Below are 115343 nucleotides of genomic sequence, written 5' to 3'. Positions count from 1 at the left end.
GCCGATTTCAAAGGAATTTCATTATCCACGTCACTATTAGAGCATGTGCAAGTCGTTTTTGATGAAAACGGAAACAGCTATGCCTATTTAAGCTAAAATAGCAAGAATATCCAAAACTGTCTCATCAACAGTTTTCTCATCAACACTAACTATGTGTTGCGCTTGATTGTAATAATAGCTTCTTTCAAAAAGATGCATCGCAATAAACTCCTTCATCTCCTCTTCATTTTTATTGGCGATAAGGGGTCTTTTGCTTTTATTGGCGACCAATCTATTAAATAAGGTCTCAATAGAAGCTTTTAGATAAACAGATAGTACATTCTTACCATGTAACAATTCGTGGTTATTAGCATAGCAAGGAGCACCTCCGCCAAGACCAATAATGACATCTCCGGGAGCATTTAACAAGTCGACAAAAGCGGCATGCTCCATCTTCCTAAATTTAATTTCTCCGTGCTGTTCAAAAATAGCATTTATAGACAAACCCGCTTTTTCTTCAATATATTCATCCAAATCGACAAACGGTACCCTAATGATTTTTGATAGTGTTTTAGCAATAGTAGACTTCCCGCACCCCATATAACCTAATAATATAATTTTTCTCATAGAATAAAACCTTATAAACTAAGGCGTTAAGATTTATTGTTAAAAAAAGACAAATTTAAAGCAAAATTCTTTGGAAAACATCAAATAAAGTCCTTATATTTGCACCCGCATTCAAGCAAAGAAATTATGACTCGATAGCTCAGTTGGTAGAGCACATCACTTTTAATGATGGGGTCCTGGGTTCGAGCCCCAGTCGGGTCACAAATAGTGATCAACACATAATTTACTTGAATGCATTGACTCGATAGCTCAGTTGGTAGAGCACATCACTTTTAATGATGGGGTCCTGGGTTCGAGCCCCAGTCGGGTCACTAAAAGGTCGAGTAATTTATTACTTGACCTTTTTTATTTTCAGGCCACGTGGAGAAACGGTAGACTTGCCAGCTTGAGGGGCTGGTGCTCGCAAGGGCGTGTGGGTTCAAATCCCACCGTGGTCACTTTCAATCCCTATTTTAGGGACTTAGCAAAGGTTTTAGTCAACATTTAGTCAACCAAGTTGAAAAATGCAAGATTAAAACCTTTTTTTATTACATCCATTTTAGAGTATAAATCACCTTCTCCCCACATACTCTTCACCACAGGCTTTAGCTATTTTCTTCTTTCACAAAACCACATATAACTCCCGATTCACATCAAGATTAATACATTTACTTTTAAAAGTAACTAAAATCTTAGGTATCATGAAAAAAGAAATAATACAAATCGAGAACATCAGTGCAGAAGAGTTTAAGGATGAAATAATAAAAGGAGTACTTCTAGCTCTAAAAGATCTAATCCTTCCTTTTACAGATCCCGACGAAGAAAAATTACTGACAAGACATGAAACCGCAAAAATTCTATCTGTTTCACTCGTTACTCTATACGATTGGGATAAAAAAAATATCCTTCAATCTTATCGAATAGGTAATTTAGTTCGCTACAAAAAGACTGATATATATAAAGCGTTAATAAAACGGAAATTTTAATTAAGCTCACTACGATAGACTTTCGTTCAAGTTAATGAGACGAGATGTTAAATATACTATTTACTTCTCGTTTTATAAGAATTTGAACCGCCTCTCTAATGGGGCAGCTTGAAAAGAATAGCACGGTTTAAGATTACCTAAGATTTTGTTACTACATCTTTTTACATAAAAATACATCTTTTCACATTTGATCTAGTTCAGTTCTGCACATCTGATTACATAGAATTACACATTTTTACAAAAAAAGACAAGGTTTTGCATCTTTAGACATCATTCCGCATATATTGAATACTAGTTGCCTTGAATATCTTATGATGCGATTACATGTTTTTACATTTCCGAATATTGTTGAATTTTAGACAATAGCTAATCTCTAGGTATGCTATATTAGAAAATAATTTTTTGAACGTATTTAAACTACAATCGATCAACTCCAAAACTAATTTACTCAAGATCTCCTTTCCTGTGATATTCTTAATCTTTATAATAACCCTTATAAAAAGGCTAGAATTAGAATAAAACTACGTTAATTCACGCTATATCACGTTAACGAGCTCTAATAACACGCTAGCGACACACGCTAACGAACTAAAAAACTATCGCTAGCGTGTGTCGCTAGCGAAAAACAAAATCCAATAAAAAACGGACTTTATTCCTAACTTTACTTTAATAATAAATAAGAGATAAATATCACTAAAAGTGGGTATTGCCAGATTCTTAAAATCCTCGTTATTTTACAATTGACCAAGCGAAAAGACATTAATCTAATTCAAACGGATTTAAAAATGGCTTTAACGCATCAAATTGTGGAAAACCGTAAGCAAAAACAAATTTATCAGCTAAGTTTTGGTTTTTATAATAATGAACCGATTACAAATCACTCCATGAGCTTTTTATAAAATACATTACAAAGCTGTTTCGTATTTGAATAGGTTATTGTATTTTAAATCCTATTTTTACGAGTAAATCAATTAACGTAAAAGCATAACAGCAACTAATTCATAATGGCAAAACAAGTAAAAGCAAAAAAAGAAAAATCAATAGAAGAAACCCTTTGGGAATCAGCAAATAAACTCCGAGGAACAGTAGAATCATCAGAATATAAGCACGTAGTACTGGGGTTGATCTTTCTAAAATTTGCCAGCGATAAATTTGAAGAACGTCGCAAAGAATTGATTGAAGAAGGCAAAGAGAAGTTCATCGAGATGAAGGAGTTTTACAACATGAAAAACATCTTTTTTTTACCTGAAGAATCTCGTTGGTCTTTCATTATACAAAATTCCAAACAAAATGATATTGCCTTAAAGATTGACACCGCTCTTCATACCGTAGAGAAAAACAATCCTGCTCTTAAAGGTGCATTGCCAGACAATTACTTTTCTCGTTTGAATATGGATGTGAGTAAACTCGCAGCCTTGTTAGACACCATCAACAATATCGACACTATAAAAGACAAGCAACAAGACATTGTAGGTCGTGTCTATGAATATTTCTTGAGTAAGTTTGCTCTTGCCGAAGGAAAAGGAAAAGGCGAATTCTACACCCCAAAAAGCATTGTGAATCTAATTGCCGAAATGATTGAACCATACAAAGGTGTAATCTATGATCCCGCTTGTGGTTCTGGTGGTATGTTTGTGCAATCAATCAAGTTTATCGAAAACCACCACGGAAACAAAAAAGAAATCTCCATATACGGACAAGAATATACGGCTACTACTTATAAACTAGCCAAAATGAATCTAGCCATTCGTGGTATAGCGGCTAATTTGGGCGATGTTGCTGCGGATACTTTTGGTCGTGACCAACATCCCGACTTAAAAGCCGATTACATTATGGCCAACCCACCTTTTAACCAAAAAGATTGGCGTGCCAGTGATGAATTAGTAGACGATTCTCGTTGGAGAGGCTATGATGTTCCTCCTACCTCTAATGCCAACTATGCTTGGATTTTGAATATGGTAAGCAAACTATCTGAGAATGGTGTAGCTGGGTTTATCTTGGCTAATGGTGCATTATCTGGTGGCGGTGATGAATATAAAATTCGTAGAAAGCTGATTGAAAATGATGTGGTAGAAAGTATTGTGATTTTGCCACGATCTATGTTTTATACCACTGATATTAGTGTAACGCTTTGGATTTTGAATAAAAACAAAAAAGAACGAACAGTTACCTTACCAGACGAAACGAGGAACTACCGTGACAGGCAAAATGAAATCTTATTTCTTGATTTAAGAGAAAAAGGAATTCCGTTCGAAAAGAAATACACGCAGTTTTCTGAAGAGAATATTATAGAAATCACACAAGCCTACCACAACTGGCAAACCGATTTAAATAAATACAGCAACGTAGCGGAGTTTTCGTATGCTGCTTCTATTGAAGAAGTAGTTGCAAAAGATTTCTCCTTAGTTCCGAGTAAATATATTGAATTTGTAAACCGTGACGAGAACATTGATTTTGATGATAAAATGAAGTCGCTTCAAAAAGAATTTTCAGAATTACTGCAAGCCGAAGCCCAATCTAAAAATGATTTACTAACCGTTTTCAAAGAATTAGGTTATGGGATCAAATTATAAGCGATTAGGCGATTATATACAAGAAGTAAATATTCGAAATAAAGCATTGATTGAAGCTCCTCTGATGGGAGTAAGTATCAAAAAAGTACTGATGCCATCTATTGCTAATATTATTGGTACTGATATGTCAACCTACAAATTGATCCAAAAAAATCAGTTTGCTTATGGCTCTGTTACCTCTAGAAATGGAGATAAAATATCAATTGCTTTAATGGAGGAACACGATCAGGGGATGGTCTCTCAAGCCTATACGGTTTTTGAAGTCAAGGATGTTAAAGAATTAGCCCCTGAATATTTGATGATGTGGTTTCGCCGACCTGAGTTTGACCGTTACGCACGTTTTATGTCACATGGAAGTGCTCGAGAAATTTTTTCGTGGACAGAAATGCGCGATACTTTATTACCAATTCCTTCTCCAGAAAAACAACTTCAAATTATAAAAGAATATAATACTATTCAAAACCGTATTCAACTTAACAACCAACTCATTACCAAACTCGAAGAAACTGCACAAGCGATTTACAAACAATGGTTTGTGGATTTTGAGTTTCCTGATGTTGATGGGAAACCTTATAAAAGTAATGGTGGGGCGATGGTTTTTTGTGAGGAATTGGAAAGGGAGATTCCTGTTGGGTGGGTAATTGGAAAATTAAATGATTTTTCAAAGATAGTTATGGGGCAGTCTCCATTAGGAGAAAGTTATAATGAATTTGGAGATGGTGTTGCTCTAGTAAATGGACCTGTTGAATTCGGGAGTTATTTTACTGTAAAAACCAAATGGACTACAGAACCAAAAAAATATTGTGAAAAGAACGATTTGATATTATGTGTTAGAGGAAGTACGGTTGGAAAAATTGTAGTATCGGATGATAAATATGCAATTGGTAGAGGAGTATGCGCAATTAAATCTAAATATCCATTTTTCAATTTATTAATGATAAAGAATAATTTAAACCTTATTTTGAAAGATGTAACTGGCTCAACTTTTCCAAATTTGGACAGAAAAACTTTAGAAGAATTTAGAGTAATTATTGGTAGCAATGAATTATTACAATATTTTGAAACTAAACTTGAACCTTTAAATGGAACTATAAAATTATTACATACTGAAATAGTGAAAATTGAAGAATTAAAAGGTTTATTATTGGCTAGAATGACAAAGGTCGAGCGTGGAATAGAAACTGTAGAAAATTAAAAAAAATAAATAGATATGATAAGAATATTACATTTAACTGATTTTCATCTTAATAATAAAACTTTAAGAGATTGGAACGGTTTTTATAAAGATGCTTTTTTTTCTAAATTAACTGAGTTGTCAAAAGAAAGAAATATAGATTTTGTTTTTTTTACAGGCGATTTAATTGATAAGGGGGGAAAGGACTTTAAAGGTACAACCTTGGCTTTAAAAGAATTCAAAACTAATATAATTGACCCAATACTAGAAAAACTGAATCTAGATATTTCAAGATTTATTATTTGTCCAGGAAATCATGACATTGATAGAACCAAAGATTCTAAAATAGATGAAAATGGACTAAAAGGTACTTTATTAGTTTCTGATGATGTAATTGACTTTATCAATACTAGTACAAAAGAAAATTCATTTCAATATATTAAAAGAATAGAAGAATATAAAAATTTTGAAATCGAATTATACAAAGATATTGAAATTGATAATTTACATTCAATGTTTAACTTCTCACTAAAATATGAAATAGATGGAGTAAGCATTGGAGTAAGTTCTATTAATTCATCATGGAGATGCTATGATAATGATGACTATGGTAGCATATTAATTGGAGAAAATCAATTGAATGACAATTACAAATTTGTTGAAGATTGTGATATTAAAATTGCATTAATACATCACCAATTAGATTGGATTTCAAAAATTGAAAAAAGTGTTATTGCATCTCATATAAACAAAAATTATGATGTAATACTTTCTGGACATGTTCATGAGCATATGTCACAAATGACTACAGGTTTTACTGGTTCTTGTTTTCACAATGTTTCACCTTCAGGATTAAATCAAATAAGATCAGATAGTTCTACTTTTATTAATGGTTTTACTATAATCGATTATAATAAAAGTATAAATTGTCATTACTTAAAATATATACACTCGCAGAAAGAATTTGTTGATAATACTGACATTGTACCAACTGGTAAAAAATCTTTTACCAAACCTACAATGGAGTCTGATAATGATTTAACTATTTATAGCAATGCTATAGATAACATCAAGGAAGATCATTTTGAGGAAATGAATGCCCATTTTATAAAAGGTAAAAACGAAGTAGGTGATCAAAATGTAAAAACATCTTTTATTTATCCTCCAATTGATGATGGAAAGGGACACTATGATGAAATAGAAACTAATACAAATTTTAATGAAATATTAAACACAAATAATCATACATTGTTTCTGGGACAACAAGAAATAGGAAAAACAAGTCTATTATATAGATTAATTGTTGAATATGTAGATGAATTTGATATTTATAAAAAAATACCCGTATTTATTGATTTTAATAATATTAAAAACAAAGAATTTATTACTATAATCAAAGAATATACAAGATTAAATACCGATAATGTCAAAAATATTTTGACAAAAGGTAATTTTATTATTTTTATTGATAACATAAATTATCATGAGTCAAAAAACTTTGGTTCTCAAATAAATAAATTACATAATTTCAATAAAGAATATTCAAAAGTTAGAATAATTGGAGGCTATCAACATGATAATTTGGAAATAATTCCCACTGAAGTATTCAACCATTGTAAAATCCCTTTTTCATATCAATTTATTAGAGCTCTTAAAACAAAAGAAATCAAACTAATAATGAAACAATGGCTTCCGTCTAATGATATTTTAAAAACGGAAGAAAAATTACAAAAATTAGTAAATACATTTTCTTCTTACAATTTACCAAACAATGCTTTATCTGTTCATTTATATCTTTGGAGTATGGAAAATGGCGATAAAAAACCAATTAATCAGGCAGTATTAATGGAGATTTATGTTGAGTTAATTTTAGAAAAACTCAATAAAGATAATGTTTATCGAAATAATTTTGATTTCACAAATAAAGTGCAGCTAATTTCAATGATTGCTGAAAAAATCATTAAAAAAGAAAATAATGAATATTGGCTTAACCAGACAGATTTTTACAATACAATAAATGATTATTTAAAAAATAAAGTTGGTTTTTCTTTTGACCCTAATGTTATAATGGAATATCTACTTGAGAGAAAAATATTTACTAGAAATAATCAAAACGAAGTTAGATTCTCTCATGTCTGTTTTATGCACTTTTTTGTAGCAAAAAGAATGGAATATAATCCAGACTTTAGGAAATTTATTTTGGATGAAAAAAGATATTTTAATTATCCAAAAGAACTAGATTATTATACAGGCTTAGTTCGAAGTGATGAAGAAACTTTTAAGATTATTTATGAGAGGTTTAAAAAGCTATTTGATCCTATGAGCTTCATATTAGAGGCAGTTTCACCCGATGAATATTTTAATATTAATCTAAAAAAAGATTCAAAAAATGATGAACCATTAGCTAGAAACCTTGAAATTGCTAAAATTAAAGATAGTAGGCCTTCAGAAGAATCAATTGAAAAACAGTATGATGAACAATTAGAAAAAATCTCAAATTTAAAGCAAGAAATCAAAGGAAATACAAATATTGATTTTGATAGAATGTTGTTAATTATGTGTAATGTATTGAGAAATTCTGAAGGTATAGAAGATCTTGATTTAAAAAACAGAGCTTATAATGATATCATTAAACATAATATAACTTATTCAATTCTTTATACACAAGTTGTGGTTAGGTATTTAATCGAATATGGAAAACTACCCCCATCTGTTCCTCAAAATGTTTCATTGGAAAATATATTAAAAAATATTCCATATAATATGCAGTATTCTTTATTTACACATTTAGGGACCCAAAAATTATCAAACGTTATTGCTCAAAAAATGGCGTTTGATTTAAAAGGCGAATCTAATTCAAAATCAGAAATCGAAAAATTTCTTTCAGTAGCATTATATTCAGATATTCAAGGTCCTAATTTTGACAATTATCTTAGCAAATTTATAAAATCAATAAATTCTATACCTGTTCAAAACTACATGTTATTTAAACTCTCAGAATACCTATATAAACGTTCAAAAGAAGGCTCTGATAATGAATTACTGTATTTAGATTTAATTGCTGATTTAAAAATAAGAACACAAAAATTACCAAAAAGATTAAAGGAACAAATTAAAAAAGGATTGCTAGAAAAGAAAAATAAGTTTGTGAAAATCTTGAGAATAGAATAAATCTAATGGTAAAATATAACGTACATCAGCAACAAGTAGAAACTTTATTAAATTGGATAAAAATTTGGTGAGATTGTCACACTATAAAATTAAAAATAGTATGACTTAAATCGTTAGTTTTTTGCGACAAGAAACAAACAAAGGGTGGGGTTATTTAACTTTGATATATCAAAGTTAAATAACCCCACTTAAACAACCTAAATAATTATAATATTATTCTAAAAAATGTCCAGTTTTTTATATAATAAACTGGACAAAAGTATATATTTGTAGTAAATACACAAGCATGAAAACCACTGACTACATAACAGTTACTATAGATCGACTCCCAAAAGGGTACGTTTTCACCTATGCTGACTTTACTACTGAGGTGAATAAAAAAGAAGCAGTAATAAAAGCCTTGAATCGAATGGTGGTTTCGGGGAAAATTGCAAAGTTAGCCAAAGGGAAATACTATAAACCTGAGCAAACTGTTTTTGGCAGATTGCAACCCAACCAATTTCAAGTGGTAAAAGACTGGCTTGAGGATGATGGAAAAGTAATTGGTTATCTTACGGGCTATAGTGTTTTTAATCAACTAGGCCTGACTACGCAAGTAAGTAATACCATTCAGATCGCTAAAAATGAAATTCGCCCACCATTACAAAGAGAACAGTACACCATTAAATTCGTCAAGCAAAAGAATACTATTAGCAAAGAAAATATTCCATTGTTACAGCTTTTAGATGCGATTCGTTATATCAAGAAAATACCTGACACTACTATCGCTTCCGCTTGTTTGCGTTTACTATCACTATTAAAAAACCGAAACGAAAAAGACACGGCTACTATGGTACGCTTGTCTCAAAAATACCCACCATCTACAAGAGCATTATTAGGAGCGCTACTAGATGAAGCAGGGATTTTTCAATTCCAAGAACTATTACAAAAAAACTTAAATCCAATTACTACCTATAAACTATCGGGTGCTGCTACTATTTTGAAAGCTGCCCAAAAATGGAATTTAGTATGAAATTACACGGTAACACCACACTATTTAGACAATCGATTGCCTTTACAGCGCAACAGATGGGGATATTACCCATTTATGTAGAAAAAGACTATTGGGTTACTTATGTACTTCATCTCATTTTTCATGATATAATTGGAACAGAAACCGTTTTTAAAGGTGGAACTGCTTTGTCCAAATGTTTTGGCTTAATTGAACGCTTCTCTGAGGATATTGATTTAGTGGTTTTAAAAGGTGATCATGAAGGCGGAAATCTACTGAGAAATAAATTAAAGAAAATAACCAATCTTGTTGGAACTAAATTAACTGAAGTTAACGAAGAAGGGATTACTCATAAAGTGGGAATGCTTAGAAAAATCGCTTATAGCTATCCAAAAACCGTTACTGGAAAATATGGGCAAGTAAGAGAAAATATTATAGTTGAAGCTACTTGGTTAGGGAGATATGAACCTTTTCACAAAACCACTATTTCCTCTTATATTTTCACAATGATGGAAAAATCGGGACAACATCAGCTTGCAGAAGAATATGGTTTATTGCCTTTTGAAGTTCAAGTGCTACACGTAAATAGAACTATTTGCGAAAAGATAATGAGCTTGGTTCGGTTTTCTTATGGAGAAAATCCAATCACTGACTTGCAAAATAAAATTCGCCATACTTACGATTTACACCAGTTACTAAAAGTTCCTGCCATACTAGAATTTTTTGAAAGTCCCGCATTTGAAGAAATGCTTTCACTTGTTGGACAAGATGATGTTGCTAGTTTTAAGAATAATAATGAATGGTTAGCGTACCACCCTAAAGAAGCTATCCTATTCCGTGAAACGGAAGAAATATGGAAGCAATTAGAAAACACATACACCAATGAATTTGCAAATCTTGTATATGGTACACTACCAAATAGCGATGCCGTTTTAGGTTCCCTTATTAAAATTAGGGACAGAGTAAAGAATGTAAAATGGGATATTACAATTCCTGAAAAGGAAGAAAAAAAATAATATGAAATTTACCGAATCACAATTAGAAAAAGCGTTTATAAGTTTACTACAAGAAGAAAAAATGATTCATCTTATTGGTGCGCAAGTACGACAAACAGAATATCAAGGCACGTCAGAGCCTGAGACTGTTTACGGACATATCGTAAGTGAAAAAGTACTTATTATCGAAGATTTAAAATCCTATCTAAGAACTAATTATGCCAACGAAAACATTACGTCAACTGAAATCGACTCCATCGTTAGAGATTTAGAGCGACTCCCTTCTTCTGACTTGTATGAAACTAATAAAGCCATTATGAAAATGGTGTGTGATGGTTTTTTACTGAAACGTGAAGATCGCAGCCAAAAAGACTTTTATGTACAACTTATTGACTATTCTGAGGAAGATAAGAACACTTATAAAATTGTCAATCAATTAGCCATTAAAGGCTATGAAATGCGTATTCCTGATTTGATTTTATACATTAATGGATTACCGTTAGTAGTTTTTGAATTTAAAACTATGCTGCTCCCCAAAAACGGTACAACTTTTTGTTTAGATTTAAGATAGGATTAAAAACCCTAAATTAGCATAATTATGTCAAGAACAAGAAGAGTATTTGGAAAAGAATTTAAAGCAAAAGTTGTTTTAGAGGCGTTAAAGGAAAAAGAAACCCTTGAGGTTTTAGCAAAGAAGTACGAGTTATTACCGACTCAAATTTCGTCATGGAAAGCAGAAGCCATAAAAAATATTTCTGCTGTTTTTTCACAAGAAAAAGCAGTTGTTGTTAAAGATGAAATTCCAACTGAAAAACTTTTTGCGCGAATAGGTCAGCTTACATTGGAAAACGATTTTCTAAAAAAAAAGTTGCGTTAGTTTCCTTAGAAGACAGAAAAAAAATGATTGATTCAAAGATGAAATTAAGTATTTCTAAACAATGTAAGTTGCTGTTAGTTAGCAGGAACTGTTTCTATTATTCACCCAAAGACGAATTGGAAGAAAACAAAATAATAATGGATTTATTAAAAATTCAATATTCGGCAACTCCGTTTTATGGCTATCGAAAGATGTCGGTATGGCTTGAAGGAAAAGGTTTTGAAGTAAACGAAAAACGAGTGCGAAGATTGATGAAATTAGCCAATTGGCAAACCATTTACAGAGCACCACGCACCACAATTGCCATTAAAGAGCACAAAAAATATCCGTATTTATTGAAAGGATTAAAAATTACACATAAAAATCAAGTGTGGGCTACCGATATTACTTATATCCCCATGGATAAAGGCTTTATGTACCTTTGTGCCATAATAGATTTACATACCCGATATGTTTTAAATTGGAGTACTAGCAACTCAATGAGTGCTCAGTGGTGCGCAGAAACATTGCAAGAGGCAATAGATAAACATGGCAAACCAGAGATATTCAATACTGACCAAGGCAGTCAATACACTAGCGAAATTCACACCAGAATACTCATAGACAACGATGTAAAAATATCCATGGATGGCAAAGGAAGAGCAATAGATAATATATTTGTGGAGAGATTATGGAGAACCGTAAAATATGAAAATGTATATTTGCAGGCCTATACTAGTACAATTAGCTTGTACAACGGACTTAAAAAGTATTTTGAATTCTATAATGAAGAACGTTTTCATCAATCGTTAGATTACAGCACACCGAGTAAAATGTATTACAAAAAACAAGTGGCATAAAATCAGAATAACTTTTTCGGCTTTTTAAGGAGCCAAAAGTTATCTCCGATTTTAGCCAGGAAACTGGAAAATAAAACTAAAAAAAAACTATCTTAAGTTTTTGAAAAAGTTGTCTTAACAAAGGGTCGCATCATAGTATGTCATCCACATATGTTTTGTAATCGGATTGTCAGATAATACGTTACTCATATAATCCCCTCCTTGAATCCCCAATATTTCCAACGTTGATGGGAATTTAATATTAGCTAACAAATTAGGTGAAACTCCCCTAACGTTTAAAGACTGTACTTTCAATTTTCCAAAATCTACTTCTCCTACGGTAGCAAAACGTTTTAAAATTTCTTTACTATCAATATCAACTAACACAAGCTCAGTAAAATTTTCTATTGGAAACTCATACAGATGACTATCTAAAAGATTTGAAATATATAATTGGTCTTCGTCAATTTCAATAAATGAAAATTTATTAGCGCTGCTTTTATTTAATTCTAGGTTCATAGATGGTGTTTTTCTTAGTGGTAACAGACATTATACAGTAATAATACTGGGAATATTTGACGTAATATACTTAATATTACTAAATGTTTTCAGAGTTTCTAGGGGTTTAATTTATTGTATTAGTAATCATATTGTAAAATATTCATTTCTTCTCAACCGTAGCATTTTATATCCTTAACCTGAGTTAACCTATGCGCTTAAAAAAGAAAAAGAATCTTTCAAAGATTTAGGTATCGACATTGAAGAAAAAGCGTTTTACGACATTTTGAAAGCGTTGGCTAAAAAATACGATTTTGTCTATCCCGAAGACAAACTACTTATACTTGCTCAAAGAGTGAAAGATGTGGTAGACGATTTAACAAAATACACCGATTGGAGCAAACGAGAGGACATCAAAGCAGAACTAAAAGCAGATCTAATAGTTCTTCTTGCTGAAAATGGCTATCCTCCCGTAGATAGAGATGAAATTTATAAGGAGATCTTTGAACAAGCAGAGAATTTTAAGAAGTATAATCCCTAGTAGTAAATACAACTTATTTATTTCCTTTATTGATCAAATCTAAGCTCTGGAAATTGATACTTTTGGATATTTGTATTTGGTACGAATTTACGCTTTTGTTTATGTTCTATATTATGAAATTTCAAGTACTCCTTAAAGAAGACCTCCCCTTCAACATTAGCTTCTTCAATGGATATTTGATTAAAAATACTATTATCCATTTTCGTCTCGAAAATTGTATTCAAATCAGAAATTACTGGAATTTGTGATACTTGCAGCATATATAAGGAATCAAATTTTAAAACAGAACCTTCTTTACTTAAAGAGGTGTTTTTATCTATCATAGCCATTAAGTCAGCTTTTAAATGGTTTATCATTTCCTCATCTGGATTTATATTTAAATCGGTTTCAATTCCAACAATTTCAGAAAGTATCCAAAACAGTTGGTTTGCTATTAATCTGGTACTTTTCAAACTTTTATATTTTTTTAATTCCTTTTCCCACTCACTAATCCCATTCTTAACGTAAGCTTTTTTCAATTGCTTTTTTAACGACAACGCTTTAAGAAGTAACCTCTTTATAGTATCACAATAAAGAGGTTCATTCTTAATTGAATCTCGTTCCATTGTTTTCGAAAATCGTTTTCTTCCTGTAACTAGCAAATTAAATTTTTGAACAATAGCCAATACCAAAGAATTATTTCTTCTATGCCCTTTCAACTCTAATTCGTTTAAATAATTATAATCACTTTTACTAATGCGTTCTTCTATCAAAAAAAATAAGCTCTTTAAATTGTTCATCGTATTTACAGTCTTTTCAGCATCATTTCTTGCAGCAAGAAATTCAATTTTCTTTTTAAATAATAGCTGTTTGGTCATTCCATAATCTCGCTCCTTATAAAAGATATGTTCTGGATTAAATTGAAACTTCAAAGCTCTATAATATAGTGTCCTGACATTAAAAACGTATTGACTATTAGCTCTAATAAATTTTAAAATACTAAGTAAGTCATTAGATTTGATCGCCTTACCATTCAAAAACCTTAACCTACTTATCATCTCTTCTAAACGAATACATAAAGTTTCATAGTCAATAGTATAATCGTTTAAATTAAAATTGGCAGTTATATATTTATATTTCTCTTTATAAAAAACAAAGCCATTCGCCTTTCCTTTGATTTCAGATTTAATACCTTCATATTTTACAATCATGTTCAAACCTTTCGGAATACTACTCACATAAGCATACGATAATCGCTTAGTAGACAAACCAAAACTTTCTAATAGCACTGGTCTATTAATTTCCTTGTAGCCAAAATCACAATTAGGCTTTACTTTTAAAATCATTGGTTTGATGACGTTATCTATAAAATAAAGAGCATCATGTAACCTCGTTCCTCGATTGAGATCATTCATCACAATGAAATTTTGAATAGCGTTCTGTTCCTGTTCAGTCATAAAGGAATAAAATTTTCTTTTTGGATCGTGTGTCATATCTATAATCTCATTTGCTTGTTCAAACGTGTAACCGCATTCAACAAAGAAGGAAATTGTTTCCTCTTTACTTTTATAGCGACCACTATTGCAATAAGTATTAAACAAAACTTTTGCTTCGCCTCTACCTATTTTCTTTGAAAGCATCAAATTATTATAAACATTATCTTTTAAACAAGATCCGACCTCGATATCCAAAAAGGTTGGAAAAGCACTCTTTATATCGCATTCGATTATTTTGAATGGAGCTAAATGACGTAAAATTCTAGCCGTCTTTGTCCATGGATTAAATTCTCTACTGTCTTTATCAATAACATTAAAATAAGTCGTTGGCAATTTTAATTCTTTACATACCAAAAACAAAATACCATGGTACCAGTCCGACACCAACTTGAATTTATTAATTGGTAAATTTTTGTTGATCTGTTTTTGTAAATCTTCATATTTCCCTTCCAAGTGTACTTTATCAAATTTATAATTACTAAGAGGCAATTTATTACCAGTCATTATAAAATGATTGATGTAATCAATATACTGATGGTGTCCAAAATACTCAGAATTAAAATACCAAGCCGATTGAATTATCAACCAGCAATGTCTGAAATAGTAATCATTACGAAGTGCAAAAAACTCAACATCTATCTCATGTATTGCAATGTAATTCGATTGATTATCTGCATCTAAAAATCCCTTTACCATTCTTAAAGAATAGTAATTATCCTTTATTTTATCCTTGAATATTTCAGAATAAAAATAAGCCATAGCTAAAAGTGTGATTTCTGAAAATGACACACCTCCCCCGTCCCTATTATCACCTTTTATGTGATTTAGAGCATTTATAAATTCAATTCTACAATTGGAGGAAATACGATTTTGAATGTCGTTTTTTAAGTTAGAGTCATTAAAAAAATCTAACTTAATCCATTCAGGAATATACTTTTTGGCTACAGCTTTTTCAGCTGTAGAAACCAAAACCTATTAAGAATTAATAGGTTTAACAGCTTCTAAAACTTGCGCTCTGGAATAAAAAACACGGTTCCCAATTCCAGAACTTTTTAATTTACCACTCTTTGTGTGTTTCCAAAGTGTAGAAAAGTTAATGCTCAAAAGTTCGCAAACTTCTTTTCGAGTCATTAAATCATTTGAAGATTGATCTTGTTGTTTTTGTTGCTCAACTTGCTTAAGTTGGAATAATGGATAAAGTGCATCAACTAACTCTTGTAATGTAATGCCGTTTAAATAAATCTGGTTCATGCTGCCTTATATTGGTTAATTAGGCGCAAGATGTATCCGAATGAATGCTCCTTTAGGGCAGTTTTTTCCCATTTGGGGAAGTCAAATTATATTGGATTTAAAATAGTGTCAAAAACAATATTAAAATTATTTTCTCTTTGAGTACTATGGCTTTTATCTAAAGACCTTAATTTACCCTCCACAAAATACTTTTGATAATCCCTATCATTTACAACTTTAATCTGTTCAAATACAATTTTCATAAATTCATTGTCTTTGTGGTTATGAATTAATTTCTCTATTTCCAATCTTTTTTTAAGATAAGAATAATCGATATAAAAATCAACTATATATTTCTGATATTCTAAAAAACAATTGTAAACTTCTGTAGTTGTAAACAATAAAGGAAAAGGGTTCTTCTCTTTTTCTAAATTAGTGCTTTTTGCTAAATCGAGAGCAACACTTTCATCGTTATTAGTGTTTTCATTTATGGGAAGCAAAAACTCATCTGCTTTTTTCTTGTAAAAATTATTTGAGTCTTCTTTGAGTCTATAAATCGCCTCAGGTATCAACTTCAAAAATAAAACTAATTGAGACCGTAAAGAATACTTATCCATTTGTTGAACTGATCGTAATAGATTTGTCATTCTCACTATTCGTTCTGCATTCTCTACTTGCTCTAAACTATTACCTTGACTTATTAAATCTTCTTTAATAATCTTCTCGATTACCTTCTTTCTAATCATGGCTTTTATACTCATTTTATATAAAAAGGGTTTCATCGGGAATCTATAGGACTCATCCAATTGAATTACCATTCCACTACTTAATTCAAAATTTTGCCCTTTAGATAAAACACCCGCTAATTTTAGGTTCAAAACATTATTGCAATCCCAACTAAATAATAAATCAATATCAGAGAGTATTTCAGTAGATAGTTCTAAGAAGTCCATGTCCTTACTGAACTCTGCCCATTCATCCAACAAAATTTTATTTGTAAGTATTTCAGATGTTAAATCTGTGATGTAGGTAGATTTATTTTTTTTCATTTCTTAATAATTATTTAGCTGATTCTTCTACAATATTTAAAACTGATTTTTTCGGTTTCGGAGTTAGTTTACTGAAATATTCCAACATTTGATATGCATTATCATAAGTAGTCTTTCCTATATAGGATAGGAACATCCGCTCCGTTCCATGAGCAGTAATATTCATAAGAACAGGAGTTGGAATACGTCCATAAAAATTAGTGGCAAATGAACGTCTACAAACGTGTGAGCTAATAACTTCCCATTTAGGATAAACATCTTTCACGGTTGGCTCTCCTTGCTTTAGTTTTTTTCGTCCTTTAGTGGGTGTGTTGATTTCCGCTGCTTGGCAAACTTTTTTAATATATTCATTGAATCGAACTAAAGACGTTTTATAAGGTAGTCCATTTTCGATTATTTCAACCGCTTCTGGCAATAACGGAATTGCGACTAACTTACCAGTTTTCTGTTGCTTTAATTCGATTATTTTCATGCCATTAAGGTCTTTTATGCTTTTATCTGTGATGTTAAGTAAATCTCCAGCACGCTGCCCAATCAGGCAACCTAACAATAACCACTTACGTGCATTTATAAGAGCTAAACTTACTAATTTTGCATTCTTAATTGATTCTTGCTCCTCTTCGCTTAAAAATATTATGTCTTCAGGCTCTTTACTTTCTGACAATCCTTTAATATTTTTAATTTGCTCAGATGTTTCAATATCGTTCTTCGAGGCATCAAGACAAATTGTTCTAATATTCGCTATGTTTTTCCCCACATAATTAACCGAATATCCTTTGCCAAATAACCACATTTTAAACTTTTCGACAAATTGTAAATTAATATCCTTTATTAAAATACTTTTACTGCTACATACATCGTTTTCATAACGTAAAACTGTCTTTTTGAATAGCTTTAAATTCTGTATGCGACCTTTACTTAATCCTAGTTCTTTTTTTGCATTTTGCTTATAGGGTGCTTCATCAATGTATTTTTGAATATATGTTGTCAAAATATCTAAATCTACGACAGGAGTTTTTTTATTGTAAAAATCAATTTGAAGTTGTAGCCAAGAACCAGTAAATTCAATTCCTTTACTTACTGCATCATTATGAGCATCATTTATAAAGGTGGCTAATTTTTCTAATTTTGATTTTAATGCCTTTAAATCTTCTTTTCCAGTTTTTGGGAGGGACCTATCTTCACTCCAATCTTTAAAATCAATAACAAAACCCGTTTTCCGTTTTAAAACAATATTCCTATTTATTGAATAGCGAACATAGATATTTGAGTTGTCCTTTTTACTTTGAAGCAAAAACTTTATAGTAGCCATATTTTTTATTTTTTAGACAAATCAAATGTAAGAAAAAATTTAAATCTAGTCAACCGTTAGTCAACCGCAATCATATTTAATCATATTTAGTCATATTCGAATACACTAATTAAATTACAACTACCTGATTAACAGTACATTTAAACATTTTAAGAAATATGCAAATATGTGGGTAATGTCCCCACCGTGGTCACGAATAAACAAAATGCCGAAATTAAATAGTAAAGCTGGCTTTGACTATTTAATTTCGGCATTTTGTTTTCAAAGCAGAGCTTTTTTGGGATTGACTTCGTCTATCCCGTCCGTCCTATCGAAAGGCCTTAAAAAATAGTAACCTTACTTTTACTGTTTTTTAAGGACCTTGTATTTGCAAACAGGGACTTTGTAGGAAAGACGAAGTCAACCTTATTTTTAAGCACTATTTCTAAACTATCCTCCCAGATTTGTTAAAAAAGCCATAACCAGTAAAAATACCATCGAACATCCCACCGCTATCATAAAAAAAGTACCTAGATATAAAAACAATCTGTCTTTTTTACGTTCCTCTTTTAGTAGCTCACTATTAGCTTCCCTATATTTCGCAGCAAACATCATCTCAATCCCAATTTAAGTTCGACAAATAATCCATTAAGGGACCACTCTTACAATAATGTAAAGAAACGCGTATTACAGCTCTTTCACAATACCAACTTTTAGTGATTTTTAAATTAATTATCCGTAAAACGGATCAAGTCGAAAACGCACTTTAAACAATAGCTAAATAGAATGGATCACATAAAAAAAGCGTCCCAACAAACTGCCAGAACGCTTCTAATTAAAAATGTGTTATTTTATTTTTTAAACATTTCCTGTAACGGTTTTAATTGCGCCATATCGATATTAGATTTTTTCAAAACAGACATCAATGTGATCACATTATTCGGATTCATATCCTTACCTAATACCCTTACAACGGCAAATCCAGCCTCTTTACTGTTCGCATACAACACAAACTCGTCTATATGCTCATCTGTGCCTACATAACTCACTGAAGCCCCTGCCGAACCAGAACTATACTTCATCAGCTGTTGGTACTTCGCGTCCTTTAGAATCAAATTAACCTTGGCACGTTCTGATTCAAATTGCGCCTTGTTGGTTTCATTAAGCTTAAATGCCAAAACATTCATTTTGTCAAATGATTCTAAAGCTCCATTTTGCTCAGCAGACAATTTCGCTTTGTCTAAATTTAGTATACTGGGCGAAATATCTAATGCAATGAAATCTTTATTTTCTGTATTTTCTACAAAATATTTCTGCAGTGTAGGCTCTGAATTACAACCAACAACTAACATACCTAGAAAAATCGCGATGCTATAAATCGTTCTCATTTTATTTTTTCCCTTTGGTTGCTCTTTTCAAATCAGCTCCACCAGGGATTCTCATTTTATCGGTAAGAATAGAAATTTCATTCAAATCAAAGTTCCCTGTCAACGACATCAAAACGGTTTCATCTGATTTGCTCCCGCCTTCGATAAACATCAAAAGCTCTTTTATTTGGGAATCTGTAGCTCCGGATTTTACTAATATTTTAATGTTCTTGCCACTGTCATTAACACGCATCAGTTCTTCTAAACCAGCCGTTCTTACATACTTTTCTGCAGCTGACCTCATTTCATTAGTTGCTCTTGTGCTACTAGTGGTAAAAACTTTCAGATTGTTAAGTTTTTTTATCAAATTCATATATTGTTGTGTTTCCCTATCAGAAGCGTCAACTTTTACCTTACTCATCAATTCAAACATCTTTTTATTTACGATGATGGACGTAACATCATCTTGTCCGTCAAACTTATCAAATGCAGCTTGCGCAAAAAACGGACTAGAAACCAATACTATTACTAATGTGATTATAAACTTTTTCATTTTCTTTTATTTATTATTGTTTAAAAATTAAATTTTTTGAATCCTCGTACTGCTCCAAAACTATAACACTTTCTATGCCAACATTCACGTGGCTCGACAACATAGCTAATGCTCTCTGTGTCTCTCTCATTGCTGCCTCTGGATTATCATATGTTCCCAGCTCCTCGCTTGGAGATTCCTTATCAAAATACACATAGGTTCCGGCAACTAGCATAACAACAATTGAAGCCGCGATCGACAACCATAGGTTTGTTGTTCTTTTTTTATCTTGAATTCTCGGTAGTACCTTAATTTCTCGCTTCAACTCTTGTGCAGCAGCCTGTGAGAAATACCCAAAAAGTGGGGTGTACTGTTTTAAATGAGGCGCAATATTAGCAGAAGCAAAGTACTTTTGCAACTCCTTCTCCTCTTCAATACTACTTTGCCCTTCAAAGTATTTTTCTAGTAGTATTTCTGTTTTATTCAATTCCATAACTGTGAATTTTTATCATATTTTCTCTAATTGTTTTTCTTGCTCTTGAAAGCGTTACCCGAATGGCCGTTTCATTCATTTCCAATATTATTGCAATTTCTTCAAACTCATATTGTTCAATGTCGCGCATCTGAATTATTAGTTTTTGCTGCTCAGGCAATTGATTAATGATTTTTTCAACCCATTTTAAACTGTCCTCATCTTCCACTATTTTATCTAATCTTGCCGATTTATCCGCAAAATCATAGTGGCTGATCTTCACGTTTCCGGCTCTTTTTGACTTTAACTGATCCAAACAATAATTTTTGGTCATGGTCATAGCAAAAGCCTCTACATTATTGAAGGCAATTAAGTTTTGGTTTTTACTCCATAATTTTATAAAAATCTCTTGAGTAGCATCCTCGGCTTCCTCTGTACTTATGAGCAATCGTTTTGCTAATCGAAAGACTTTGTCTTTAAATGCAGCCGTAATCTGCAGAAACTCTGTTTGACTCATAAATCAATAAATTATTTGGCCGTCATATACTATAAAGACGAGACAGTTTTATTTTTGTTACAAAAAATATAAAAATTAAAACTAAAGATACTATTTTTACGTTCATTAAGTAAATTATCCTAATATATGAAACCTACATTTAAATTTGCGTTATTACTCCTTTTAGTAGTTTTTTCTTTCCAAGGTTGTCAAGACATGGACGATACTGCGGCACCAATAAGCTTGGAAGTTCAGGATTTCATCTGGAAAGGCCTAAACCAGTATTATTTATGGCAACCGAACGTAACTAACTTATCTGATGACCGATTTGCATCTCAAAATGAGCTAAACACTTTCTTACAAACCTATTCAACTCCTGAAAAATTATTTCAAAGTTTACTTTATAGACCCTCTAGTCTTTACCCCGATCCAAAAGATGCCGTTGACAGGTTCAGTTGGATAGTGAGTGACTATTTAGAACTCGAAGGACAACTTCAAGGAACTACAAAAAATAACGGAGTTGATTTTGGACTAAGCCGTGTATCCTCAAACAGTAATGACGTTATTGGTTTTGTTCGCTATATTATACCAAACTCAGATGCAGCAGCAAAAAACATAAAACGGGGTGAAGTTTTTTATGCCGTTAATGGAACAAAACTTACTAGAGACAATTACGCAAGTTTACTATTTGGATCATCCGAAAGTTATACATTAAACTTCGCAACCCTTACGTTTGATACAAATAATAATCCAGTAATCACCCCTAATGATAAATCTCTTGATTTAACTAAAACAGTTTTAAATGAGAATCCAATTTTAATAAATAAAGTAATTATTAACGGATCGCATAATATTGGTTATTTAATGTATAATGGATTCTATTCCAGTTATGACTCACAACTGAATGATGCTTTTGGTAGTTTAAAATCTCAAGGAATTACTGATTTAGTTCTTGATTTACGCTACAATGGCGGAGGTTCTGTAAATACAGCTACAAAATTAGCAAGCATGATAACAGGACAGTTCAAAGGGCAAACATTTTCAAAACTAAAATGGAATAATAAAAACAGTGATAATGACACCGATTATCAATTTATAGATCCTGCAACTATCAACAGCTTAGAACTTTCTACAGTCTATATATTAACTACAAAAAGTACTGCCTCGGCAAGTGAGCTTATTATAAATGGGCTCAAGCCTTATATAAATGTTGTACAAATAGGAGACTTAACCTATGGTAAAAACGTAGCGTCGATCACATTATATGATTCTCCTTCCTTTGGTTCGGTTAATAGAAATCCTAACCATCGTTATGCAATGCAGCCTATTGTAGCACAGAGCGTCAACTCAGTTGGATTTGGTGATTATCTAGGCGGCTTAGTTCCCAACTACGAATTAATTGAAAAAGTTAGTACATTCGGTGTCCTAGGAAGTACAGATGAACCCCTATTAAGTACAGCAATCGGTAAAATTACAGGAACTGGTAAAATGCTGAAACAAAATCAAGTGAAAGATTTTGAATACTTTACAGATTCCAAATCGTTAAACAATCAAAACCAAATGTATATTGAAAAAGCACCTGAAGGATCACAACATTAAATTAAAACTAAAAAAGGCTTCCATCACTGAAAGCCTTTTTTAGTTTTATTAAATAACGAACTACTTATTCATTAAAATAAAATCCTGCAGGAATAACTGCTACTGTATAATTATTATTTAAAGTTCCTGTTATTGAATAAACATATACTTTTCCATTTGAACTATAATCTACGGCGTCGCCAACATAGATTGCATTATTCTTTACCGCAAAACTATACACCCCATAAACACCTTGAGCCGTTGTACTGAAAAGTGCCGTAGTAGGTAAAGTTGTCGCATTTACATTAGTTTTAAAAATATCAGAACCTACAGTATAATAAACATCACTACCTTCAATATCCAAATTAGAAGGATGTGTCGCAGCAGCAAAATTAATAGTACTACTTACTGTATTATTAGCTAGGTTCACTTTTACCAATTTTCCAGCAGTTTCTGACGAGGCATAACTAGGCAAACCTCCACAAACAACATATAGACTTCCATTACTTACTTCTAATGAATTTGGAACATCCCCTACTTCAATCGTTGCAGCAACCGTATTACTATCTGTATTAATCACTGATAGCGTTTTACCGTATCCATAACCTCCTTGGTGAGCTACATATACCTTGTTGTTGTATTCTAAGATTCTTTCAGGACCTTCAACTACAGGAATTTTACTGCTAACTAAATAGGTAGACAAATTAATAACGGCAACATAATCATCTGTTGCACTTCCGCCATTACCCCAGTTTGTAACATACCCTTTTCCATTTGCAAAAGCAATGAATCTAGGATTACTTAAACCACCATCAATAGTCGCCACATGTGCCATAGTATAACGGTTTACAACTTCAATTTTATTCGAATAATTTAAAACTACAAATGCTAAATCATTGTACAAACCAACATCCTGACCCGTATCTCCCAAAGTTTTTCCCGGATTAACCAATGAAAAAATATTGTTTTGAAAAGTAACATAATCATTTGAAACATAAGATAAGGACGCATCTCCATGCCCAAAGCCACCTTGATTTAAAATCAATACACCATTATCATAAGCACCAAGCGGAGCTTCGATTTCATCATCATCTTTATTACATGATGCAAAGAAAAATGGGCTTAACAAAGCCAAGAGTACAACTTTTTTGAAATTCATTTTATTATAGTTTAAAAATTAAATTAATGGAATAATTCCTTCCAGGCATAGGCCTTGAGGCAACACTTTGATATTTTTCGTTTAGAATATTCAACGCTTGAAAACCCGCTTTAAACATTTTATTTTTACCAAACTCATAGTTAAAACCTAGATTGGTTACTTTATAATCTTTAAGTTCATAAAAATTATCAGTAGAAGTAAACACCTTGCCATTGTACAGAAACTGACAGAAAACGGATGCGTTTTTATAGGAATAAGATAAACTGGATGTAAATTTATGGTAAGGCACGTAAATGAGTTGGAACTTGGTTTCTTCATTCTCAGAAACAGTATAAGCATAATTGCTATTCCACATAATTGCGTGATTCCCTATTTTTTTATCGAAAGTAAAATTGGATTCAATCCCATAAGTAGTTACTTTCTTCGTGTTTTCAGGTTGCCAAAGACCCGAAGAGTTAGGTTTCCAACTAATCAAATCGTTAATTTTATTTAAAAAAGCAGTTGCCGAAAATCGAATGGTCTGAAAACGAATTTCTTGCCCCAGTTCGTACTGATACGCATTTTCAGGTCTTAAGTCGGGATTACCTCCTTGTTGCCAATACAAATCATTGAAAGATGGGATTCTGAAATTACGAGAAACATTTACTTTTAAATTATAGCTTTTAGTGATATCATATTTAGCCCCAAAAGAATACAAGAACGGACTATCGTAGGTATTAGTAATTTCTTTTCGCACACTCAATTCGTACTCCAACTTCTCTAATAGCTGATGCTTCATTAACAAAACACCCGAAGCTACCTGACGTTTTTTTGACAATAAATCAGAACCGTCACCTGTAGTTTGTGTAAAGTCAATAATAGAATTCAGATCTATTTTCGAATTTAATCTATAAGATAAATCATGTTTGATAATGACTGTTTCTGCTTTTCCATGTGTAAAAAACGACTGTTCCTTATCTTCAAAATATTTATATTTCTCGGTTAGAAAAGCCACTTTAACTTTTGAGATAAACGAACCATAAAAGCCATCCCACTCTACTAAATTTCGTGTGTTTAAATCTAAATACTTACTTTTTGAAGGCGCTGTTACTGTTCCAGAAAAATGTCTTTCTCCATCAAACAATTGACTGTAAAACTTTAAAATATTCTTAGTATCGAAACGATAGCCAACATTTAGATTATAACTCGAATTTTCATATTGCCCATTTTCATTCTTCTTGGTCGTTCCTAAATAATTGTAATCATTATCGGAACTATTTCTTGAGAGACTAAGCTGACTGCTCCATTTATCATTTGACGCTACCAATCTGTAATGGCCGCCAAAAGTATTAAAACTACCGTATTGCAACTTTACTTCGTTTGAAAAGGTGTTTTTAAAATCAAGTTCATTATTCAAATGGATACTTCCACCTATTGCACTTGTGCCATAAATAGCGCTTCCTCCACCTGCACGAACAACAATCGAATTAAAATCCTGCGTGGTTATCGTATTAAAATCAGTTTGCCCCAGAAGCTGCGAATTGATATTTATTCCGTTCCAGATTACAGCGGTCTGCTGGGCTGTAGTTCCTCTAAAAGAAGGCGAAGAAACCATTCCTAGTCCGTTTTCTTTAAAATAAATAACGGTATTGTAATTTAAAAGAGACGTTAGTGATGCTTGATTTTTAGTAATAATCGAATCATTTAGTTGCTGAACCGATTGGGTATTGGAGAATTTCTTTAGTTGCGAGTCAGAAATTTTTACTTCTTGCAATGAAATAGTATCCTGTTGCGCCGAAATGAATTGGCACAAAAACAAAAAACAAGATAAAAACAGTTTATTTATAGTCATAATTTCTGAACCCTTTTTCCCGAAAGTTCGATATTAGTTAAGAAAAAAGGCAGGTCTCCTGGCTTGCGTCTTGTTGTTTACCTTCCCATTCCGAATCATCGGAACAGTGGTTTTGTAGATAACAACAAGCTTGATAGCTTACAGTTGCGGGAACAGCTTAGGTTTTGAACCTAATTCCCTTTTAATGTGATTTACAAATAATAAAATCACAACCTCAATTCGGGAGCAAAGATAGAATAATTGAATGATTTTATTAGAAACTTATTAAAATTAAAACTATTTGCATTTTAAAAATTCATAACAAACTAATAAACAGAAAATTACCGCAACTACTTATCCTTATCTTTCTTTTTAGAAAGCTTGAATATAAGCCAGACAAAACCAACCACGAAATGCAATATGATAATTCCTGCAATAACATAAATAAAGGTATTTGAATTGTCTCTCATGATTCATTTTTTTATAAAATTACTTCTTTAATATTGAAAAAAATGTATCAAATATCACACAAGATTATTTTTATTAAAACAAAACAATACTTTTGTAAAAAAATTAGATTTATGAAATTCGTCAAAAACACCCTATTCCTCTTTCTAATTTCTTTGTTGTTTCTCCAATGTAAAAAAGAGACAAATCACGAAACGAAATCAGGGATAAAAAAAGAAATCCAATACGCTACAGGATTCGAAATCTATAAATATAAGGGCTATTCAATAGTTAAAATCACCAAACCTTGGCCTGGAGCCAAAGAAAATTTTACCTACGTTTTACAAGAAAAAAACGGAATCATTCCGGACAGCTTAAAGCAGTTTACCACGATTCAAATTCCTATAAAATCTATTGTTGTTACCTCAACGACCCACATTCCCGCATTAGAAATGTTAGGTGTCGAAAACACATTGGTAGGCTTCCCTAATACCGATTATATCTCTTCCGAAAAAACTAGAAAACGCATTGATGCGGGACTGGTGCGAGAAGTGGGGAAAAATGAAAATCTAAATACAGAAGTACTAATTGATATGCAACCAGAAGTGATTGTTGGCTTCGGACTAAACAGCAGTAATCCTTCTTTAAATATTTTGCGAAAAAGTGGATTAAAAGTCTTATTCAATGGAGATTGGACGGAACAATCCCCACTTGGAAAAGCAGAATGGATTAAGTTTTTTGGTGCTTTATACGGGCTGGATTCCAAAGCAAATTCGGTATTTAGTGAAATTGAAAAAGAATACAATACTACTTTGGCTTTAGCCAAAAAAGCAACACAAAAACCAACGGTTTTAAGTGGTTCTATGTTTCAAGATCAATGGTATGTGCCGCAAGGCGAAAGTTGGGCTTCTCTATTTTTTAAAGATGCACAAGCCAATTACTTATGGAAAGACACAAAAGGAACTGGAAGCGTTTCCTTGCCTTTTGAAGTCATTTTAGAAAAAGCACAACAAGCAGAATTCTGGATTGCTCCGGGGGATTTTTCTTCTTTAAAACAAATGAGTGATAGCAACCCTCATTATAGCGAATTTGAGTCATTTAAAAATAAAAAAGTATATTCGTATGCCTTAAATAAGGGGGCAAAAGGAGGTATACTATATTTTGAATGGTCTCCTACCCGTCCAGACTGGGTTTTAAAAGATTTGATAAAGATTTTTCATCCCGAATTAGTACCAAACCACACGCTTTTTTTCTTTCAGAAATTAGAATAAATTGAATCAGACCAATCGAAATACCGTTCTCTTTGCAATCCTAACCATTGGAATGGTTTGCCTATTTTTAATAAACCTCAGTTTAGGATCTGTTTCTATACCCTTAAAAGAAGTCTTTAAGAGTCTTTTTGGCGGAACTACGAGCAAAGAAACCTGGCATTACATCATCGTTAATTATAGATTACCAAAAGCCATTGCCGCCATATTAGTAGGCATGGGACTATCGATTAGTGGTTTATTAATGCAGACTTTATTTAGGAATCCCTTGGCTGGGCCATACGTTTTAGGACTGAGTTCAGGAGCCAGTTTAGGCGTTGCGACTGTGATTCTTGGAGCGGCATTTTTGCCGGAATCCCTTGCCACTATAATGCTGTCCTCGTACGGAATTGTATTGGCATCAAGCCTAGGAAGTTTTTTGGTTTTAATGGCCGTTTTAGCTGTTTCTTATCGCTTGCGGGATACTATGGCGATATTAATTGTAGGGCTAATGTTTGGCAGTTTGACAAGTGCGATAGTGGGAACACTTACCTATTTCAGTACCGCTGAACAGTTACAAAAATTCACCTTTTGGTCGTTGGGAAATTTAGGGAATTTATCCTGGACATCCATTGGGATTTTATTCGTTTGTGTACTAATTGGACTCTTTCTCAGTCTTTTCAGTATCAAACCGTTAAATGCACTATTACTGGGAGAAAATTATGCCCGTAGTTTAGGGTTGAATTATAAAAGAACAAGGCTAATTATCATTTTTGCCACTAGCGTTTTAGCAGGTAGTATTACTGCTTTTGCTGGCCCGATTGCTTTTATAGGACTTGCGGTTCCACACATTGCAAAATTGGTTTTCCAAACCAGTAATCATACGATTTTGTTTTGGAGCACTTTGCTTTTTGGAGCTAGCATCATGCTTATTTGTGATAGTATTTCACAAGTTCCCGGCGGAGATATCACATTGCCGATTAATGCAGTTACTTCTGTTTTTGGAGCACCTATTGTTATTTGGTTATTGGTTAGAAAACGAAAAATGATTGGCTAGTTTTTAAAAAACCTTATACTTCTGTAAATGATCAGTACTAACAACATACTAACAACATCAAATCTAAGCATTGGCTATACTTCCAAAGCGGCGACTACTATTATTGCCGAAAACCTCAACTTGAATTTGCAGGCCGGAAAACTAATTGCTTTAATTGGTGCCAATGGAATTGGGAAATCAACCTTGCTTCGCACAATAACTGGGATTCAAAAACCGCTTTCAGGAACTATTTTACTTAACGGAAAAAACATTCATGAAACAGATGCTTTGACGTTAGCTCAAAACCTAAGTGTCGTGCTAACCGAAAAATTACCTCCTAGCAATTTGACTGTTTTCGAGCTGATTGCTTTAGGAAGACAGCCGTATACTAATTGGATTGGAAAGCTTACAGAAACTGATATTGCTATGGTTAACGAAGCCATGGAACTGACTCAGATCAGTCATTTGGCGACCAAAAAACATTACGAAATTAGTGACGGTCAATTACAAAAAGTACTGGTGGCACGTGCATTAGCGCAAGACACTCCGCTGATAATTTTAGACGAACCCACTACCCATTTGGATTTATTGCATAAAGTAGCACTTTTCAAACTCTTGAAAAAACTCACTCAGGAAACGAATAAATGCATTCTATTTTCTACCCATGATATCGATATGGCCATACAATTGAGTGATGAAATGATCATTATGACTCCCGAAACTGTGGTTCAAGATGAGCCTTGCAATTTTATTTCCAAAGGAACTTTTAATACAATATTCAAGGACGAACATATCGTTTTTGATTCTGAAAAAGGGAAGTTTGTGATTGTGTGAACCTCCCCCCGCCCGCTCCGAAGGAGGGGTAGACTGATGTAAAAACTGGGCGTGAAAATTTTTATAGAACTGGATGTGAAAACTGGGTGTGAAACTTTTTATAGAACTAGGTGTTAGCCTTCTTGTGAAAACTAGGGCTGAAACTTGTAATTAAAAACTGTAATCTCAATAACTGAGACTGAACACTAAAAAACGGAACACTGATTATCCTCTATTTTCCTTTCAATAAATTAATACTCACGGTAGCACTATTTGAATCTGGGAATCGCTTAAAATACTGAGTATCGGGATACAATCCTGCTTCGGCAGCTACTTTATGCAAGACGGGGATTTCCACGATATATTGATCTGAGAAACCATGAGTGGCATCGTAGGCTGTTGCAGCGGTCTTTCCAAGATTAGCAGCTGTTACACTTGGCGGAATAGTATGTAATTCTATCATAAGCAAACCAAAATTCCTAACATACGGCGACCATTTATTAAAATGCTCTACTAAATTATCTTCCACTAAATTAGTACTTACTCGTTTCCCTCTGTGGGCAAAAGCTCCAGTGGACTGACTTACTCTGTCTTTTCTACTATTTTTTGGTTCTTCCCAAATCCTGTTGTGGTCTAGAAAAGTTCGCACATTTAATAAATCTTTTAAATCGATCCCATAATTTTCCATTAAATCATCCGCTAACAAGTCGGGACGACCAATGTCTCCCCAAATCACTTTAGCCCAAATATCGGCTTTAATCAAATTAGCCCGAGTTACTTTGAGGGCTGCTTGGTTATAGTCAGCACCCACAAGAAACAGCGGATAATCATCGAGCATCTTACCTCTTAACGTTTGCCTTTCGATTACGGTGAAGATATGTTCTAGAAAAGCTCCATTGCCGCAACCCATATCCAAAATCCCTTTTGGTTGGTCTTCTATGGGCAAATTAAACAATTTGATTATGATTTCATCTACCACTTTAAAATAAGTTTCATGTGCACCGCCACTTCCCCACACATTAATTTCGCGGTCTACATGAACCTCATCTTCACCTTCGGCAATCGCTCTTAAAATAGCAGCGTTACCAAAAAGTAAATCGTCCATTTTACTAAAAGTTGGTAAATAAGAAACCGTCACTCCATAAGCCGCAGCTCTTTTGGCAAAAAACAATCCCGTTTCAGTGAATTGATAATTTCCGTTCTTTTGTGTAAACCAGCCTAAATGGGCAAAGAAATCCAATATAATTTTGAAATTTTCAGGGGACTTATGAAATTCTTCTGGGCGGAAAGAGATCTCCATAAAATATTTATGGAACATCCCGTTCATTCCTAATCGCACCAAAGTAGGACCAACTAAAGCGCCCTCAATATGCATTAAAATCTGATCTTGTATCTCTCGCTCTAATGGGTCATTGGAGAATTTGACCTCATAGTTTTTTTTATATTTTTCGAAAATCACCCGTAAGCGTTCAAAGGGAGCATCTTCAAATAACCGAGGATGAAACTGCATTGAAAACTGTAATAAGTCCACTACATCTTCATACAAATGAAACAAGGAAAAAGCCGTTTCGCTCTTATCCGTAACTGAAAATTTAATTTCGTCTGTCGCGTTATCGATATGATATTGGAGAAATCCTTGGGAACTTAAGACTCGTAAGCCTACATTTAGATAGCCTTCGTTTGCTTTAAAATGTGAAGTAAGTTCATCGAGTGTGGCTTCCTTTTTATCAAGTAAAAAAGACAAAACTCCTTTTTTATGCAGGGAATAAGCTACCGGAGCAGTCACTAAACCATCTAAATGCCTGAAAATTGTACTTCGTAGAGAAACTTTATCGATCATAAAAAGGAAATTTTAAAATGAGTGCCATTTGCTTAAAAACACAAATGTGATACTCAAATATATAAAATTCCTTGGTAACAATACTATTCCTTAATAACTCCTTATACTACCATACTACTTGAGCATAATTTGTCTTTTGGCCTCGCCGATAACAAAAGCCACCGAATTTGCAATGTTAAAACTCCGAATCAAATTTGACATTGGAATTTTTAGATGGTTTTCGAATTGACCCAAAACTTCTTCACTTAGTCCTTTGCTTTCTTTTCCAAAAACCAACCAATCTCCGTCTTGAAAATCTATCTCCAAATAAGATTTTTCGGCATGGGAACTCATTAAGAAAACACGTGAAGCATCCGGAATTTGAGTGATCCACTCGGCTACATTTTGATATTCGGTGACATCAAGATGTACCCAGTAATCCAAGCCCGAACGTTTCAAGTTTTTATCATTGATTACAAAACCAAATGGATGAACCAAATGCAAGCGACTTTCAGTACCGACGCACAATCGACCAATATTCCCTGTGTTATTAGGTATTTCGGGCTCAACTAAAACGATGTTTAACATTTAAAAAGATTTAAGATTGATGATTAACGATTTTTGCCATTGCCTTTTGCTATTGCAAATTTTCTACTTGCTTCACTTCTCCAGCTTGTAACTCATTCAAATATACGTTTCCAATTCGCACGCGAACTAGTCTAAGAGTAGGAAATCCAACTGCGGCTGTCATTTTGCGCACTTGACGAAACTTGCCTTCGTTGACCGTTATCGAAGCCCAGGAAGTGGGGCCGTGGCGTTCGTCCCGTATTTTTTTTCCTCTGGCTCCAAAAGCGGGAATTTCAGTTATCAATGAAGCTTCACATTTTTTGGTGATGTACTTGGTTCCATTGAACCCTATTTCGACACCGGCCTTCATTTTGTCAATAGCTTCCTGATCAATAATTCCATCAACCTGAACATAATATTCTTTTTCTACTTTTTTAGATCGAATAACTTCGCTCATCATTCCATCTGTGGTAAGCAATAACAATCCTTCCGAATCTTCGTCCAGACGCCCTATTGCCATCGTTCCTTTTGGAAAATCATACAATTCACCTAGTAATTTCTTTTTTCGCTTCTGTTCATAAATAAACTGACTTAAATAACCGTATGGTTTGTGAATAATGAAATGAGAGTGGTGCATTATTTTAATTTTAATATTGCAAAGATAGATTTGTTTAATTGTATATTAAACAGAGTGACTACAGAATTATAAAACAAAGTAAAAGCTATGTTAAATGACCTAAACAATAAGCTGAAAAGTCGTAATTTTAAGCAAATTAAGTTTCTATCATTAAATAAATTTGTCATGAAAAGTAAAAATTGGAATTCCGACGAACTGATAAACGATCCTAATTTAAAAAATGGATTAAGTGGAGAAAAAACACCTGACGTTCTTAATGAAATGACTTCAAAAACATACACTGATGTTGAAATAGACTTAAATGGATACCCTAAAATTATTCAAAAGACTATCTCCACTGAGAAACCTAAAGCTTTTGTAGAAGAAAATGAAAATAGAAATTGGAATGAAAATGAAAGTTTAAGCCGAGCTGTTTCATCAGAATTAAAGGAAGTAAAACCAGATAACGACTTAAAAAGTACATTCAAAATTTATCCAATAAACCCAATTATCAAAAACAAAAAATAATAAAACTAACTACATCTTTACTATTCCCTATTGGTATAACTAGTCCTTTAGGGAATTTTTATTGTTAATTATGCTAAAGAACGGCCTCTTTGATATACTTTATCACTAAAAAAATTAATTTTCAATTAATAGTTAAATAGAAACATCTAATATTCCCTACTTTTACTTTTTACAAAAATCAGTCTTTCTATGTCAAACATGCTCCCTTTTTTATTCTTGTTTGTAATTGCCCTCGCTATTGGTGTTTTCATTGGGAAACTCATTTTCGCTGCTCGTTTTAAATCCGAAAAGATCAGTTTTGAGGAAAAACTAATTGCGTCAAACTCGCAATTCAATCAATTGAAAGAACAATTTTTAAATGACAAAACTGCTTTTGAAAAGCAATTAGACAACAGTGCTGCTGAGAAAGAAACCATTCGTAATGAAAAAGACAGCTTGGCAATACAACTTTCTAAAAAAGAAGTCGATTTTGAGAATCTATGGGAACGCAACAAAGAGCAAAAAGATGAAGTAGAAAAGCTTCAAGAGAAGTTTACCAAGGAATTTGAGAATCTTGCCAACAAAATATTAGACGAAAAATCGAATAAATTCACGGAACAGAACAAAGAAAACATGAAAAACATCTTGTCTCCTTTGCAAGATAAAATTCAATTATTCGAGAAAAAAGTGGAAGATACCCATAAAGAAAGCATTGATTACCATGCCGCTTTGCGCCAACAAATTTTAGGCTTGCGCGAAATGAATATCCAAATGAGCAAGGAAACCATCAACCTAACCAAAGCATTAAAAGGAGACAGTAAGATGCAGGGAAATTGGGGTGAACTGGTTCTAGAAAGAGTCTTAGAAAAATCAGGTCTAGAGAAAGGACGTGAGTACGAAGTGCAACAAAGCTTTACCACTGAAGAAGGAAACCGTGTTTTTCCTGATGTTGTGATCAATTTACCTGACGGTAAGAAAATGATTGTGGATTCGAAAGTTTCCTTGACCGCTTATGAAAAATACATCAACGAAGAAGAAGACGATGTAAAAAGTGGCTATTTAAAAGAGCATGTCAATTCGATCAAGCGTCACGTAGAACAATTAGGAAATAAAAATTATCAGGATTTATACCAAATAGAAAGTCCTGATTTTGTATTGCTTTTTATCCCTATCGAACCCGCATTTGCCATGGCACTTAATGAGGACACTACTTTGTACAACAAGGCATTCGAAAAGAACATTGTTATTGTAACTCCTGCTACCCTGCTAGCTACATTAAGAACAATTGACAGTATGTGGGCGAACCAAAAACAACAGGAAAATGCCTTTGAAATAGCGCGACAAGCCGGCGCTTTATATGATAAATTTGAAGGTTTTGTTGCTGATTTAATAAAAATTGGAAAGAAAATCGACGAAAGTAAAACGGAATATAGCGGCGCTATGAATAAATTAGTAGATGGGAAAGGAAACCTAATTACTAGTGTCGAAAAATTAAAAAAGATGGGTGCAAAAGCAAAAAAATCGCTCCCTGAGAGCATTTTGGCAAGAGCCGAAAAAGATCAAAACCAACAATTAAACTAAAATAAAATGAAAAAATTTTTAGGAATTCTTGCGGCAGTACTTATGCTTTCAATCGTTAGCTATTTTACGTTTGTGTATTATGCCACTTACAGTGAAGGCATTCGATCTGGCCAACTAATCAAATTTAGTCATAAAGGAGTCGCTTTCAAAACCTGGGAAGGAGAAATAAGCCAAGGCATATCAGGTTCGCAAATATTTGCTTTTTCTGTATTGGATAAAGACAAACAAGTAATTAGTGATTTAAAAGAACTAGAAGGACAGTATGTAAAACTGTCTTATATAGAGCGCTACAAAACATTCGCATGGTGGGGCGACACTAAATATTTCGTCATCGCAGTAAAAGAAGAAGAATCTCCATTTAAATCAAAATAAAGATGAATAACACCTTTAAAACAGTTGCTTCGTCAAATATTACCATTTCAGAATTAATGTTGCCATCTCACACTAATTTTAGTGGCAAAATACATGGAGGTTATATTCTTTCGCTACTTGATCAAATCGCTTTCGCCTGTGCGTCAAAGTTTTCCGGGAATTATTGCGTAACAGCTTCCGTGGATACTGTCGACTTCTTGAGACCCATCGAAGTAGGAGAACTGGTAACCATGAAAGCCAGTGTCAATTATGTGGGTCGGAGTTCTATGATTATAGGTATTCGAGTAGAATCTGAAAATATCCAAACAGGAGCGATCAAACATTGCAATTCCTCCTATTTTACCATGGTTTCAAAAGACAAAGATGGGAAAAATGAAAAAGTTCCAGGTCTTATTCTTTCAAATTTAGAAGAAGTCCGCCGTTTCTGCAATTGCTTAAAGCAAATTTCCCTGAAAAAAGAGAAAGACCGTCATGAAGAAGTTTTTAATTACAGTTCAATAGAGACATTAGCCAGCTTAGAAAAGTATAATGTTCTTGTCGAATTAGGCTAATTCTATTGTTTTAACCCCTTATTTTAGATAAAATCGAATAGAATCCATAATGAGAACTAAAAATCCGTTTTTGAGGTGATATTTACTGTTATAGCGGCTGGTTGTTACTGGTTGTTTAAAATAAAAATCGTAACTTTAAGTAGTACTATACAGACTCTAAAATGAAAAAAACTTTACTCTTTTTTTTTCTATTAACTGCATTTATCATTGATGCTCAAGAGAAAATGACCTCCACAAAGGGGATCGTTATTTTTGAAGCCTCAGTGCCTTTTTTTGAGCCCGTAAAAGCCCAAAATGAATACGTAAATTGTATTTTAAATACGAAAAAAGGAACAATAGCTTTTGTAGTCTACATCAATCGTTTTTCCTTTGAAAGAAGTTTAATGCAGGAGCATTTCAACGCAAATTATATGGAAAGTAAAAAATACCCTAAAGCTACCTTTCAGGGATTAATTGAAAAATTCGATTTAAAAAATATTGCTACTGATGTCAAAGAGTATTACATCAAAGGAAAAATAAGCATGCATGGCAAATCAAAAAACATCCGTGTTAGAGCCGAAATTAAAAAAGTAGCTACAGGGATAGAATTGACCTCCAACTTCACCTTAAACTCTGATGATTACAATATCGAAATCCCATATATCGTCAGAAGTAAAATATCAAAAAACATAAATGTTAGTGTTAAAACTATTTTATGATTGGTTAACTAGCCATAAACACCCTATTGAATCATACTTTTTATTAAAATAAAGGACCTTATAATTACTGTTTTTTTTACTTTATTTAATTTTAGTCCTACATTGACCAAACACCTTTATTCCAAAACTATTTTTATAAACAGTTTCTTAGTGTCTTTTCTAAATCAGTATGTTTAAACTGAAATCCTAACTGCTCTACTTTATCAGATGAAACTCTTCTTCCGGTCAGCACTATTTTTGCCATTTCTCCCAATACTATTTTAATCAAAAAGCCGGGAACATTGGGAAGCCAAATTTTGTACCCATACACCTTCGCCAATGTTTTAGAAAAAACAGCATTCGTTGTATTATCGTTTATTGCGGCATTATAAGGTCCTACCACATTCGGATTCTTTACTGCTTCAAGATATAGTGCGCACAAATCCTCCACATGAATCCAAGGCATGTATTGTTTTCCGGAACCCAATGCCGATCCGAGTCTCCATTTAAAAATAGGGGATAATTTATTTAGAAAGCCATCGTTTTTGCCTAATACTAAACCGGTACGCACTTTGGCTGTTCGTATTCCCAACTTTTCAAATTGATCTGCAGCGGCTTCCCATTTTTGACAAGTAAGTCCCAAGAAGTCATTGGCTAGAGGCATGTCCTCTGTACAAATTTCTTCCCCATTCACCGCACCATAAATACCCACAGCCGATGCAGAAATAAAGGCATCCAATTTTTTACCATTCTTTTTTAAAACAGAATAAATAAGCTGTGCCGACTGTTGCCTACTATTAATGATTTCTTCTTTTCGCTTATTTGTCCATGGTTTTTCAGCAATATTTGCCCCAGCTAAATGGATTATATAATCTGCATTCAGTACGGCGTCCTTTTCTATTGTTTGCTTTTGTATGTCCCAAGTATAGTAAAAAATAGATGCAGTATTTTCTCTCTTACTTCTACTAAGTATAGAAACGGTATATCCGCTATTTATCAAAACTTTTGTTAGTTCCTTCCCAACAAAACCAGTACCTCCTGTGAGTAATACATTCTTTTTCATGACAGTATATTTTATCCTTCAATTGATCTAAACCAAAGATACAACTAATTTTTGTTTAACTTTATGATTATTTAGTTAAACATTCCGTACCTTTATACTCTAATTTTATAATTAATTGAAAATGGCTACTAAGAAAACTGCAATAACAAAAGAAAAAATAGTTTCTATGTATATGAACTATATATTAGAGAATGGCGAAAAACCCAAATCAGTATATCTTTTCGCAAAATCGAATGGCTTTACAGAAACGGAATTTTATGCCTTTTTTGGAACTTTGGAAAGTGTCGAAAAAGAAATCTTTAAAACATTTCTGGAAATGTCACTTGAATTACTGCACAAAGATAAAGACTATGCTGACTATGATATGAAAACAAAGATGTTAAGTTTTTACTTTACATTCTTCGAATTACTTTCTGCCAATAGAAGTTATGTTACGATGAGTTTAAAAGAGTACGATAACCAACTGAAAAATCTAATGCAACTTTCAAGTTTGAGAACTGCATTTAAGCAATATGTTGGTGAAATTATAACAGACGAATATCGTATTAAGCAAGAAAAATTTCAAGACTTTCAGCAAAAAGCAATTCAGGAAAGTGCTTGGATTCAATTATTGTTAACACTAAAATTCTGGTTAGACGACGATTCCCCATCATTTGAGAAAACAGATATCTACATCGAAAAATCGGTAAAACTGAGTTTTGAACTGATGAATATCGCACCACTAGATAGTTTAATTGACTTTGGGAAATTTATTTTCAAAGAAAAAATACAAAACAAATAATGAAAACGATAGATTATATACCAACGTCAAAAATTGAAAGAGCCACAAAACTCGTACAAACAGGGGCAAAAGTAGGTGTCAATTACCTTAAATATTACGGTAAAAAAATGGTTAATTCAGACTTAACCCGTGATAAACTTAACGAAGACAATGCCGAGGATATTTACGATGGTTTAAAAAGCCTGAAAGGGAGTGCCTTGAAAGTGGCTCAAATGCTAAGCATGGATAAAAGTTTTTTACCACAAGCTTACGTAGAAAAATTCTCTTTGTCTCAATTTTCTGTACCACCACTTTCTGCGCCATTAGTTTTAAAAACATTCAAAACCAATTTCGGCAAAACACCTTATGAAATTTTTGATGAATTTAATGCTAATTCTGTCAATGCAGCCAGTATCGGTCAGGTTCATTCGGCGGTAAAAAACAATAAAAAATTGGCGGTAAAAATTCAATACCCAGGAGTTGCTAATAGTATCTCCTCTGATTTGGCTTTAGTCAAACCCATTGCCATCAGAATGTTTAACCTTCAAGGAAAAGATTCTGACAAGTACTTTAAAGAAGTCGAAGACAAATTAATAGAAGAAACCAACTACTTATTAGAACTGCAACAAAGTCAGGAAGTTGTTGATGCGTGCAAGAAAATAGACAATCTCGTTTTCCCTGAGTACTACCCCGAGTATTCCTCTGAGAAGATCATCACTATGGATTGGATGACAGGCGTTCACCTTTCTGAGTTCAAAAATTCAGATCCTATTATAGCAAATAAAATAGGGCAAGCCTTATGGGATTTTTACATGTACCAAATTCATGTTCTAAAAAAAGTACATGCTGATCCCCATCCCGGAAACTTTTTGGTGAATGATAAAAACGAATTAATCGCTATTGATTTTGGATGTATGAAAACGATCCCGAATGAATTTTACGTTCCTTATTTTGAATTGATAGATCCAAAAGTGATCGACAACAAAGAACTATTTAGCAAAAAGTTATTTGAATTAGAAATCCTAAGAGCTGATGATTCTAAAGAAGAAATCGTTTATTTTACAGCTATGTTTTATGATTTATTGTCTTTGTTCACCAAACCATTCCAGGAAAAAACGTTCGACTTTTCTAATGAAGAATTCTTTGAAAACATTGGCAAGCTTGGAGAGCGTTTTGCCAGTGACACCAACCTTAGAAAAATGAACGGAAATAGAGGTTCGAAACATTTTATATACATGAACAGAACGTTTTTTGGTCTTTATAATCTAATGTTCGATTTAAAAGCCAAAATTACAGTGACCGAATATTTAAAATACTAACAATGGTAGAACATAATTTATCTGATCTAGAAAAAGATAGAGTAATAGAAATGGCATGGGAGGACAGAACCACATTTGATGCTATTTTACTTCAATTTGGACTGAAAGAGCAGGAAGTCATTGATTTAATGCGCACCGAAATGAAACCAACAAGTTTTATAATGTGGCGCAAAAGGGTTCAAGGACGCAAAACAAAGCATGAGAAGCTTCGTGATTATAGAGAAGGTCGTTTTAAGTGCAGCAGACAAAGACAGATTAACAATAATAAAATATCAAAAAGATAAACCAAAAATACTTTTCAAATGAAAAATATAGTGATTATAGGCGGAAGCAAAGGTATAGGGAATGCCATTTTAATGCAGCAATTAGAAACCAATCGGGTACACAACATCAGTAGAAATGCGCCAGATGTTTCCCATCCCAATCTAACTCATTATTCATTAGACGTGCTGAAGGATGAGCTTCCTGCCATAGAAAATATTGACACCTTAATTTACTGCCCTGGTTCTATTAATTTAAAACCAATAGGTAGCTTAAGCATTGATGACTTTAGAAATGATTTTGAAATCAACGTAATAGGAGCAGTAAAAGTCATTCAGAAATATTTACCTGTTTTAAAAAAGGGAACCAATCCTTCGATTATATTATTTAGTACAGTTGCGGCAAAACTAGGAATGCCATTTCACGCTAGTATTGCTACAGCAAAAGCAGGAGTCGAAGGATTAGTTAAATCGTTGGGAGCCGAGTTGGCATCGGTAGTACGCATCAATGCCATTGCTCCCACGATTACCGAAACATCTTTATCAGCAGGAATTTTAAGAAATGATCGAATGAAGGAAAATATGGTAGAACGTCATCCGATGAAAGGCTACCTAAAACCGGAAGAAGTTGCAGACATGGCAGATTTTTTAATCTCTGAAAAAGCCAAATCGATTTCAGGTCAAATTTTTGAAATGGATTACGGAATTGTAACATTTAAGATGTAGTTAAAACCAAATACTAATAAGACCAGAATATGATAGTTAAAGAAATAAAAAGTTACGAAAAAGTAGAGCGTTATGATACTGAAATCACAGACGCCATTGCTGAAAATTACAAAGCCATAATAAATAATTTAGGTGAAGATGTAAATCGAGAAGGAATTTTGAGCACACCAGTTAGAGCAGCCAAAGCGATGCAATATTTAACGCATGGATATGAGCTAGACCCCTTACAAATTTTAAAGTCGGCACTGTTCACGGAGGACCACAGACAGATGATTGTCGTAAAAGATATTGAGGTATATTCCATGTGCGAACATCATATGTTGCCGTTTTTTGGAAAAGCACATATTGCTTACATTCCGAATGGCAAAATTGTAGGGCTGAGTAAGATTCCAAGAATTGTGGATGCTTTTGCCAGAAGGATGCAAGTACAGGAAAGATTAACAGATCAAATAAAAGACTGTATCCAAGAGGCTTTAAATCCATTAGGTGTAGCTGTGGTAATTGAAGCGCAACACATGTGCATGCAGATGCGAGGAATACAAAAACAAAATTCAGTAACGACTACCTCTTCTTTTACAGGTGCCTTTGAAAAGGACAAAACAAGAAAAGAGTTTATTAGTCTGATTTCCAATAAATTTAGTTAAATTTAGTATTCAAAATAAAATCTATGAAAATTCTCTTAACCGGCGCAACAGGATACATTGGAAAACGACTTTTACCCATTTTAATTGGGCAAGGACATGATGTAATTTGTTGCGTGAGAGATAAAAATAGGTTTTATACGCCGAAAGAATTCGAAAAAAGCATCACTGTAATTGAAGTAGATTTTCTAAAAGAAGAAACTTTAAAAAACATTCCCGATGATATTGATGCTGGATACTACCTCATCCATTCGATGGCAAGTTCAAAGGATAATTATGATGAATTAGAAAGTACCTCAGCCACTCATTTTGTCAATAGGATAAACACTACTAATGCAAAACAAGTCATTTATCTAACAGGAATTGTAAATGACGATTCTCTTTCGAAACACCTTGCATCTAGAAAAAATGTAGAAGATATATTAAACACTGGTACTTTTGCACTAACAGCCTTAAGAGCGGGAATCATTGTGGGTTCAGGTAGCGCGTCCTTTGAAATCATCAGAGATCTAGTACTTAAGCTTCCTATCATGATTACCCCAAAATGGCTCAACACAAGGTGTCAACCTATCGCCATCCGTAATGTCCTTGAATTCTTATCACAGTCGTTATTAAATCCATTAACCTACAATCAAAATTTTGACATTGGAGGCCCCGATATACTTACCTATAAAGAAATGCTATTGGGTTTTGCCAAAGCTAAAAACATAAAAAGATGGATCTATACAGTGCCTTTAATGACTCCTAAATTATCGTCCTATTGGCTTTATTTCGTTACTTCTACCTCTTATAAATTAGCTTCAGCATTAGTAAGCAGTATGAAGGTTGAAGTAGTTTGCAGGGACACCAGAATAAATGAACTGCTTGATGTACAGCCGATGTCATACAAAGAAGCACTTTCTCTTGCGTTAATCAAAGTAGGTGAAGATAAGGTCGTTTCTAGTTGGAAAGATTCCTTAGCAAGCGGCAGGTTTAGCACTAATATTTCGGAATATTTAAAAATTCCAAAAAAAAATTGCTTTATTGACAGAAGAAAAAAAGAAATTATAAATAGAGAATATACTATTGATAAAATCTGGTCCATAGGTGGCGAATCCGGTTGGTATTATGGCGATTGGCTTTGGGGGATCAGAGGGTTTATAGACAAACTTTTTGGAGGCGTAGGTTCTAGAAGAGGAAGAACAAACAGACACGAGATTCACTCTGGAGACGTTTTGGATTTTTGGCGCGTTTTGTACGCCAATAAAGAAGAAGGAAAACTAGTGTTGTATGCCGAGATGAAACTACCAGGACAGGCATGGCTCGAATTCAAAATAATAAATAATACATTGTATCAAGCTGCCACCTTTAAACCTAAGGGTATTTGGGGAAAATTATACTGGTATTCTGTATTGCCTTTTCACGGCTTCATTTTTAATGGGATGCTTAATAAATTGATTAAGTAAATCTCTTTTTTAAACATATAAGTCATTTAAGTTTTTTGACTATTTTATTGAAAAATTATATGACTTATATCTTAAATCCCATTATTTCAATATCCCTGATTTATATGTCGCGATTGCTCGATCTCTCGCCACAGCATGTTTTACCATAGGTTCGCCGTACCCGAGTTCAAATTCAGGAATCCATTTCCTGATGTAAATTCCTTTTTCGTCAAATTTTTTCAGTTGGATTTCTGGATTAAAAACTCTGAAATAAGGTGCTGCGTCGCACCCAGTTCCAGCTGCCCATTGCCAATTGCCCACATTGGACGCCATTTCATAATCCAGTAATTTTTCGGCAAAATAGGCTTCACCCCACTGCCAGTTTATCAATAAATGTTTACATAGAAAACTTGCCACAACCATACGCACTCTATTGTGCATATAACCCGTTTCATTGAGTTGGCGCATTCCTGCATCTACCATGGGATAGCCAGTAGTTCCAGAACACCAGCGCTTGAAGTCGGCTTCGTTATTCAACCACTGAATTCCATCATAGGCCGGCTTGAAATTATGCGTGACTTCTCTCGGAAAATTAAACAGAATTTGCATAAAAAACTCTCTCCATATCAATTCACTCAAAAAAACAGCATTCGTTTTAGCGGCCCAATTGACCATTTTTCGAACACTTACTGTACCAAAACGAAGATGCGGTGATAGATAAGATGTCCCATCTTTAGCAGGAAAATCACGTATCTCCTGATAATCAGAAATCTGTTTTAGATTGTACGGAAGCACCTTTATGCTGCTTTCCTCAAATCCTATTTCTACCAAGGTTGGAAAAATATATTTTGATTTAAGAAAATTAGAAGAAATGGCAGCATCAGGATATTCACGTACAGGTGCCATAGCGTTATATTTATCCAACCACTTATTTTTAAATGGTGTATAAATGGTGTACGGCAATCCATCTGCTTTTGTGATTTCTTTTTCTTCAAAAATAACTTGGTCTTTAAAGGAAAAGGGAACGATGTTCTCGCTTTGCAAAAGTTTACAGATAGCATCATCCCTTGTTATGGCATATTGCTCATAATCTTTATTGAAGAATACTTCTTTAACGTCAAATTCCTGGATAAGCGATTTCCATACGGCAGTAGTTTCTCCTTTTTTAACCAACAGCGAACTTCCTATTTGTTTTAACTGTTCATTAATAGTGGATAATGATTCATGGATAAATCCAACTCTTGCATCGTTTTTTGGTAAACTATCTAAGATAGAATCATCAAAAATAAATAACGGAATGACAGGATATATAGACTCCAAAGCATGAAATAGTCCAATATTATCCTCCAAACGTAAATCACGTCTAAACCAAAAAAAAGATACTGTCTCTTTTTCCATTATTTTGAATTGAAGATTTCGTTTACCTTTAGGACTCTATGTTCAAAAATTTCATTTAATTTATTCTTAACCATCAAGGTATTCATTATTCTGCCTAAAAATCCTAAAGGCAAAGCGTAATGAACAACATCCGTCATTTTAGTACCGTTTTCAGTAGCTTCAAAAAAGTGTTTGTGATGCCATAAAGCATAGGGTCCAAAACGTTGTTCGTCTATAAAATAACTATTTTCTTTAACAAAGGTAATTTCGGTCATCCAAGATATTGTTATACCTAGCAGTGGAGTAACTCTATATTGAATTATTTGTCCCGCATACATGGGCTTGCTATCGAAATCTGTGATTTGGAACCCCATCGTTTCTGGTGTTATTTTTTGTAAATTACCCGGTTTGGAGAAAAATTCCCAGCATTCCTCTACTGTTGCATTTACATGTTGAACAGTTTCTTTTTTATATATTTTCATTGTGTTTTTTATGTTTAATTGTTGTCAGAACGACTGCCTTGCGTGAGGGATTGCAGCGGAGCTCTTTATGGTCTCGCTCTTAAAACGAGACCATAAAAGCGAGAGTGTAAAGCCCGACCTCGTTGAAAAAACAAAAAAAATGTTTTTTCAACGAGGTCACGCCCAAATAAAATTATTACATTTTATAGTATTTAAAAGGAACAAACAACATACCGAAACATTCGCCATGCTCTTTTCCTAAATGTTTATGGTGCACTTTGTGTGCTTTGCGCAAACCAATAAGGTATTTATTTTTTGTACTCTTGAACCATTTGAATCTTTGATGAATTAATACATCATGAATCATAAAATAAGAAAAACCATACGCTGTAATTCCTAGACCTATGAAGAATAAATAGTTAACTCCTCCCTCAACGCCATAGTAAAAAAGGACGATGCTTGGTAAGGCAAAAATCACAAAAAAGATATCATTACGTTCAAAAACATTAGCATATTTAGGCTGATGATGATCTTCATGGAAATACCACATCGAACCGTGCATCACATATTTGTGGGTTAACCAGGTAACACATTCCATAAACAAAAAAACGCCAAGGAAAATAGAAAAAGAAATCATTGTTATTTGTTTTTAATTAATTTTAAATGCTGGAAATAGGTGTTTGTGGACTTATACCAGTTTCAGCTTATACGACACGAAAGATTGTGCCAATAATGCTGCTTTGGTATAATTAGAAACCCGAACTCTTTCATTTCCAATTTGGTGATAAGGAGTGTTTTCTAATTTTTTTAATAATTTTTTATAATAAACATAGGCGGTATATACTCCAAATTTAGCTTCAATAGGCAACTTTACAATACCCTCGAAGGCAATCCTAAAATCCTCTTCAATTTCTTTTATAATTGCATTTTTAGCCTTTTCATCGAAAGAGTTCAAATCGATCCCTGGAAAATAATTTCTATTTAATAGCAGGTTGTCCTCTTTCAAATCTCTTAGGAAATTTACTTTTTGAAAAGCAGACCCTAATCGCATGGCTTCTCCTTTTAATTGCTCATATTTCTGGTCTTTACCAGCTACAAAAACTTTAAGACACATCAATCCTACCACATCAGCAGAGCCATAAATGTACTCATTATACTCTTCAAGACTGTTATAATCTGATTTGATTAAGTCAAGTTTCATGCTTTTTAAGAAAGCCTGAATAAGATCATCCGTAATATTATATTCTTTCACGGTACTTTGAAAGGAATTCAATATGGGGTTCAAACTTATTCCTGCATTGTAGGCTTTATAATATTCTTTTTCGAAATCGTTAATCAAATCTTCTTTGTCAAAACCATGAAAAGAGTCCACTATTTCATCAGCAAACCGCACAAAACCATAAATGCTATATATTGCATCTCTGATACTTGGTGCAAGCATATATACCGCCAAGGAAAATGAAGTGCTATAGCTTTTTGTTACCAGCTTACTGCATTTGAATGATACGTCGTCAAATAATTGCTTCATAATTATTGCTCTAAAAATTGTTTATTAATTAAATCTGACACTAATTTTCCTGAAATTAATGCTGGTGGAACACCGGGTCCAGGAACGGTCAATTGTCCCGTGAAATATAAATTACGTACTTTTTTGCTTTTTAGTTTTGGTCTTAGAAAGGCCGTTTGCAATAAAGTGTTCGCCATTCCATAGGCATTCCCTTTGTATGAATTATACTCTTTAACAAAATCATTTTTACAAAACGATATCTTAAAGATAATATTATTTTTTAACTTTTGTTGAGTCAAATCCTCAAAACGATCGATTATTTTATTGAAATACTCCTCTCTAAGCTCTTCCGAGTCATTAATTCCAGGTGCTAACGGAATAAGAAAGAAACCTGCTTCCATTCCTTCGGGAGCGGCAGTCTTATCAGTAACAGAAGGGAAGTTAGCATAAAACAAGGGTTCTTTTGGCCATTGAGGGTCATCATATATATCCTTTGCATGCTGATAAAAATCGACATCAAAAAACAAGGCATGATGCGATATATTTTCTATTTTTTTATCAAAACCTACATAAAACAATAAGGATGAAGGCGCGAAAACTCGGCTATCCCAATACTTTTCTGAGTAAGCCCGATATTCCTTGTCTAATAATGTTTCGGTATGATGATAATCAGCACCACTTAAAACCAGATCTGAGGCGATCGTTTCGCCGTTCACAACAATTGCTGTTGCCGTTTTATTTTCGACAATAATTTTTTCAATATTAGCATCAGTATGAAAAGTTACCCCAAGTTCTCTTGCGAGTGTTTCCATAGCTCGTACAACGTCAAACATTCCTGTTTTTGGATGAAAAGTTCCCATTCCGAAATCGGCGTAATTCATAAAACTATAAAAAGACGGCGTGTCAGACGGTTTTGCTCCTAGGAATAAAACAGGGAATTCAAGAATTTGTATTAATCGTTCGTTTTTAAACTTCTTGCGGACATCGCGACTGATATTGCTGAAAAACTGCCCTATCTTCTTCGTTGTTTCCACAGTTACCAACTCTAGCGGTGATACTCCTGGGCGGTAAACTAAATCTTTTATGGCAATATCATAGTTACTTTTTGCCTCTGTTATGAATTCGTGCAAGATCTTTCCGCTTCCTTTTTCGATGGCTTCAAAAGTAGCCTCAATTTCTGCTAAATTATCTGCGATCGCAATAAATTCGTCAACACCAAAGTAAACCCGATAAGCGGGAGACAATTTTATAAGCTCATAATAATCTGTTGTCTTTTTACCGAAATCAGCAAAGAACCTATCGAAAACATCTGGCATCCAGTACCAACTTGGCCCCATATCAAATGTAAAACCATCTTTTTTTAATTGCCTTGCTCTACCGCCTATTGTTTCATTCTTTTCGAAAACCACGACTTCGTGTCCTCCTTTAGCCAGATAGCAAGCAGCAGACAATGCTGAAAACCCAGAACCTATAATTGTAATTTTTCTTTTCATTGTTTAGCAAATATACAAAATCATTAAACAAAACCTATATTTTTTCTATTAATTCTGCCATAGAATTAAAAACGACTATTCTATCAGATAGATTTTCTTTGTCAATAAACTGAGTCAACCATCCGGTATACCAGAGTTCAGTAGTATCATCTAATAATTCATCTGTCATTTGAGCTATATACTCGTTAATTACATTTCGTTCCGGCTGAACCGTTAGATAAGACACAAAAACAATGGATTCAAAATGTTTTTTCAGGTCTTTTAAGTTATCAATGGGCATACTCTCCCCTAAATAGACTGTTTTATAACCACTTAACAAAATTTCGTAATTCAGATACATCAACCCCAACTCATGTATTTCATTCATCGGAAGTGAAAGTACAAAAACCTTGTCTAATTTAATAGGTTTTTCCGCCTGAAGTTTTTCTGTGTTGACTAATACTTTTTGTTTGATTAAGTAGCTGATAAAATGCTCGTGAGCGGGAGTTATAGTATCAGTTTGCCATAACAAACCTAATTCTTCAAGCAAAGGAATAAATACCTGATGAAATATTTCCTTGAATGACTTTTCTTCATTCAGCCAATTGTAAGTGTTTAAAAAAAGTTCTTGATCAAAGTTCATCATCGCCATTTTGAAAGCGGTAATAGCATGATTTTTAGCACTCTTTGAAGATACAATTTCCCTTACCATCAGCGGAATTTGATCCTCTGGATAAGCAGAAATTTTAGATATTTTATATCCGTAATCGTGTAATAAAGTAATGTTCAACAGTTTTTGCAAACTCGCTAAATCATACAATCTGATATTAGTATCTGTGCGCATGGGTTGCAGCACATTATATCTTTTTTCCCAAATACGTATGGTGTGTGCTTTTATACCAGAAAGATTTTCAAGATCCTTAATACTAAAAACATTTTTTATATTGTTCATTATTTATTCATATTTATTAAACAAATATAGTTTATTTATTTGTTATAAATCTGAAAACAAATTAAAACTATCCGTTTAAAGGAGCTTTCTCGAAGGAATTCAGTTTGTCTAAATACAAAATAGTTTTAGAATTGTCGGTACTTCGGGTGTACATTGGTTCAAATTTAGCCCCGTAAATTACTTCCTCAAAAGTATAGGAAGTACGAGTAGCGACGGTATTACTAAACATATCATCAAACGTTTTCACAAAAACAAGGATTTCACCTTGCGTATTAGCATAATCATCTTTTGTAAATTGGTATAGGGGACTTTCTTCCGTAATGGGGTGTACTAAGGTCCAGCTTAATGGAAGTGCATTAACCTTTTCCAATTCTAAATCCAACGAGTAGAATTTATTGACCTTCTTTCCGTTTTCTTCAATGCTCATTCCCAGAGTTATTTTAGCTTCTGCATCAGTAAAATTCGTATTTTTAAAAGGTGTTAAGCGTATCATCAGCCCTGAAATTTCTCCGTAAGGCGCAATCACCGCATTGTGAGAGAATTTTAGAAAAGCGGTGGGTTTACTAAATCTTCCAAAGAACAATCCTGTTGCAATGGCAAAACTTAACAAACCTATTAAAGCCTCGGCAGCTGAAAGTGCACTGGTCAAAAAACCGGTGGGACTGATATGGCCATAACCAACGGTGGTAAACGTTTGTGCGCTAAAAAAATAAGCCTGTCCAAATTTTACCCATTCACTATCTGTACTTGTAATTCCGTTTAAATGTTCGATCCCAATTACATAATAAATAGTGGCAAATATAAAATTGATACTCACATAAAAGGAGAGAACAATCAGCATAAATCTCCACACTGCCATATCAATCATTGTGTGATACCAGCTAATGCGCTGTAAAATAGGCATCCCTCGCTTTTCTACATTAGCGCTTCCGTTTTTATTCACAAAACGGCCGCCATAACTACTAGCATTAGTGCCAAATCCTGTATTTTTATCTGCTTTTGCTCTTAAGTTTATTCTTTCTAACAATGCCATTTCCTATGTCTTATATAAAACCAAAAATAGATAAAATTAATTAGCATCCAAGAATTATGTTCCATCATAAACTGACCATCATAAACAACGATAAAGATTCCTAATTAAATCCGCTTCAAAACACCTTCAACAATGAGTCGCATAAACCATTAGCCCTTTAGTAGCAGAATACTTAGAAATAATGTAACACAAGGATATTGTTTTTCAATTAACTTTTATATACAGTTGATTTACAACTGGTAAACAATCAAGCCCCTTCGTGAAAAAAGTTTAAAGTCCGTTATCAATTACAGCCCAAACTCGCAACACCAACTCTTTTTATTTGATTTTTAGTCTATAAAATCTAATTCAATGAGGACATTACCGGCAAATCCTTTTTGGCAGTTTGACCTTCCTTATTAGTTCCAGAAACTGAATAGCAGTCCCTTGGGATTGTCACAAAAAATCCAACGAATAAATTTTATAATACAAATAAATTTATAATTACCATTTCGGAACTAACTGAAAATCAGTACCTTTATGTAAAAAGTAGTATTTTATCGTATAAAACAATAAGACATGTATAACGAGATTTTAAAAAACCGAATGGAAGCCGCCATTTTGCTTTCGAAAAAATTGAAAAAGTACAAAAATAGTAATTCGGTTGTTTTGGCCGTACCCAGAGGAGGTGTACCCCTGGGTTATGAAATTGCTAAAAATTTACAACTCCCTTTAGACATTGTACTTTCTAAAAAAATTGGGCATCCCTCCAATAAAGAATTTGCAATTGGCGCCGTTTCGATGGATTCTACCGTTATAGATGAACATCTTGATGTCTCAAAGGAATACGTAGAAAATGAAATTGTCCGACTCCGTAGTGTCCTTCGCGAAAAATACAAACGCTATAGAGGCGATAGAGAACCCCTCGTCATTAAGCATAAGAATGTTATCCTCGTAGATGATGGAATAGCTACAGGAAACACCCTGCTAGCAAGTATAGCAATGTTGCGGAAACAGCATCCTGCAAGAATAATTGTTGCCGTTCCAGTCTTACCCTACGACACTATTCCCCTATTTGAAAAAAAAACGGATGAACTCGTCTATTTGATCGCCTCAAAACATTTCAGGGGCGTGGGCGGATTTTATGAAGATTTTCAGCAGGTTGAAGACGAAGAAGTAATCCAAATGCTAGGAACCACCTAACCAATTGCTTGAATACTATATAAGACAAAAAATTACTTATTCTAAGAATGAAAATTATGAAAAAACTAGAACTAGACATCCCCTTAACTTATGTGACACTAAAAGGAAATTTAATAATTCCCGAAGGGGCAACTGGAATTGTTGTGTTTTCCCATGGAAGTGGTAGTAGTCGGTTCAGTACCAGAAACAGAATGGTGGCTGAACTCATTCAAAAACAAAAAATAGGTACTTTACTATTTGACTTGCTGACAGTAGAAGAAGATAGCGTTTACGAAAATAGATTTAATATCGATCTATTAGTCAGCCGCTTGATCGAGACGACTGAATGGCTTATGAAATATAAAGAAGTGAAAGGTTTACCCATTGGTTATTTTGGAGCCAGTACAGGAGCGGCTTCAGCATTGAGGGCAGCGGCTTATTTTGGCGATGTGATAAAAGCGGTGGTCTCTCGCGGCGGTAGACCTGACTTGGCCCTAAGCGCCTTGCATCAGGTGACAGCTCCAACTTTATTAATTGTAGGCGGCCGAGATATGCCTGTCATCGAAATGAATAAAACGGCTTATGACGAATTACATTGCACAAAAGAAATGAAAGTTGTTCCCGGAGCAACCCACCTATTCGAAGAACCAGGAAAACTCTCAGAAGTCTCTGATCTAGCGATTAGTTGGTATAAAAAACATTTGGCAACTGAAAAGGAGTATCATTAAATTCCAATCATAATACTTCTAAAATCCCAATCATGGGATTTTTTTAGTTCTCGAAAGAAACACATACTTGAGCAGTAAATCTACAATTTAGACTCATTTTTTTTTATATTTGACAATAAGAAACAAACATTCAAAATGCTCGATAAAAAATTAATTGAAGACCATCCTTATATTAGTTACACTAAACCCATTCTTTCTGACGAAGAAATGCTAGAGCGCTCCATCTCTTTTTATGAAGCTATGGACAGCAGGCGTTCAGTAAGGGAATTTTCAAATCGAGCTGTACCTCGCGAAGTGATTGAAAATCTACTAAAAACAGCTTCTACGGCTCCTTCGGGCGCGCACAAGCAACCGTGGACTTTTTGCGTGGTCGAAAATCCCGAAATTAAAAAACAAATCCGTATCGCTGCCGAAGAAGAAGAACAACAAAGTTATGAATCCCGTATGTCAAGCGATTGGCTCGAAGATTTAAAACCTTTAGGAACAGATTGGCGCAAGCCTTTTCTAGAAACCGCTCCCTACCTCATCATCGTTTTTAGGCGCATTTATGAATTTGCTACTGACGGCAAGAAGAAAAATAATTATTATGTTCAAGAAAGTGTGGGCATAGCCGCCGGTTTTTTGTTGGCAGCAATACATAATGCTGGTTTGGTTTCCTTAACCCATACTCCTAGCCCAATGAATTTCTTGACCAAAACCCTAAACCGACCGGAAAATGAAAAACCTTTTCTATTGATTCCAGTGGGCTATCCAGCCGAAGACTGTTGGGTTCCGGACATACAAAGAAAAGGACTCGAAGACATTTGTGTTTTCTATTGATTGCTACAAAAGCGTACCATTATATAAATGTAAGGACTATGAAGAAATTAACTAAAGAAGATATTAGTCAGGAAGTATTTGACCTATACGATGACTACGCCCACAACAAAATTGATAGAAGAAGGTTTGTTGAAAAATTATCCTTGTTTGCCGTAGGAGCTCTTACTGTTCCTTCCTTACTTAGTTTTATGACGCCTAATTATTTGGATTCTATTTTGATTAAACCTGGTGATCCAAGGTTAAAATCAGAATACATGACCTATGAATCCCCGAAAGGTGGAGGAAAAATCAAGGCGCTTTTATCTCAGCCAACGGGGACAAAAAAGAAACTACCCGGAGTTATCGTAGTACACGAAAATCGCGGACTAAACCCTTATATCGAAGATGTAGCCCGAAGAGCTGCCTTAGAAGGGTTCATCACTTTAGCACCGGATGCCTTATCTCCATTAGGCGGTTATCCAGGGAACGACGACGATGGAAGAGAATTACAAAAAAAACGGACACGTGAAGAAATGCTCGAAGACTTCATTGCAGCCTATGACTATCTCAAGTCTCACAAAGACTGTAATGGTCAAGTAGGTGTTGTAGGCTTTTGTTTTGGAGGTTGGATAGCCAATATGATGGCGGTTAAAATCCCAACTTTAGCGGCAGCGGTGCCCTATTACGGTGGTCAGCCCACTACCGAAGAAGCCGCGCAAATAAAAGCTCCGCTATTACTGCACTACGCAGGATTAGATAGCCGAGTAAATGAAGGTTGGCCTGCCTATGAAACCATTCTCAAAAAGAACAAAGTAGAAAATACTGCTATTTCCATCCTAGAGTCAATCATGGTTTTCACAACAACACAACCCCTAGATATGATGAAGCTGCGGCTACGGTATCATGGACACGAACAATTGATTTTTTTAAACAAAAACTAAACAAATAATAGATTATGGCATCAGGAATTTTTGCACTGCTGGACGATATTGCAGCACTTATGGATGACGTTGTGGTGATGAGTAAAATCGCGACCAAAAAAACCGCAGGAATATTAGGTGATGATTTGGCTGTCAATGCTGAAAAGGCATCAGGATTTGTTTCCTCTAGAGAAATTCCCGTATTGTGGGCCATAACAAAAGGCTCTTTGTTAAATAAATTGATCATCCTACCGCTGGCATTGCTATTAAGTTATTTTGTACCGTGGTTAATCACGGTCGTACTTATATTAGGAGCTATTTATCTTGCTTTCGAAGGTGCCGAAAAAATATACGAATATATAATTCCTCATGAACATGAGGTCGTTAAAATTGAAACCATAATTCCTAGTAAAGAGGAAGTATTAACGCTCGAAAAAGGAAAAATAAAAGCAGCCATATTAACTGACTTTATATTATCGATAGAAATCGTGATTATAGCCTTGGGTAGTGTAGAAGGAAAACCGATTGCTACCCAAATTATTGTAGTCACTTTTATCGCCTTTTTAGCCACCGTAGGAGTCTATGGAATTGTAGCCGCGATTGTACGAATGGACGATTTAGGAATGCTACTAACAGCTAATAAAAGCAAAACCTCTAAATTTATTGGTAAGCAGCTGATACAATTACTGCCCATAGTTATTAAAAGCCTAGGCTTTGTAGGAACCATCGCTTTGATTTTGGTCGCAGGAGGAATATTCATGCACAAAATTGAACCGCTGCATCATTTATTACAAAACCTGCCTTCAATAGTAGGAGAATCCCTTGCTGGACTAGTTGGTGGAATCTTAGCATTAGTGATTGTGAAAGCATTTAAAAAAATATTTGGCAAGAAAAACAATGCCGTTAAAAATCCAGACACTACAAATTAATGATTGCGATAAAACAAATCGATACCAGCAATGCTCTTTACCCAAATGAACAAGATTTAAGAAACCGTATTTTACTGCGCCCCATTGGTATTCCAGACCATACTTGGGAAATGCACGATGAAAAAGCCTGGCATTTTGTGGCGGTTGAAAATGATACTGTTATCGGATGCGTGGTATTGAATCCGCTAAATCCTATAAAAACCAAAACCCAACTGATGCAGATGGCTGTTGATACCAACCAGCAAGGAAAAGGCATTGGAAAATTACTAGTAAAGGAATTGCTGTCTTTTTGCAAATCTAATGGAATTGAAGAAGTGGTTTGCCACGCACGAGACAATGCCGTTCCCTTTTATCTAAATTTAGGGTTTGAAATCTATGACAATCCTTTTACGGAGGTTGGTATTCCTCATGAACACATGAGAATTCGAGTAGCAAATTAAAAGCTATAAATATCCACGACTACAAGATGTACCATAACACAATCACAGTAAAAGAACTGAAATTCAAACTCCTATAAGAACTGAGAATAGTAATTAAATAAAATAGTATGTGTTTAATTTTAGAAATATACGCTATTGGGTAGTACATCTATAAAAGTTGACTATCTTTAATAAAATCTAAAAACAGAAAAAAAATGAAAGCATTAGTTTATTATGGCGATCATAAAATCGCTTTAGAAGAAAGACCTAAACCAACAATCATAAAACCAACAGATGTAATTGTAAAAGTATTAAAAACAACTATTTGTGGAACAGACTTAGGTATTTACAAAGGTAAAAATCCCGAAATTGAAAGTGGACGTATTCTTGGTCATGAAGGAATAGGTATTATTGAAGAAGTTGGTCCTAGTGTATCGCAGTTTAAAAAGGGAGAAAAAGTATTAATCTCATGTATTACCTCTTGTGGTTCTTGCGAATATTGTAAAAAACAAATGTATGCTCATTGTACTGATGGAGGTTGGATCTTAGGATATATGATTGATGGCGTTCAAGCAGAATATGTTAGAATTCCGCATGCTGATAATAGCTTACATAGAATCCCTGAAAGCATTGATGATGAAATAGCCGTTTTGTTAAGCGATATTCTGCCAACAGGCCATGAAATAGGGGTTCAATACGGAAACGTAAAGCCTGGCGATGAAATTGCAATAGTTGGCGCAGGTCCGGTAGGGATGTCTGTCCTTTTAACAGCGCAGTTCTACTCTCCCTCTAAAATAATCATGATTGATTTAGATGACAACCGCCTTAAGTTAGCCAAAGAATTAGGTGCTACACATACTATTAATTCTGGAACTACAAATGTTGAAGAAGCCGTTAAAGAAATAGTGGGTGGTGATGGTGTAGATGTGGCTATTGAAGCGGTTGGTATTCCTTCAACTTGGGATATTTGTCAAAAAATAGTTAAACCAGGAGCTCACATTGCCAATGTAGGCGTTCATGGTGTAAAAGTAGATTTTGATATTCAAAAACTGTGGATTAAAAACCTAACCATAACTACTGGACTTGTAAACACAAATACAACTCCGATGCTATTAAAAGCAGTTTCAAGTAATAGTATAGATTTAAAGAAAATGATTACACATCGTTTCCCTCTTTCTGAACTTGAGCATGCGTATCAAGTGTTTTTAAATGCTGCAGAAGAAAAAGCGTTGAAAATAATTATTACTAATGAATAAATAATGGCCGAAATTAACAGAATAGAAAAATGATCGTAGTTGCTATATTATTTATAATTCTTGGTGTTTTAATAAAATACGGGAAAATGAATTTCCTAATAGCAGGTTATAATACCATGCCGAAGGAGGGAAAGAAAAAACAGGACATTAGAGGAATTGCAACAGTATTTAAAAATGCGATGTTTGGTATGGCTTTACTAATTATTATTGGCTTTTTTACTGCGAAATGGTTTGAAAGTCCAAAAATTGAAGATTATACTTTTTGGAGTTCCATACTTATTGGAGTTCCATATTTGTTGATTAAATCCAATTCAAAAAAACACAAAATTAAAGGATGACTTATGACTAGTCCATTTGAAAACTCACTGCGAAAAATCGGGAGACTATGGACAGCATAAGTATGAATCCTTTGAAAAGTATAAATATTTCAAAATTCATTCTATAAAAAAAGCCCCAATCAAGGGGCTTTTCAATATATTCAATTCAAGCTTATTTGCTCAAATACATTTTTCTTCGAGAGTACAATTCGTAGAATTGATCGTCTTTCAGGTCATCAATAAACAAGATACTTTCTCCTGTTGATTTCATCTCTGGTCCTAATGCTTTGTTCACATTATGGAACTTACTGAAAGAGAAAACTGGTTGTTTGATGGCATATCCTTTCAACTGTGGGTTGAATTTGAAATCCGTTACTTTATTGTGGCCTAACATAACTTTAGTCGCATAATTCACATAAGGTTCACCGTAGGCTTTTGCAATAAATGGAACGGTACGAGATGCTCTAGGATTAGCTTCGATAATATAAACGATATCGTCTTTTATCGCAAACTGTATATTGATTAAACCTACAGTTCTTAAACCTAGTGCAATTTTCTTAGTATGGTCTTTTATTTGTTGCATTACAAATTCACCCAAATTAAACGGTGGCAAAGTTGCATTACTATCTCCAGAGTGCACTCCGCAAGGTTCAATGTGCTCCATAATTCCTATGATGTACACATTTTCTCCGTCGCAAATCGCATCAGCCTCAGCTTCAATCGCACCATCAAGATAGTGGTCTAAAAGCAATTTGTTTCCTGGAATGGTTTTCAATAAATTGACAACATGTTCTTCCAGTTCTTGCTTGTTGATTACAATTTTCATTCCCTGACCACCCAACACATAAGAAGGACGAATCAATAATGGAAAGTCTAATACATCAGCTAAAGCAGACGCTTCATCAGCTGTTTCTGCAATTCCAAATTGTGGGAAAGGAATTTCTAATTCCGTTAGCAATTCAGAGAAACGTCCTCTATCTTCGGCTAAATCCAAAGCATCAAAGCTGGTTCCTATAATTTTTATTCCGTATTTAGATAATTTTTCAGCTAATTTCAAAGCAGTTTGTCCACCAAGCTGTACAATTACTCCTTCTGGTTTCTCATGTTGGATAATATCGTAGATATGCTCCCAGAAAACTGGCTCGAAGTACAACTTGTCTGCTGTATCAAAATCAGTCGAAACTGTTTCTGGATTACAGTTGATCATGATAGTTTCGTAACCACACTCTTGAGCAGCCAATACTCCGTGTACACAAGAATAATCAAATTCGATTCCTTGTCCAATTCTATTTGGGCCTGACCCAAGAACAATTATTTTCTTTTTATCAGTAACAATACTTTCATTGTCTACATAACGTGTTCCGTCAGCCTTTTCAATTTCGGCTTCAAAAGTCGAGTAGTAATAAGGTGTCTTTGCTTTGAACTCTGCCGCACAAGTATCCACTAATTTGAATATGCGATTGACATTCATGGTCATTCTCAAAGCGTGTACCTGACTTTCAAGACAACCTACCATGTGTGCAATTTGTCTGTCGGCAAAACCTTTTTGTTTCGCTTCTAGCAATAATTCTTTTGGCAAAGTATCTACTTTATACGTTGAAATCTCTTTCTCTAAGGTATAAAGCTCTTCGTATTGTTTCAAGAACCACATATCAATTTTAGTGATTTCATGGATACGACTCAAAGGAATCCCCATGGCTATCGCATCATAAATCACAAAAACACGATCCCAACTTGCAAAAGTCAGTTTCTCGATAATTTGTTCGTAGTTTGTATATCCCTTACCGTCAGCACCTAGACCATTTCTTTTTATTTCTAATGATTGCGTGGCTTTATGCAAGGCTTCTTGGAACGAACGTCCAATTCCCATTACTTCACCAACCGATTTCATTTGAAGTCCTAAAGTTCTATCAGCTCCTTCGAATTTATCAAAGTTCCAACGTGGTATTTTTACAATTACATAATCCAAAGTCGGTTCGAATAAAGCCGAAGTCGATTTGGTAATTTGATTTTGTAATTCATCTAAGTTGTACCCCAAAGCTAATTTGGTAGCAATCTTTGCAATAGGATAACCGGTTGCTTTAGACGCTAATGCAGAAGAACGCGATACACGAGGGTTAATTTCAATTGCTACGATATCTTCTTTTTCATCAGGCGAAACGGCAAACTGCACGTTACAACCTCCTGCAAAATTACCAATACTACGCATCATCAAAATTGCATAATCACGCATTCTTTGGAAAGTCGGATCAGATAACGTCATAGCTGGCGCCACTGTGATGGAATCTCCAGTATGAATTCCCATAGGATCCATATTTTCGATCGAACAGATAATTACAACATTGTCGTTTTTATCTCTCAAGAGCTCCAACTCATATTCTTTCCAACCCATTAAAGCTTTATCAATCAACACCTCATGAATGGGTGATGCTTCTAAACCTCTGGTTAAAAGTTCATCAAAATCTTCTTTTTTATACACAATAGCTGCTCCAGTTCCTCCTAAAGTAAAAGAAGGACGAATCACTAACGGGAAACCAAATTCCTGTGCAATCTCTTTACCTCTAAGGTAAGAAGTACATATCTCTGCAGGTGCAGACGGTACTCCAATTTTCTTAAGCAATTGTTTAAACTGCTCTCTGTCCTCAGTAATATTAATAGCGTTTACATCAACACCTATCATTCTTACTCCGAAATCCTGCCAAATTCCTTTTTCATCTGCTTCTAAACACAAGTTCAAAGCCGTTTGTCCACCCATAGTAGGTAAGACAGCATCGATTTGAGGATGTGCTTTTAGAATTTCAATGATCGACTTAGTTGTTAGGGGTTTCAAATAAATATGATCGGCCATGGATGGGTCGGTCATAATCGTAGCCGGATTCGAATTTATAAGGATAACCTCAATTCCTTCCTCACGGATAGAACGAGCTGATTGTGATCCTGCATAATCAAATTCACATGCTTGACCAATAACAATAGGACCTGAACCTATAATTAAGACTGATTTTATGGATGTATCTTTTGGCATTGTATTGAAATTATTGTGTTGTGTAGTTATTTTTAGAAAGGCTAAAGTTACTGAACTTAAATACCTTAACCCCGAACCTTCATTAAATTTTAACGATTAGGTATAAAAAAAGGCGATACTAAAAAAAGTAACGCCTTATTTATGTTTATACAAACATTATTTTTTGTGTCTTGGTTCGCAAGAAACAGTCAATTTATGTCTTCCTTTAGCTCTTCTTCTAGCAAGAACTTTTCTTCCATTCGGAGTCTCCATTCTGTCCATGAATCCGTGCTTATTTCTTCTTTTTCTTTTCGATGGTTGAAACGTTCTTTTGCTCATTGCTTTGTATCTTTAAAATCTTATTTATATGTCTTCCCGTTTTTGAATATCTGTTACCCTAAAACCGAGTGCAAATATACAAAGACTTTTTTTTCTCACAAGTAGTTTTGTAAAAATATTTTCAATTCATTTTACTATATTTGCGTTCATAAAACAAACTCACTATGTTTCACAAGAATATCAAACTTATTATCGCCGGACTTCTCGTAATTACTGGCATTTGGCAATTTACTGAAAACAATATCGGCAATGGGATTTTCCTTATATTATTGACTGCAATTCCGATTTTCCTTTATTTCAAAAATGAATTCATCCTTTTAGCATTCTTAAAACTAAGAAAACAAGATTTTGAAGGAGCAAAAAAATGGTTGTCATTCATTAAAAATCCAGAATCTGCTTTAGTAAGAAAACAACAAGGGTACTTCAATTACCTACATGGAATCATGCTTTCGCAAACTAATATCAATCAAGCAGAGAAATATTTCAAAAAAGCAATCGAATTGGGATTGTCTATGGATATGGACTTGGCTGTTGCCAAATTGAATCTGGCAGGAGTTGCGATGTCAAGAAGAAGAAAGCTAGAAGCCACTAACCTTCTTAACGAAGCAAAAAGACTAGACAAACAAGGTATGCTGAAAGAACAGATTACCATGATGAAAGGTCAAATGAAAAAGATATAATTTAAAAAAGGGCAAATGATTTCATTTTGCCCTTTTTTATTATACTTAATCTCTGTGATAAAAAACGCAGCTTCGCAGGTCTATTGAAAAATAGTAACTGCGAAGCTGCATTTTTTTATACAATCTCCAAAAGCAAGGTACTCTACCACCTTTTCCTTTCGTCATTTTTCAAAGAGAAGAAATCCTCCAATAACCAATAAAGTAACTGCAAAAACTCTCTTTAATATTTTTTGATCAATATGAATAGCCAATTTACTTCCGAAATAACCGCCTACCACAAACACCAGTGAAATTATGATGGCAAAGCGCCAATCTATAAATCCCGCTTTATGATAATTTATTACGGCAAGCAAGGTAACTGGCGGCAATAAAGCAGCTAAACTAGTTCCCTGGGCCTGTGTTTGTGTAAATCCCATCAACAACAAAAGCGGAACCATTATAATCCCTCCTCCTATTCCAATTAATCCACTCAAAACGCCAGCAGTCAAACCAATGCACATTAACAAAATTATAGTTTGAATCGTCATTTTCATGTCGTTTTAGATTAATATCCACTTAATGGAATTTCGATTGTATATTTTTTATTGGTTGGATTTTCTAATTTTTTATCCCTCAGCCAAGGATTGTGAATTTTCAAAATCTTATAGTTTATACCCTGTGCTTTGGCAAAATCGGCTAAGTCCAAAACGGTACTGTCCACGGCAATTTTTTTGGTTGGCAATATCGTATATAATTCTTCGTCTGCCAAAGAGAACCCATATTTTTCAGGATTTTTCATAATTTCCTTTAGTGCTAAAATTCGGAATACATAACGAGACGTCTCCTCGGTAAGCAGCAAATCATAGTAATTGGATTCTTTTTGAATATCCATTTGCCTATTCACCCCAGCCATTCCTCCATTATATGAGGCAGCAGCTAATGTCCAGGTTCCAAATTTTGCTTTCGCAATTAAAAAATAACTACAAGCTGCCTGTGTCGATTTTTCTAAATCGTAGCGCTCATCAACAATATCATTCACTTCCATCCCTCTTTCCTTAGCTGTTTCAGGCATAAATTGCCATACTCCTCTCGCACCGGCACCAGATACTGCATTGACCAAACCACTTTCTATCACTGCTAGATACTTAAAATCATCAGGAATACCGTTTTCTTTAAGAATGGGTTCAATAACAGGGAAAGCTCGGTTCGCTCTTTTTATTGCTAAAATAGTGGAAGCATGAAGATTTATGTTCACGACCAACTCTCGATCCAAGCGTTCTTTGACATCCGAAATTCTCAGCGGTGTCGCTTCTCCTGCAAAATTAGCCGTGGCAGGAAAATAGGAAGACACATAAGCTTTATCTTTATCTATTTTGTCTTTGGGTTCATAAGCAGTCGCAAAAATCAAAAGACCACTTGCAAAAACTATTGTAAGGATGATACTTATTCTTTCTATTCTTTTCATTTTTCTCGTTTTTAGCATGTATATCAGGCAGCAACAATCAATCCACAGTTGCCTTTGTATCTAAAATAACAGCTGCCAAATTAGCATTAAACCACCTGTATTTATTCAAAATCATGATATGGGTTCCTCCCTCTACTACGGTACATTCTTTGATATACTTTATTGGAAAAACATCATCCATATCACCATGAATATGGATTACGCTTTCATCAACGACTGTCCTATCCCAAAGAATTACTTTCTCTACTGCCCATTCTAAATAACCGATATCACGAACTGACAGGAATTTTTCATATAATTTTAATCTATGATTGATCTTTGTACCAAAGGAAAACTTGGCTAAGTTCTCCAAATTTAATATCAAGCTCATCGGAATCAGTTTGTAAGCCTTAGTGGTCTTGGCGATTTTCATCCTTCGGGGGAACTCCAAATTGCTTTTTACACTCGAGATGATGATTACTTTTCTCGTATTGATATGTTTTGCCATTTCCTGAACCAGAATACCGCCAAACGAAACTCCGATTAACACCGGGTTTTCACGTTTGATTTTTTTGGCAATTCTCTTGGCATAATCGTCCAAAGACTCTTTAGCCAGCGGAATCTCCCATTCTAAAAGATGTACTTCAAAATCAGCTTCAGGAAGTTGTATTCTCTCAAAAATTGCAGCACTGGCCGCTAATCCCGGCATAAAATAAACTGGTATTTTACTCATAATTGTGTTCCCTAATTTTACAACAGATTGCCATCTAATTATTACAAATTTCCTATAAAATTAATTTTTTTATTGAAACCAACTTCGAATCTTCCTTTATATTAGCATTAAATTATGACTAATTCACTTCAGAAATCTAAAACTGAAGGCATAGCAGCTTTAGGATAACCTAAGATCAATTGCTACCTTTCCTTTGGATATTTATGCCATTCCCTTCCAATTTATCTTAAAATATTAAAACTCCATTCGGTAATAAAGTATTAAAAGTGGATAAGTGATTCAGGCCATAAGTACCCTAACAAGAGTAGAACACTGCGAAATTAATACGAGCCAAAATTAACTTACAAAAACACTGTAAGGATCTATGTTTACTGACAAAGAGTAAGTTAACATTAAGTTATAAGTTAAAATAATTTGATACTGAGAAGCAAAGCGATACCTTTGTAAAGGTTTTTTTATAAAAAAAACATAACACTATAAATATAATATTGGTTCATTGACAAACTTTTTTTAATTTTTTTAATTTTAGAAAACAACACTACCACAATACATAAGGTACACTTCACTATAAAACGGCGTTTATCTGTTTTTTTTTACTTAGGGTCATTAGCATTAAATAACCAAGTTTTGATAGCCAGAAGCAATCAAGAAAGCGGTTGGTTTTTATTAATTTGAAATAAAAACAACACTAAATCTAAAAAATTTATTGGTTAAAATACCAATAAATCCTCAATAATAAAACTTGGATAAACATTACCCAGGTCATAAATACTTAAACAAACAATATGGAACAATCTAATATCATCATGGAAATCAAAGACAATACTTTCGCAAGACAATTTGAAACTACAGTAGAAGAAGGGTTAGTTTCAGTTGAATATTCTTTTCAAGAAAAAAAAATATTTTTGACAAAAATAAATACACCAGATCAATTTGAAAATGAAGAATTTGTAGCTCAGTTACTTTCTGAAATAATGGCAATTGCCATTGAACGAAAATTAAAAGTAGTTCCAATACTTCCGAAAATCGTGGTATTCTTTAAAAAGAACCCCATTTACAAAGAACTGCTTCCTCCTGGAATTAGGCTTTAAGAAAAAGCGGCTGTATCATTTAGTATGTTCAAACGCTTTTTTTACTAATATCTAGTTTAACAAAAAAAGGCACAAGAATCAACTTATGCCTTTTTTATAATTAGATAAAAAATTATTTTTCGATTTCCTTCATACTATCCATTTTCTTGTGTGCTAAGAAACCTGTAATATCTTCAAAATGCTCTACTACTCTTTTATTTCCAAATTCAAAAACCTTTGTCGCTAATCCGTCAAGGAAATCCCTGTCGTGAGAAACCAAGATCAAAGTCCCGTCAAAATCACGTAGCGCATCTTTAATGATGTCTTTAGTCTTCATATCCAAGTGATTTGAAGGTTCATCCAGAATCAACAAGTTAACTGGTTCCAACAATAGTTTTATCATTGCCAAACGCGTTTTCTCTCCACCAGAAAGGACTTTTACTTTTTTAGTCACATCATCTCCATGAAACATGAAAGCGCCTAAGATATCCTTTATTTTAGTTCTAACATCTCCTACTGCAATATCATCAATGGTTTCAAAAATAGTAGCATTTTCATTTAATAAAGACGCTTGATTTTGAGCGAAATAACCAATTTGCGCATTATGACCAATCTCTAGACTTCCTGCATCAATACCAATTTCTTTCATGATGGCTTTAATCATGGTTGACTTACCTTCACCATTTTTTCCAACGAAAGCAACCTTCTCTCCTCTTTCAATAACAATATTCGCATCCTTGAAAACTACATGGTCTCCATATGCTTTTGACAAATCTTTTACAATTACTGGGTACTGTCCAGAACGAACCGCTGCAGGAAATTTTAATTTCAATGCCGAAGTATCTACTTCATCCACTTGTACGATAACCAGCTTCTCTAACATTTTAACACGCGATTGAACGGCATCCGTTTTAGAAAAAGTCCCTTTAAAACGGTCAATAAAAGTTCTATTATCCGCAATCATACGTTGTTGTTCATCGTAAGCTTTTTGCTGATGCATACGACGGTCTTTACGCAATTCTAAATAATGAGAATACTTGGCTTTATAATCATAAATACGCCCCATAGTTACTTCTATGGTACGATTCGTAATATTATCAACAAAGGCCCTGTCATGTGAAATCACCACCACCGCTTTGGCCGAATTAATCAAGAAATCCTCTAACCATTGAATACTTTCAATATCCATATGATTGGTAGGCTCATCGAGCAAAATCAAATCTGGTTTTTGCAAAAGTATTTTAGCCAACTCAATTCGCATTCTCCATCCTCCAGAAAATTCAGAAGTTTGTCTTGTAAAATCTTCACGAACAAAACCCAATCCTATTAATATTTTCTCTATTTCAGCTTCATAATTTACTTCTTCAATTGCGTAGAATTTCTCACTTAAATCAGAAACGCGCTCAATCAACTTCATGTACGCATCACTTTCATAATCCGTACGAATCGTCAATTGCTCGTTGATTTCATCTATCTCCGCTTTCATGCCGAAAATTTCGCCAAATGCTTTAGAAGTTTCTTCAATAACCGTAGCCCCATCAGTAGTCAACAAATGCTGAGGCAAATAAGCTACTACAGCCTCTTTTGGTGCAGAGATATTCCCTGTTGACGGTTTGCTTTGCCCAGCAATAATTTTAAGAAGTGTTGACTTTCCTGCTCCATTTTTACCCATAAGGGCAATCTTATCATTTTCATTAATAGCAAAAGAAACATCGCTAAAAAGGGTAGTTCCACCAAACTGTACTGAAATATCGTTAACTGTAATCATTGAATTATAGATTTGTAAATTCGGCTGATCATCAATTTGAAAACCGAGTTATTTTTTAAAAGTGCAAAGATAGATTAATTAAGTAGTTTGTTCGCTAAAAAATAAAAGCTTCTAGAAACAGAATAAAATCTGATCTCTAGAAGCTTTTAAAGGCAGTAGTAAAAATGAACTACTCTTCTTTATTTTTATTTATCGTATTCCATATATGGGCATTTGAAACACCAATATCCTCTGGATTAAATACAGGGTCCTTGCCTGCCTTTCGTTGTTTTTCGTAATCCTTCAAGGCCAACAATGCTGGCTTTTGCAGCAGAATAATAGCAATAATATTAAACCAAGCCATTAATCCCACTCCTAAATCTCCAATATTCCAAGCTAATTTTGCCTGATTAATAGAACCATACATAATAACTACCATCATCAATACCTTAAGTAAATGACTGTAAATAGGAGAATTCAAATTCCTTGTCAAATAAGCGATATTTGTTTCTGCTATATAGTAATAGGCTAAAATCGTAGTAAATGCGAAGAAAAATAACGCAATAGCAACAAAATAAGAACCAAAACCAGGAAAAACACTATCCATCGCGCTTTGTGTAAACCCAGGTCCTGCAGAAACATTTTCTGCTCCCTGATATAAAAACTGCGTAGCACCATCAGCTCCTAACACAGGATTTTGAACATTGTATTTACCAGTGATCAGCAACATAAATCCAGTAGCTGAACACACTAATAAAGTATCGATATAAACCGAGAATGATTGTACTAAACCTTGTTTAGTAGGATGCGAAACATTTGCTGCAGCAGCAATATGTGGCGCCGTCCCTTGACCTGCTTCATTAGAATAAATCCCTCTTTTCACACCCCATTGAATAGCTAAACCAAAAACAGCTCCAAAACCAGCTTCCATATTAAAAGCACTTTTAAAAACTAAGGCGATAACCCCTGGAAGTTGATCGATATCGATCGCGATGATTACCAATACGATCAGAATGTAACCAATAGCCATTATCGGAACGACAAATTCCGTGAATTTTGCGATTCTTTTCACACCGCCAAACACAATAGCTCCAAATATTAACGCTACTACTATTCCTGATTTCCAAGTTTCGATTTCGAATGCATTCTGTATTCCGTCGGCAACAGAATTAGCTTGAACACCAGGCAACAATACACCTGCCGAAATAATCGAAACTATCGCAAACAAGATACCAAACCATTTTACACCTAGCCCTCTTTCAATATAAAAAGCAGGTCCACCACGGAATTCACCTAAATGTTTCTCTTTATATATTTGTGCCAAAGTCGCCTCTACAAAAGCAGTGCTTGCTCCTAAAAAAGCAACCATCCACATCCAGAACAAAGCTCCGGGACCTCCAAAAGCAATTGCCGTAGCTACCCCTGCAATATTACCTGTACCTACTCTACCTGCCAAAGACATTGATAATGCCTGAAAAGAAGAAACTCCAGATTCTGAACTTTTACCATCAAATAACAATCGGAACATCTCTTTGATATGACGCACTTGCAAAAAACGTGTTCTTATAGAAAAATAAAGCCCCGTTCCTAAACACAAAACGATTAAGGCATTACTCCAAATAATATCATTTAACATTCCAATAACCTCTTCCATAAATATATTTTACATTAATAATTATCAAAAAAAGAGCAAAACAAACGTTTTGCAACTTTTTTTTTATAAAACTATAACATATCAATAAAAAAAACTAACGAACAGCTATATAAAATAACAAAAACTGATTATTTAACTAAAAATCAAGCACTAATAAAAAGAGCCGTTTTTATACAAAAATCTGTTTTTTAACAGTAATTACCCACAATATTAAAACAATTATCAAAAACCAACCACGACCACAACAAAAAAATGCTTCATTACTATATAATGAAGCATTTATACTATTTTTTAATCTATCAAAGCAATTACTCTTTTCTCCATTTTTTACTTTCCTCAAAAACATGTTCTAAGATTGCAGCTTCTTTCTCATCAAAATCTACATTCCTGCGACTCATAACGATTCTTGCCGTTTCAAAAGCTTTTTTAGTGATGTATGTAGAAAAACCCGAAGCACCACCCCAAGAAAAACTTGGTACAAAATTACGTGGAAAGCCACTTCCAAAAATATTTGTACTAACTCCAACGACTGTTCCTGTATTAAACATGGTATTAATTCCACACTTGCTGTGATCCCCCATCATCAATCCACAAAACTGCAGTCCAGTTTTAGCAAAACCTTCTGTTTCGTAACTCCATAATTTCACTTCTTCGTAGTTATTTTTTAGGTTCGAATTATTACTGTCTGCGCCAATGTTACACCATTCCCCAAGTACTGAATTCCCTAAAAATCCATCATGTCCTTTATTAGAATAAGCAGAAATAACAGAGTTGTTTACTTCTCCTCCAATTCTAGAATGAGGTCCTACAGTCGTAGCACCATATATTTTAGCCGCCATTTTAACCACAGCGCCTTCACACAATGCAAACGGCCCACGAATTACAGAACCTTCCATAATTTCAGTATCCTTCCCTATATAAATAGGACCTGAAGTAGCGTTTAAAGTCACAAACTCTAACTTAGCTCCTTCTTCGATGAATATATTTTCATGTCCAAGCACATTGACACTTTTCGGAATTGGTTTTGATTTTCGATCTACTGTCAAAAACTCAAAATCTTCACGAATAGCAGCATCATTTTTCGAAAAAATATCCCAAGTATGCATCACTGTTAAGCAGTCGTCATTATATTCAATAATCTCGTAGGAACCAAAATTCACTTCTTCCTGATTTTCATCCGTATAAAACGCAACAACATCTTCTCCTCTAAAAATAACCTGATTGGCCTCAAGATTACTGATCATTTCAACTAGAACAGCATTAGGAAGAAACGAAGCATTAATCATTACATTCTCTTCTAACTCCACCATCGGGTATTTATCTGATAAATATTCCTCCGTTAATGTTGTGGTGGTAGAACCCAAATGCATCTCCCATTTTTGACGAATCGTCATAATCCCAATAAGAATATCAGCTACAGGACGTGTAAATGTAAAAGGCAATAAGGCATTTCGAGCGGGTCCGTCAAAAAGTATGTAATTCATAAAATGTTTATTTGTGAAAGGTCAAGTATTGACTTGGCCATACATTAATTTGTTTTTAAATAAAGGTCAAAGTTACAAAGTTTTCAAATAGATAAAAATAAAAAAGCCTCCCGATAAGGAAGGCTTTAGTGTATTTAAAAACAAGTTAAAATTATTTAACGTGTTTAGCGTATTTAGTTTTGAACTTGTCAATACGTCCTGCAGTATCGATAAGTTTGTTTTTTCCTGTGTAAAAAGGGTGAGACGTTCTAGAGATCTCTAATTTCACAACTGGGTATTCAACACCATCAACTGTAATTGTTTCTCTTGTATCCGCAGCAGATTTAGTGATAAAAACGTCTTCATTTGACATGTCTTTAAATGCAACTAATCTGTAATTTTCTGGGTGCGTACCTTTTTTCATCTTTTTTATTTGTTTGGTTACAATTTGTTTTGAAGCTTTTCTTTCGACAGAAAAGGTGTAAACTCATTATAACTTTTTGTTTTACACTATTATTTTGAGTGTGCAAATTTACAATTATTTTTGAATAAACAAATCTTTGTTTTCTTTTTTTTTATTAAATCGTAAAAACTGTTTTTTGTAGCCCAATATATTGGGAATTGCTATATTTGTGCATTAATCTTAAAACAGTTGTAATGATAAATGAAATTATAAAAAGAAATGGACTTAGCTATGGAGTCGTAACCGGAGTCATATTGTCGTTAATAACGGCAGTCATCTACGCCATAGACATCTCTCTATTCATTGCTTGGTGGACAAATCTTTTAACTTTTTCAGTTTACATAATCATCCCAATTATATTATTGTCCAAAACTAAAAAAGAATTAAACGGTGTTTTTGTTTTTAAAGATGCATTTACTACCTATTTTATATGTGCTCTTATTGGAATATTAATATCTGTTGCATTTAAAATTATTTTATTCAATTTCATCGATCCCTCTATAAAAGACTCCCTTCTGGATCTTACGGTAAAATACCTAATTAGCACTTCCGAAAAATTTGGAGTTCCTCCGACAACTTTAAATGAAATGATCGGAAAATTAAAGGAAACAGATCCATTTTCAGTAGTAGAACAATTAAAAGGGTCTGTTTTTACCTTATTTTTCTGTGGTATATTAGGACTAATTCTGGCTGCATTTTTTAAAAGCAAACCTTCATCAAGAGAATAACACAAATCAATGAATTTATCCATACTTATACCCCTTCTTAACGAAGAAGAATCACTTAAAGAGCTTTATACTTGGATTATTAAAGTGATGCAATCGAACAATTACTCCTATGAAATCATCTTTTTAGATGATGGTAGCACGGACAATTCTTGGTCGATTATCGAAAAATTTGCGACTGAAAACCCAAATGTAAAGGGAATTCGTTTCATGAAAAACTTTGGTAAATCTCAAGCTCTACATGCTGGTTTTGCTAAAGCTAAAGGCGATGTTATCATTACAATGGATGCCGATTTACAAGATAGTCCTGAAGAAATTCCAGGCTTATACAATATGATTACTTCCCAAAATTTTGATTTAGTTTCTGGATGGAAAAAGAAGCGCTACGACTCAGTGGTGGCTAAAAACCTACCTTCAAAATTATTCAACTGGGCCGCTAGAAAAACCTCTGGTGTAGAACTGAATGATTTCAACTGTGGACTAAAAGCATACAAAAATGTAGTGGTAAAGAACATTGAAGTTTCGGGTGAAATGCACCGATACATTCCGGTTTTGGCAAAAAATGCTGGTTTTGGAAAAATTGGCGAAAAAGTGGTGCAACACCAAGCTCGCAAATACGGGGAAACTAAATTTGGAATGGAGCGTTTCATCAATGGATTTCTGGATTTAATTACCATTTGGTTTCTGTCGCGATTTGGAAAAAGACCAATGCATTTATTTGGAGCCATGGGTTCGCTAATGTTCATTATCGGGTTTTTACTGGCAGGATACATTGGAGTTTCAAAACTATACCATATGTATACTAATGTGCGCTATAGCTTAGTAACGGACAATCCTTGGTTTTTTATTGCCTTAACGACGATGATATTGGGTACTCAATTGTTTTTGGCGGGATTTCTTGGCGAAATTATTTTACGTACTAAAAGCAACGAAGAACGTTATAAAATTTCGAGCGAGGTTAATTTATAATTTGCCCCTAGCCCTGATAGTAGTGAAAATCCTTTTATGCTGGGGTTCAGCATAAAAGATTGTAACGAATAGCAGGATTAGCTCCTAAAATTGAACTAAAAACTTAAAAACATATAAAAATGGAAATTAAGCAAAACATTTTGAATGCAGTAAATGAATGGTTAACCCCAACATTTGATGCTGCAACACAGCAAGCTGTCAAAGAATTAATAGCTGGTTCCCCTAAAGAACTTGAAGAAAGTTTCTACAAAGACCTAGAATTTGGAACGGGTGGCATGCGCGGCGTAATGGGCGTAGGAAACAACAGAATTAATAAATACACCCTTGGAAAAAGCACGCAAGGACTTTCTGATTATTTGCATAAAGCGTTTCCTAACCAACCTTTAAAAGCTGCCATCGCTTATGATTGTCGCCACAATAGCGACACTTTAGCAAAAGTGGTTGCCGATGTTTTCTCTGCAAACGGGATAGAGGTATTTTTATTTTCAGAATTAAGACCTACACCAGAATTATCATTTGCTGTTAAGCATTTAGGATGCCAATGTGGAATTGTACTTACAGCATCACACAATCCTCCTGAATATAACGGATACAAAGTTTATTGGGAAGATGGCGGACAAATTGTTCCTCCAGAAGACGAAGCAATAATAAATACTATCGAAAAGCTGAACTTCAATCAAATTAAGTTTGAAGCTAATGAAGATTTAATTCACTATATAGGTGCAGAAGTGGATGCCGCTTTCATAAAGTCATCTATTGAAAACGCGAGTTTTAATACTCCCGCTGAAGCAAAAGAAAACTTAAATGTCGTTTTTACTTCACTACACGGGACTTCTATAACTTTAGTTCCTGATACTTTATCTAAAGCCGGATACACAAACGTACATATTGTTCCTGAACAAGCGGTTCCAAACGGTGATTTCCCTACAGTAAAATCTCCAAATCCAGAAGAGCCCGAAGCCTTGACAATGGCGTTAGCTTTAGCTGAAAAAACAAATGCCGATATCGTTATTGGGACTGATCCTGATTGCGACCGTTTAGGTGTTGCTGTTCGAAATAACGAAGGGCAAATGACTTTGTTAAACGGAAATCAAACCATGATTTTGATGACCGCTTTTTTATTAGAAAAATGGAAAAATGCAGGAAAAATTAATGGTAATCAATTTGTAGGTTCGACGATTGTTTCTACTCCGATGATGATGGAATTAGCTACAAGCCACGATGTAGAATGTAAAATTGGTTTGACGGGATTTAAGTGGATTGCCAAAATGATCAAAGACTTTCCTGAAAAAGAGTTTATTGGTGGTGGCGAAGAAAGCTTTGGATATATGGTAGGTGATGCCGTACGTGATAAAGATGCCGTTGCCGCTACACTATTAATTTGCGAACTAGCGGCACAAGCCAAAGCTAAAGGAAGCACTGTTTACAAAGAATTACAACAATTGTATGTAGATCACGGATTTTACAAAGAATTTTTAGTTTCGATTACTAAAAAAGGAATGGAAGGATTGCAAGAAATAAACCAGATGATGATTGATTTGCGTGAAAACCCATTAAAAGAAATCAATGGACAAAGGGTGATAATAGTGGAAGACTATCAATCTTCAATGGCTAAGAACCTATTAGACGGTTCAGAAATAGAAATGAGCATTCCTAAATCGAACGTATTGATTTATTACACCGAAGACGGATCTAAAATTTGCGCCAGACCAAGTGGGACAGAGCCAAAAATAAAATTCTACATTAGTGTAAACACGATATTAGATGACGTAGCGGACTTCCAAGAAGTAGAAGCTGTTTTAAACCAAAAAATTGCAACTATTATTACTGCAATGCAATTAAATTAACTAATGGATAAAAGTTTATTAAAATTACTTCCTTATACTAAACCGTATAAGTCGCATATCATCTGGAATGTGGTATACAATGTTTTATACGCATTGTTTAGTACTATTTCTATGCTTACACTTCTCCCAGTACTTGAAGTACTATTTGGAAAAACAAGAGCGGTACTCACTAAACCAGTTTATAGTGGAATAGGAAATATAAAACAGTTTGGTACTGATTATATGTATTTTCAAATTTCATCATTAACAAAAGATAATAGCATTCAAGTTGCCTTGTTATTTGTTGTTTTAATGGTAATTACTACATTTTTACTTAAAAACTTATTCAACTATTTGGCATCACATCATATTATGCACCTTAAGAATGGTGTTTTAAGAGATTTAAGAAAGTCAATGTATAATAAAATCATCGAATTACCTATCTCTTACTATTCTGAAAAGAGAAAAGGAGATATTATGGCTCGAATGCTTGGCGATGTCAACGAAGTTCAAAATTCGTTCTTTTCAATCTTAGAACTAGTTGTAAAAGAACCGCTGACTATTATTTTTGCATTAGCAACGATGTTTATCATCAGTACAAAACTAACTTTATTTGTCTTGATTTTCATGCCTATTTCGGGATGGATTATTTCTAAGTTAGCCAAAAATCTAAGAGCTCAATCACTGCAAGCTCAAAAAGAAAGTGGACTCTTAATCTCTATTGTCGATGAAACTTTAGGAGGATTGAAAGTGATTAAAAGTTACAATGCCGAGCCTAATTTTAAAACTAGGTTCCATGATTCAGTAACGCGCTTATTAAACTTAACGAATAGTATAGGAAGTAGGAATAATTTAGCCACGCCATTAAGTGAGTTTCTGGGAGTAACTACAATAGCCGTTTTGCTTTTTTATGGTGGTAATTTAGTTCTTATCGAAAAAACCTTAGACGGATCTGCTTTTATTGTCTATTTGACGTTAGCATTTAACATTCTTACTCCGGCAAAAGCGATTTCTAAAGCATCTTATTCCGTAAAAAACGGATTAGCAGCTGCAGATCGTGTTTTTGAAGTTCTAGAAGTGGAAAACGAAATTACATCCAAAGAAAATGCTGTTGTAAAAAACACGTTTGAATCGGATATTACCATCAAAAATATCAACTTTAAATATGAAGACGAGAATGTCTTAAAAGATTTTTCGCTTCAAGTTAAAAAAGGACAAACCATAGCACTTGTAGGACAATCAGGCAGCGGGAAAAGCACCATTGCTAATCTATTGACCCGTTTTTATGATGTCAACGAAGGTACGATCAGTATCGACGGCCTAAACATACAAGACATGAACTTACAATCGCTTCGTGGATTAATGGGACTGGTTACGCAAGATAGCATCTTATTTAATGATACAATTACAGCGAACATTTCATTAGGGAAACCGGATGCTACAGATGACGAAATCATCGAGGCCTTGAAAATTGCTAATGCCTATGAATTCGTTAGTGAGTTACCAAAAGGGATTCACACTAACATTGGAGACAGTGGTAACAAACTTTCTGGTGGTCAAAAACAAAGACTTTCTATCGCCCGTGCCGTTTTGAAAAACCCTCCAATTATGATTTTGGACGAAGCTACATCGGCCTTGGATACCGAGAGCGAAAAGTTTGTACAAGTGGCCTTGGAAAATATGATGCAAAACAGAACCTCTATTGTGATTGCGCACCGACTTTCGACCATTCAAAAAGCAGATACTATTATAGTGATGCAAAAAGGAAAAATAGTAGAACAAGGGAACCATGACGAATTAATTGCATTAAATGGAATGTATAATAAATTAGTTAATTTGCAGTCATTTGAATAATAACTCAACCATAACTAGTTTTAATTTAGACTTTTAAAATAAATAACATGAAAAGAGAATATTTTGGAATGCTGTTTTTAATAGTTTCTGTTTGCTCAATATTTGCTTTCAATTATATTTTCGGAGAGTATATTGTACAAGAGCATATTTCTAAATTTATTATAATTTGGATTCTAATTGCTTTTTTTGTTGGTCAATATTCCATGCGATTTCCAAAATCTATTTAAAAATGTATCTCAACAACCAAAATATAAAACTTCCAGAAGATCCTGACACTATTGTCTGGAAGTATTTGGATCTGTCTAAGTTTTTGGATTTATTAATGTCCAAAAAACTTTTCATGTCGCGCTCTGATAAATTTGAGGATCAATATGAAGGTACATTTAGCGAACCTACTTTTGAAGAAATCAGAAAATTATCGATTGACAATCCTGATTTTTTAAAGTTTTACAAAATACATCGTGAAAAAGTAGCCGTCAGTAGCTGGCACATCAATGAATATGAATCCTTTGCTATGTGGCAAATATTCACGCAAAACACGGAGGGAATTGCCATACAATCTACCATTGGTCGGTTGCAAAAGGCCCTTGCTCCCGAAAATAATTTCAAACAGTATATTGGCGAAGTGAATTATATCGATTACAAAAAGGAATACATCCCTTTTGACGATATGTTTTTCCCTTTTTTGTTCAAAAGAAAAAGCTTTCAGTACGAGCGAGAAGTCCGTATTATATCAGACGTAGCCGAAAGCAACATTACATTAAATGATGGATTAAAAATCAATGTCGACCTGAGTCAACTGATTGATAAAATCTACATTCACCCAAAATCAGAAAACTGGTATAAAAATCTAGTCATCCAATTAGTTAAGCAACTTGGCTTTGATTTTACCATTGAAAAATCAGATTTGGAGAGTGATATTTTGATTTAGCGTTACGCTTTTATTCTAAATGGGCTCGTAATTGATTACTTTCCATGAATTATAGGACAGGTCAATATAATTATAATGCACCACATCATTTTTATCAAACTGTCCATTTTTATTTGTGTCTTCAACCGTTCTAAAATACAATCGGCTTTTAGAATCGATTAAATTCCAATCTATCAATTCCTGAAAATCCTCAGAAACTTTTGTAAATCGCTTGCCGCTAATATCACTTAAGTACAAGCATTTAATATCACTGCTATCTAATTTCCCGTCCCTATTCGTATCCGTATCAAACATGGTGTACACCATAATTTGTCTTTTAGCTCTATCAGCAACAGACTTTAAATAGGTCGCAGTTTGAATCAAAGCAGGTTTATCTGTTAAAGGACGTATTGAATCTGAATCGGTTTTTTGAAACTTTAAATTTTGCAAATAGCCCGTAATCTCATTTTCTCCATAGTTAGAAATCGTAAAACTCAAATCAATTACACTCGAAGAGCCATATCTTGCTTTTGTACCTCTTTCATACACTCTCAAATCTCCTACTGGATGAATTAAATAGTCTGTTCCTTCCATCTGAATAGGCAAATCAGAAATGGCCACTTGAGTAGAATCCACTTTAGAGATTCCTTTTCCTTTATTAGTAGCATCATAAATAACTTTTGGCTTTTCCACTTCTTGCTTACAACTGGCTAAAAGCAAAACGGTAATACTTAATAAGGCTATATGTAATTTTTTCATGATGATGTACTATTAAAATAAATCCAAATGTAATGAATTTTAAAAATGGTTCTGATATTTATAACTAAATTATATGATAAAACGAGCACTTAACCAAAAGTGACAGCTAGTCTTACTCTATAATCTAGCACTCAACTTAACATTAAAAACACGTGTGGTCATATAATTTGGAATTGCATATTCGCTTTTAGAATAAACATCCCTTACCCATGTATTCGTAATTGCATTTTGATTGTTAAACAGATTAAAAATTTCTAATCCTATCGCAAGCTCTTTGAAATTCCCCAGCCAATTTGTTTTTGATTTCCCTATAGTATTATCAAGCAGCACTTTTGAAAAACCTACATCTACCCTACGATAATCATTTAATCTATTTTGGTACAAATACGGATCAGCATACGAAGGGGAACCTCCAGGCAATCCTGTATTGTAAACCAAATTCAGATATATTTTAACGCTTGGAATATTAGGCATAAAATCCTGGAATAAAAGTCCGAATTTCAATCTCTGATCTGTAGGTCTGTCGATATAGCCTTTGTTTTCGCTATTTTCTTCTGTTTTAAGATAACCAAAGCTAAACCAAGATTCTGTTCCAGGAACAAATTCTCCGTTCAACCTAAAATCCAATCCTTGCGCATATCCTTTGGCTACATTAGAAGCGGCATAACGGATCCTAACGTTATCAATTGTATAAGTATTCACATCTGTAAGCGACTTGTAGTACAACTCCGAAACGAGTTTAAAAGGACGATCCCACATTTTAAAACTATAGTCATTGCTTAAAACAAAATGAATGGATTGTTGTGCTTTCACATTAGGCCGAACGACTCCGTCAGCATCCCTGAGTTCTCTGTAGAATGGCGGTTGATGATACACGCCTCCTGCAAGCCTAAAAACCATATCCTTCTCCCAATCCGGTTTTATGGCAAACTGCGCTCTAGGGCTAACGGTAGTTTGGGAAGAACTGATAACATTCTCGCCTGCAACTTCCCAATTATGGATTCGCACTCCAGCATTGTACCAAACTTCACTGTTGCCTATCTTGTCTTTTCTACTCCATTGCCCGTAACCAGAAAATCTACTGATTGTATTGAAATTAGTAGCTCGTACATTCTGATAAGGAACCAATGGCCCAGCATAAGATGAATAAGGTTGGTCATTTTTAGGCAAATCAATAATCGGAGGGTTTATGGAAAAACCGGCTGAATCAATTACTTCCCATTCCACTACTCTATCTCGAATCGATTCCCGGGTATATTTAACTCCCCATTCCAATAGATTTTTTCTCCAATCATGGAATCCTTTTATTTCGGTATTTACGATCAATGCATCCAAATCATTACGAGCATGATTAAGTTGCGTGCCAATGCCACGGGTAAAAGCAACGTCTCCATAGGTCTCTGATCCAATATTAGAATCCACTTCGCCTAAACGATATTGGGCAAAAATATCAAAATGTTCTTGTTCTAAAGTATGAAAAACAGAACCTATAAATTTTAATGTAAAAGTATCTGATGCTTTGAATGTTGTTTTAACGGCGCCGAAATAAGTGTCGTACTTATCCTTTTCTTGTCCTTCATAATACACAGTTAGCGCCATTGGATTATCTATGGTTCCAAATTTAGTTTGGCGTGTTAATGGCTGGTATTGGTATTTATTTTGCGAAATATTCCCCAGAAAACTCCATTGCCATTTTGGCGAAGCCTGATAATTTATGTTTGTTTGAACATCGACAAATGCAGGAGTAAAATTAGTTTGCGTATCTTGACTATTTACTAAAAGACTATTGTTTCTATAGCGAACTCCGGTGATCGCCGTCCATTTATTATTCTTCGAAATAGCATCTACTGAAAGGCTTCCGCCAAGAAAACTCGCTTCAACTGTAGCTCCAAATCGTGTAGGTTTCCGATACGTAATATCTAATACCGAAGACAATTTATCTCCAAATTTCGCTTGAAAACCACCCGCCGAAAATTCTACGTTTTGAACTAAATCAGTATTGGTAAAACTCAGCCCTTCCTGTTGTCCAGAACGGATTAGAAAAGGGCGATAAATTTCAATATCATTTACATAAACTAAATTCTCATCGTAATTCCCACCTCGTACGGCATATTGCGTACTCAGTTCGTTATTCGAATTAACTCCTGGAAGTGTTTTTAAAATATTTTCTATACCGGCATTGGCTCCGGGAATTTTCCGAATAACCTCAGGTTCAATAGTAGTAATTCCATGAACTTGCTTCTTGTTGTTCGTAGTGACGATAATTTCGCCCATTTGCTCTTCCCGGTCATTCATAACCAAGTTGAACTCATAGTCTTCGTCTATTTTTAATGTAAGATAGACGGTTGCTTTTTTTAAAGAAACATGAGTAAAAACAACTGCTACCTTTTGATTTACAGGAATTCTGATAAGATAAAACCCGTTTTCATTAGATTCTGTTCTACTTCCCGCCACCGTAACATTTACATTCTCTACTGGCTTATTATTTTTATCGAGAATAACTCCCTTTACCCGCGCGGATTGCGCAAACGAAGGCAAACTAACCCACAAAGTGATAAAAACAAAAAAAAATTTAGTGATACTCAAGATGTCCGTATATTATTATTTTTGACTTCTAAAAAACTGAGTTTCAAAGATAGTAGAATTTCCTACATTATCCGTGACAACGACTTTTAAATCATTTGCGCCTTCCGCCACAACTCCGTCACTAAAATCATGTGTAATTTTTCTTGTTTTATTATCATATTCGAATAAAATCCAATTCCCATTTAAATACCCATTATAGCTCTTTATTCCTGAACCACCATCATGTATTGAAAGTTGAATTGTTTTTTGCGTGCTCAACCATTTACCTTCAATAGATCTACCAATAGTAATTGATGGCGCAGTAGTGTCCATTGCCAAGGTATATTTACCTAAGGATCGTACTCTAGCCGTAAATACGTTATCCTTTCTAGACGTACTATTATAGCCTACTCTCCCACTTTTACTAATATCTGCAAGGAATACTTTTTCCTTTTGACTATCTGTATATTTATTATCCTCTATCGTAATTGTAAAATTAGAGTGTACAGGAATTGTCTCATCATGAAGATACAGAATGTCGTCTTTAACATCAAAATTCATATCAAAATCTTCATAAAAAGTTCCGGCAGGAAAGAAAACTGACATATTATTTTTAGCAAAATTGTTGTCCTTATTTACCTTCACAAAATAATTAGAAACCACAGTCTCCTTTTCTACAATGGTTGACGATAAATCATAACTAATAGGAATAGAAATTGTCGTTGTATTCCCCATAAAATCCGAAACTTCAATTCGATAAACAGACGTTAAGTTAGGGCGTACTGTAACAACACCATTTGCATCATCTGTTTCTATAAAACTTAATTTATAAGGATTCACCATAAATAGTTTCTGTACCCTTTGTGAAGTTGTTTTATATCTTCGATAATCAATTAAGGCATTTACATAACGCATATCATCAAATGAATAGGTGTCTAATTGATAACCAAAACTAGGCTTTCCATTCAAGAAGGACTGCAATTTATAAATTCCATTCCTGTTCCCTGATGCATTATCATAATCCGCAGCTGTGATCCCAAAACCTATTTTACCATTAGCGACCACCTTATTCGCAAGATAACTACCATCCTTTTGCAAGGACAAGTTCAATAATAACGGACGTTTCGATTGGTTTACCGAAGTTTTACCGTCAACTGGATAAACATATACTGCTGAAACCGATGGTTTTTTAGTGTCTTTGATATCTTTATCAAAACCAAACAACATGGGGTTGATGATTTTCTCTGTTTTGCTGTCGCGAAATTCAAAATGCAAATGCGGGCCTTCTGAAGATCCCGTGTTTCCAGATAACGCAATGGTTTGGCCTTTTTTGACGACCAACTCATTCGGCTTCAAAAACATTTCTATTTCAAATGCTTTTTCTTTATAATGTGTCTTCTTAATATAACTTTCTATGGCATCAGTTCCTTTTTGCAAATGACAATAGACAGAAGTAAACCCATTGGGGTGCGTTATATAAATCGCCCTACCATTCCCGAAGGTCGAAATCTTTATTCTCGATACATACCCATCTGCAACAGCATGTACGTTCAAGCCTTCACGCTGCAACGTCCTAAAATCAAAACCCGCATGAAAATGATTGGGACGTAATTCTCCAAAATTACCTGAAAGTTGCATAGGAATGTCGAGAGGAGCACTAAAATAGTCCTTTGGATATTCCGTTTGTGCTACAACAGCCCCCGAAAACAATAGAAAAAAAAATAAAAATCTCATGGTATACATTTTTGCTAAGATAAAAAAAGTAATTTGTTCTCCTTTATAAAATAATACATTTTGTAACCATTTACATTACAACAATTTGATTATTTTATAATAAAAAAACGAATAATATATTGTAATAATAAAAAGTAATACTAAATTTGTAATATTAAGTAATGAATAGGATAAATAATGAGTGTAATTGCAGAAATAATTGATACTCTTGAAAACAAAGTTGAAAAACTAATTCTAAAAATAAACCGTTTAGATCAAAACACTCAAGAGTTAAAAATCGAATTAACAAAATCTGCAACCATCATACAAACTCAGTCAAATGAGATTGAAGCGCTAAAATCGCAATATGAAACACTTAAGATTGCCAATTCATTATTAGGCAGTGACGATAATAAAAGAGATACAAAGCTTAAAATAAATTCATTAATTCGGGAAATTGATTACTGTATAGCACAGCTATCTGATTAGTAAAAAATATGGACGAAAAGCTTAAAATTAAAATATCAATTGCAGACAGAGTCTATCCATTAACGGTAGAACTTTTTCAAGAAGAAGGACTTAGAAGTGCTTCTAAAAAAATTGATGTGATGATGAAGCAGTTTGAAGAAAATTATGCTGTACGAGACAAGCAAGATGTCTTAGCCATGTGCGCTTTGCAATTTGCTTCTCAAGTAGAACAAAAACAAATAGATAATACTATCAATGGAGAGGAAACTATTGAAAGAATTAAAAAATTGAATGCGCTTTTAGATCAATATCTCGACAATTAAACGTTCTTTACAGAAACTAAGATACTGCCTACATTAGTTCACATTTGGTAAACTCAACACTAATAATTTAGAATGAGCAAATCATCACTACTAAAGCATGCCACGCCTAGGCGAGGAAACTTGAACAGTGAGTTAGCTCAAAACTTGTCATTTTCGAGTTTATTCAATCAACCTAATGTAGGCTTTTTTTATATATAAATTTTAACAAACATGGACATATTAACGATCGTTATTTCAGGAATTATAGGTATTGCAGCGGGTTTTGGAATCGCTAAAATTATAGAAAAAAGCAATATTTCTAATCTTATTAAAAGCGCAAAAAAAGAAGCTTCATCTATTTTAAAAGATGCCAATCTTGAAGCTGAGAACATAAAGAAAGATAAAATCCTTCAGGCAAAAGAAAAGTTCATTGAACTTAAATCAGAACACGAACAAGTAATTCTGACTAGAGACAAGAAAGTAGCTGAAGTTGAAAAAAGAATTAGAGACAAAGAATCCCAAGTTTCTAACGAATTATCTAAGGTTAAGAAAGTCAACGACGATTTTGAAGCAAAAACAACGGAATTCACTGCTAAAATTGAAGTTTTAGACAAAAGACAAGTAGAAGTTGATAAACTACATAAAAGCCAATTACAACAACTTGAAGTAATTTCAGGATTATCTGCTGAGGATGCTAAAAATCAGTTAGTAGAAGGTTTAAAAGCTGAAGCTAAGACTAAAGCAATGTCTCATATTCAAGACACAATTGAAGAGGCTAAGTTAACGGCACAACAAGAAGCTAAGAAAATTATCATTAATACCATCCAAAGAGTAGGAACAGAGGAAGCAGTAGAAAACTGTGTATCTGTTTTTAACATAGAATCTGACGATGTTAAAGGTAGAATTATTGGCCGTGAAGGGCGTAACATTAGAGCACTGGAAGCAGCAACAGGCGTGGAAATCATTGTAGATGACACACCAGAAGCTATTATCCTATCTTGTTTTGACCCTGTACGTAGAGAAATTGCACGTTTAGCTTTACACAAGCTAGTAACGGACGGACGGATTCACCCTGCTCGTATTGAAGAAGTTGTTGCTAAAACAGCGAAACAAATTGACGATGAAATTATCGAAGTTGGAAAACGCACCGTTATCGATTTAGGAATTCATGGATTACACCCTGAATTAATAAAAGTAGTGGGACGTATGAAATACCGTTCTTCTTACGGACAAAATTTATTACAACACTCCCGTGAAGTTTCTAAACTTTGTGGAATCATGGCAGCTGAATTGGGTCTGAATGTAAAATTAGCTAAAAGAGCTGGTTTATTACATGATATCGGTAAAGTGCCAGATGCAGAAAGCGATTTACCTCACGCTTTATTAGGAATGCAATGGGCTGAAAAATATGGTGAAAAAGAAGAAGTATGTAATGCTATCGGAGCGCACCACGATGAAATAGAAATGAAATCTTTATTGTCTCCAATTATCCAAGTTTGTGATGCCATTTCAGGTGCAAGACCGGGTGCAAGAAGACAAGTATTAGATTCTTATATTCAACGTTTGAAAGACTTAGAAGAAGTAGCTTACGGCTTCACTGGTGTTAAAAATGCTTATGCGATTCAAGCTGGTAGAGAACTACGAGTTATTGTAGAAAGCGAAAAAGTATCTGATGATAACGCAGCTACCCTTTCTTTTGAAATTTCACAAAAAATTCAAACTGAAATGACTTATCCAGGTCAGGTTAAAGTAACAGTAATTAGAGAAACAAGAGCAGTAAATATTGCTAAGTAAAACTTTAATTTCCAATATCAAAATTCTAAATTCCAGTCAAATGGTTTTTGGAATTTTTTATTTTCTGGGGTGAAAGTTATTAATCACTTCCGTTAAAAATTTCCTGTCCAGATGCAAATAAATCTCTGTTGTAGTAATTGATTCATGTCCAAGCATCAACTGAATGGAACGCAAGTCGGCACCATTTTCAAGAAGATGTGTCGCAAAAGAATGACGAAAGGTATGTGGACTTATTTTTTTATGTAAGTCTATTTTAACCGCCAAATCTTTGATAATGGTAAAAATCATCGCTCTTGTGAGTTGGCTTCCTCTTCTATTCAAAAATAAAATATCACCATGCTCTTTCTTTACATTCAGACGGATTCTGATGGTGTCTTTATAGATATGAATGTATTTTTGAGCCAATGTACCAATAGGCACAAAACGTTGCTTATTTCCTTTTCCAGTGACTTTAACAAAACCCTCTTCAAAGAATAAATCAGAGATTTTTAAAGATACTAATTCTGAAACGCGAAGACCGCAGCCATAGAGGGTTTCTAGCATAGCACGATTGCGCTCTCCTTCATTTGAACTCAAATCAATCGCCTTGATCAACGCATCAATTTCATCAACTGATAATGTATCTGGCAACTTCCTACCTGTTATGGGTGATTCAATTAGTTGTAAAGGGTTATCGAGTCGATAATCTTCAAAAATCAAATACCCAAAAAAACTTTTTAGCCCTGATATTATTCGTGCCTGCGAACGTGGATTAACCTCATTTGATACTGCATATATAAATTGCTGAATTGTCTCTTCTTCGATTTTCAGTGGCGAAACTTCAATTTTATTTTCACTAAGAAATAAGCACAACCGTTCGATATCGAAAGAATAATTTTCAATAGTATTCTTTGATAAGCCACGCTCAATCTTTAAATAGGATTGATAACTTTTGACATACGAATTCCAATTCATACTACAAATTAACGCATTTTATACGCATAAAAAAACCTCCCAATTGGGAGGTTTTAAATATTTACAATCTAAATGAATTAGAACTTGTATCCTAAAGATACTGAAAATACACTGTTTTTCAATTTAAAATCATCTCCAGCTTCTACATCAGCAATGTTAGACAATCCCAGATTGTATCTTAAACCAGCAGATAAATTTTCTGTGAAATCATATCCAGCACCAAAATTCATCCCAAAATCAATTGACTTAAATTGATCTTTTGAATCTTCCTTTACTGTAACTGTAGTACCTCCATCAGTTATATCCGCTTTTGACTTCGCACTAACTAAAAATCCAATTTGTGGACCAGCTTCTAAACTAAATTTTTCAGCTGCATAATATTTTAACATCACTGGGACATTTATATATCCTAGAGTTAATTTTGAATCAACTTTATAGCCCCCTGGCTCAGTAAATTCATTTTTTGCACCTTGAGTAGAAAACAATAATTCAGGTTGAACAGCAAATTTGTCAGAAACTTTAATTTCTACAAAACCACCTACATTAAAACCAACTAGTGCAGAATTATCTTCTACATCTCCAGAAAAATTTGAAACATTTAATCCACCTTTAATACCGAATTTAGTTGTTTGTGCATTAGAAAATGCAAAAGCAAGTACAGCCGCAACTGTTAATGTAATTTTTTTCATTTTATTTTTATTTAATTTTTGAAATGCAAATATATAAATATTCTTGTTAAAACAAATAAAATTTATACTAACAGAATAAGTTAAATATCCAAAATACTACAAAAATAAAAAACAATTACGAACTATAATAACCTTAAAATTAGAAACTTACGAAAGGTATTCTCACTATATTTAGTGATATTCAATTATAAATTAAAATTGATTAATTTAACAAGTTTTAACTTATTTTAATTTTGTTTTTTAGAACCTAAAAATACAATTCTCAGCTTAAGGAAACTTGAAACATAGAATTTTCACACTCTTATTCCCCACAAAATAGAGTTCTTTGCCACTAAGCTAAGAAGGTCATAAGACATTTCTAACATCAGGTTTATACGAATAGTATAGTTTGTACAAAAGTATACTCATACAATTACAACATTAGATACAATCAATCCGCTGCTCTTTTTGATTCCTGCAATAAGCAATAACAACCATTTAAAATTTACGGCACCATATTTGAATTACGGACATTGTTATAACAACAAAAAAATTAAAGAAAAGTGAAGGGCAATATTTATACTATTAAAGTGTTATAAATTGAAACTTCAAATTACAAATTATTACTTAAATACCATTTTATGAAAAAAACAATCTTAGCTGTCGTAGCGTTACTTGCTATGTCTGCTTCCGTTCAGGCACAATTAGTGAAAATAGGAATTAAAGGTGGATTAAACTATGCCAATCAAAATGGCTCAGATATCACCATAAATAGTAATAACTATCAAACCTCTGCCATTACAAGTTATCACGCTGGTTTAGTAGCCGAAATAAAACTCGCAGACAGTTTCTCGATACAACCTGAGGTACTTTACTCTACAGTGGGAGCAACTTATAAAAATGCTGTAGATGATTTTAAAAATGAAGTGGGCTATCTATCAGTTCCAGTTATGGCCAAAATTTATTTGAATAAAGTGGTTAGCCTAGAACTAGGCCCGCAGGCTTCTTTCTTATTAAGCGAAAGAAATAATTTTGACGTCAACAATGCTACTACATTTGATTTTGCTGCTAATGCTGGACTTGGTTTCAAAATCACTAAGAATTTCTTCCTTCAAGGCCGTTACAGTTTAGGGTTAACAGATGCCTCTAAGGATGCACAAGTAAAAAACTCAGTAGTTCAAGTCTCTGCTGGATTCCTTTTCTAGAAGAATAAAACACTAATTTTATTAAAACCGTTCTTTAATTGGAACGGTTTTTTTATTTTTACAAAAACAGCAACTATGAAAATTTGCATAATCAATGGCCCAAACCTCAACCTTCTAGGAAAACGGGAACCTGAAGTATACGGAAGCACAACTTTTGAAGAGTATTTTACCTCTTTACAAATAAAATTCCCAACTATAGCATTCAGCTATTTCCAAAGTAATATTGAAGGAGAATTGATTGATAAAATCCAAGAATATGGTTTTACCTATGACGGAATTATTTTAAACGCAGGCGCCTATACGCATACTTCGATAGGCATAGGAGATGCTGTGAAAGCGATAACCACTGCTGTAATTGAAGTCCACATTTCGAATACCTATTCGCGTGAAAGTTTTAGACATCAATCTTATATTTCAGGGAATGCTAAAGGAGTTATCCTAGGGTTTGGATTACAAAGCTACGAATTGGCAATAGTATCATTTATAAAATAGTTGTTGTTTTCAGGACAGCACAGAACAAAAAAAGGAGTCGGGTTAAAATCCGACTCCTTTTTTTATTTTTCTCTTTTAAACGCTACTTATGAGGCTCGACATGTATTAAAACATGACCCAGTTCGGGTAATTTTTCCCGCAAGGTATCTTTTAATTTATGCGCTAAATCATGCCCTTCTTTTACAGTAATTGTAGCATTTACAATTGCATGCAAATCTACATGGTATTTCATACCTGCTTTTCTAATGAAACATTTTTCAGTATCAATAATTCCTTCCACTTGATGCGACACTTCTCTAATCTTCTCAATTAGATCATCATATACATGTTCATCCATAATTTCCCCAAGTGCCGGTCTAAAAATAAGATACGCATTAAACAGAATAAATCCTGAAGCAAAAAGTGCTGCCCAGTCATCTGCAGATTCATATCCTTTTCCTAATAATAGAGCGATCGAGATCCCTACAAAAGCTGCAACAGAAGTAATTGCATCACTTCTATGGTGCCAAGCATCTGCCTTTAATGACGAGCTATTGGTTTCTATACTCCTTTTCATAACCAACCGAAAAGAATATTCTTTCCAAATAATTATTGCTCCAAGCACAAAAAGCGTCCATGGTTTAGGCAAATCATGTGTTGTTTGAATATTTGAAATACTCTCATAAGCGATAATGGTAGCTGAAGTAATTAGAAAACCAACCACTATAAAGGTGATTAATGGCTCAGCTCGACCATGTCCATATGGATGATTTTTATCTGCTGGTCTATTAGAATATTTAATTCCAAACAATACTAAAAATGATGCGAAAATATCAGTCGTGGACTCAATCGCATCAGCAATCAAGGCATATGAATTGCCAAAAAAACCTGCCATTCCTTTAATAAGGGCTAAGCAGGTATTTCCAATAATACTAAAATAAGTTGCTTTTACAGCAGTTTGTTCATTCGTCATTACTTGTTGTTACATTTTTTTATTCAACACGAACAATATTTGCGCCTATAGCTCTTAATCGTTCGTCAATTCTTTCATAACCACGATCAATTTGCTCAATGTTTTGTATCGTACTTGTTCCTTTTGCTGAAAGCGCCGCAATCAATAAAGAAATTCCCGCACGGATATCTGGAGAAGACATGGTTGTCGCTTTCAATTGCGATTCAAAATTGTGCCCCATAACTACCGCTCTATGTGGATCACATAACATAATTTTTGCACCCATATCGATTAATTTATCGACGAAGAACAATCGGCTTTCAAACATTTTTTGATGTATTAAAACATCTCCTTTTGCTTGCGTTGCCACAACCAAAACAATACTCAATAAATCAGGAGTAAATCCTGGCCAAGGCGCATCGGCAATAGTAAGAATAGAACCGTCAATATCTGTTTTTATTTCATATCCATTTTTATGCGACGGGATATAAATATCATCTCCTCTACGTTCTAATGTAATACCAATTTTTCTAAATGTACTTGGAATTACTCCCAGGTTATCCCAACTGACGTTTTTAATAGTAATTTCACTTTTAGTCATTGCGGCTAATCCAATCCAACTCCCAATTTCAATCATATCAGGGAGAATTCTATGCTCGCATCCACCAAGGCTTTCAACGCCTTCAATAGTCAATAAGTTTGATCCAACTCCAGTAATTTTAGCACCCATAGAGTTTAACATCTTACAAAGCTGTTGCAAATAAGGTTCACAAGCAGCATTATAAACCGTTGTTATTCCTTTTGCCAGTACAGCAGCCATAACGATATTTGCTGTTCCAGTTACAGAAGCTTCGTCAAGGAGCATATTAGCTCCCGTCAAGCCATCTGGAGCTTCAACACCATAAAAATGATCTTCTCTATTGTAACGAAATTTTGCGCCTAAGTTAATAAAACCTTCAAAATGTGTATCTAGCCTTCTTCTTCCAATTTTATCGCCGCCCGGTTTTGGAATGTATCCTTTTCCAAATCTAGCTAAAAATGGACCAACAATCATAATAGAACCACGTAGTGATCCTCCTTCTTTCTTGAATGCCTCTGTTTCAAGATAGTCAACATTAACATCGTCAGCTTGAAAAGTATAAGAACCAGGACCATTTTTTTGGATTTTTACACCTAAATTCCCTAAAAGTGTTGTCAATTTATTGATATCAATAATATCTGGAATATTGTTGATTGTTACTTTTTCAGGAGTTAAAAGAACTGCACATAAAATTTGTAATGCTTCATTTTTTGCCCCTTGTGGAGTGATTTCTCCTTTTAGTCGAATGCCTCCTTCTATTTTGAAAATTCCCATATGATTGTAGTAAGATTTGCGCGATACATTAAAACTGAAACGGAAATATTTAGAGAATTAATCCCGTATCCTATTTAAAGCATCACTATTTCTGATTATTATTGTTTTTTGTATATGTTTTTGATTTGCCCGTTTTTGTGTTTTTATTACTTTGAATTTTTGGTTGGCCAACCGGCAAAATCTTATTAGATATTCGCTTGTTCGTTCGCAATAAATCCGTTGTACTAATCAATTCTTCTGTACTTTGAATCATGTTCAATTTACCATCCGAAAGTTCGAATAAATGTTCGAAAATAACATCGTCTTTAACGGTGTCTTTGTTCCAACTTAAGTAGGATTTTTTCATATGATTTGCAATCACTTTAACAAGCGCATTTTTCATGTCCCCATCTTCCCATTTATTGGCAACATCAATCATGTACTTAATGTTGTTACCATAATACCTGTATTTTGGAAAATTCTGAGGGTATTGCAACACGTCTGGCTTCAGTTGTAACACTTCACGTGACGGTATTGGGTACGGCGACTCTACATCTAATTTAAAATCAGACATAATAAAAAGTTGATCCCATAATTTATGTTGAAAATCTAATACGTCACGCAGATGAGGATTCAAGCTACCCATTACTTGAATGATGTACTTTGCGGCTTTATTTCGCTCTTCGGCATCCTCGATTGCAGTTGCCTGCTCAATAAGTTTTTGCAGATGACGACCATATTCAGGAATAATTAGATGCGATCTCTCTGCATTATATTCTAAATGATGAACGACATCGTTCGCGATTTCTTTTTGGTATTTTGAATTCATAAGTGAATTTAATTTTGAATCTATGTTACAGCCTGATATAAAGAACGGACAAATTAAGTATTTGCGTTTGCTTTAAACAGTCCTTTTCCTATTTATAAGGAAACGATACCCTTAATTGTGGAAACTTCCAGGTATTTATCAACTACTTCTTGAGAATCCTTAACCTGAACATCAACTGATATACTGGTGAATTTTCCTGTTTTGGATTTTGTCGTTTTAATAACGGCGCCCATACAGTCAAAAGCCTGTTCTACTCGAACAATGTTATCATTTTCAGAAGGCACAATAAATTTAAACAAATATAAAGCAGGCCAGGTATTACTCATATCCAACTCTACTTTTAATCTAGTATAAAACTCTTCGGTGTTTTTATCCATTTTATATTTAAAAAAATAATAGCAAATATACGGTTTCAAATGCAAATTACGAATTATCAATTATTAAATTTTCCCGAAAACTATTATTTTAATGGTAATGATTTTTTCGATTTCCAATAAGTTTAAGTACTTTTGCGCCTTATTTCCAAAAAGTGCAGAAAGAAATCATAGTAATTATCGGAGGTCCGGGAACAGGAAAAAGTACTATTATCGATGGATTAATAGGCAAAGGCTTTTGTTGTTACCCAGAAATTTCCAGAGAGGTAACCTTAGAGGCAAAAAAACAAGGTATCGAGCAATTATTTCTCGAAAAGCCATTATTGTTCAGCGAACTACTTCTTGAAGGAAGAAAAAAACAATTCGTTGATGCACAGAATGAACCGCATGATGTTGTTTTTATTGACCGTGGAATTCCTGATGTTTTGGCATACATGCATTATATTGGAGACAGTTACCCTGCTTCTTTTGATGCGATTTGCAAAGAGCACGTTTATAGTAAAATTTTCATTCTTCCTCCCTGGGAAGAAATTTACGTGAGTGATGAAGCCCGCTATGAAAACTACGAACAAGCTAAATTGATTCAAAATCATCTGATAGAAACCTACGAAGGCTATGGTTATTCTCTTACAGAAGTTCCCAAAGACACTATAGATAACAGAATTCTTTTTATATTAGATGAAATTTCTAAGTAATTAGTTGTTTGAGTCAGGAACTATGAATCATTGATTTATAATTCGAAATTTGTAATCAAAATTCATAATTGATGTCACAAGCATTACAAATCCTAAAAAAATACTGGAAACACGATTCCTTTAGGTCGTTACAAAATGAAATCATTGATTCCGTTTTAAGCGGCAAGGATACCTTTGCCTTGATGCCAACTGGCGGAGGAAAATCAGTATGCTTTCAGATTCCTGCGATGATGAACGAAGGGATTTGTTTAGTAGTTTCTCCTTTGGTGGCTTTAATGAAAGATCAGGTTGCCAATTTGCAAAAGCGAAACATCAAAGCAATCGCATTGACAGGCGGAATAAAATCAGACGAAATGATTGACCTGTTAGATAATTGTCAATTTGGGAATTATAAATTTCTCTATTTATCTCCTGAACGCTTGCAATCAGATTGGATTTTGGACAGAATAAAAAATCTCCCAATCAATTTGATAACCATTGATGAGGCACATTGTGTATCGCAATGGGGACATGATTTTCGCCCAGCCTACTTAAAAATTTCCAACTTAAAAACACATTTTCCTAATGTTCCTTTTTTGGCTTTAACCGCAACCGCGACACCTAAAGTTAAAGAAGATATCATCAACGAACTCGGTTTAGAAGAACCGCAGCTTTTTGAAAAATCATTTGCAAGGAAAAATATAGCTTATATGGTTTTTGAAGTGGAGGACAAACTCTTTCGAATCGAGCAAATTCTAAAGAAAAATCCGCAATCCTCAATAATCTATGTTCGAAACAGAAAATCCTGTATCGAAATTTCATCACAATTGCAATCCTTAGGATTTAAAGCCACTTATTATCACGGCGGACTGACCTCAAGAGAGAAGGACAAGAATATGCAGCTTTGGATGGAAGACAAAGCACAAGTTATTGTCGCTACAAATGCATTTGGGATGGGAATCGATAAAGCAGACGTCAAGACAGTAATTCATATTCAACTACCAGAAAATCTTGAAAATTACTATCAGGAAGCAGGACGATCTGGTAGAAATGGCGAAAAAGCATTTGCCGTGCTACTCACAAACCCTTCGGATATTAAACAGGCCGAAAACCAGTTTATCCAAATTCTACCTGACAAAAAGTTTCTGAACGAAATGTATAATAAACTTTGTAATTTTTTCCAGATTGCATATGGAGAAGGAATTAACGAACGATTTTCGTTTAATTTAAATCATTTTTGTTTAAAATATAAGTTTCCCGTTCTAAAAACGTACAATGCCATGCAATTTTTAGACAGACAAGGAATTATAACGCTGTCACAAGAATTTTCAGAAAAAATAATGTTGCAGTTCATTATTCCTTCCAAAGAACTAATTCGTTATATGAGTTTGAATCGCAACGACGAGGAAATCATTCTAGCCATCCTTAGAACCTATGCTGGAATTTATGATACGCAAACCGCATTTAATTTACAATTAATAGCAAAAAAATCAAAACATACTGAAGCTCAAGTACTGGCAGTTTTGCAAAAATTAAAAGAAAAAGATATTGTTGATTACCAGTCAAAAAATAATGACGCTACCTTGATTTTTAATGAAATAAGGGAAGATGAAAGAACGATTTCTAGAGTTTCTAAATATTTAGAAAACCAAAATCAACTGAAAAAAGACCAACTTAAATCGGTATTGCATTATATTAGTGAACAAAAGGTTTGTAAAAGCAAATTGATCCTGAGCTATTTTGGCGAAAAAACGGATACTGATTGTGGCATATGCTCGTATTGCATTACTAAAAAAAATAAGAAAACAGACAGTTTCAGTCTTTCACAAGAAATAATAACGTTATTAAACATCGAGGATTTAAATTCGAGAGAGATCGAAAATAAAACAAATAAAAAGTCAGACGATATTATCTTTGCGTTGCGGCAACTATTAGAGAGCGAACGCATATTGATAAAATCAAATAATAAATATACCTTAAAACTATAATGGAAAAATTAAGAATCGTATTTATGGGAACACCAGAATTTGCCGTTGGCATTTTGGATACTATAATCAAAAACAATTATACAGTTGTCGGGGTCATTACCGCCGCCGATAAACCAGCAGGCCGCGGCCAAAAATTAAAATATTCAGCAGTAAAGGAATATGCCTTAGCTAACAATTTAAGACTATTACAGCCGACAAACCTTAAAGAGGAATCTTTTTTAGAGGAACTAAAATCTCTGAATGCGAATTTACAAATTGTTGTTGCCTTTAGAATGTTACCAAAAGTAGTTTGGGAAATGCCTGACTTAGGCACCTTCAATCTTCACGCATCACTCCTCCCCAATTATCGTGGTGCCGCACCTATAAACTGGGCTATAATAAATGGAGAAACAAAAACAGGAGTCACTACTTTTTTCATTGACGACAAGATTGACACTGGCGCGATGATTATGAGCTCAGAAATTGAGATTGACCCGATTGAAAACGCAGGACACTTGCACGACCGTTTAATGCACTTAGGCAGTGAAACCGTAATAAGTACTTTGGAACTAATTGAAAAAGGAAATATAACAACTACGATTCAAACAGATTCCTCTGACATCAAATCCGCATTTAAACTAAATAAAGAAAACTGCAAAATCGATTGGACAAAATCAGCTTCAGAGATTAACAACCTGATAAGAGGATTGAGTCCATACCCAGCCGCCTGGTGCATTTTTTCAGATAAAAAGGAAGAATGGAATGTGAAAATCTATGATGCTAAAATAGTACATGAAAATCATGGTTTAGATACAGGCATAATGGTTTGTACCAAAAAAGAAATGAAAATTGCAGTAGAAAATGGGTTTATTCAGGTTCTAAATTTACAGTTTCCTGGTAAAAAGAAGATGACAACACCCGAATTCCTAAATGGGATTACGTTTTCTGCCGACGCAAAAGTCTATTAACCTCAATAAAACAGGGTGTTTTTTACAAATCACCACAAATAACAGAGGTTTTATGAACAAAAAAAATAAGTTATTAACAAAACGGACTAAAATCCACCAAAACGCTTGCGAGGAAGGGATTTCCTGCTAAATTTGTGTATTAACAATTTTTTATAACCAACAATTAATAACTATTATTATGAACAAATCAGAATTAATCGATGCTATCGCTGCTGATGCAGGAATCACAAAAGCAGCTGCAAAATTAGCTTTAGAGTCATTTTTAGGAAATGTAAGTGGAACTTTGAAAGCAGGTGGTAGAGTATCTCTAGTAGGTTTCGGATCATGGTCAGTTTCAGCAAGAGCAGCAAGAGACGGTAGAAATCCTCAAACAGGAAAAACTATTCAAATCGCAGCTAAGAATGTTGTAAAATTCAAAGCCGGTGCAGAATTAGAAGGTGCAGTAAACTAATTGTAAGTTTTCAAACCTAATATACAAAACCTTCCTGATGGAGGGTTTTTTTTTGCCTTTAAACGATTTTATTTGGTTATTTCTGTTATTTTTTCTTAAATTTATTAAAAAAATTACGGTATTATGATTTCAGAAAAACTAATAAAAGGACAACTACTTATAGCAGAGCCTTCTATAATTGGAGATCTATCATTCAATAGATCTGTCATTTTATTAGCGGACCACGATAAAGAAGGATCAGTAGGTTTTATAATAAACAAACCATTGAAATACACTATCAATGATCTACTGCCAGAGATTAACGCCTCTTTTAAAATCTATAATGGAGGCCCTGTAGAACAGGACAACCTTTATTTTATCCACAATATCCCAGAACTGATACCAAATAGTATAGAAATTTCTAATGGAATCTATTGGGGTGGTGATTTTGAATCTACAAAATCACTAATCAATAACGGAAAAATAAACAAAAATAATATCCGTTTCTTTTTAGGTTACACGGGATGGGAAGAAAATCAATTGGAGTTGGAAATGATATCAAACTCATGGATTGTTGCTCCCAATAGTTATAAAAATAAAATCATAGGAAAGTCCTCTGCACATTTCTGGAAAGAACAAATCTTAGAATTAGGTGGCGACTACATGATCTGGTCTAACGCACCTGAAAACCCCTATTTAAACTAAGTAGCACTTACCACTTCGTTTAATTTTTCCAATAATACTTTAGCTAGGACAATATCGAACTCTTTTTTTCTGTATTTGGTTATAGGTTGTATTCCTTTTATCACGTTTGTGATAAACAATTCGTCTGCTTTTTGTAAGTCGAATGGAGAGATTGCTTCTTCTACCACCTCCAAGTTGACCATTTTTTTAGCGAATTCTAACATCTGTTTTCTCATCACACCATTCAAACAGCCTTCAGAAACCGGAGGAGTAATCAATTTGTTACCGGTTAACATGAATAGATTACCTTGAATTGCTTCCACAACATTCTTACTATCGTTTAACAACAAACAATTGTCATATCCATTTTCACTAGCAAAAATACTGGCCGTAATATTTAGAATTTTATTTGTCGTTTTTATGGAAGACAGTAATTGCTTCGTCACATAAAAATCTTTAAACAAATCTACCTCATACTTCTCCTGATTGAATGAATATAAGAAGTCTTCCATACCTATAGTATGGATTAAAAAAGAAACTGTATTAATTTGAGGCAAATAATACCCGCCATCATTCCTGAAAACAGTAATTCTGGCTCGAGAGGAGTTTGACAACGAATTATTAGTTGCTAAAGAGAGAATTTGCCCTTCAAGGTACTCCATAGTGAAATTCATAGGTATTTCCATTCTAACGACACGCATGGACGCCATTAACCTAAAATAATGGTCTTCTAAAAAAAGAATTTTAGAATTTACGATTTTAACCGTTTCAAAAACGGCATCGCCATATAAAAAAGCACGATTCTGTGTCAATATATTGCTGTCCTGAGACACAATAGTTCCATTAAAATTAATCATAAAAAAAGCCCTAAATTTAGTTTAGGGCAAATGTAAGCTATAATATATACACTTTTACTATACAGATCCAATTAGATGTTTAAGGTCTGATATTTGATTTTCCCACAGTTGTGATGCTTCATCAATCTCCTCTTTTTCAGCAAAATCAACTACCATTAATGAAACATCTTTAGTTAGCTCATCAACTAAAATATGAAGTTCAAAAAAGTACTCGGTATCTTTACCGTCGCCATCCACCCATTTGAATTTTACTTTTTCGCCTGATTTCTTTGAAGCAAGCCTAGCTTTTTCCTCAGAATCATTCCATATAAACGTAAAAAACTCACCTCGTGAATTTACATTATCCGCAAACCATTCCGACAATCCTGATGGAGTCGAAATATATTGATATAACAATTGAGGAGAAGAGTTTATGGGGAACTCTATTTCGTAACGTACTTTTAAATCCATGAGCTACATTTATATTTTTTTCGAATATATAGAATATAATGCCATAAAAAAAACGTTTTTAAAAATATTTTTTTTTCTTTGATTTATACTTGCTTGCTTTAAAATTATTTATATATTTGCACCCGCAATCAGGGATGGCTGCACATTACCCTTTTGGCGAGGTAGCTCAGTCGGTTAGAGCGCAGGATTCATAACCCTGAGGTCACGAGTTCAAATCTCGTTCTCGCTACAAAAACAAACCCTTAAACAGCAATTGTTTAAGGGTTTTTTTATATTTTCAATTAAGTAAAAAAGCATTTCAAAATATTAGGAGTGAGGAATTAGAGTGAGGAATTTTGTCCAAATATCTTTATTTCGACAGCCCCCCTTTCAACTACCGATAAAATTTGAGGATCTATATAATATGATTCCAATACTTTTGCAGTCGAATGTGAAGTTAGCAACCCTGTTTCTTTTTGCATTACTTGATGCACCCATGTAATGTATGTTTTCCTTAAACTTTTCAAATTAATATCTTTTTCAATGCCCACTCCATTTTTATAATGTGTAAAAGATTTTGAAATTGAATCCATAATTGTTTTTGATTTTAATTATCAAAACATAAATAATTAATAAGATGGAACTCAACAGTGATTTATAGACTACGTTCCATGCGAATAATACGTAAAGACAATTGTATACTTAAAAAAATCATTAGAGAATCTCATCATCGACTTTGATATAAAACAATAAACTTGGTAATACTATTAAAAGTAAAGGCATCGCGATTAGAAAACCACCTATTACTGCAATTGCTAAAGGTTGATGCAATTCTGAACCTGTACCTATACCAATCGCTAAAGGCAATAACGCAATAATGGCTCCTAAAGCAGTCATTAATTTAGGTCTTAAACGTGTTGAAATCGCATAGACCAACGATTGCTTTTTATTATTCGAATTAAGGAAGGTTTCTTTAAATTGTAAATACGTAAAAATAGCATTTTCACTGATAATTCCAACAATCATAATCAATCCTGTATAGCTACCAACATTTAATGGTGTGTGTGTCAAAAACAATAATAAATAACTTCCTGCAATACCCAAAACTGAAATAAAAAGCAGGATGAAAGCCACTTTTAGATTTCGAAACAGAAATAACAAAACGCCAAAAACTAATAAACACGAAGCCATCAAAATAAGCAATAATTCCTTAAACGATTGTTGTTGGTCTTTGTAAGCTCCAGCATAATCAATATAATAGCCACTCGGGAGAGTAACTTTGCTAGATACTTCCTTTTTAATATTTTGCATCACCGTACCTAAATCTTTATTGTCTAGCCTTCCGGTAACAACGCACATCATCTGTAAATTTTCGCGTTCTATTTCAGCAATTCCCTTTGAAATCGAAATAGTAACTAGATTAGTTATTGGAATTGATTTTCCATTTGGTAAAAAAATAAAAATCTTTCTAATCTCTTCTAAATTTCTATTTTGAGTATTGGGGTAAATCATACGTATCGGTACTGCTTTATCCAACTCTAAAATAGAACCAATCACATTCCCTTCTAACAACGTTTGTAATTGAAATTGCAAATTAGCTGGAGTAATGCCGTATTGAGATAATTGATTGTAATTAGGCGTAATACTAATCGATGGCCCGGCGTAAACAATCCCATCAAATACATCAGCGGTACCTTCTGTTTTTTCGACAATTTGAGCTACTTGTTTTGCGATTTTTTGCAATTCTTGTTGATTGTTTCCAAAAACTTTTACCTCAATAGGCGAAACAGAACTCATTAAATCTCCCAACATATCGCCAATCACTTGACCAAAATCGATTCGAAGTGCAGGCTGTGAAGTTTCTACTTTTAATCTAATTTCATCGATAACATCATTACTTGTTTTTGACCGGTCTTTTTTTAGCTGAATTAAATAATCACCTCTATTGGGTTCCGTAATAAAAAAGCCCATTTGTGTCCCTGTTCTTCTGCTATAAGCTTCTACTTCTGGAATAGTATGTATTATTTTCTCTACCTCAATTAACATTCGATCCGTTTCTTCTAATGAAGTTCCTGGTGGTGATTCATAATCTAAAACAATACTTCCTTCGTCCATCTCTGGTAAAAATCCAGTTTCTAATCGGGGCAAAATTAAAATTATTGAAATAATCAAAAGTCCGCAAAAAGCAAAACTCAATAACGGTTTTTCAATAAAATAAGCCACCCAATTTTGACTTTTAACTTCGTGATGTTCCATTGTTGATTTTACTTCAGAAGCGTTGCTCTCTTTCTTCGTAAGCAACAAATAAACAACTGGTAATAAAATCCACGTTACAAAAAACGAACAAATTAATGTGATAATCATTGTATCCGTTAGCACTTTAAAATAAGCACCGGCAACTCCGCTCATTAATGCAAAAGGAAGAAAAATAACAATGGTACATAAAGACGAACCTACCATGGCAGGAAAGAGATAGTGAATTGCTTTCTGTAATAATGCTGTCGTGGGTTCATCAGGATGTTCCTCATGGGTTCTGTGAATTTGCTCCACAACCACGATCGCATCATCAATAATAAGACCTAAAGCGGCTGCGATTGCACCCAGCGTCATGATATTAAAGGTTTGTCCTGTAAAATATAAAACTAGCAAAGTAGCACAAAGTGTTACCGGAATAACAATTAAAATAGTAGCACTTGCTTTAACCGATTTTAAAAATAAAATAGCCACAATGATTGCTAAAAATAATCCAATTAATAAACTATCTGTAACGCTTTTTACGGCGTCGCCCACAAAACTGGATTGCTCATAATAGGGTTTGATTTTTATATCCTTTGGAATTATTTTTCGCAGTTCTTTCAACTTTGCATCCATGTCCGCTGACATGGTAATCAAATTGGCACTGGGTTGTTTTATGATTGCAATTAAGACACTTTCTTTTCCGTTAGCATTTACCTTAATATATTCTTTAGCTTCTTCAATGGCTACCGTTGCAATATCTTTTAGTGTTCTGATCCCTTTCCCGTTGTTTACAACTACTAGATTCTCTAAATCTGATTTGGTGGTAATCTGAGCATCTGTTAAGGTTAAATATAAAAAGCGATTGTCTGACAAATACCCATTAGAAGTAATAAAATTCGTTTGGCTTAAAACCTGAGAAACGGCCTCTGGAGTGATGCCATAAGCAACCATTTTACTCTGATTAAGCTCAATCCAGTATTCTTTTTCTTTTCCACCTATCACCCTAACTTCGCTTACTCCATCTACTTGCGAGAGAAAAGGTTTTATCGTAAAGTTGGCTATTTTTTTTAATTCAATAGGTGATTTATTTGTGCTTTCCAGTGCGTAACCGATAACGGGAAGAATAGACGGATTCATCTTTTCTACTGTTATTTGAATACCTGCTGGCAAATCAGTTCTAATCTGATTAATTCTAGATTCGATTTGTTGTTTACTAACATCTAAATCAGATTTCCAATCTACAAAAGCCGAAATTTCGCAACTTCCTCTACTAGTTGTGCTACGAACCGTTTTTAGATTTGGAATTTTCTTTATCGCATTTTCTAATGGTTTAGTCACGGTAACCATCATTTTATCTACAGGTTGCTGCCCTGCATCGGCTATGACTTTTATTTTAGGAAAAGTAATTTCTGGAAATAAACTGGTTTGCATTCTAGAGTACGCAAAAATCCCTCCCAATAATACCAAGAAAATTAAAGTGCTTAAACCACTTTTATGTTTTACAAAAAAATTATTCATTATTTGGCACTTTTTATAATTTTCACTTTGATAGTATCTCCTACTCCATAGTTTCCAGAAGTGACTATTTTATCTGTTGCTTTAAATTTCGGGGAAATTATTTCTGTTCTTTCTTGGTTTTTTATCCCAATTTGAACTGGAACTTTAATAGCAGTAGAATCATTTTTAAGCAACATAACCCAATAGTTCGTTTCTATTTCATTACTTAAAATAGCCGCCTTTGGTAATGTAATAATATTCGATTTATTCGATTTTGGAATACGTACCGAAACGATCAAATTTTCAGGTAAAACCTCATTTGAATTCATTTTTAAAAATACACTTTGCATCTGCGAACTGGCATCTACAGCAGGAATAAATTGCTTCACTGTTGCTGAAATAGAGGTTCCGTCTGGTAAGTAAATCGATAACTGTTGATTGATAGCAATGTGTTTTTTTAATTCGAAAGGAACATTTATTACAACTCCATAATTATTAGAATCATTAATAATGGCCAATACATCTCCTTCTTGAACATAGTTACCGTTTTCTACATTAACCGCAGTAATAAACCCAGTGGAACTTGATGGAATTGAAACTGCACTACCAAAATTTAATTTAGGATCTAATTTATTTACATCATTTCCCAGGGCAATTGCTTCTTTTGTTTTTATCGAAAACAAACGCTTTCCTTTTGCAACTTTGTCATTCGTTTTTGCATTAACCGCTGTTATATAACCCGTAATGATTGATTTTATAGGTGTTTTAACTATATAAGAAACCGTTCCAGAAACTTCTTCATAATCATCAATTCCAGTCGTGTCAATAGTTGTTACCGTTACTGGAATAATAGTTTCCGTTTCCGTAGTTGCCGCTTCTTGTTTTTTACAAGACTGTAAAAGCATTACAAATAATACAATTATAAAGGGTATCGTTATCTTATTTTTCATTTGTATTCCAATAATTAAGTTCATTAATTAACAGCAGGCGTTCTGTATTGTTTTGAGCAATCGCATTTGTAATTGACAGTGAATTCCCCAATGCAATAACAAAATCTGGGATAATTGCATTTCCAGTGACCAATAATTTATTAAAAGCATCGAGTAGCGTTTTGTTAATCTTTAACTGAGTTTGTAGTTGTTCATTAATCATTTCGTTCTGACTTAATTTCAACACTAACTGTTCCTGCTGTTGTTTAAACTGTCTTTCAAATTGCTTTTTATAGGCAGAATTAGTTTCTGAAGCTAACTTGTTTTTAGTGATTTGCAGTTTTCTTTGATTTCCATCATAAATAGGAATTGAGAGATTAACACCAACACTATTTCCAAAATTCTTATAATATTGACCCGTTAAAGTAGAATTGTAACCGGCATCTGCTAACAATAGTAATGATGGTTTGTAATTATTTGCAATATTATGTTTTTGATTTTCGATACTCAAACTATCAATTTCAAATTGCTGATTGTAAATAGAATGCTCTGAATTGACGAGTTGCTTCAATTCAATTTGGGGTTCGATTAATATAATTGTTGGTTTTTCGTTTGTTCCAGATAAATAATTTAGTATTCCTAAATCATTTTCAAATTGGTATTTCATCTGAAGCAGGATTAATTCTTGCTGTTTTACTGTAGATAAAAAAAGCAGATAATCGGTTTGTTTATAGATGGATTTTTGAGTAAACTTTTTAAGAATTTCCAATTCAGAATTCAATAGACCAAACTGTTTTTGAAGGTTTAAAAATTGATTGTTATCAGAAAACGCAACGATATATTGCAAACGAATCGCTTTAGTAATATCATTTTTCGTGATTTTCTTATTAATGTCAATTTTACCTTTTAATAAAGTGATAGCACCAAGCTGATTGTTTTTTTGGCTTTTGCCAAATATCTTTTGCGAAAAGCTCACTAAACCACTAACATTTTGTCCGTTACTAATCGCAGTATCATACCCATAATTATTTATCACTGGCGCATAATTAGCAAATAGGTTTGCATTTAATTGTGGCTTTAAATTGGCTTTATACAATAAGCTATCTATTGACAAAGAACTGGATTGATTATTCAAATCGTCTAACAAAGCCGTATTCAAAAGTGCTTTTTCGATAAAAAAATTCACCTCTCTTTTTTGTGAAAAAGAAGCAAATGAAACAAGTGTCGTAATAAAGAGTAAAAGAATTCGCATAGGCTAAAGATAAAAAATTAGAACATCTTATTTAAAAGATGTTCTAATAGTAAACACAACTAGTTATTTCTGACTATTAGTCTTTATTCAGTTTTAAGAATTTCCCAGAAGCATCAAAAATTAAATCACTGTTTTTCCCATCAATTTTAACCTCCGCTTCATAGGTAACTACATTTTTGTCATCTGTAATTTTAGCAGTTTCTTTGATTTTTTTATTAGGATAAGTCGTTGAAACATACGTTAAGGCTTTTGCAGGCATTTCAGTTTCTTTGATTTCAATTTCTGTGGCAAGTTTATGACCTAATTTATCATAGTTTGCTGAAGCTTCTTTACCGTTCATCTTAAACTCTGCTTCAAAACCGTCCTTTTCAATATCCCAGTCTACTTTCGCATTTGGATACTCTTTCTGGAAAGCTTCTTTAACCACTTTAGGTACTTCTTTGTTACCTTTGGATTGTGCACAACCTATCGCACTTATTGCTATAGCGGCAAATAAAATTACATTTTTCATGATTGCTGTTTTTAAATTATTAAACAAATATCTATCATGAATCTATTTCAAATCTATTTTTTAAGCTGACTTAAAGAAAAAACATGTTCATTGTTTTCATATTTATATAAAACTGTAATCGAATTTGCTTCTGCAATTTCTTTCACTATCGCTAATCCTAAACCTATAGAATTGGCATTAGAAGATTTTTTTTCAAATCGTTCAAAAACACTAACTTCATCTAACGGTTCTAATGTACCCGTATTGCTTATAAGTAGCGTTTCCTCTTTTATCGAAATAGTGATTTTTCCATTCTTAACATTATGCCTTATCGCATTTTGAATTAAATTATTAATTAAAACAAAACACAATTCTGAATTAATTCTAAAAGACAAATCCATAGTCGTTTCACAAACAAACTGTAGTTTTTTATCCAAAATAAAATCTTCATTTAAGGCTTTCACTTTTTCAATTAAAGGAAATAGTTCAACGGTATCTGTTTTTTCGTACTGTTGGTTTTCTATTTTAGAAAGCAATAACAATGATTTATTTATTCGACTCAAACGGCTTGTTGCCTCTTCAATAGAAACTAGCAACTTCATCGTTTCTTCATTCAACGTGTTTTCTTGAAGTAGTAAATCTATTTTACCCGTAATTATGGCTAATGGAGTTTGAAATTCATGCGAAGCATTTTCTGCAAATTTTTTCTGGTTCTTATAATCACTAATCATTTTTGAAGTCATGTGATTTATAGAAGAATTTAGTTCGCTAAACTCCGTAATTTCATTTGATTCTAATTTTTTATAGTCCGTTGTATTCACACTAAAATCCTTAATATAATCTAAGGTGTTCTTAAATGGTGTCCAAATGAGCTTGGAAATTCTACTATTTATATATGCTGTCACTAAAAAAAGCACAAGCAACATAACAATAAACACGACCGAGACTACTTCTACTAATTCATCATATTCTATCGTACTCTTCCAAACTTTAATCTGATAATTCTTCCCCTGTACGATAGCGTTTTTTTCTATCATTTTACTCGAAATATATTCTTTTTCAATCTCAGAATACATCAAAGTATCCTTTATCGTTTGTGGAATAATGCGATCCTTTTCAATTTCTTTTATATAAACCTCATTATTAACTTCAAATACATTTAAAACAGTTGTATTTCCTTTTGCGATGTAATTTTCAATTACTTTAACTCTCGTTAACAAAATAGATTCATTACTTTCTCCAATTTCATTTAGAAGAAAAAAATAGATAAAGATGGCAGAAAATAAAATTACCGGAATGGTATAAAGGATATAATATCGGCTTGTTTTTGTTAGTAGCTTCATAGTTCTGTTTTAAAAGTATAGCCTATGCCATATATGGATTGAATGTAGTCATTACAATGGGCCGCGAGCAGTTTCTTTCTAAGATTTTTTACGTGATTGTAGATGAAATCAAAATTATCAAATTGATCCGCACTATCTCCCCATAGGTGTTCTACCAAGGCATTTTTTTGAATAACCCTGTTTTTATTGGCAATAAAATACACTAATAAATCAAACTCTTTTGAAGTTAAATTAATCGGATTGTTGTTAATCAAGACTTTTCTTTCGTCTGGATATAAAGTGATTTCGTTGATAATAATTACATCAACTCCATCAAAATTATTGCGTCTAATCAAAGCTTTTATCCGAGCATTTAGTTCGGGTAAATGGAAGGGTTTTGGCAAGTAATCATCAGCTCCTAAATTCAATCCATCTATTTTATCGTCGAATGAATTTTTGGCAGAAATAATAATAATTCCTGTTTTTGGCCTGCTGTTTTTAATGGTTTTTATTAAATCTAAACCATTGCCATTAGGCAAAGTAATATCTAATAAAACACAATCGTATTCATATACTTGCATTTTTTCGTACGCACTATTAAAATCATTCGCGACCTCAACTATATTCTTTTCAAGCTCTAAGTATTGAGTGATACTTTTTTGCATTTCTATTTCATCTTCAACAACTAAGATTTTCATAAATTAAGTTTAAGTAAATAATTCGAAAGTAAAAGTAGCACGTAAATCTATTCTAAATCTATCGTCTTTCAAAAATACAGATTTACTACAGATTTGAAATTGATATTTGAGCATTAATTATTTACAATGAAAAACTTCTTATCGTAAACAATAAAAAATGTAACCGCCTTAATTTAAAAAAATGAATCCCAAATTCCTTTTATTAGCATTAATATACTGTCAATCAATCTTTGCGCAGGAAATTAAAAATGATTCTATTATCACTAAAAAAATCTCTTATAAAGCATTAATTATTCCTACAGTGCTTATTGGTTATGGGGTAATTGGTATTGAGAGTGATGCGATTAAAAATTTAAATACAGAGATTAAAGAAGAAGTTACTGAAAACATTGATCACAAAATAACGATTGATGATTTTACCCAATACCTACCGGCAGCTACAGTTTATGGTTTAAACGCAATAGGGATAAAAGGTAAAAGTAATTTTAAAGACCGAACTCTAATTTTGACTACATCCTATCTATTAGTCGCAGCCACAACGCTACCATTAAAAAACATCACTCACGTACAACGTCCAGATGGCTCCTCATTTAATTCCTTTCCTTCTGGTCATACAGCAACGGCGTTTGCAGGTGCCGAATTTCTTTGGCAAGAATATAAAGATGTTTCTATTTGGTACGGTATTTCAGGCTATATCGTAGCTACAGGTACCGGTTTCTTTAGGATGTATAATGACCGACATTGGTTAACTGATGTAGCAGCTGGTGCAGGAATTGGTATTTTATGTACAAAAACCGCGTATTGGTTGTATCCAAAAATGCAAAAACTACTTTTCAAAAAGGAAACAAAAGCAGCGGTTATGATTGCTCCTTTTTATAATGGAAAGCAAACAGGAATTGGATTAGTTGGTCGATTTTAAGATGATTATCTAAGTTTAGATATATGCTTTTTAAAAACTATTAAAATTTCTGATTCTATCTATATAATTTTAAAATAGGAACAACTTACTAAACTAAATACTTTTGATTTCATCCTGTTTGATAAAGTCTATAATCAATAAACAGCTATATCTTTACTGTTTTGACCCCTATAAAAACAAAAAACATTTTTAAATATAATAAAGTAGTAAATGAAAAACTATTCGTTTATAAACTTATTAATTCCAATTAAATTTGATTAATTTAGCTTAAAAATTTAATATTATCAGTACACGATACCGTACACACTTTTGATATAAGTCTAGTAAAACGGGGATGTTTTCGATAATTTTCAGGAAATTTAATCGAATTCATAACCATGAGGTCACGAGTTCAAATCTCGTTCTCGCTACAAAAACAAACCCTTAAACAGCAATTGTTTAAGGGTTTTTTTATGCTTTCAATCAAGTAAAAAAGCATTTCAAAATATTAGGAGTGAGGAATTAGAGTGAGGAATTTTGTCCAAATATCTTTATTTCGACAGCCCCCCTTTCAACTACCGATAAAATTTGAGGATCTATATAATATGATTCCAATACTTTTGCAGTTGAATGTGAAGTTAGCAACCCTGTTTCTTTTTGCATTACTTGATGCACCCATGTAATGTATGTTTTCCTTAAACTTTTCAAACTAATATCTTTTTCAATGCCCGCTCCATTTTTATAATGTGTAAAGGATTTTGAAATTGAATCCATAATTGTTTTTGATTTGACTTTTCTTTCAGGTAATAAAATATAATTGTCAGTTTGCTTTTTTTCATGATAGCCCATCTCCACCAGTAAGTCAAACAAATCAGAATTTATTGGAATGTATTTATATAATCCATCAATATTGAGGTTTCGCTCCACTTTTAAATTTTGGATTCTAAAAAATTTCACTCCACTAACAGATACATAAATATGACTCCAACGCAGATCTACAATTTCTTCTCGCCTTCCACCAGTTAACAAAAACAATCTAAAACCATCTTTCAAATACGGTTTAAACATGTTTTTCCGCTCTCCTCTACCCCCAAGAACAACAAAAGGACTAAATGTATCTACTGCCTCAAGAATTTTAATAAACTCTTCTCTGGTAACAGAATCAATATTTGTTTTTTGTATCTGTTTCCGAGAATATTTTCTAAAAGGATTCTTCATTTCAATTTCTTCAATATCTATGAGAAAATCAAAGAAACCTTTGACTCCATTCAAACATTTATTAAATGTTTTCGGATTATAATGGTTATCAGCCCAAGAATAAAAATTTGATACATCTTGCCTACTAACATCTTTAATTCTAGTTAACTCAATGTTTTTATTTTTCTTTAATGTCTTAGCAAAATATTTACAAAATCGTATTAATTCTTTACGGTTATAATCGGCAAAACCAAATATGCAAAAATCGCAAACAGGTTTGGCAACAAAAATACAAAATAAAAGCCCTCGAATTTGAGGGCTTTTGCAATATGTTTAAACAGGGTTTAAAACCTATTTAAATTCATAGTTAACCTTATGCAGCATTATATCGGTATAGCTGGCACTAAAATTCACTTGATTGTTTACTGTACTGGTTGTAGAACCTGCAAAAGGATTGTACAAAGCAGGCTTGTTGGCCATCCACTCACATAACTCAATTATATTAGACTTGTTAGATGTAAAATACAAGTAGTTAGTACCGTTTAATACGTCCAGCACATCAAGGTAGTCCTTCAGTTTCCAGTAGTTCTTGTATGTTCCAACATCAGTGCTTAGGTATGGAGGGTCAACTAAAAACACTACATTACTATCATCTTTATACTTGGCAAACAAATCTTTATAATCAGCGCTTTCAACAATTAAACCATCAAGATAACCATCAGTGACGTATTCACTCATACGAACGCAGTTATAAAGCGTTTCCTTTTCCAGTTCCTTATAGCTTTGAACGTACTTCATACTAAACAAAATACTACTAGATAGCGTTATATAATCAACATATCCAATAGTTTGTTCCTCTGTTAAAACACGTTTTAAAATAAGTCTTTTTTCATTTGATTGAATCTTTTTGTCCTTTGGACTATCTACCAAAATAGCTCTAATATCAGCGATTAACTTATTCGTATAATCTACATTTTGAAGACGTAATCTATAATTATCATAGTCATTATAAACAACTATTGCATTAGGATAATGCTTTTTTACGGTATGCGATAATAAGCCTGAACCGCCGAACAAGTCAACGTATATGGCATTATCCGGGCAGTTACTCAAAACTGTCTTAACTTGGTTTAAAAAGCGTCTCTTTTGCCCCATAAATGGCAACGGAGCCTGTGTAAATTTCTTTGTTTTCATTTTTTTGATTGATTTATTCATATTCGTTTTTTGATTGATGATTGATTGTACTATATTTGCAGTTCTGAGGGATTAAAATAAAAGCACCAAAGCCGAACAGAAGACTTATGTCCTCCGATCGGCTTTGGTGTCGTAATTTTAAATTAATCCCTCAGAAAGATTTTTTAATTGTCGGAGGACTATTTTTAACCTCCACTCGGTTTGAAAACCGTTTTTAACCTTTCCGTTAGCTTGAATTTCTTAGCCAGCCATCCCAACACTACAAGTGCAATAATGATAGCAAACAACCAAACATAAAAACCCGCTTGAAACCCTTTCGTTTCCGCTTTTTTAGCCTTCTTTTTAGTTGCTTTTTCGCTTGCAGCGTCTATTCCTACATCGCTTTCAAAGCGTCCTTTTTCAGACTTTAGTTCATCTTTATGCTCGGATTCATTAGATTGTTTGGTTTCGTTTGACTGGGTCAATTCGCCACCTTCTAAATAAATCTCTTCAGCTAATTTGCCATCAATAAAATGTTTGTAAATCAGTGGCTTTCTGTTGCCGATACTGTCCAGAACCGGAACACTTTGCAAAAACAAATTACGATTCACTAAACTTTGACTTTTGCTGTAATCCAACTGGCTTTTTGTGACTAATTGAACTAAGGAATCAAAGTGTTTTTGATAACTATTGTTTTCAATTTCGCTTGTTTTCTCAAGCGTTACCGTTTTGGTTTTGCAACCCAAACACAGCGCAAGGACGATGATACAGAGTAATTTTTTCATACTAAATCATCGTATTTGATATAGGTTTGGGCGTAGAATTTAGCTAACTCATCCTTTCTCAGTTCATATTTTGCCATGTCGTTTGGATTGGATAAAAAACACACTTCAACCAAACACGCTATTCCTGCTTTAAGATTTAGAATTCCTATACTGCCTCTAGCGGTATCCTTTTCCGTTTTTACACCTCTATTGGCAATACCTAAAACACGAGCCGTTCCGTCCGCTAATTCTTTTGCCAAAGCTTTACTATTGGCATTGGCAGTATTGGCAACAATTACCTCAACGCCTGTGGATGCTGGATTTAAGGAAGCGTTAAAATGATGATCTACTAGAACACTGCCAGAACCCGGCTTTATGCGGGATTGTAACTGTCTATTCGTTTTTGCATCATTATCCATAATGTGTTTGTGCGCTTTCAAAGTCAAATACTTTGACACTAAATTGCGAAGCTCTTTTGTTTTGTCAGCTTCTTTTATCGAGTTGTAAACCGCTCCGGGATCAGCATTGTGATGCCCGGCTATTGGGAAAACAACCAAAGGTGATAATTGTATCATTTATTCCTATTTTAAAAATTTATTAATTTAATTATACTTATTTGATCGGCTTTGGTGTCGTAATTTTAAATGAATCCCTGAGAAATATTTTTTAATGTCGGAGGACTATTTTTACTTCCCGCCCTCCTGGTAATTCTATATTATGCGTGGTGATTTCATATCTCCGTACGACTTTTTTAATACTAAAATGTTTCAAAATAACTTCGCTTTTCTTTTGGAACTATAATAACATTATATCCGTATACATTTTGAGAAGCAGTATCTCCTCGAGTCCATGTTACACCTCCATCTGTTGTTTTTATTTTCATTCCAATTGAAGATGAATCTGAACCAATTAAACTTGGCACTCCAACAACAACCCAGTTGACACCATTAAATTTAAAATCAACAATATATAAGCCTCCTCCAGTGCTTGAGAAACCTGAAGTATAATTATCTTTAGAAAAGTCTCTAGAAGGTGAAATATCAGTACCATAAATAATGACTGATAATCTAGAAGCACTTTTCCATAATGGAGATTGACAGGTCGTTGAATTTATTGTTATACTATATGGCGTGGCAGTACTGTCTATTCTAACATATTTAGATGTTTTATTGAAATCTGAAAATATGTTATAAAAAGAATCTAATACGTCATTTATCACCAAATTCAAATTATTCCCTTTAAGATTTAACGATGAGTTAACCTGGTTGTTTCTGATGCTACCATAAGCATTGATAAAAATTGGATTTACAAGTTCATAATTTCCAAATATAAAAGAAGGATTCACTCCTCCAAAACTATCAAAAGTGCAGCTCTGGAAAATAGCATCGGTATAAGAAAACGATTGATTTTTATTATTGAATTTAAAATAACAATTAGAAAAATTACTAACTCCTCCGCATGTTATCTGGGCACCTAATTCGTTATTAAGATCAAATGTTGAATTTTCAAAATGTATTTTAGCTTTTGCGCCACTAAATAATCCTGAGATAAAAGAACTTCCATTTTCTTCAGTGTCTCTTGAGGTCAAAGTTACTTTGCAGTTGTTAAAATTGCAGATCGTAGTCAACGTTAAAGTATTTGCAACCATGAAATTAAAATCACTAAAAATTGTGGTTGTTATCTGTGCTAAAACACCTCCTTCTTCTTCGATATGAAGCATTTTTGAATACTTTTGAAAAACACACCCTTTGATGTTTAAAGAGGAACTATTAATTCCATATTCAAAAGTCACCGCTACTCTTGACCGTTTTACGTACGATTGTATTCCTTTTGCTATACAATATTCTAGAGAAATATTAGCTTGATCAACACATGAAGAAAAATAATAAGCATCACCATATGCGTCTTTATCAACTCCAGAACCTGCAACCGTCTGGCCTCTTCCACCAACATTTAAACATCTTATATTGCGATATTCTGAATATTTTGTTCCATGATTTCTAATACCATATCCCTGAGTATTAGAAATTAAAACATCTTTTATAACAATATTCTCAGCTGATAATTGAAGGGCAATTCCAATATCAGCATCATAGTTAATAGTGTTTTCAATAAACGGTATTATAGAATAATCAAACTCAAATCCAGATATATGAATACTTATGTTTGAATTATTTGTAAAAGCCAATTTCACATCACTACCAGTTCCGGTCGGTCCGAAAGAGAATAAATTATGCTCTCTAAATTGAGTAAGATTCCAAATAGATGCATTTACCGGAATTACATTAGGCTTAATTAACGCACCATTTGAAAAAACATCAAGAACCTGCCCTGACACTAATGGCACTCTAATTGTTTTTGACACATGATAATAATCTGTTGTTTTTGGGACAAAACATCTTACATTTAGACCTGAAGAGAAAGTCAAAGCTTTTATTAACCCAGCGGAGTCATCTGTAATTCCATCTCCTTTAACACCAAACCATCGAACATCTATAATATCATTTATATCTCTTTTAAAAAATTCGGAGCCAATATTTATATACATGACGCCATCAACTTTTGACAAATTGAGATTACTTCCATCATAATATTTTGTAGCTAAAGAAAATGTTATTTCTTCACCAGTATATTGGTCAATAATACCATAGAGAGTCCTATCTTTTCTTTGTGCAAAACTCATTGATTGACTTGAACTAATATAGGTAGAAAGTTTATTATCAATCAAGATTTTTAAACTTTTCCCCATCTCAGCTGTTAATGCTTTTGTAACCCCGCCCGTAGTCAAATCATTAACAAGAATAGTCTCCAGCGAAGTCTCTACTTGTTTTATTGCGTTAACTACTTCCTGAACCGTATCTAAATTAATGTCGTCAGAAGACAGCAATATATTAATACCATCAATCTGTGTTTGCAAAACAACGCCTTGCTCAGCGCTTAACAATGACGTTGCACCGCCAGTCACAAGATCATTTACAATATTTAAATATTGGCTGGCTATTTTTACAAACTCATCAAGCGGAACGTATCCGTTCGCAACTCCTTTATTTACCTTATCTTCTTTGGCTGAAAACTCCAAAGCATGCGCATTCGCATCAGTAAAATGCCCGTCTATTTGCGACTTTTCCGCCTTAGCGTTTAAGCTGGCCGTAAGGTTAGAAATTGCGCTTTGTGGGATTGTCTCACCCTTATTCCAAAAGCTACCCCACGATGCCCAGAACTGAGCTTGTGTAGGCTTTTTGCTTGTCATAAACCAATCGTATATTTGTGCTAATGATGCCATAATTTTATCCTATAAATTCTATAAATAATACTACTCTGTACGGGTTTAATATTGAAAATGCTTGACCGCTTCCTACTGTCGATGTATCTGCAGTTTCTAAACTACTTAGAGGCGGCGTTCTATCTTGAAAATCATACCCACGTCCAATCTTAGCTTTTTGATATGTGTGACTATGCGCTGGCATTTCAGCAATCGACAGTGTTTTATTTTTTGCTCCACCAGATTTTCCAATTGCATTAAATTCGGGCTGATTTTCGTCATAACCAACAATCGTTTTACCTCTTAAATCATTGCACTCTTGAAATCCTGCTGGGATTTCATTAGCTGGCTTTCGCCAAGGGAATGCAACGCCTCCCTGAGTGAAAATAGCCGTCTTCTTTTCGAGTAAACTAATTCGAGCCATCAAAACAGTAATAGGGTCAGGGCGTTTAAAACTTTCCCAAGGCCATGAAGCGTCTAGATTAGTTCCAAAAGTAGCGTAGCGTTCATAATGCACCGCTTTTACTTCACCATTTTCAAACTCTTTAGCACTTTCATTTTGAATGACAATCACATCCGCACTAATGAATCCCGCCTTAAACTTCAAGACTTCGCCATTAATAAAAACATAGCCGTCACTTATGCTAGTTCCAAGTAGGTTACAACCTGATAAAATAGTCAAGTTGCCCGCCAAAAAACCCAATTCGTTAAAAACAGAAAAGGCAGTTTGAAGTTCCTGTAGCCTTTCGGCTTTGACTGGGAAACCACCTGTTTGCACAAAATTTGTTAAGTTCATATTATGTTCCTATTATGGCGTACCGTTTGCCGCCTTCTTTATAAAATTCGATGTGAGCCTTTATGGCGTATATTTCTCTATTCAAAATTTCGAAGGGGACATAAACTATAAAGTCTAGTCCTGTATCAGCCGTTTCGGCTTCGGTGTAAACGAATAATGTCCCGTCTTTTCCTTCGCTTTCAGTATTCGTAAACACGTCTTGAGACTCAGCTTCTGTATAGATATAAGTAGTTGGGTTCTGTTGTCCATCGCCTATATAAATCCGCCTGTCAATTGGGTCAAATTTGTCATTTAATGAACCACGCAACGAACATATTTGTCCAGTATGCTCGAGCTTATAAATGTTATCAATTCGCCAATTGAACCAAGAATAATACACCTGATTAATTGGCTTTAACAATACCTTTACAAAAGCCACCGTAGTACTATCCCGCCACTTGGTAGGTAACATCGAACCACCGTATTTATACCAATCAATATCAAACCACATACGCTATACCGCTATAATTAACTACTTTGAAATAACCACTCACCGCAACCTTAGAAATAAATATATTTTGTGGTGTATCGTAACCGTTAATCGCAGGATTAATCCAAGCCGATTGCGCACTCAAAAGTGTCACATCAATTACTCCAGTAATCAACTGCAATTTATCTACAAGTGCCGAAAGTCTTAATTCACCATTAAAGGGTAACTCTTTCATAAATTCGGCTATAGCTTCATTTACTGGATAATTAGCATCAGCAATACTTAATCCGTTGTTATCAATTAATTGTGCGTTTCTTTTGATTTGAATGTTCAAATACAATTGATCAGCCTTATAATTAATTATTGTGATTAGCCCAGGCCATTTGATTTCTTTAAAATAAGCTTCAATAGCTTCCACTTGTGTAGGGTCTGTAAAATCACTTAGAACTCCATCAACCTCAGCAGCTATTTTTATAATAATCCTACTTTCAGTATCCGATTCTACAACAGCAGCATACTTAATAATTTTTGAAGCTTCAATTTCTTCAGTAGTAGCATTACCATTATTATAATAGTCTTTATCTGGTACTAAATCAAAACCAAATTGAAACGCTAAAGCCATTGTTCTATACCAAGGTAAACGCCCGGACTTTTGATTGTAAATTTTATCATCAACTTCTTTCCTGCCTTGATCAAACAAGCCTTCGAAAATAAAAATTGCGACGGCTACGATGTAAGTAAAGTTTCTATAAACTGCATATAAACTTGATGAAATTAATTTGGTAGACAAAACCTCGCTTGAGGCGATATCATCTAACATTAATTTATGTATTGTTGCTAAAGGTCGTGCCATGTTATTGTACTATAAAATTATCTTCAATTGTCCAAAACCCAATACCTGAATCGCCTTCAATAATCGCCTTATTGTCGTCGCTCAAAGCAGTAGCAGGCTGCGTTTTGTTTGCATTAAAAAAAGTAACTATTTCTTGATATCCGTAGTCGACATTTGGAAGCTCCAAAATTTGCCCAGGTACTAAGTCTTCAGTAATACTAATCTTGTTCAGAACAGCAATGTCTAGTGCCGCTTCTACCGTTCCCAAATAGCGTATCGCTATATCAAGTAGGCTCTGACTGTTTAAGACTATTACTGATGTTTCCATGTACTTTTTTTAGAATTCGATTTTCTCTTTTCAACTCGGTTATTTCTTGCTGTTGCAATTTTATTTTACGGTCTTTTAATTTCAATTCTTCCTCTAGCATATCAATTTTTCGCTTCATTAAGCCTTCAAATTCTTTATACCTGCTTTCGTATCGAGATTTTAGATCATCAAGAATTTCCTTGTAATGTCCTGATAGTTTTATATCATTATCAATCGCTATTGTATCGGCACTTTCACGAGCTTGTAAAACTTCTACTTTTATTTTTTCGACTTCCTGCTTGTATTTACTTCTCGCAAACAAAAAACTCAAATAACCTGATGCGGCTGTCGTTAAAATTCCTAACAACGTGATTACTATTTCATTCATATTTCAATGTTTAAATTTTCAATTCCGTTGCTGATATCAATAATAGGATTTGCGTAGCCGTCCATATTTAACTGTACTTTTAAATCACGTTTAAATTCAGCCGCAGTAATAGTTCTTTTGATATAATTGATCGCACCAAAACCTACTAAAGGGAATTCTTTTAATTCTCCTGGTTGCAAGTCTAGAATATCTTCAACGTGTTGTTGATCGCTTTGGCCAGTGGCAAAATCGCCATCAGCAAAAGCCAAACCTCCTGTATCGTCTCTCAATATATCTTGTCTCATATTTATGTTATTGCTCCAGTTCCTGTTCCAGTTTGAGCCGCTGCGGTTCCTGTTGTGCTAACCGTTGTTTTTAAAGTTCCTGATTTGATATAATTTTTAATAGCTGTCATTAATTTTTCAGCATAAATAACTTTAGCTTGATCATAATCAACAGCTGTAATCATTTCATCCTGCAAAGCGATTATTTCCGCTTTAAATGCGTTATCGTTTAATGCCATTAGCTTAGTAATTGATTGGTTTTGGTTTTCAATTGATTAAATATTGCTACATCAGCAGCCGAAAACTTCCCAGGACCCGAAGGTGTCATTATAACCGCTTTAGTCAATTGGTCAAAACCATCGTTTAAAATCGATTTAAGGCTTAACTCTCCTGATTTAACAGTAAACTTTCCGTCCTTCATTTCAAATAACTGATCATTAATCTTAATCGTTATTTTCTCTATTTCTGAATGTCGAATAATAAACATTGAATCTGAATCATCCAGTCGAGCAATGACCACTTTAGAACCCACTTTTGGATAAACCGTAAATTGGCTATCTAAATCCTCAATTATGGCATTCAGCTGTACGTCTTCATAATCATCTACCGTACAAGTATCGCCTTCAATTGCTTTTACCGCGCCAACTATCAGCGTGAACTTTTTACGTTTTTTACCCAGTGCGACAATCGCCTGTTTTAAAATTTCGTCCACTTCACTCATAGCTTATAACTTAATGTATTTGATCGTTTTATTCCATCTGTTCCGTTAACATCAATGGTTACACTTTCTATAAAATACCTCCCGTCTTGATGCCTATCTTCGTACATAGGTCGGTACAATTGCGCCGCATCTCCTGCTTTAGTGATTGGATAACACCAACTGTCTAAAGTTCCTTCGAAGCCATCATTAGTTGCAACTGAATGCCGTGCATCTAACCATTTTTGCAAATCAGCTTTAACCATATTTGGCCACAGCTTCACTGTTTTTTCGTCACCGCCTTTTTCGCCTTTTGATACTTTGAGAACCGAACCGTTAGCCTGCTTGCTTTCAATACTTAACAATAATGGTTTTGGAGTTTCGATAAACTTCAAATTACTGCCACGCCTTACATTTTCACTAAAATTAAATGCATGCGTTGTTTCTGCTTTGAAATCGACAATCATCCCAACACATAATGTGGCAGGGTTTTTAAAATAGGCTCGTATGCCTGCTTTTTCTCTTAGTTCCTCTAGCACATTGTAAGGAGTAGCATCCTCAATTAACCATTTGCCTATACTGTAATCAGCATTACACTCAATCGTGTATTTAGCTGGTACCACCGCTTTTAAAATATCAATGAGCTTACCTGATTTGATAAACTTAGTTACTCTAGGGGCTTTCTTGAGTTGAAACATTTCATCTTCGCACTCCAATTGTAATGGCATTTCAGCCCCTATTTTTGTGATGTATCCTTCAAACTCTGTTTTTAGCCTTCCATCATAACCCAATTCAATTTTAATAGAGTCACCACGCTTCATAAAATCAAGGATAGATTTACCCGCTATATTGACTGCGTTACCTACTTGATCAACCGCATTTTTAAAAGCCCTGGGCAATTCTAATTTTGCCGTATCACTAAGCACCTGCACGCTCGATTCGATATGAATAGACTGAGCCACGGCAAACTCTAATTCCCCTCCAATAGTGATATTTAACGATATATTGTAATAGAGATAATTCATTATTCTTGGTATCCTGCGTATTCGATATTCGAAGCGACTACGACCGTTTTTCTAGGTTTAAGTAATGTGAAATTGACCGCTTTTATAGAACTGGCATTGATCGAAAATTGAACCGTATCCGAATACCCTTCAACTCGAGTAAAATTGACAGAACGAAAATAAATAC

At 33.9% G+C, this 115343-nt stretch carries 116 protein-coding genes, 4 tRNA genes, 1 other RNA gene, 2 pseudogenes and 1 riboswitch (2 of these 124 cut by a window edge); of the genes and pseudogenes, 58 read left to right on the top strand and 65 right to left on the bottom strand.

Annotation, left to right across the window (positions count from 1 at the left end; genetic code table 11):
- Nucleotides 1-96: the 3' end of a phosphoribosyltransferase domain-containing protein gene (locus tag BMW63_RS11270; protein ID WP_074723566.1), read on the top strand. The gene continues 405 nt to the left of window position 1, outside the view; only the last 96 of its 501 coding nucleotides appear in the window; the start codon falls outside the window, past its left edge; it ends in the stop codon at nt 94-96.
- Here BMW63_RS11270 and BMW63_RS11265 read toward each other — a convergent pair.
- Nucleotides 88-606, bottom strand: a complete 519-nt coding sequence (locus BMW63_RS11265; RefSeq protein ID WP_074723565.1) for a shikimate kinase — start codon at nt 604-606, stop codon at nt 88-90. The two genes, BMW63_RS11270 and BMW63_RS11265, sit on opposite strands and share 9 nt — an antisense overlap.
- 128 nt (nt 607-734) lie before the next feature.
- Here BMW63_RS11265 and BMW63_RS11260 point away from each other — a divergent pair.
- The 12 genes from BMW63_RS11260 to BMW63_RS11205 all read left to right on the top strand — a co-directional run bounded on the left by BMW63_RS11260 (nt 735) and on the right by BMW63_RS11205 (nt 12191).
- Nucleotides 735-807 (top strand) — tRNA-Lys (locus BMW63_RS11260).
- A gap of 37 nt (nt 808-844) precedes the next feature.
- A tRNA-Lys gene (locus BMW63_RS11255) sits at nt 845-917 on the top strand.
- Nucleotides 918-960: 43 nt separating this feature from the next.
- Nucleotides 961-1043, top strand: a tRNA-Leu gene (locus tag BMW63_RS11250).
- Between the two features lie 243 nt (nt 1044-1286).
- On the top strand, nt 1287-1571 hold the full coding sequence (locus BMW63_RS11245; protein ID WP_083380451.1) for a helix-turn-helix domain-containing protein: 285 nt from the start codon (nt 1287-1289) through the stop codon (nt 1569-1571).
- A gap of 1004 nt (nt 1572-2575) precedes the next feature.
- Nucleotides 2576-4144: a type I restriction-modification system subunit M gene (locus BMW63_RS11240; RefSeq protein ID WP_074723563.1), complete on the top strand. Its 1569-nt coding sequence runs from the start codon at nt 2576-2578 to the stop codon at nt 4142-4144.
- Nucleotides 4128-5339: a restriction endonuclease subunit S gene (locus BMW63_RS11235; RefSeq protein ID WP_074723562.1), complete on the top strand. Its 1212-nt coding sequence runs from the start codon at nt 4128-4130 to the stop codon at nt 5337-5339. The genes BMW63_RS11240 and BMW63_RS11235 overlap by 17 nt, the downstream gene beginning before the upstream one ends.
- Before the next feature lie 15 nt (nt 5340-5354).
- The gene (locus BMW63_RS11230; protein ID WP_074723561.1) at nt 5355-8489 is read left to right on the top strand and encodes a metallophosphoesterase; all 3135 of its coding nucleotides are present in this window, start codon (nt 5355-5357) and stop codon (nt 8487-8489) included.
- 286 nt (nt 8490-8775) lie between these two features.
- Entirely contained in the window at nt 8776-9501 is a 726-nt protein-coding gene (locus tag BMW63_RS11225) for a type IV toxin-antitoxin system AbiEi family antitoxin domain-containing protein (RefSeq protein WP_074723560.1), read from the top strand.
- Entirely contained in the window at nt 9498-10496 is a 999-nt protein-coding gene (locus BMW63_RS11220) for a nucleotidyl transferase AbiEii/AbiGii toxin family protein (RefSeq protein WP_074723597.1), read from the top strand. The genes BMW63_RS11225 and BMW63_RS11220 overlap by 4 nt, the downstream gene beginning before the upstream one ends.
- A gap of 1 nt (nt 10497) precedes the next feature.
- Entirely contained in the window at nt 10498-11046 is a 549-nt protein-coding gene (locus BMW63_RS11215; RefSeq protein WP_074723559.1) for a type I restriction endonuclease, read from the top strand.
- Nucleotides 11047-11073: 27 nt separating this feature from the next.
- Complete coding sequence (locus BMW63_RS11210; RefSeq protein ID WP_074723558.1) at nt 11074-11352, top strand: transposase; 279 nt, start codon at nt 11074-11076, stop codon at nt 11350-11352.
- 23 nt (nt 11353-11375) lie between these two features.
- Nucleotides 11376-12191, top strand: a complete 816-nt coding sequence (locus BMW63_RS11205) for an IS3 family transposase (RefSeq protein ID WP_074723557.1) — start codon at nt 11376-11378, stop codon at nt 12189-12191.
- A 114-nt stretch (nt 12192-12305) separates the two neighbouring features.
- On the opposite strand, the gene BMW63_RS11200 is transcribed toward BMW63_RS11205, so the two are convergent.
- The gene (locus BMW63_RS11200) at nt 12306-12689 is read right to left on the bottom strand and encodes a hypothetical protein (protein WP_074723556.1); all 384 of its coding nucleotides are present in this window, start codon (nt 12687-12689) and stop codon (nt 12306-12308) included.
- 196 nt (nt 12690-12885) lie between these two features.
- Here BMW63_RS11200 and BMW63_RS11195 point away from each other — a divergent pair.
- Nucleotides 12886-13209 (top strand): annotated as a pseudogene (locus BMW63_RS11195) (type I restriction enzyme endonuclease domain-containing protein); the annotation flags it as partial.
- A 26-nt stretch (nt 13210-13235) separates the two neighbouring features.
- Here the strand turns inward: BMW63_RS11195 and BMW63_RS11190 are convergent.
- From BMW63_RS11190 to BMW63_RS11155, 8 genes are all read right to left on the bottom strand, one after another.
- Entirely contained in the window at nt 13236-15653 is a 2418-nt protein-coding gene (locus BMW63_RS11190) for a hypothetical protein (protein WP_074723555.1), read from the bottom strand.
- A 6-nt stretch (nt 15654-15659) separates the two neighbouring features.
- Nucleotides 15660-15935 carry a helix-turn-helix domain-containing protein gene (locus BMW63_RS11185; protein WP_074723554.1) on the bottom strand — a complete coding sequence of 92 codons (276 nt, stop codon included), beginning with the start codon at nt 15933-15935 and terminating at the stop codon, nt 15660-15662.
- An 86-nt stretch (nt 15936-16021) separates the two neighbouring features.
- Nucleotides 16022-16963: a hypothetical protein gene (locus BMW63_RS11180; RefSeq protein ID WP_074723553.1), complete on the bottom strand. Its 942-nt coding sequence runs from the start codon at nt 16961-16963 to the stop codon at nt 16022-16024.
- A gap of 10 nt (nt 16964-16973) precedes the next feature.
- The gene (locus tag BMW63_RS11175) at nt 16974-18275 is read right to left on the bottom strand and encodes a phage integrase SAM-like domain-containing protein (protein WP_074723552.1); all 1302 of its coding nucleotides are present in this window, start codon (nt 18273-18275) and stop codon (nt 16974-16976) included.
- 830 nt (nt 18276-19105) lie between these two features.
- Nucleotides 19106-19642, bottom strand: coding sequence for a DUF4252 domain-containing protein (locus BMW63_RS11170; RefSeq protein WP_074723551.1), 537 nt, complete (start codon nt 19640-19642; stop codon nt 19106-19108).
- 1 nt (nt 19643) lies between these two features.
- Nucleotides 19644-20174, bottom strand: coding sequence for a DUF4252 domain-containing protein (locus BMW63_RS11165; protein WP_074723550.1), 531 nt, complete (start codon nt 20172-20174; stop codon nt 19644-19646).
- 13 nt (nt 20175-20187) lie between these two features.
- Nucleotides 20188-20646, bottom strand: a complete 459-nt coding sequence (locus BMW63_RS11160; protein WP_074723549.1) for a hypothetical protein — start codon at nt 20644-20646, stop codon at nt 20188-20190.
- Nucleotides 20633-21142, bottom strand: coding sequence for an RNA polymerase sigma factor (locus BMW63_RS11155; protein WP_074723548.1), 510 nt, complete (start codon nt 21140-21142; stop codon nt 20633-20635). Before BMW63_RS11155 ends, BMW63_RS11160 begins: the two co-directional genes overlap by 14 nt.
- Nucleotides 21143-21268: 126 nt before the next feature.
- On the opposite strand from BMW63_RS11155, the gene BMW63_RS11150 reads away from it, so the two are divergent.
- On the top strand, nt 21269-22720 hold the full coding sequence (locus BMW63_RS11150) for a S41 family peptidase (RefSeq protein ID WP_074723547.1): 1452 nt from the start codon (nt 21269-21271) through the stop codon (nt 22718-22720).
- Between the two features lie 64 nt (nt 22721-22784).
- Here BMW63_RS11150 and BMW63_RS11145 read toward each other — a convergent pair whose 3' ends face one another.
- Nucleotides 22785-23858, bottom strand: a complete 1074-nt coding sequence (locus BMW63_RS11145; RefSeq protein WP_074723546.1) for a YncE family protein — start codon at nt 23856-23858, stop codon at nt 22785-22787.
- A gap of 4 nt (nt 23859-23862) precedes the next feature.
- A complete protein-coding gene (locus BMW63_RS11140; protein ID WP_074723545.1) occupies nt 23863-25689 on the bottom strand; it encodes a TonB-dependent receptor plug domain-containing protein in 1827 nt (608 codons plus the stop codon).
- Between the two features lie 31 nt (nt 25690-25720).
- Nucleotides 25721-25921, bottom strand: a riboswitch (cobalamin riboswitch).
- A gap of 328 nt (nt 25922-26249) precedes the next feature.
- Here BMW63_RS11140 and BMW63_RS11135 point away from each other — a divergent pair.
- The 3 genes from BMW63_RS11135 to BMW63_RS11125 are packed head-to-tail and all read left to right on the top strand — an operon-like array spanning nt 26250 to nt 29232.
- Nucleotides 26250-27386, top strand: a complete 1137-nt coding sequence (locus BMW63_RS11135) for an ABC transporter substrate-binding protein (protein WP_074723544.1) — start codon at nt 26250-26252, stop codon at nt 27384-27386.
- 52 nt (nt 27387-27438) lie between these two features.
- Nucleotides 27439-28419: an iron ABC transporter permease gene (locus BMW63_RS11130; protein WP_074723543.1), complete on the top strand. Its 981-nt coding sequence runs from the start codon at nt 27439-27441 to the stop codon at nt 28417-28419.
- A 27-nt stretch (nt 28420-28446) separates the two neighbouring features.
- Nucleotides 28447-29232 carry an ABC transporter ATP-binding protein gene (locus BMW63_RS11125; protein WP_074723542.1) on the top strand — a complete coding sequence of 262 codons (786 nt, stop codon included), beginning with the start codon at nt 28447-28449 and terminating at the stop codon, nt 29230-29232.
- Nucleotides 29233-29443: 211 nt separating this feature from the next.
- On the opposite strand, the gene BMW63_RS11120 is transcribed toward BMW63_RS11125, so the two are convergent.
- The 3 genes from BMW63_RS11120 to BMW63_RS11110 all read right to left on the bottom strand — a co-directional run bounded on the left by BMW63_RS11120 (nt 29444) and on the right by BMW63_RS11110 (nt 32234).
- Nucleotides 29444-31051: a class I SAM-dependent methyltransferase gene (locus BMW63_RS11120; protein ID WP_074723541.1), complete on the bottom strand. Its 1608-nt coding sequence runs from the start codon at nt 31049-31051 to the stop codon at nt 29444-29446.
- A 114-nt stretch (nt 31052-31165) separates the two neighbouring features.
- Nucleotides 31166-31618 (bottom strand): tRNA (cytidine(34)-2'-O)-methyltransferase, encoded by a 453-nt coding sequence (locus BMW63_RS11115; RefSeq protein ID WP_074723540.1) that lies wholly within the window; start codon nt 31616-31618, stop codon nt 31166-31168.
- Nucleotides 31619-31667: 49 nt separating this feature from the next.
- Nucleotides 31668-32234, bottom strand: coding sequence for a pseudouridine synthase (locus BMW63_RS11110; RefSeq protein WP_074723539.1), 567 nt, complete (start codon nt 32232-32234; stop codon nt 31668-31670).
- Between the two features lie 165 nt (nt 32235-32399).
- Here BMW63_RS11110 and BMW63_RS11105 point away from each other — a divergent pair, with 165 nt between their 5' ends.
- The 5 genes from BMW63_RS11105 (at nt 32400) to BMW63_RS11085 (ending at nt 35922) form a co-directional block, all read left to right on the top strand.
- Nucleotides 32400-32741, top strand: coding sequence for a hypothetical protein (locus BMW63_RS11105; protein ID WP_074723538.1), 342 nt, complete (start codon nt 32400-32402; stop codon nt 32739-32741).
- 189 nt (nt 32742-32930) lie between these two features.
- Nucleotides 32931-34301: a DNA recombination protein RmuC gene (gene rmuC, locus BMW63_RS11100; RefSeq protein ID WP_074723537.1), complete on the top strand. Its 1371-nt coding sequence runs from the start codon at nt 32931-32933 to the stop codon at nt 34299-34301.
- 6 nt (nt 34302-34307) lie between these two features.
- Nucleotides 34308-34673 (top strand): 6-phosphogluconate dehydrogenase, encoded by a 366-nt coding sequence (locus BMW63_RS11095; RefSeq protein WP_074723536.1) that lies wholly within the window; start codon nt 34308-34310, stop codon nt 34671-34673.
- A 2-nt stretch (nt 34674-34675) separates the two neighbouring features.
- Complete coding sequence (locus tag BMW63_RS11090; RefSeq protein WP_074723535.1) at nt 34676-35224, top strand: acyl-CoA thioesterase; 549 nt, start codon at nt 34676-34678, stop codon at nt 35222-35224.
- Between the two features lie 161 nt (nt 35225-35385).
- The gene (locus BMW63_RS11085; protein WP_074723534.1) at nt 35386-35922 is read left to right on the top strand and encodes a YceI family protein; all 537 of its coding nucleotides are present in this window, start codon (nt 35386-35388) and stop codon (nt 35920-35922) included.
- A 133-nt stretch (nt 35923-36055) separates the two neighbouring features.
- Here the strand turns inward: BMW63_RS11085 and BMW63_RS11080 are convergent, their stop codons facing one another.
- A complete protein-coding gene (locus tag BMW63_RS11080; RefSeq protein WP_074723533.1) occupies nt 36056-36964 on the bottom strand; it encodes a TIGR01777 family oxidoreductase in 909 nt (302 codons plus the stop codon).
- Nucleotides 36965-37085: 121 nt separating this feature from the next.
- On the opposite strand from BMW63_RS11080, the gene BMW63_RS11075 reads away from it, so the two are divergent.
- Genes BMW63_RS11075 through BMW63_RS11050 form a run of 6 tightly spaced genes read left to right on the top strand, consistent with a single transcriptional unit; the run spans nt 37086 to nt 42115 of the window.
- On the top strand, nt 37086-37745 hold the full coding sequence (locus tag BMW63_RS11075; RefSeq protein ID WP_074723532.1) for a TetR family transcriptional regulator C-terminal domain-containing protein: 660 nt from the start codon (nt 37086-37088) through the stop codon (nt 37743-37745).
- Entirely contained in the window at nt 37745-39043 is a 1299-nt protein-coding gene (locus BMW63_RS11070) for an ABC1 kinase family protein (RefSeq protein ID WP_074723531.1), read from the top strand. The genes BMW63_RS11075 and BMW63_RS11070 overlap by 1 nt, the downstream gene beginning before the upstream one ends.
- 2 nt (nt 39044-39045) lie before the next feature.
- Nucleotides 39046-39327 (top strand): TIGR03643 family protein, encoded by a 282-nt coding sequence (locus BMW63_RS11065; RefSeq protein WP_074723530.1) that lies wholly within the window; start codon nt 39046-39048, stop codon nt 39325-39327.
- An 18-nt stretch (nt 39328-39345) separates the two neighbouring features.
- Nucleotides 39346-40029: an SDR family NAD(P)-dependent oxidoreductase gene (locus tag BMW63_RS11060; RefSeq protein ID WP_074723529.1), complete on the top strand. Its 684-nt coding sequence runs from the start codon at nt 39346-39348 to the stop codon at nt 40027-40029.
- A 29-nt stretch (nt 40030-40058) separates the two neighbouring features.
- The gene (gene folE / locus BMW63_RS11055) at nt 40059-40673 is read left to right on the top strand and encodes a GTP cyclohydrolase I FolE (RefSeq protein WP_074723528.1); all 615 of its coding nucleotides are present in this window, start codon (nt 40059-40061) and stop codon (nt 40671-40673) included.
- Between the two features lie 23 nt (nt 40674-40696).
- Nucleotides 40697-42115: an SDR family oxidoreductase gene (locus BMW63_RS11050; RefSeq protein ID WP_074723527.1), complete on the top strand. Its 1419-nt coding sequence runs from the start codon at nt 40697-40699 to the stop codon at nt 42113-42115.
- 81 nt (nt 42116-42196) lie between these two features.
- Here BMW63_RS11050 and BMW63_RS11045 read toward each other — a convergent pair whose 3' ends face one another.
- The 7 genes from BMW63_RS11045 to BMW63_RS11015 all read right to left on the bottom strand — a co-directional run bounded on the left by BMW63_RS11045 (nt 42197) and on the right by BMW63_RS11015 (nt 48896).
- Entirely contained in the window at nt 42197-43492 is a 1296-nt protein-coding gene (locus tag BMW63_RS11045) for a cryptochrome/photolyase family protein (RefSeq protein WP_074723526.1), read from the bottom strand.
- Nucleotides 43492-43953: an SRPBCC family protein gene (locus BMW63_RS11040; RefSeq protein ID WP_074723525.1), complete on the bottom strand. Its 462-nt coding sequence runs from the start codon at nt 43951-43953 to the stop codon at nt 43492-43494. The genes BMW63_RS11045 and BMW63_RS11040 overlap by 1 nt, the downstream gene beginning before the upstream one ends.
- A 175-nt stretch (nt 43954-44128) precedes the next feature.
- Nucleotides 44129-44569, bottom strand: a complete 441-nt coding sequence (locus BMW63_RS11035) for a sterol desaturase family protein (RefSeq protein ID WP_074723524.1) — start codon at nt 44567-44569, stop codon at nt 44129-44131.
- 51 nt (nt 44570-44620) lie between these two features.
- A complete protein-coding gene (locus BMW63_RS11030; protein ID WP_074723523.1) occupies nt 44621-45460 on the bottom strand; it encodes a phytoene/squalene synthase family protein in 840 nt (279 codons plus the stop codon).
- Between the two features lie 2 nt (nt 45461-45462).
- A complete protein-coding gene (locus BMW63_RS11025) occupies nt 45463-46932 on the bottom strand; it encodes a phytoene desaturase family protein (protein WP_074723522.1) in 1470 nt (489 codons plus the stop codon).
- Between the two features lie 34 nt (nt 46933-46966).
- Nucleotides 46967-47863: a MerR family transcriptional regulator gene (locus tag BMW63_RS11020; RefSeq protein WP_074723521.1), complete on the bottom strand. Its 897-nt coding sequence runs from the start codon at nt 47861-47863 to the stop codon at nt 46967-46969.
- 67 nt (nt 47864-47930) lie between these two features.
- Entirely contained in the window at nt 47931-48896 is a 966-nt protein-coding gene (locus tag BMW63_RS11015) for an ion channel (protein WP_074723520.1), read from the bottom strand.
- Nucleotides 48897-49454: 558 nt separating this feature from the next.
- Between BMW63_RS11015 and BMW63_RS11010 the strand changes: the two genes are divergently transcribed.
- From BMW63_RS11010 to BMW63_RS10975, 8 genes and pseudogenes are all read left to right on the top strand, one after another.
- Nucleotides 49455-50078: a phosphoribosyltransferase gene (locus tag BMW63_RS11010; protein WP_074723519.1), complete on the top strand. Its 624-nt coding sequence runs from the start codon at nt 49455-49457 to the stop codon at nt 50076-50078.
- Nucleotides 50079-50134: 56 nt separating this feature from the next.
- Nucleotides 50135-50785, top strand: coding sequence for a dienelactone hydrolase family protein (locus BMW63_RS11005; protein ID WP_074723596.1), 651 nt, complete (start codon nt 50135-50137; stop codon nt 50783-50785).
- Nucleotides 50786-50920: 135 nt separating this feature from the next.
- On the top strand, nt 50921-51604 hold the full coding sequence (locus tag BMW63_RS11000; protein WP_074723518.1) for a nitroreductase family protein: 684 nt from the start codon (nt 50921-50923) through the stop codon (nt 51602-51604).
- 38 nt (nt 51605-51642) lie between these two features.
- Nucleotides 51643-52532, top strand: a pseudogene (locus BMW63_RS10995) (dienelactone hydrolase family protein).
- Nucleotides 52533-52538: 6 nt separating this feature from the next.
- Entirely contained in the window at nt 52539-53432 is an 894-nt protein-coding gene (locus tag BMW63_RS10990) for a DUF808 domain-containing protein (protein WP_074723517.1), read from the top strand.
- Nucleotides 53432-53872, top strand: coding sequence for a GNAT family N-acetyltransferase (locus BMW63_RS10985; RefSeq protein ID WP_074723516.1), 441 nt, complete (start codon nt 53432-53434; stop codon nt 53870-53872). Before BMW63_RS10990 ends, BMW63_RS10985 begins: the two co-directional genes overlap by 1 nt.
- A 194-nt stretch (nt 53873-54066) precedes the next feature.
- Nucleotides 54067-55107 (top strand): zinc-dependent alcohol dehydrogenase family protein, encoded by a 1041-nt coding sequence (locus BMW63_RS10980; protein ID WP_074723515.1) that lies wholly within the window; start codon nt 54067-54069, stop codon nt 55105-55107.
- Nucleotides 55108-55136: 29 nt separating this feature from the next.
- On the top strand, nt 55137-55445 hold the full coding sequence (locus BMW63_RS10975) for a DUF3784 domain-containing protein (protein WP_074723514.1): 309 nt from the start codon (nt 55137-55139) through the stop codon (nt 55443-55445).
- A gap of 151 nt (nt 55446-55596) precedes the next feature.
- On the opposite strand, the gene carB is transcribed toward BMW63_RS10975, so the two are convergent.
- Together carB and rpmH are read right to left on the bottom strand one after the other, a co-directional pair.
- A complete protein-coding gene (gene carB, locus BMW63_RS10970; RefSeq protein ID WP_074723513.1) occupies nt 55597-58449 on the bottom strand; it encodes a carbamoyl-phosphate synthase large subunit in 2853 nt (950 codons plus the stop codon).
- A 156-nt stretch (nt 58450-58605) separates the two neighbouring features.
- Nucleotides 58606-58767: a 50S ribosomal protein L34 gene (gene rpmH, locus BMW63_RS10965; protein ID WP_074723512.1), complete on the bottom strand. Its 162-nt coding sequence runs from the start codon at nt 58765-58767 to the stop codon at nt 58606-58608.
- A gap of 164 nt (nt 58768-58931) precedes the next feature.
- On the opposite strand from rpmH, the gene BMW63_RS10960 reads away from it, so the two are divergent.
- Complete coding sequence (locus tag BMW63_RS10960) at nt 58932-59447, top strand: hypothetical protein (protein ID WP_074723511.1); 516 nt, start codon at nt 58932-58934, stop codon at nt 59445-59447.
- Nucleotides 59448-59608: 161 nt separating this feature from the next.
- Here BMW63_RS10960 and BMW63_RS10955 read toward each other — a convergent pair whose 3' ends face one another.
- The 3 genes from BMW63_RS10955 to BMW63_RS10945 are packed head-to-tail and all read right to left on the bottom strand — an operon-like array spanning nt 59609 to nt 61603.
- Nucleotides 59609-59974 carry a sulfite exporter TauE/SafE family protein gene (locus BMW63_RS10955; protein ID WP_074723595.1) on the bottom strand — a complete coding sequence of 122 codons (366 nt, stop codon included), beginning with the start codon at nt 59972-59974 and terminating at the stop codon, nt 59609-59611.
- A gap of 17 nt (nt 59975-59991) precedes the next feature.
- Nucleotides 59992-60891 carry a lytic transglycosylase domain-containing protein gene (locus tag BMW63_RS10950; protein WP_074723594.1) on the bottom strand — a complete coding sequence of 300 codons (900 nt, stop codon included), beginning with the start codon at nt 60889-60891 and terminating at the stop codon, nt 59992-59994.
- Nucleotides 60892-60928: 37 nt separating this feature from the next.
- Nucleotides 60929-61603: an alpha/beta hydrolase gene (locus BMW63_RS10945; protein ID WP_074723510.1), complete on the bottom strand. Its 675-nt coding sequence runs from the start codon at nt 61601-61603 to the stop codon at nt 60929-60931.
- A gap of 806 nt (nt 61604-62409) precedes the next feature.
- Here BMW63_RS10945 and BMW63_RS10940 point away from each other — a divergent pair.
- Nucleotides 62410-62694, top strand: coding sequence for a GNAT family N-acetyltransferase (locus BMW63_RS10940; protein ID WP_074723593.1), 285 nt, complete (start codon nt 62410-62412; stop codon nt 62692-62694).
- Between the two features lie 112 nt (nt 62695-62806).
- Here the strand turns inward: BMW63_RS10940 and BMW63_RS10935 are convergent, their stop codons facing one another.
- The 4 genes from BMW63_RS10935 to BMW63_RS10920 all read right to left on the bottom strand — a co-directional run bounded on the left by BMW63_RS10935 (nt 62807) and on the right by BMW63_RS10920 (nt 67961).
- Nucleotides 62807-64441, bottom strand: a complete 1635-nt coding sequence (locus tag BMW63_RS10935; RefSeq protein ID WP_074723509.1) for an ABC-F family ATP-binding cassette domain-containing protein — start codon at nt 64439-64441, stop codon at nt 62807-62809.
- Between the two features lie 169 nt (nt 64442-64610).
- A complete protein-coding gene (locus BMW63_RS10930) occupies nt 64611-66074 on the bottom strand; it encodes an alanine/glycine:cation symporter family protein (protein ID WP_074723508.1) in 1464 nt (487 codons plus the stop codon).
- A 308-nt stretch (nt 66075-66382) separates the two neighbouring features.
- Entirely contained in the window at nt 66383-67558 is a 1176-nt protein-coding gene (locus tag BMW63_RS10925) for a GlmU family protein (RefSeq protein ID WP_074723507.1), read from the bottom strand.
- A 151-nt stretch (nt 67559-67709) separates the two neighbouring features.
- The gene (locus BMW63_RS10920) at nt 67710-67961 is read right to left on the bottom strand and encodes a type B 50S ribosomal protein L31 (RefSeq protein ID WP_074723506.1); all 252 of its coding nucleotides are present in this window, start codon (nt 67959-67961) and stop codon (nt 67710-67712) included.
- Between the two features lie 233 nt (nt 67962-68194).
- Here BMW63_RS10920 and BMW63_RS10915 point away from each other — a divergent pair, with 233 nt between their 5' ends.
- The 6 genes from BMW63_RS10915 to BMW63_RS10890 all read left to right on the top strand — a co-directional run bounded on the left by BMW63_RS10915 (nt 68195) and on the right by BMW63_RS10890 (nt 74305).
- Nucleotides 68195-68728: a DUF4199 domain-containing protein gene (locus BMW63_RS10915; RefSeq protein ID WP_074723505.1), complete on the top strand. Its 534-nt coding sequence runs from the start codon at nt 68195-68197 to the stop codon at nt 68726-68728.
- Between the two features lie 9 nt (nt 68729-68737).
- Nucleotides 68738-69694 (top strand): glycosyltransferase family 2 protein, encoded by a 957-nt coding sequence (locus BMW63_RS10910; RefSeq protein ID WP_074723504.1) that lies wholly within the window; start codon nt 68738-68740, stop codon nt 69692-69694.
- Nucleotides 69695-69813: 119 nt separating this feature from the next.
- Nucleotides 69814-71541, top strand: coding sequence for a phospho-sugar mutase (locus BMW63_RS10905; RefSeq protein WP_074723503.1), 1728 nt, complete (start codon nt 69814-69816; stop codon nt 71539-71541).
- Nucleotides 71542-71544: 3 nt separating this feature from the next.
- Nucleotides 71545-73374 carry an ABC transporter ATP-binding protein gene (locus BMW63_RS10900; RefSeq protein WP_074723502.1) on the top strand — a complete coding sequence of 610 codons (1830 nt, stop codon included), beginning with the start codon at nt 71545-71547 and terminating at the stop codon, nt 73372-73374.
- A gap of 47 nt (nt 73375-73421) precedes the next feature.
- Entirely contained in the window at nt 73422-73601 is a 180-nt protein-coding gene (locus tag BMW63_RS10895; protein WP_074723501.1) for a hypothetical protein, read from the top strand.
- Between the two features lie 2 nt (nt 73602-73603).
- Complete coding sequence (locus BMW63_RS10890; RefSeq protein ID WP_074723500.1) at nt 73604-74305, top strand: DUF2971 domain-containing protein; 702 nt, start codon at nt 73604-73606, stop codon at nt 74303-74305.
- A 15-nt stretch (nt 74306-74320) separates the two neighbouring features.
- On the opposite strand, the gene BMW63_RS10885 is transcribed toward BMW63_RS10890, so the two are convergent.
- The 3 genes from BMW63_RS10885 to BMW63_RS10875 all read right to left on the bottom strand — a co-directional run bounded on the left by BMW63_RS10885 (nt 74321) and on the right by BMW63_RS10875 (nt 79342).
- On the bottom strand, nt 74321-75043 hold the full coding sequence (locus BMW63_RS10885) for a hypothetical protein (RefSeq protein ID WP_074723499.1): 723 nt from the start codon (nt 75041-75043) through the stop codon (nt 74321-74323).
- Nucleotides 75044-75160: 117 nt separating this feature from the next.
- Nucleotides 75161-77629: a TonB-dependent receptor gene (locus tag BMW63_RS10880; protein WP_074723498.1), complete on the bottom strand. Its 2469-nt coding sequence runs from the start codon at nt 77627-77629 to the stop codon at nt 75161-75163.
- Between the two features lie 15 nt (nt 77630-77644).
- The gene (locus BMW63_RS10875; RefSeq protein ID WP_074723497.1) at nt 77645-79342 is read right to left on the bottom strand and encodes a M23 family metallopeptidase; all 1698 of its coding nucleotides are present in this window, start codon (nt 79340-79342) and stop codon (nt 77645-77647) included.
- A gap of 177 nt (nt 79343-79519) precedes the next feature.
- Here BMW63_RS10875 and BMW63_RS10870 point away from each other — a divergent pair, with 177 nt between their 5' ends.
- From BMW63_RS10870 to rny, 4 genes are all read left to right on the top strand, one after another.
- The gene (locus tag BMW63_RS10870) at nt 79520-79810 is read left to right on the top strand and encodes a hypothetical protein (RefSeq protein ID WP_074723496.1); all 291 of its coding nucleotides are present in this window, start codon (nt 79520-79522) and stop codon (nt 79808-79810) included.
- 8 nt (nt 79811-79818) lie between these two features.
- Nucleotides 79819-80112: a cell division protein ZapA gene (locus tag BMW63_RS10865; RefSeq protein ID WP_074723495.1), complete on the top strand. Its 294-nt coding sequence runs from the start codon at nt 79819-79821 to the stop codon at nt 80110-80112.
- Nucleotides 80113-80163: 51 nt separating this feature from the next.
- A non-coding RNA gene (gene ssrS / locus BMW63_RS10860) (6S RNA) lies at nt 80164-80273 on the top strand.
- Nucleotides 80274-80322: 49 nt separating this feature from the next.
- Nucleotides 80323-81885 (top strand): ribonuclease Y, encoded by a 1563-nt coding sequence (rny, locus tag BMW63_RS10855; protein WP_074723494.1) that lies wholly within the window; start codon nt 80323-80325, stop codon nt 81883-81885.
- A gap of 57 nt (nt 81886-81942) precedes the next feature.
- Here rny and xerD read toward each other — a convergent pair whose 3' ends face one another.
- Together xerD and BMW63_RS10845 are read right to left on the bottom strand one after the other, a co-directional pair.
- On the bottom strand, nt 81943-82839 hold the full coding sequence (gene xerD / locus BMW63_RS10850; RefSeq protein WP_074723493.1) for a site-specific tyrosine recombinase XerD: 897 nt from the start codon (nt 82837-82839) through the stop codon (nt 81943-81945).
- Between the two features lie 77 nt (nt 82840-82916).
- Nucleotides 82917-83528 carry a porin family protein gene (locus BMW63_RS10845; protein ID WP_074723492.1) on the bottom strand — a complete coding sequence of 204 codons (612 nt, stop codon included), beginning with the start codon at nt 83526-83528 and terminating at the stop codon, nt 82917-82919.
- 620 nt (nt 83529-84148) lie between these two features.
- Between BMW63_RS10845 and BMW63_RS10840 the strand changes: the two genes are divergently transcribed.
- A complete protein-coding gene (locus tag BMW63_RS10840; protein WP_074723491.1) occupies nt 84149-84712 on the top strand; it encodes a porin family protein in 564 nt (187 codons plus the stop codon).
- 75 nt (nt 84713-84787) lie between these two features.
- Nucleotides 84788-85204, top strand: coding sequence for a type II 3-dehydroquinate dehydratase (locus BMW63_RS10835; protein WP_074723490.1), 417 nt, complete (start codon nt 84788-84790; stop codon nt 85202-85204).
- An 82-nt stretch (nt 85205-85286) separates the two neighbouring features.
- On the opposite strand, the gene BMW63_RS10830 is transcribed toward BMW63_RS10835, so the two are convergent.
- From BMW63_RS10830 to BMW63_RS10815, 4 genes are all read right to left on the bottom strand, one after another.
- Nucleotides 85287-86156, bottom strand: coding sequence for a cation diffusion facilitator family transporter (locus tag BMW63_RS10830; protein WP_074723489.1), 870 nt, complete (start codon nt 86154-86156; stop codon nt 85287-85289).
- A 19-nt stretch (nt 86157-86175) separates the two neighbouring features.
- Nucleotides 86176-87489 carry a UDP-N-acetylglucosamine 1-carboxyvinyltransferase gene (murA, locus tag BMW63_RS10825; RefSeq protein ID WP_074723488.1) on the bottom strand — a complete coding sequence of 438 codons (1314 nt, stop codon included), beginning with the start codon at nt 87487-87489 and terminating at the stop codon, nt 86176-86178.
- Between the two features lie 85 nt (nt 87490-87574).
- Complete coding sequence (locus BMW63_RS10820; RefSeq protein ID WP_074723487.1) at nt 87575-88297, bottom strand: DUF4290 domain-containing protein; 723 nt, start codon at nt 88295-88297, stop codon at nt 87575-87577.
- A gap of 92 nt (nt 88298-88389) precedes the next feature.
- Nucleotides 88390-88674: a DUF493 family protein gene (locus tag BMW63_RS10815; RefSeq protein ID WP_074723486.1), complete on the bottom strand. Its 285-nt coding sequence runs from the start codon at nt 88672-88674 to the stop codon at nt 88390-88392.
- A gap of 152 nt (nt 88675-88826) precedes the next feature.
- Between BMW63_RS10815 and BMW63_RS10810 the strand changes: the two genes are divergently transcribed.
- The 5 genes from BMW63_RS10810 (at nt 88827) to BMW63_RS10790 (ending at nt 93415) form a co-directional block, all read left to right on the top strand.
- Nucleotides 88827-89366 (top strand): AAA family ATPase, encoded by a 540-nt coding sequence (locus BMW63_RS10810; protein WP_074723485.1) that lies wholly within the window; start codon nt 88827-88829, stop codon nt 89364-89366.
- Nucleotides 89367-89437: 71 nt separating this feature from the next.
- A complete protein-coding gene (locus BMW63_RS10805; protein ID WP_074723484.1) occupies nt 89438-91333 on the top strand; it encodes a RecQ family ATP-dependent DNA helicase in 1896 nt (631 codons plus the stop codon).
- Nucleotides 91333-92280, top strand: a complete 948-nt coding sequence (gene fmt, locus BMW63_RS10800) for a methionyl-tRNA formyltransferase (protein WP_074723483.1) — start codon at nt 91333-91335, stop codon at nt 92278-92280. The genes BMW63_RS10805 and fmt overlap by 1 nt, the downstream gene beginning before the upstream one ends.
- A gap of 178 nt (nt 92281-92458) precedes the next feature.
- Nucleotides 92459-92731: an HU family DNA-binding protein gene (locus tag BMW63_RS10795; RefSeq protein ID WP_074723482.1), complete on the top strand. Its 273-nt coding sequence runs from the start codon at nt 92459-92461 to the stop codon at nt 92729-92731.
- 123 nt (nt 92732-92854) lie between these two features.
- Nucleotides 92855-93415: a YqgE/AlgH family protein gene (locus BMW63_RS10790; RefSeq protein WP_074723481.1), complete on the top strand. Its 561-nt coding sequence runs from the start codon at nt 92855-92857 to the stop codon at nt 93413-93415.
- Here BMW63_RS10790 and BMW63_RS10785 read toward each other — a convergent pair.
- On the bottom strand, nt 93412-94251 hold the full coding sequence (locus tag BMW63_RS10785; protein ID WP_074723480.1) for an aminotransferase class IV: 840 nt from the start codon (nt 94249-94251) through the stop codon (nt 93412-93414). The two genes, BMW63_RS10790 and BMW63_RS10785, sit on opposite strands and share 4 nt — an antisense overlap.
- Nucleotides 94252-94308: 57 nt before the next feature.
- A complete protein-coding gene (locus BMW63_RS10780) occupies nt 94309-94701 on the bottom strand; it encodes an START-like domain-containing protein (protein WP_074723479.1) in 393 nt (130 codons plus the stop codon).
- 155 nt (nt 94702-94856) lie between these two features.
- On the opposite strand from BMW63_RS10780, the gene BMW63_RS10775 reads away from it, so the two are divergent.
- A tRNA-Met gene (locus BMW63_RS10775) sits at nt 94857-94930 on the top strand.
- A 91-nt stretch (nt 94931-95021) separates the two neighbouring features.
- On the opposite strand, the gene BMW63_RS10770 is transcribed toward BMW63_RS10775, so the two are convergent.
- The 7 genes from BMW63_RS10770 to BMW63_RS10740 form a co-directional block, all read right to left on the bottom strand.
- A complete protein-coding gene (locus BMW63_RS10770; protein ID WP_074723478.1) occupies nt 95022-95273 on the bottom strand; it encodes a hypothetical protein in 252 nt (83 codons plus the stop codon).
- Nucleotides 95274-95394: 121 nt separating this feature from the next.
- Nucleotides 95395-98436 (bottom strand): efflux RND transporter permease subunit, encoded by a 3042-nt coding sequence (locus BMW63_RS10765; protein WP_074723477.1) that lies wholly within the window; start codon nt 98434-98436, stop codon nt 95395-95397.
- A complete protein-coding gene (locus tag BMW63_RS10760) occupies nt 98436-99365 on the bottom strand; it encodes an efflux RND transporter periplasmic adaptor subunit (protein ID WP_175460280.1) in 930 nt (309 codons plus the stop codon). The genes BMW63_RS10765 and BMW63_RS10760 overlap by 1 nt, the downstream gene beginning before the upstream one ends.
- Nucleotides 99355-100596, bottom strand: a complete 1242-nt coding sequence (locus BMW63_RS10755; protein ID WP_074723475.1) for a TolC family protein — start codon at nt 100594-100596, stop codon at nt 99355-99357. Before BMW63_RS10755 ends, BMW63_RS10760 begins: the two co-directional genes overlap by 11 nt.
- Nucleotides 100597-100672: 76 nt before the next feature.
- Nucleotides 100673-101107 (bottom strand): PepSY-like domain-containing protein, encoded by a 435-nt coding sequence (locus tag BMW63_RS10750; protein ID WP_074723474.1) that lies wholly within the window; start codon nt 101105-101107, stop codon nt 100673-100675.
- Nucleotides 101108-101160: 53 nt separating this feature from the next.
- A complete protein-coding gene (locus BMW63_RS10745) occupies nt 101161-102429 on the bottom strand; it encodes a sensor histidine kinase (protein ID WP_074723473.1) in 1269 nt (422 codons plus the stop codon).
- Nucleotides 102426-103106, bottom strand: a complete 681-nt coding sequence (locus BMW63_RS10740; RefSeq protein ID WP_074723472.1) for a response regulator transcription factor — start codon at nt 103104-103106, stop codon at nt 102426-102428. The genes BMW63_RS10745 and BMW63_RS10740 overlap by 4 nt, the downstream gene beginning before the upstream one ends.
- Nucleotides 103107-103287: 181 nt before the next feature.
- On the opposite strand from BMW63_RS10740, the gene BMW63_RS10735 reads away from it, so the two are divergent.
- Entirely contained in the window at nt 103288-104025 is a 738-nt protein-coding gene (locus BMW63_RS10735; RefSeq protein WP_074723471.1) for a phosphatase PAP2 family protein, read from the top strand.
- Between the two features lie 501 nt (nt 104026-104526).
- Here BMW63_RS10735 and BMW63_RS10730 read toward each other — a convergent pair.
- The 15 genes from BMW63_RS10730 to BMW63_RS10660 all read right to left on the bottom strand — a co-directional run.
- Entirely contained in the window at nt 104527-105276 is a 750-nt protein-coding gene (locus tag BMW63_RS10730) for a tyrosine-type recombinase/integrase (RefSeq protein WP_074723470.1), read from the bottom strand.
- A 276-nt stretch (nt 105277-105552) separates the two neighbouring features.
- Nucleotides 105553-106395 carry a DNA adenine methylase gene (locus BMW63_RS10725; RefSeq protein WP_074723592.1) on the bottom strand — a complete coding sequence of 281 codons (843 nt, stop codon included), beginning with the start codon at nt 106393-106395 and terminating at the stop codon, nt 105553-105555.
- A gap of 185 nt (nt 106396-106580) precedes the next feature.
- The gene (locus BMW63_RS10720) at nt 106581-107159 is read right to left on the bottom strand and encodes a hypothetical protein (protein WP_074723469.1); all 579 of its coding nucleotides are present in this window, start codon (nt 107157-107159) and stop codon (nt 106581-106583) included.
- Nucleotides 107156-107713: an N-acetylmuramoyl-L-alanine amidase gene (locus BMW63_RS10715; RefSeq protein ID WP_074723468.1), complete on the bottom strand. Its 558-nt coding sequence runs from the start codon at nt 107711-107713 to the stop codon at nt 107156-107158. The genes BMW63_RS10720 and BMW63_RS10715 overlap by 4 nt, the downstream gene beginning before the upstream one ends.
- A gap of 182 nt (nt 107714-107895) precedes the next feature.
- The gene (locus BMW63_RS10710; RefSeq protein ID WP_074723467.1) at nt 107896-110421 is read right to left on the bottom strand and encodes a hypothetical protein; all 2526 of its coding nucleotides are present in this window, start codon (nt 110419-110421) and stop codon (nt 107896-107898) included.
- 4 nt (nt 110422-110425) lie between these two features.
- Complete coding sequence (locus BMW63_RS10705) at nt 110426-111196, bottom strand: phage baseplate protein (RefSeq protein ID WP_074723466.1); 771 nt, start codon at nt 111194-111196, stop codon at nt 110426-110428.
- 1 nt (nt 111197) lies between these two features.
- Nucleotides 111198-111686 carry a hypothetical protein gene (locus tag BMW63_RS10700; RefSeq protein WP_074723465.1) on the bottom strand — a complete coding sequence of 163 codons (489 nt, stop codon included), beginning with the start codon at nt 111684-111686 and terminating at the stop codon, nt 111198-111200.
- Entirely contained in the window at nt 111676-112518 is an 843-nt protein-coding gene (locus tag BMW63_RS10695) for a hypothetical protein (protein WP_074723464.1), read from the bottom strand. The genes BMW63_RS10700 and BMW63_RS10695 overlap by 11 nt, the downstream gene beginning before the upstream one ends.
- Before the next feature lies 1 nt (nt 112519).
- On the bottom strand, nt 112520-112825 hold the full coding sequence (locus tag BMW63_RS10690; RefSeq protein WP_074723463.1) for a hypothetical protein: 306 nt from the start codon (nt 112823-112825) through the stop codon (nt 112520-112522).
- Entirely contained in the window at nt 112782-113192 is a 411-nt protein-coding gene (locus tag BMW63_RS10685) for a hypothetical protein (RefSeq protein WP_074723462.1), read from the bottom strand. Before BMW63_RS10685 ends, BMW63_RS10690 begins: the two co-directional genes overlap by 44 nt.
- Nucleotides 113189-113476 (bottom strand): hypothetical protein, encoded by a 288-nt coding sequence (locus BMW63_RS10680; RefSeq protein ID WP_074723461.1) that lies wholly within the window; start codon nt 113474-113476, stop codon nt 113189-113191. Before BMW63_RS10680 ends, BMW63_RS10685 begins: the two co-directional genes overlap by 4 nt.
- Nucleotides 113477-113478: 2 nt before the next feature.
- Nucleotides 113479-113694, bottom strand: coding sequence for a hypothetical protein (locus tag BMW63_RS10675; protein WP_074723460.1), 216 nt, complete (start codon nt 113692-113694; stop codon nt 113479-113481).
- Entirely contained in the window at nt 113694-114176 is a 483-nt protein-coding gene (locus BMW63_RS10670) for a hypothetical protein (protein ID WP_074723459.1), read from the bottom strand. The genes BMW63_RS10675 and BMW63_RS10670 overlap by 1 nt, the downstream gene beginning before the upstream one ends.
- On the bottom strand, nt 114173-115177 hold the full coding sequence (locus BMW63_RS10665) for a hypothetical protein (RefSeq protein ID WP_074723458.1): 1005 nt from the start codon (nt 115175-115177) through the stop codon (nt 114173-114175). Before BMW63_RS10665 ends, BMW63_RS10670 begins: the two co-directional genes overlap by 4 nt.
- Nucleotides 115177-115343: the end of a DUF6046 domain-containing protein gene (locus BMW63_RS10660; RefSeq protein ID WP_074723457.1), read on the bottom strand. The gene runs 526 nt beyond the window's last position; only the last 167 of its 693 coding nucleotides appear in the window; its start codon lies off the right edge, out of view; the stop codon is at nt 115177-115179. The genes BMW63_RS10665 and BMW63_RS10660 overlap by 1 nt, the downstream gene beginning before the upstream one ends.

The sequence above is a fragment of the Flavobacterium frigoris genome (genome assembly GCF_900111075.1).
Taxonomy (GTDB): domain Bacteria; phylum Bacteroidota; class Bacteroidia; order Flavobacteriales; family Flavobacteriaceae; genus Flavobacterium; species Flavobacterium frigoris.
Note: the sequence above shows the minus strand (reverse complement) of the source record. Positions and strands in the feature narration are given on the sequence as shown.

Bases quoted from the DNA above. Each gene is read 5' to 3' on its own strand.
- BMW63_RS11200 (WP_074723556.1), bottom strand. From the start codon at position 12,689: ATGAACCTAGAATTAAATAAAAGCAGCGCTAATAAATTTTCATTTATT.
- fmt (WP_074723483.1), top strand. From the start codon at position 91,333: ATGGAAAAATTAAGAATCGTATTTATGGGAACACCAGAATTTGCCGTT.
- BMW63_RS10940 (WP_074723593.1), top strand. From the start codon at position 62,410: ATGGAAATCAAAGACAATACTTTCGCAAGACAATTTGAAACTACAGTA.
- BMW63_RS11015 (WP_074723520.1), bottom strand. From the start codon at position 48,896: ATGGCATTGTTAGAAAGAATAAACTTAAGAGCAAAAGCAGATAAAAAT.
- BMW63_RS11000 (WP_074723518.1), top strand. From the start codon at position 50,921: ATGCTCGATAAAAAATTAATTGAAGACCATCCTTATATTAGTTACACT.
- BMW63_RS11140 (WP_074723545.1), bottom strand. From the start codon at position 25,689: ATGACTATAAATAAACTGTTTTTATCTTGTTTTTTGTTTTTGTGCCAA.
- BMW63_RS10675 (WP_074723460.1), bottom strand. From the start codon at position 113,694: ATGGCATTAAACGATAACGCATTTAAAGCGGAAATAATCGCTTTGCAG.
- BMW63_RS10735 (WP_074723471.1), top strand. From the start codon at position 103,288: ATGAATCCCAAATTCCTTTTATTAGCATTAATATACTGTCAATCAATC.
- BMW63_RS11170 (WP_074723551.1), bottom strand. From the start codon at position 19,642: ATGAGAACGATTTATAGCATCGCGATTTTTCTAGGTATGTTAGTTGTT.
- BMW63_RS11145 (WP_074723546.1), bottom strand. From the start codon at position 23,858: ATGAATTTCAAAAAAGTTGTACTCTTGGCTTTGTTAAGCCCATTTTTC.
- BMW63_RS10840 (WP_074723491.1), top strand. From the start codon at position 84,149: ATGAAAAAAACAATCTTAGCTGTCGTAGCGTTACTTGCTATGTCTGCT.
- BMW63_RS10770 (WP_074723478.1), bottom strand. From the start codon at position 95,273: ATGGATTCAATTTCAAAATCTTTTACACATTATAAAAATGGAGTGGGC.
- BMW63_RS11165 (WP_074723550.1), bottom strand. From the start codon at position 20,174: ATGAAAAAGTTTATAATCACATTAGTAATAGTATTGGTTTCTAGTCCG.
- BMW63_RS10700 (WP_074723465.1), bottom strand. From the start codon at position 111,686: ATGTGGTTTGATATTGATTGGTATAAATACGGTGGTTCGATGTTACCT.
- BMW63_RS10915 (WP_074723505.1), top strand. From the start codon at position 68,195: ATGATAAATGAAATTATAAAAAGAAATGGACTTAGCTATGGAGTCGTA.
- BMW63_RS11050 (WP_074723527.1), top strand. From the start codon at position 40,697: ATGAAAATTCTCTTAACCGGCGCAACAGGATACATTGGAAAACGACTT.
- BMW63_RS10905 (WP_074723503.1), top strand. From the start codon at position 69,814: ATGGAAATTAAGCAAAACATTTTGAATGCAGTAAATGAATGGTTAACC.
- BMW63_RS10760 (WP_175460280.1), bottom strand. From the start codon at position 99,365: ATGAAAAATAAGATAACGATACCCTTTATAATTGTATTATTTGTAATG.
- BMW63_RS10975 (WP_074723514.1), top strand. From the start codon at position 55,137: ATGATCGTAGTTGCTATATTATTTATAATTCTTGGTGTTTTAATAAAA.
- BMW63_RS11240 (WP_074723563.1), top strand. From the start codon at position 2,576: ATGGCAAAACAAGTAAAAGCAAAAAAAGAAAAATCAATAGAAGAAACC.
- BMW63_RS11160 (WP_074723549.1), bottom strand. From the start codon at position 20,646: ATGGAATTGAATAAAACAGAAATACTACTAGAAAAATACTTTGAAGGG.
- BMW63_RS10815 (WP_074723486.1), bottom strand. From the start codon at position 88,674: ATGGATAAAAACACCGAAGAGTTTTATACTAGATTAAAAGTAGAGTTG.
- BMW63_RS10910 (WP_074723504.1), top strand. From the start codon at position 68,738: ATGAATTTATCCATACTTATACCCCTTCTTAACGAAGAAGAATCACTT.
- BMW63_RS10895 (WP_074723501.1), top strand. From the start codon at position 73,422: ATGAAAAGAGAATATTTTGGAATGCTGTTTTTAATAGTTTCTGTTTGC.
- BMW63_RS10870 (WP_074723496.1), top strand. From the start codon at position 79,520: ATGAGTGTAATTGCAGAAATAATTGATACTCTTGAAAACAAAGTTGAA.
- BMW63_RS11245 (WP_083380451.1), top strand. From the start codon at position 1,287: ATGAAAAAAGAAATAATACAAATCGAGAACATCAGTGCAGAAGAGTTT.
- folE (WP_074723528.1), top strand. From the start codon at position 40,059: ATGATAGTTAAAGAAATAAAAAGTTACGAAAAAGTAGAGCGTTATGAT.
- BMW63_RS11075 (WP_074723532.1), top strand. From the start codon at position 37,086: ATGGCTACTAAGAAAACTGCAATAACAAAAGAAAAAATAGTTTCTATG.
- BMW63_RS10795 (WP_074723482.1), top strand. From the start codon at position 92,459: ATGAACAAATCAGAATTAATCGATGCTATCGCTGCTGATGCAGGAATC.
- BMW63_RS11150 (WP_074723547.1), top strand. From the start codon at position 21,269: ATGAAACCTACATTTAAATTTGCGTTATTACTCCTTTTAGTAGTTTTT.
- BMW63_RS10980 (WP_074723515.1), top strand. From the start codon at position 54,067: ATGAAAGCATTAGTTTATTATGGCGATCATAAAATCGCTTTAGAAGAA.
- BMW63_RS10885 (WP_074723499.1), bottom strand. From the start codon at position 75,043: ATGAAAAAATTACATATAGCCTTATTAAGTATTACCGTTTTGCTTTTA.
- BMW63_RS11045 (WP_074723526.1), bottom strand. From the start codon at position 43,492: ATGGAAAAAGAGACAGTATCTTTTTTTTGGTTTAGACGTGATTTACGT.
- BMW63_RS11080 (WP_074723533.1), bottom strand. From the start codon at position 36,964: ATGAAAAAGAATGTATTACTCACAGGAGGTACTGGTTTTGTTGGGAAG.
- BMW63_RS11155 (WP_074723548.1), bottom strand. From the start codon at position 21,142: ATGAGTCAAACAGAGTTTCTGCAGATTACGGCTGCATTTAAAGACAAA.
- rny (WP_074723494.1), top strand. From the start codon at position 80,323: ATGGACATATTAACGATCGTTATTTCAGGAATTATAGGTATTGCAGCG.
- BMW63_RS11070 (WP_074723531.1), top strand. From the start codon at position 37,745: ATGAAAACGATAGATTATATACCAACGTCAAAAATTGAAAGAGCCACA.
- BMW63_RS11185 (WP_074723554.1), bottom strand. From the start codon at position 15,935: ATGAACCAGATTTATTTAAACGGCATTACATTACAAGAGTTAGTTGAT.
- BMW63_RS10790 (WP_074723481.1), top strand. From the start codon at position 92,855: ATGATTTCAGAAAAACTAATAAAAGGACAACTACTTATAGCAGAGCCT.
- BMW63_RS11025 (WP_074723522.1), bottom strand. From the start codon at position 46,932: ATGAAAAGAAAAATTACAATTATAGGTTCTGGGTTTTCAGCATTGTCT.
- BMW63_RS10710 (WP_074723467.1), bottom strand. From the start codon at position 110,421: ATGGCATCATTAGCACAAATATACGATTGGTTTATGACAAGCAAAAAG.
- BMW63_RS10715 (WP_074723468.1), bottom strand. From the start codon at position 107,713: ATGATACAATTATCACCTTTGGTTGTTTTCCCAATAGCCGGGCATCAC.
- BMW63_RS11230 (WP_074723561.1), top strand. From the start codon at position 5,355: ATGATAAGAATATTACATTTAACTGATTTTCATCTTAATAATAAAACT.
- BMW63_RS11225 (WP_074723560.1), top strand. From the start codon at position 8,776: ATGAAAACCACTGACTACATAACAGTTACTATAGATCGACTCCCAAAA.
- BMW63_RS11265 (WP_074723565.1), bottom strand. From the start codon at position 606: ATGAGAAAAATTATATTATTAGGTTATATGGGGTGCGGGAAGTCTACT.
- BMW63_RS11105 (WP_074723538.1), top strand. From the start codon at position 32,400: ATGAAAAGTAAAAATTGGAATTCCGACGAACTGATAAACGATCCTAAT.
- BMW63_RS11085 (WP_074723534.1), top strand. From the start codon at position 35,386: ATGAAAAAAACTTTACTCTTTTTTTTTCTATTAACTGCATTTATCATT.
- BMW63_RS10785 (WP_074723480.1), bottom strand. From the start codon at position 94,251: ATGATTAATTTTAATGGAACTATTGTGTCTCAGGACAGCAATATATTG.
- BMW63_RS11215 (WP_074723559.1), top strand. From the start codon at position 10,498: ATGAAATTTACCGAATCACAATTAGAAAAAGCGTTTATAAGTTTACTA.
- BMW63_RS10780 (WP_074723479.1), bottom strand. From the start codon at position 94,701: ATGGATTTAAAAGTACGTTACGAAATAGAGTTCCCCATAAACTCTTCT.
- BMW63_RS11060 (WP_074723529.1), top strand. From the start codon at position 39,346: ATGAAAAATATAGTGATTATAGGCGGAAGCAAAGGTATAGGGAATGCC.
- BMW63_RS10725 (WP_074723592.1), bottom strand. From the start codon at position 106,395: ATGAAAACAAAGAAATTTACACAGGCTCCGTTGCCATTTATGGGGCAA.
- BMW63_RS11040 (WP_074723525.1), bottom strand. From the start codon at position 43,953: ATGAAAATATATAAAAAAGAAACTGTTCAACATGTAAATGCAACAGTA.
- BMW63_RS10695 (WP_074723464.1), bottom strand. From the start codon at position 112,518: ATGGCACGACCTTTAGCAACAATACATAAATTAATGTTAGATGATATC.
- BMW63_RS11130 (WP_074723543.1), top strand. From the start codon at position 27,439: ATGGTTTGCCTATTTTTAATAAACCTCAGTTTAGGATCTGTTTCTATA.
- BMW63_RS10925 (WP_074723507.1), bottom strand. From the start codon at position 67,558: ATGAATTACATACTTTTTGACGGACCCGCTCGAAATGCCTTATTGCCT.
- BMW63_RS11030 (WP_074723523.1), bottom strand. From the start codon at position 45,460: ATGAAGCAATTATTTGACGACGTATCATTCAAATGCAGTAAGCTGGTA.
- BMW63_RS10955 (WP_074723595.1), bottom strand. From the start codon at position 59,974: ATGACGATTCAAACTATAATTTTGTTAATGTGCATTGGTTTGACTGCT.
- BMW63_RS11120 (WP_074723541.1), bottom strand. From the start codon at position 31,051: ATGATCGATAAAGTTTCTCTACGAAGTACAATTTTCAGGCATTTAGAT.
- BMW63_RS11235 (WP_074723562.1), top strand. From the start codon at position 4,128: ATGGGATCAAATTATAAGCGATTAGGCGATTATATACAAGAAGTAAAT.
- BMW63_RS10990 (WP_074723517.1), top strand. From the start codon at position 52,539: ATGGCATCAGGAATTTTTGCACTGCTGGACGATATTGCAGCACTTATG.
- BMW63_RS11175 (WP_074723552.1), bottom strand. From the start codon at position 18,275: ATGGCTACTATAAAGTTTTTGCTTCAAAGTAAAAAGGACAACTCAAAT.
- BMW63_RS10750 (WP_074723474.1), bottom strand. From the start codon at position 101,107: ATGAAAAATGTAATTTTATTTGCCGCTATAGCAATAAGTGCGATAGGT.
- BMW63_RS10705 (WP_074723466.1), bottom strand. From the start codon at position 111,196: ATGAACTTAACAAATTTTGTGCAAACAGGTGGTTTCCCAGTCAAAGCC.
- BMW63_RS10900 (WP_074723502.1), top strand. From the start codon at position 71,545: ATGGATAAAAGTTTATTAAAATTACTTCCTTATACTAAACCGTATAAG.
- BMW63_RS10835 (WP_074723490.1), top strand. From the start codon at position 84,788: ATGAAAATTTGCATAATCAATGGCCCAAACCTCAACCTTCTAGGAAAA.
- BMW63_RS11210 (WP_074723558.1), top strand. From the start codon at position 11,074: ATGTCAAGAACAAGAAGAGTATTTGGAAAAGAATTTAAAGCAAAAGTT.
- BMW63_RS11095 (WP_074723536.1), top strand. From the start codon at position 34,308: ATGAAAAAATTTTTAGGAATTCTTGCGGCAGTACTTATGCTTTCAATC.
- BMW63_RS10805 (WP_074723484.1), top strand. From the start codon at position 89,438: ATGTCACAAGCATTACAAATCCTAAAAAAATACTGGAAACACGATTCC.
- murA (WP_074723488.1), bottom strand. From the start codon at position 87,489: ATGGGAATTTTCAAAATAGAAGGAGGCATTCGACTAAAAGGAGAAATC.
- BMW63_RS11125 (WP_074723542.1), top strand. From the start codon at position 28,447: ATGATCAGTACTAACAACATACTAACAACATCAAATCTAAGCATTGGC.
- BMW63_RS10720 (WP_074723469.1), bottom strand. From the start codon at position 107,159: ATGAAAAAATTACTCTGTATCATCGTCCTTGCGCTGTGTTTGGGTTGC.
- BMW63_RS10890 (WP_074723500.1), top strand. From the start codon at position 73,604: ATGTATCTCAACAACCAAAATATAAAACTTCCAGAAGATCCTGACACT.
- BMW63_RS11090 (WP_074723535.1), top strand. From the start codon at position 34,676: ATGAATAACACCTTTAAAACAGTTGCTTCGTCAAATATTACCATTTCA.
- BMW63_RS10685 (WP_074723462.1), bottom strand. From the start codon at position 113,192: ATGAATGAAATAGTAATCACGTTGTTAGGAATTTTAACGACAGCCGCA.
- BMW63_RS10765 (WP_074723477.1), bottom strand. From the start codon at position 98,436: ATGAATAATTTTTTTGTAAAACATAAAAGTGGTTTAAGCACTTTAATT.
- BMW63_RS10865 (WP_074723495.1), top strand. From the start codon at position 79,819: ATGGACGAAAAGCTTAAAATTAAAATATCAATTGCAGACAGAGTCTAT.
- BMW63_RS10960 (WP_074723511.1), top strand. From the start codon at position 58,932: ATGTTTCACAAGAATATCAAACTTATTATCGCCGGACTTCTCGTAATT.
- BMW63_RS10680 (WP_074723461.1), bottom strand. From the start codon at position 113,476: ATGAGACAAGATATATTGAGAGACGATACAGGAGGTTTGGCTTTTGCT.
- BMW63_RS10820 (WP_074723487.1), bottom strand. From the start codon at position 88,297: ATGAATTCAAAATACCAAAAAGAAATCGCGAACGATGTCGTTCATCAT.
- carB (WP_074723513.1), bottom strand. From the start codon at position 58,449: ATGCCAAAAGATACATCCATAAAATCAGTCTTAATTATAGGTTCAGGT.
- BMW63_RS10845 (WP_074723492.1), bottom strand. From the start codon at position 83,528: ATGAAAAAAATTACATTAACAGTTGCGGCTGTACTTGCTTTTGCATTT.
- BMW63_RS11180 (WP_074723553.1), bottom strand. From the start codon at position 16,963: ATGAAAAAAAATAAATCTACCTACATCACAGATTTAACATCTGAAATA.
- BMW63_RS10740 (WP_074723472.1), bottom strand. From the start codon at position 103,106: ATGAAAATCTTAGTTGTTGAAGATGAAATAGAAATGCAAAAAAGTATC.
- BMW63_RS10665 (WP_074723458.1), bottom strand. From the start codon at position 115,177: ATGAATTATCTCTATTACAATATATCGTTAAATATCACTATTGGAGGG.
- BMW63_RS10745 (WP_074723473.1), bottom strand. From the start codon at position 102,429: ATGAAGCTACTAACAAAAACAAGCCGATATTATATCCTTTATACCATT.
- BMW63_RS11115 (WP_074723540.1), bottom strand. From the start codon at position 31,618: ATGTTAAACATCGTTTTAGTTGAGCCCGAAATACCTAATAACACAGGG.
- BMW63_RS10920 (WP_074723506.1), bottom strand. From the start codon at position 67,961: ATGAAAAAAGGTACGCACCCAGAAAATTACAGATTAGTTGCATTTAAA.
- BMW63_RS11065 (WP_074723530.1), top strand. From the start codon at position 39,046: ATGGTAGAACATAATTTATCTGATCTAGAAAAAGATAGAGTAATAGAA.
- BMW63_RS10830 (WP_074723489.1), bottom strand. From the start codon at position 86,156: ATGACGAATGAACAAACTGCTGTAAAAGCAACTTATTTTAGTATTATT.
- BMW63_RS11110 (WP_074723539.1), bottom strand. From the start codon at position 32,234: ATGCACCACTCTCATTTCATTATTCACAAACCATACGGTTATTTAAGT.
- rmuC (WP_074723537.1), top strand. From the start codon at position 32,931: ATGTCAAACATGCTCCCTTTTTTATTCTTGTTTGTAATTGCCCTCGCT.
- BMW63_RS10935 (WP_074723509.1), bottom strand. From the start codon at position 64,441: ATGATTACAGTTAACGATATTTCAGTACAGTTTGGTGGAACTACCCTT.
- BMW63_RS11020 (WP_074723521.1), bottom strand. From the start codon at position 47,863: ATGAACAATATAAAAAATGTTTTTAGTATTAAGGATCTTGAAAATCTT.
- BMW63_RS11220 (WP_074723597.1), top strand. From the start codon at position 9,498: ATGAAATTACACGGTAACACCACACTATTTAGACAATCGATTGCCTTT.
- BMW63_RS11205 (WP_074723557.1), top strand. From the start codon at position 11,376: ATGATTGATTCAAAGATGAAATTAAGTATTTCTAAACAATGTAAGTTG.
- BMW63_RS11010 (WP_074723519.1), top strand. From the start codon at position 49,455: ATGTATAACGAGATTTTAAAAAACCGAATGGAAGCCGCCATTTTGCTT.
- BMW63_RS11005 (WP_074723596.1), top strand. From the start codon at position 50,135: ATGAAAAAACTAGAACTAGACATCCCCTTAACTTATGTGACACTAAAA.
- BMW63_RS10875 (WP_074723497.1), bottom strand. From the start codon at position 79,342: ATGAGATTTTTATTTTTTTTTCTATTGTTTTCGGGGGCTGTTGTAGCA.
- BMW63_RS10950 (WP_074723594.1), bottom strand. From the start codon at position 60,891: ATGAAAAGAATAGAAAGAATAAGTATCATCCTTACAATAGTTTTTGCA.
- BMW63_RS11135 (WP_074723544.1), top strand. From the start codon at position 26,250: ATGAAATTCGTCAAAAACACCCTATTCCTCTTTCTAATTTCTTTGTTG.
- BMW63_RS10930 (WP_074723508.1), bottom strand. From the start codon at position 66,074: ATGGAAGAGGTTATTGGAATGTTAAATGATATTATTTGGAGTAATGCC.
- BMW63_RS10755 (WP_074723475.1), bottom strand. From the start codon at position 100,596: ATGCGAATTCTTTTACTCTTTATTACGACACTTGTTTCATTTGCTTCT.
- rpmH (WP_074723512.1), bottom strand. From the start codon at position 58,767: ATGAGCAAAAGAACGTTTCAACCATCGAAAAGAAAAAGAAGAAATAAG.
- BMW63_RS10670 (WP_074723459.1), bottom strand. From the start codon at position 114,176: ATGAGTGAAGTGGACGAAATTTTAAAACAGGCGATTGTCGCACTGGGT.
- xerD (WP_074723493.1), bottom strand. From the start codon at position 82,839: ATGAATTGGAATTCGTATGTCAAAAGTTATCAATCCTATTTAAAGATT.
- BMW63_RS10985 (WP_074723516.1), top strand. From the start codon at position 53,432: ATGATTGCGATAAAACAAATCGATACCAGCAATGCTCTTTACCCAAAT.
- BMW63_RS11035 (WP_074723524.1), bottom strand. From the start codon at position 44,569: ATGATTTCTTTTTCTATTTTCCTTGGCGTTTTTTTGTTTATGGAATGT.
- BMW63_RS10945 (WP_074723510.1), bottom strand. From the start codon at position 61,603: ATGAGTAAAATACCAGTTTATTTTATGCCGGGATTAGCGGCCAGTGCT.
- BMW63_RS10690 (WP_074723463.1), bottom strand. From the start codon at position 112,825: ATGGAAACATCAGTAATAGTCTTAAACAGTCAGAGCCTACTTGATATA.